Genomic DNA, 113098 nt, shown 5'->3' on the forward strand with positions numbered 1-113098 from the left:
GGTGCCCGCCGCACAGGCGAAGCGATGAAACAATAAGGGTTGCTATACCTACAACAAGCAATTGCTACAAAATCACCTATTTCACCGCGGCCAGCACCCTTTTGATCAACTCGTCCGGATTTCCATTGTGCCAGCGCCACACGATCACGATATCATGCTCCGGATCTACCCAGATTGTGTTCTGCCCGGCACCCAGGGCGGCATAGCTGGTAGTCGGTGCGTTGGGCCAGGCTTTAGCCTCGGTGTTGAGCCACCACAGGTAGCCGTAGTCCGGCCCGACTGTTCCGCGGGAAGTAGTTGCTTCCCTCACCCAATCTTCCGACACAATCTGCTTGTCTTTCCAGCGGCCGTTGCGGAGGAAAAGGTAGCCGAAGCGGGCTTCGTCGCGGGCGCTGATCCAAAGGCCGCCCCCCCAGCGGGTACCGCCGCTCACTGATGGCATGCGCTTGCCGTCGATTTCTACATAGGAGTTGTGGTAAGGCACGTACTGCCAGGTATCGGAGGCATCGATCGGGTCCATCACTTCATCTTTGAAAACTGCAGGTATAGGCTTCTTCCAGAGACGCAAAAGCGACAGGGCAAAGCGGTTAATGCGTACGTCGTTGTACTCGTAGTAGGTGCCCGGAGCTTGCAGCGCACGTGGTTTGCGCTCGCCTCTGCCAAACTCCTCTTTCCCTACAAAGTCGTGCTTTTTGCCCCAAAGCGCGCCCTCCCATTCACTCGTCTGCCGCACGTGGTGCTCCCAGGTCACCTCCCGGTTTTGCTCGGAGTCATAGCCGCCATCCTGCACGTAGTTTGCCACCGGGTCCTGGATGTTTTTGATCATACCCCGGTCGATGGTAATGCCCAGTATCGTAGAGAGCACGCTTTTGGCCACGCTGTAGGTTGGGTCTACGCGATCGGTCTCACCCCACTCCGCCACGATGTAGCCGTTTTTGAGGATAATGCCGTTGGTGCTTGCCCTGTCTTGAGGTATAGGCCCGAGCAGTTTGCCGAAGATTTCCTCCTGCGTGGAGAAGTCCTTGGGCATCTGAGTGGTCTCTTGCTGCCTGGCCCAGTCTACCGCCTCTTGCAGCAGCGCTGCGTCCATGCCAACCTGCTCTGGCTGCTTCTTTTCCCAGTTGTCGCCTTTGCCCGGGTAGTATACCTTGTCTCCGGCTTGCTGTGTGTTGGTGGTAGTGGTCTGCTGCGGCTGTTGCTGGCAGGCGAATGTGCTTAAAGCCAGCGCCAGGTATAGTAGTCTTCTTTTCAGCATTGTGTCAGGTTTAAGGCGATTCAGGTGATAAATCTACACAATTCAGCTATATCCTTTCCAAACTCAGTTAGTCTTTGAACAAAACAACCTGACAGAGGGTAAAATAACACCAATAAAGAAGGAAGCTATGTTACAAATAAAGGTATACTCCGATTATGTTTGCCCCTATTGCTTTTTTGGAGAGCAGGTGCTGGAAAAGGCATTGGAAGGTATGGAAGAGCAGGTACAGGTAGAGTGGATGCCCTTTGAGCTGCGGCCGGAACCCACACCAACCCTTATTCCTAAAGGCGACTACCTGCAAACCACCTGGGAAAACTCGGTGTACCCCATGGGCAAGCAGTTGGGTATACATATCGTATTACCAAACGTATCACCACAGCCCTACACGCACCTGTCTTTTGAAGGCTACCAGTATGCCAAAGAACAGGGGAAGGGAGAAGCGTATACCCATCGCATGTTTACGGCCTTCTTTCAGGAAGAACAGGACATCGGAGATGTGGACGTGTTGACAAAACTGGCAGGTGAGATTGGTTTAGATGAACGGGAGTTCCGGCAGGGGCTGGAGAGTCGCAAGTACAAGGAGGCACATCAGCGGGCGTTGCGCCATGCTACTCAGGAGTTGGGCATAAAGGCCGTTCCTACTTTTATCATCGGCAACAAAATGGTGCGGGGGCTCCTGCGGGAAGAAGATATGCGGCGGCTTATAAAACAGGAGCTGGAAGCATAACGCCTCCAGCTCCTGCCTATTTCGTGACATGCCAATAGCATTTATTCCTGCATATGCTATACCTACCAGCTCGTGCCTCCCCCTCTTTTACCGCCGCCGAGCAGACCACCAAGCAGGCCACCTAGTCCGCCGGAGCCCATACCGCTGTAGCGGCTACGGCCGTTCAGGCCACCCAGCACCGAGGCCATGGAGCCCAGTCCGCTGGTAGAGCGCCGGCCACCGCCCATCAGGCCGCCGCGTCCCGTCATCATGCCGCCGAGCAGTCCGCCTAAAAGGCCACCACCCATACCGCCCAACATGCCGCCGCCACGGCGTTTGCCGCCACTCATCAGGCGGGCCAGCACAATCGGAGCCGCTATGCCCAGTATACCCTGCACCATTTGCGGCGAAATGCCAACGTTCTTGAACATGTCGCCAAAGCCATTCTTGCTCATAAATGCCTGTGAACTTGGGTCTTCTCCATGTTGCTGGGCCTCATCGGCTTTGTCCACAAACTGCTCCAGCAGGCTGTACTGTTTCTGGTCCACCCCCAGGTAGTTGGCCATCTCCTGAATGCGTTTCTGCTCCTGCTGGGTGTACTCGCCATCTGCCTTGGCAAAGCTGATGATGTCGGTGATGAACGGGAAGCGGAGCTGGCTTTTCTTGAGCACGTCCAGCACCCGCTGCATACTGATCTGGGAGGGGTTCTGGGCAATAGACAGCACTTCCTGCTCTACATTCTCGGGCATTTCGGCGGCTTCGCACAATACCCTCAGAAACTCCAGTTCCTCTTCAGAGGCATGCCCATCGGCAGAGGCCATGGAAGCCAGGGCCGCTAAATAGGCGCCCTTCTCTTCCGTGGTATAATCTTTCAACAATGTGGTTTGTTCTTGTTCCATAGCTTCTTAGTATTCTTACTGACATTTAAACGACAGGGCTCCTTAGAAGTTAAGCGCCATGGAACATCTTCTCCCTGTTAGTCTCTTACCCGGTCCAGTGTGTCGCTCAGGTGCTGCGCCTCTTCGGCCGACAGGTTCTTAAATGTGTCCTCTTCCAGTTGTTGCATCAGCGGATCCAGGCTGTCGAGCAGGTCTATACCTTTGTCTGTAATGGCGATCTCTACCTTGCGCCTGTTCTGTTCGCAAAGCTCACGGGTCACCAGCCCCTTCAAACGCAGTTTCTCTACCAATCGGGTGGCATTGCTCATGCGGTTGAGCATGCGCTCCTGTACCGTGAAAAGGTTAATGGGTTTCCCCTGCTGTCCTCTGAGGATGCGCAGCACATTGAACTGTTGCGAAGAAATATCGTAGGGTTTGAGCAGGCTGTCGACACGTGCCATCATCCACTCGCCCGTAAACATCAGGTTCAGGGAGGCCTTCTGGTAGGAGTTCCTGAACTTCGGCATCTTTAATTCATCTTCTAACTTCATGTGAAAAAAATCTAGTGGCGCAATAACGCTTGCAATAATTGTATATACAACATTTTCAAACATTTAGTTGCTTTGCCAGGCAGTGCAATATGTAGAATTTCACTTTGTTATTATTTTTTTATGTTTAAACCTTAGACAAAAAGTATCAAATGGATTTCCTAAGTACTATATTGCGGGCATCACCAACCCGCCGCGCCATCTGTATATGGACATAAAACGTCTCCCTTACCAAGCCGCCACCAACGAAAACCTGTTCGGGTCATCGCCGCAGGTGCTTGCCGCCATGCAACAAGCCCTGAGCAGCGTGCACGGTTACCCCACACCCGACGCTTCCGATCTGCGCCATGCCCTGGCCACCAGGTTAGGCGTACAGGCCGACGAAATTGTGGTGGGAAGCGGCTCGGCAGAGCTGATCTCGCTCCTGGTGCGTCGTTTCTGCGGCCACGACAGGGACGGGGAAGTGCTGACTTTCACGCCTTCCTACCCGCTGTATTGCCAGGAGGCCCGCGCGTTGCGCATTCCCTGCACAGAAATCCCGCTCACCAGTAGCTATCGGATCGATGTTGCGGCATTAAAACGTCAATTGAGGCCTTCTATACGGCTCTGCTTTCTCTGCAACCCCAACAACCCGACCGGCACCTACCTGACGAGCACTGAGCTGGAGCAGGTACTCGACTCGCTACCGACACATGTGACCGTGGTGGTTGACGAAGCCTACATCGAGTACGTAACCGCTCCCGATTGTGCGGATGCGGTGGCTGTGCTGTCGCGCTACCCTAACCTGGTCGTGCTGCGCACCTTCTCCAAAGCCTACGGACTCGCCTCTGTTCGCGTCGGGTACATGATCGCGCAACGCCACCTGATTGAACAGGTGCTGGAAGTGAAACAACCGTATAATGTCAACCAGCTGGCCCAGGTCGCTGCCCTGGCCGCCCTGAAGGACGAGCACTTCCTGCAGATGACAGTGCAGGCCACTCAAACTGGGAAGAAGAAGTTGGAACAGGCCCTGCATAAAATAGGCGTGCAGTTCTGGCCTTCGCAGGGTAATTTTCTGCTGCTGGATGCCGGCGGCTACGGTGCCGATGAAATACACAACTACCTACTCGCAAATCATATCCTGGTGCGCCGCGCCGACCACCATACCCTGCGCCTGACCATAGGCCCGGACGAATACCAGCTATACCTCCTACAAATGCTACAAGAATTGCTACACCCCTCCCGCGTATACGCCACCCAGCCCCTGCTGGCACAAGTGCTTGAACTGGGCTACCACGTACAGAATCAGCCGGAAGAGGCGACAGCCGGCGCAGATGATCTGCTGCACAGCGCAGCCGGGCAAACAGATGCAGCGGGCCGCATTGCGCAGGCTTTTGCACGCGCCCTGGCCTTGCGCTGCCAGCAAGGTATAACCAAGGCCTCCGGCAATCTCTATGCTTCCAATTTCGGGGAGATGGACATGATCGCGGCCTTTAACGTACTGGTAACGGCCACGCCGCTGGTCACTTTCGGGCACCGCTTTGCCAACCACTCCATCCTGCCTGCCATTGCCGGAAAATCATCGGTATACCTGCTCGACCTGGGTATAGGCAGCGGTTTGCAGTGGTTTCATTTGATGGACTTGCTGGCAGACCTGCCCGGTGATCGTCCCAGCCTGCACCTCACGGGCATTGACATACCGGACAGCAGCAACGATGACCCGGCTTACAAGCTTCGGGCTACCGGTGCTCGCCTGGCCGCGCATGCCGGGCGTTTGGGGCTGGCCTTCAGCTATACCTATGTCGCCACCCGCCTCGAAGACTTCGACCTGCAGTCGCTGGAGATCGAACCTTCCCATACCTTGATCGTGAATGCCGCGCTCACCCTGCACCACCTTGCCGACGAACTGGTGGCTATACCTGACCAGCGCGACCGGGTACTGGAGCAGATCCGGGAACTGCAACCGCAGTTGTTCACCCTCACCGAACCTGACTCCGAGCACAACCGACTCGATTTTCTGCCGCGCCTGCGGGAGTCACTGCGCCACTACCACACGGTATTTGATGTGCTGGACACACTGCTGCCAGCCGATATGCCGGAGCGACGCGTGATCGAGCAGGAGTTTTTCGGAAGGGAGATCCTCAATGTGGTGGCCTTTGAGGGAAATGACCGGGTGGAGCGCCACGAGCGGCTGGATGCCTGGCAACACCGCCTCACGCGCAGTGGCTTTAAACCCGCTCCAGTGCAGGTGACAGCCGCCCAGATTCAGGAGGAGCTGGACCTGCACCCGCAGTTCAGTCTGGCCGCGCACACGGCTGGCTATACCCTGCATTGGAAAGGCACCAACATCATCGCGGCCACCGCCTGGCAGGTAGCTGACTAAAGTCCCAGTTTGCGAAGAGCCAGCAGGCAAAGCGCTACCGAGCCCGACACGTGTATCTGACCGCTGAGGACCATTTGCTCGACCTCCTGGAGGGGCACTTTCAGCACTTCGATGTGCTCGCTCTCGTCCAGATTTTGGGCAGCGACTTCGCGCGCATGGCGCATCAGGAAGAAGTAGATCTTGTTGGTATCCTTCGTCGGGTTGTCAATCACTTCCAGGAGCAATTCCACGTCGTCGGAGGTATAGCCGGTTTCTTCCAGCAGTTCGCGGCGGGCTGCTTCCAGCGGGTCGGTTTCATGCGCATCGATCACACCGCCAGGTAGTTCTATGAAGATATCGCTGGCAGCGTGTTTGTATTGCCGCACAAAGAGCACGTGCCCATCTTCGGTGATCGGAAACGTGAGCACCACATCGGGGCGCACGCTCACAAAGTAATCGTCCATCTGGTGGCCGTTGGGCAGCTCCACGTGGTCGCGGCGCAAGGTATACCACTTGTGGTTAAACACCACCTCCGACTTGAGTGTCTTCCAGCGTTCTATTCCTTTCCTAGTCATTGCTTTCAAATTTTCAGCGCGGAGCAGGCTAGCTACCACACAAAAAAGAGCCATACCCGCTTGACAGCAAAGGTATGGCTTCTACTTATTTAAACCGTTTAATATTAGCTGATCGTTACCAGCTGTTCTTCATTGGAAGTGTCCAGGGTCATGAGTTCTCCGACGTAGGTTTCCAGCTCGTGGGCGCGGTGCGCGGCTGTGTGGTGCGCCATTACCTTGCGACGCGCCCGCATGCCAATGGCCTTCCGCTCAGAAGTACAGATCTCGCGGAGATAACGCAGCGTCTCGGAGGCACTCTTGGTGATCAGGATTTCAGACTCCGGCTCGAACAGGGTCTCTATACCTTCCCAATAGTCAGAGATGACGGGCGTGCAGCAGGCGGCCGCTTCGAAGAGTCGCATGCTCGGGGTATAGCCAAACCGGCTGGTACCGGCGCGGGCGATGCTCAGGGCAAAGCGCTGGCTGTTGAAGAAATCGCGGTGCTCGACCGGCGTCAGGTGATGGAGCATGGTGATGTTGCTGGGCCAGCCCATGTCTTCGGGATACTTGGTGCCGGCCACCGCAAAACGTCCGGCCGGCCACTGCGCCGCGGCGTCCACCATCAGTTTCTGTAAAGTCGACTGCCGGTCCTCGGAATAAGCGCCCAGGTAGCCCAGGTCCCATTTTATCTCGCGGTACTCCTGGTGGTAGAGCGTCGGGTCCACTGAAAAATACAGCGGCCGTGCCATGCGGGCGCCATACTGCTGTTCAAACAACTCCAGCGCCGGACCGCCTGTGCAGGACAGGTATAGGTCGAAGGCGGGGATCAGGCTCGCATTGAGGTAAGTCGGTCCCTGGCCTTCCAGTTCGCTGAGGGTAGCGGGTGCATCCAGATCGTAAAAGGCTTTGATGCCCTTTGCCGTCTCGATCACCCATTTCCCGATAGCATTGCCTTCCGCCAGGCTGGAGCCCACGATCACCAGATCGGCCTCTCGCACCTGCTCTGTGTACTGTCGCAGCTGCTCCAGCGAGGCGTACGTGCCGAGCTGGCAGAAATCAGGCTCGCCTAAATCGGGGGCAGTACGCTGCGTTGGCTTTCTTTCCAGGAACAGGGTGTGGTGTGCGTTGGCATGCAGTGCCCGCACCAGGTTTCGGTAAGTAGTGGCATGGCCATTGCCCCAGGAAGTTGTAATCGAAAGGCCAAGTATAACGATGTTCATGTCGTTTTCTGACAGTTTTAGGTAAAGATAAGCTAGTTTTTCATTTAGAGACCGAAATTGGTGCCTCGATCAGCTGTCCATACAGATAACTGTAATCCTGGGCCATCTGGTCGGCGGTGAATCCATGGGAGCGCTTCACGGCACGGCAAGCCATGATGTTGCGGCAAAACTCGTCTTCTATCAGGTTCGCGATCGTATCGCGCAGTTCGTCCGCACTGGCGGGGTCTACGTACCGGGCGGCATTGCCCCATACCTCAGCCATGCTTTCGGTCTTGCCCACTACCAGCGCGCAACCCGACATGGCTGCTTCCAACACCGTCAGCCCGAAAGGCTCGTATTTGGCAGGCAGCGCGTAAATAGATGCTCTTGAGAGCCAGTCGGTCACCTCTTTGTTGGTGAGTTGCCCCAGGAAGTGCACGTTGTCCAGTTCCATGGCCTCCCCAGTTTCCGGATGCTTGCCCTCGCCGGCTATATACACAGGCCACTGCAGGTCCGAAGCGATGTGCGCCAGCATGGAAATATTCTTGGCCTCGTCCCACACCCTGCCCAGGCTGAATACGAATGGCTCTTTGCGTCCAAACTGGAAGTACTGCTGTCCGCGGCCGTTGTACACCACGGCGCTGTGTTTGAACGGACCGTATAATTCTTCGGCCTGGTGCATCATGGCCTGTGTCGGAGCTACCACCACATCGGCTGCCTGCAGCCCTTTGCGCACCATGTCGCTGTACCTGTTCCACTTCTTCGGTGCTTCCTCCTGCTTCACGGCGCGCCACCACGACAGCACACATGAGTGGATTACTGCCAGCACAGGCCTGCCCCAGTCCAGGCTGCCGAAGCTCAGGTGGTTGAGGTGGATCAGGTCGGGCTGCACCTGGTCGCGCAGCTGCAACAGCCACTCCCCGGCTTTTTCCACGTCCTCCCACGGAGCGTCCATCCACTCCAGTTTATACTCACTTTCATACACCGTGAGGTTGGAGATGCTTTCAGCCTGCGCCCGCTGCTCCTCGCTCATGGGCTCGCCCATGGTCGCCAGGGCCACGTTGGTGCCATGCGCTGCTACAGCTCTTGTTAGCTCCAGTGCATACGTCCATACGCTGCCAACCGTATCGGCAGTCATCAGGATAGTCGATGGGTAAAGGGGTGTCTTCATTATCTTTTCTGGTGTAGATATGTGTTACATCATGTTTTGGTTCGGGCCGTTATACCTTGTCCGTCCGGTTGCGGAACGGCTTTGGAAACAGGTATAGGATAGGTAATCGTGCCAGCCAGGTAGAAGGATGTTCAGTGGCTGGCCTGCCAGCGCCTACCGGCAGTGCATTCTATTACGGGTACAAGGTGGATTCCGTTAATGCGATTATCGGTTTTTTACGTTTTTTTATCGGCCGTGCCTCCTATACGCGCCCTGTGTTCCAAAACCATGCATTATTATTAGCCGCCAGGCAGTGTGCAGGCATCGCAGGATTACACCTTGCGTATAACATGCTTGAATCACGCGAGCTTACTTTGAGAGGAGTACCAGAGACCAGTCGTACCAAAGGGCGTATCTTCCTGATCCGCCACGCGCGGCCCGTGGTGCCCAAGAAAGGTTACTTCAGCAAAGCGGCTGCAAGCGACTACATCAGCGCCTACGACGCGGCGGAGGTGGAGCAGTTTGTCATGGAACACGAGGCCATCCCCTACCAGGAGGTCCGTCAGGTATACTGCAGCACCCTGATAAGGTCGCAGCTCACTGCCCGCCAGATTTTCGGGGATGAGGTGGAGCTGGTGGTGCGGCACGAGTTCCGGGAGTTTGAGCGCCGGATCTTCTCACTGCCCCTGCTACGGCTTCCCATCCGGCTCTGGCTGGTGAGCGCCCGGGTGCTTTGGATGATGGGGCTGAACAGCCAGGGAATCGAAACGTTCAGGCAGGCCAAGCGGCGGGCGCGGGAAGCCGCCTCCTTTCTGGCACAGCAGGCCGAGGATAACCCGCCCGTGATACTGGTGGCGCATGGCCTGCTCAACAACTTTATACGCTGGTACCTGCAGGACCTGGGCTGGAAGTCGGTCATTAAAGAGGGCAGTGGCTTTTTGAGTGTGACGATGCTGGAGAAGAAATAACACCCACAGCAGTGGGAATTGAAGCGGTAGGTACCTGAGAATTATCTTTCCTATATACTATGTTTTCCTAAATAACGGAGTCTAATCTGTCAGCAACATTTTAGGGAGATGCTGTTTTTTGTCTTCATCTTAATATAGTTATTTGCATATTTATTTATATTTTTTTTAATATAAGTAAATTATTTCTTCGATTTATTTACACTATTTCCGTAATAACATTCTAAGTGTGAATCAAATTTAACTAATATGAAGAAGAGTATACTATTGAGCTTCTTTTTAGTCCTGACACTTGTGGGAAGTGCCTGGGCTCAGACTCAAACTGTATCCGGTAGGGTCACCGCTGCCACTGACGGCTCTGCGCTACCGGGTGTTACCGTGCTGGAACGGGGCACTTCCAATGGTGTCACCACAGGAGTCGATGGCGAATACACCCTGACCGTACAACCTAACGCTACACTCGTTTTCAGCTTTATCGGTATGCAGCGTCAGGAGATACCTGTCAGTGGTCGCTCCACTATAGATGTGCAGCTGGCAGCCGATGAACGACAGCTGAGCGAAGTTGTAGTGGTGGGGTATGGCACACAGGAGCGCCGTGAGGTAACGGGTGCAACTGCCAAGGTAAGATCTGAAGACATCCAGAACCTGCCAGTAGTTGGTGTTGACCAGGCGCTACAGGGCCGTGCTGCCGGTGTGCAGATTTCGCAAAACTCTGGTACTCCCGGGGGCGGTATAACTGTGCGAGTGCGTGGTGCGACTTCTATCTCTGCCAGCAACCAGCCACTGTACGTAGTGGATGGTGTTCCCCTAACAACAGGTGATTTTTCTCAATTGGGCTTTGGTGGCCAATCAGTTAACGCTGTTACGGATATCAACCCGAACGATATCGAGTCTATCGATATCTTGAAAGATGCCTCAGCTGCTGCCATCTATGGTTCTCGCGCTGCCAATGGTGTTGTATTGATCACAACCAAGCGTGGCTCTGCCCGGCAGACGCAGGTAAATTTCAATATGTACGCGGGTACGCAGAACTACTGGAAAAAGCCGAAACTTTTGAATGCCCAGCAGTATACTGACATCATGATGGAGGCCTTTGAAAATGATGGTTATATACCCGAGGGCCAATACACACCAGAGGAGTTTATTGACTTCTATTATGGCGAAATTGATTTCCCTATTTCCGACACAGATTGGGTAGATGAAATTTCCCGCAGGGCTGGGATCCAGAATTATGAAATCTCTCTGAGCGGTGGCGATCCGAAGACACGCTACTACGTGTCAGGTAACTACTTCGATCAGAAAGGCGTCGTGATCGGCAGCCGTTACCAGCGCTACTCCACCCGCCTGAACCTTGACCACCAGGCGAACGACAAATTCGCACTTGGTACCAGCATCCAGCTCAGCCAATCTGACAGCGATCGTATCATCAGCGACAACTCCATTACCAGCCCGTTTGCCAATGCGCTGGCAGCCTCTCCGCTCTGGCCTGTTTATACCGACATAGAAACCAGAGCGTACTCCTATCCAAATTTCTTCTATACCAACCCGGTGGCAGAAGGCCTTGAGAACGATAATGAGACACGAAACCTGCGCGCCGTAGGCAATGCCTTTGCCAAATACACGATCATACCAGGCCTTGACTTTCAGGTGAAGGGGGGTGTAGATGTGCTGAATGTGGATGAGCGCCGCTACAGTGCAGCCAACTTCCCGGGTGCTACTTTCTTTGAGCAGGAAGGTCAGGCGATCAATGCCACAACAACTGTTTCGAAGCGTCTGCTGGAAGCCACACTTGCTTACAACAAGGCTTTCAACGAGGTACACAGCCTATCTACAGTAATTGGCGCCAGCAACGAAGATAACCTGATTCGCAGCGCCAGTGTGACAGGTGAGGGCTTTGCCAGTGAGCGTTTCCGTTACGTATCGAGCGCAGCCCGTGTAAACGCCGGTACAGGTGCAGAACTCGAGTCTTCCCTGGTTTCATTCTTCGGCCGTGTGAACTACTCCTTCAGAGATAGGTACCTGCTGGGTGTGAACTTCCGTGCGGACGGTTCTTCGCGCTTTGGTGAAAACAACCGCTTTGGTTACTTCCCATCCGTTTCTGCCGGATGGAGATTGATCGAAGAAGACTTTATGTCGGGTCTTGACTACATGAGCGAACTGAAACTGCGTGCCTCTTATGGTGTAACCGGTAACCAGGAGATTGGCGACTTCCGCTACCTGGCCCTTTATACCGGTGGCAGCAACTACCTCGATCTGTCTGGTCTGGCGCAATCGCAGCTGGCTAACCCTGACCTGAAGTGGGAAACCACCAAGCAGTTTAACGTGGGGGCCGACCTAGGCTTTCTGAACGGCCGCGTCAACCTGGCCGTCGACTACTATGTGAAGAAGACGGACGACCTGCTGTTTGCACGCCCTATACCTACCCAGAGTGGTTTCTCAAGTGTGCAGTTTAACGTAGGCTCCACAGAGAACAAAGGTTTTGAGATTGCCCTGAATACGGTAAACATCTCTAATCCGGGCGATGGGTTTAACTGGACGACAGACTTTAACATTGCCCGCAACCGCAACAAAGTAACCTCGCTCTACGAAGGGCAGGACATATTCTACGGTTTCGGCGGCAACTCGATTGTATTGCGCGAGGGCTACCCGATCGGCACGTTCTACGGCCTGATCGCGGACGGCATCTACAGCAGACAAGATGAGGTGCCGGCTTCTAAAACCGAGTTTAATGGCACGCTGGCCGGTGACGTCAACTACCGCGACATCAATGACGACGGCATCATTACAGACGACGACTTTACAGTGATTGGTAACGCCCAGCCAGACTTTATAGGTGGTTTAACAAACACAGTGCGCTTCAAGGGCCTCGACCTGAACGTGTTCTTCCAGTTCTCATACGGCAACGACATTGCTATGCCTTCCCGTGAGTACCAGATGCACCTGGGCCGCTACGACGATAACATGCTGGAGGACGTACTGGGAAGGTGGCAGCAGGAAGGGGATGTAACTGACGTACCTCGTGCCACTTATGAAGATCCGAACTACAATGGCCGTAGCAACTCTTCGCGCTTCATCTACGATGGCTCATACCTGCGCCTCAAGAACCTGGTGCTAGGCTATACCCTGCCATCCACCATCAGTGAGCGACTGAGAATGAGGACGCTGCGCGTATATGCCCAGGCTCAGAACCTCGTTACATTCACCGATTATCCTGGCTTCGACCCGGAGGTGAACTTTGCAGGCACCAGCAACACCACATTGGGTGTGGACTTCTACACCGTGCCGCAGAACCGCACCATCACGTTTGGTATTAATGTTGGATTTTAATCCTTAAACCGATTAGCAAGATGAAAAAATACACCTATATATTGGCTACAGCGCTTGGTTTGAGTGTGCTAACCGGCTGCGAGGATAGACTGGAAGTGGCGCCCACCACACAGGTAGAAGCAGACGTTGCCGTAACTGATTTCAATTCGCTGGACAAGGCAGCACTCGGTGTTTACAGTGCCCTGCAGTCTGAAGATTATTACGGCTTCCGATACAATATTTACCACGAAATCTACTCCGATAACATGCAGTTTGTTGGCACGTTCACCACGGATGCCGAAGCAGCCCGACGCGCTTTAACTGCATCTAACCTGCAGATCGAAAATTTCTGGGGAACCATCTACCTGGTTATCAACCGTGCCAACACCGTTATTGCGCAGGCAGAGCGTTTGGTTACGGCTGGTACCATCACGGCTGAGCAGCGTGATGCCGTCAGTGGTGAGATGCACTTTCTAAGAGCGCTGGCCTACTTTGATCTGGTGAAGGTATTTGGTGGTGTGCCACTTGAGCTGAACGCCACAGCCGGCTTGCCGGATATCCAGAGTTTGGCGCGCTCTTCTGAGCAGGATGTGTATACTCAGATCATTACTGACCTGACTACTGCTGAGAGCATGCTGAGTATGGTAGAGGCTGGCGACCCACGCCGTGCCTCGGGTCTTGCTGCCACTGCTTTGCTTGCCCGTGTGTATTTGCAGAACGGAAACAATGCAGGGGCACAAGCCAAAGCCAGCCAGGTAATTGAGAGTGGTGCTTTCTCGCTGATGCCTACTTTCGCCAGCGTATTTACTAACGAAGGAAGCGGCAACTCGGAGTCTATTTTCGAGATTGATTTCACACCGAACGATCAGAACAGTTTAGGCTCAGCTACCAACCCGAACACACCGGGCCAGAAGTTTTATGTCAGCGAGGATACGTACACCGTACTGCAGGCATCAGCTGCCAACGGCGATTCCCGCTTTGCGGCTACCGTACGCATTGAGGGCTCTGCCAACCGTCGTCGCTTGCTGAAATATGAAGACGCCGTAAACAATGCCGATAACGTGATCGTCATCCGCCTGGCTGAAATGTACCTGATCAGAGCAGAGGCAGCCGTGAGACAAACAGCTAATGGCGGTGACAATATTCTTCCTGTATCGCTACAGGTTCTTTCTGACATCAACGCAGTGAGAACTAGAGCAGGACTTCGGCCACTGCTAGCTCTCACTAACAGAGCAGCCCTGGATGAAATCCTGCTTCAGCGCCGCCTTGAGTTTGTAGGTGAGGGCTTGCGCTTTATGGACCTGCGCCGTTACAACCGTACTTGTCAGGTACTCGGCTTTTGTGATGCACAGGCTTTCCGTAACCTATGGCCTATTCCATTACAGCAGATCGAAATAAATCCTAACCTAGAAAAGAATCCCGGCTACTAAGCCGAAGCCTCTTCACCAGAATAAAAATAGCTCTCCATCTGGGGAGCTATTTTTAATTAAATTTCGTAAAAACTAAACTTTTAGTTTGTAAACTAAGTAATTAGTTATATATTTATCCTACCAAGCAACCAATAGCCTTATGAAAGAACTCACCAAAGCCGAAGAAGAGATCATGCAGATCCTTTGGAAACTGGAAAAAGGATTTGTGAAGGACATCTTAGAGGAGATGCCGGAACCAAAGCCTGCCTACAATACCGTGTCCACGATAGTGCGTATTCTGGAGAAGAAGGGCTTTGTGGGCTATACCGCCTTTGGCAAGTCGCACGAGTACTTTCCGCTGGTGGCCGAGGACAAGTATAAGAGCTTCTTTCTGAAGAATTTTATGAGCGGCTATTTCGGGGGCTCTTTCGAAAAGCTCGTTTCTTTTTTTGCCAAGGACAACAACCTGGATGTGAAAGAGCTGGACCAACTGATGCGCCATGTAAAAGACGACCTTAAAGAGGAGGACCAACAGGATGGAAACAACGGTTAATTACCTGCTGCAATCGGCGCTGGCCCTGCTGGTGCTCTACCTGTTCTACAGGCTTGTGCTGCACAACCAACCCGGCCTGCTCTACAACAGGCTATACCTGCTGTTGGCTCCTGTTCTGGCCCTGACTATCCCGTTGCTGGAGTTGCCGCTGCCGTTTCAAACGGTGCTCCCCGCTACCGACCTTATACCTGCCATCCAACTGCAGGAAGTGCAGGTAGTGGGCTCTGGTTCAGCCGCGTCGGCTACGGAGCCGCTTTTTTCGACAGGCCAATGGCTTCTGATAGCTTATAGTGCGATCGGGCTTGTGCTACTGGCCAGGCTATACCTGCAGGTGGTCCGCATACGTTCGCTGGCTTCTGCCGCCAAACCGGTTTCTTCTCCAGGTGCCGAGGCGACCGTTCTCCAAACCGAAGGGCAGTTTCCCTCGTTCGCCTTTCTGCACTATGTGTTTCTGGGAGATATGCAGCATTTGTCTGCCCAGGAGCAGCAGCAGATTCTTTTGCATGAAATGGCCCACGTGCGCCTGCACCATACCTACGACGTGCTCTACTATGAGATCCTGACGGCTGTGCTGTGGTTTAACCCGCTGGTGTGGCTGATGAAGGAAGAACTGCGCAACGTACACGAGTTTCAGGCCGATGCCGAGGTACTGGCCAACTGCCAGCCCCAGGAGTACAGCTCCCTGCTGGCCAAAGAGGCACTCTTTATGGCCGGAATACCGGTGGGCAGCTACTTTCAGAAGCCCCAGGTTTTCCGCCGCCTGCGCATGCTGCAGCTGCACGGCAAACCTGCCAGCAAAATGCGCCTGCTTCTGGTGCTGCCTGTCGTCCTGACGCTGCTGGTTGCCTTTTCGGCCAGCAAGGTAAGCGCTGACATCACCCCCCTCATGGAAGAGCCGGCTTCGCTATCGGAAATTCTCATCACCGCTCCCGCCCGGAAAGAAGCTATACCTTTTGGGAACCAGAAGCGTGCAGACACAGGTATAAGCCAGGAGCCAACAGCCACGCCAGCAACTACAACTCCTGAAGCAAGTAATGTGGTAAAGGATGAAATGAAGCTGGTGAAACCGTCCGTCACGATCCCGCCCTCCGAAGACGAATTCAGTGCTGATAAACCTTATACCTATGTGGAGCAGATGCCTCAATTTAATGGCGGTGAATCGGAAATGATAAAGTTCCTGGGCCGCAACATACGCTATCCGAAAAATGCGCAGGAGGTAGGCGTGGAAGGCCTGGTTGTTCTGAGCTTTGTGGTAGACAAAAACGGAGGCCTGCAGGATATCACGATCCTTAAAACGCTGCATGAATCGCTCGACAAAGAGGCTTTGCGGGTAGTGGAGAAAATGCAGGGCCAGTGGTCTCCGGGCAGACAAAATGGAGTGGTTGTCCCGGTACGCTATACCTTACCCATTCGCTTCGCGATAAAATAGCACTCTCACCCTTATGTATACCTGATTTGCCCGGCCTGAAAACCGGGGCAGGATGCCTATTGCCTTTTCTTTCCTAAAACGAAACCTTAAAAATACCTCTCATGAAAAACAAAAACACACTCAAAACCCTGCTGGCTGCTCCCCTGCTGGCCCTCTCGCTCACTTGCGGACTGCAGACGGAAACGCTTGCTCAAAGCAAAAAATCTGCAAACGAACCCTACTCCTATGTGGAGCAAATGCCACAGTTCAAGGGCGGTGAATCGGAGATGATGAAGTTCCTGGGCACCAATATCCAGTATCCGGCTATCGCCAAAAGTAACGGCCTCGAAGGCCTGGCCGTGTTGAGCTTCGTGGTAGAAACCGACGGCAAAATCAATGAAGTAAAGACCGTTAAGTCGCTCAGCAAAGAAACCGATGAAGAGGCAATGCGGGTTGTGAAACTGATGAGTGGCCACTGGAACCCTGGCCGGCAGAACGGAGAAGTTGTGCGGGTGCGCTATACCTTGCCGATCCGGTTTGCACTGAACGACAACGACCGCACCGCCGCTGCCAGCGTAGCCAATCGCATGCCTGCTTTTAAGGGCGGCAATGAGGCGATGTTCCAGGCGATGAAGGCCCACCTGGCCTTGCCTGCCGAAGCCAAAAACGAGAACCTGAACGCCCGCGTGATGGTGAAGTTCTATGTGGACCGTGAGGGGCAGGTGTCGAATGTGCGACTGGAGGGCACGAAACTGAAGAAAACCGTGGGACCAGGCTCCGAACTCGACTACATGGACGCCTCTATGTTCCAGCTGCAGAACAAATCCCTACTGGCTAAACTGTCAGAATCGGCTATGGCGGCTGTGAAAGCCACCTCCGGCCAGTGGGAACCAGCCCTCAAAAGCGGTCAGCCAAGTGGTGCCGAAGTGGTGCTGCCGGTGCAGTTTCTGGGCTCAGAATCCGGCCATAGCAGCGAAAAAATGGGCGTACCGAGCATGACCAAGTATACCAAGAGCTACTATAACCTGGACGAAGTGGATGTGAAGCCAACCTTTAAAGACGGCTCCTTTGAGCGATACCTGGCCAAAACAGTACGCTATCCGGCGGCTGCTACTTTTGAAGGGGCTGTAGAGGTGACTTACATGGTAAAGGACAACGGCGATGTGATGACGATGATTCCTACAAGTGTCGGCAGAGAGCTACATGATGTACTATCCGCTGCTTTCCGGAGCACGAACGGGAAATGGAACCCCGGTAAGGTAGACGGGAAATATGTGGGCGTGACACAGAAAATCAAAATTCTGTTTGTGACCGAAAACGGCGGCAAAAATCAGGATCTAGAGAAAGCCGACGTGGTGGTAACACGGCAAAAATAATCCGTTAACATTTTGTGCCCTTGTATTTTGAGCCATCACCTGTATGAAGCCTCACTCCTTACTTTCGATAAGCTGCCTACTGTTTTTCTTGATCTCAGGCTGCAAAAACACGCAACCCATCGAGACGATCACGTTCCAGCATACCTATAAATTCCAATCGGCTATTAAGGAGAAACTGGACCAGGACACGGTAGCCTGGAAGCATCAGCTGGCTGCGAGTGACTTCGCTACAAGTGGTGATTACAGAAAAGCATTGGAGTTGTGGGATGTTGCCTTCCCCGGAAGTTTTACACCTTACACTAAGCATGAACTGGATTCACTCCGGGAAAGGTATAGGGTCATTCCGGCGGCAGATTACATAGTGGAGCAGGCCAGGTTACACCAGGTTGTCATCATCAACGAGGCACACCACAGTTCGCTGCATCGGGTGTTCACCAGGTCGCTGCTCCAAAGGCTTTACGAAAATGGGTACAGGAACCTCGGACTCGAGGCACTCACAAATGGCAAGCTGAAAGACAGTCTGCTCCATGACAGGAAATACCCTGTCATGGAGACGGGCCACTACACCAAAGACCCACAGTTTGGTAATCTGATCCGGACTGCACTGGAAATCGGGTATAACGTGTTTCCTTATGAAACGACCAACCGGAACAATGGCAAGCCCAGGGAAATAGATCAGGCCAGAAATATTCAGAAAGTCATGGAGAGCCGACCTAACGAGAAGTTTTTGATCCACTGCGGATTTGGACATGTGGTGGAAGGCGAGCACGACCAATGGGAAAAAGCGATGGCCGGCAGATTAGCAGAGTACAAAGGTATAGATCCGTTAACGATTGAACAGGTAGCTTACTCTGAAAAGAGCAAGCCGGAAATGTCCCACCCGCTGCTGCAGACTTTCAACATCACTCAACCTTCCGTCTTGCTGGATCAGATGAACCAATCTTTCCGACTCGAACGCGGCAAGACCTGGGCCGATGTGGCTGTGCTTCACCCGTTCACTTCTTACAAAAACGTAAGGCCTGGCTGGCTTTTCGAAAATGGGAATAAGAGTGTACTAGTTGACCTGAGCACAATCCAGCTGGAATTCCCGGTGTTGCTCATGGCGTTTCCGGAAGGAGAAAATGTGCAGGAGGCTGTTCCCGTGGACATACTCGAAGTTCCGAATCAGCAATCTTCTCCCCGCCTTGCTTTGCCGAAAGGCAAATACGAGCTTGTGGTGGTGAACCGAAAGGAAGATGCAAGGAAGCTGAAAATAAAGGTAAAATAGCAGCAAAGCCGCTCCGAAATGTATCCGGGGCGGCTCTGCTTTCACTCTTTACCTAGGCTATACCTTACAAATCCCACTCGTTCAAGGTGGCCATGGCGTGGTAGGCGGTCATATCGAACTGGCAGGGCACGACTGATACGTAGTTGTTTACCAGCGCCCATTCGTCGGTGTCCTCGCCTTTGTCATAATTCACGAAGCTGCCCGTCATCCAGAAATAGTGGCGGTTGCGCGGGTCGAGGCGCTCGTCAAACTCCTCCTGCCACCTGGCATGGGCCTGTCGGCATACCTTCACGCCTTTTATCGGCTCTTCGCTCTTTTTCGGAAAATTCACGTTCAGGGCTGTGTTTTCAGGTATACCGTGCTCCAGCGCCTGCCGGATGATCAGCTCCACAAACTCCTCGGTATGCGAAAAATCCGCCTCGTGCCCGTAGTCGCAGAGCGAAAAACCGATAGCCGGAAGCCCTTCTATTGCCGCCTCAATAGCCGCTGACATGGTGCCTGAATACAACACGCTGATGCTGGAATTGGAGCCGTGGTTGATGCCGCTCACCACCAGGTCGGGCTTGCGGTCCTTCAGTACATGGAACTTGGCCAGTTTCACGCAGTCAGCCGGGGTGCCGGAGCACTCGTATGCCTCTACATCCATATCATCGAAAGCGATGGAGCGGTCGAGCCGCAGGGTGTTCCCGATCGTGATCGCGTGCCCCATACCTGACTGCGGACCATCGGGCGCCACAATCACGACGTCCCCTATCTTCTTGGCCACTTTCACCAGCATACGTATACCTGGCGCTGTGATGCCGTCGTCGTTCGAAACCAGTATTAATGGTAAAGCCATTTTATTATTTTTAGTTGATGTATAACGAAAGAAACGATTTACGTTTTGGTGCTAATATACGACAACCCCGGCTGTCAGAACAGGGTTACAAGGAATATAATGATTCCCTAATCTTACCTTATGCTTAAGAATATAATGTACGCTATCCTGTTGGGGGTGGGCATGGCAGCTTGCCTGGCCGACCATAACAACACCGGTCAAGCGGACGCCACCGCAAACACAACAGCGGATGAGACTATGTCAGATACCGTTGAACCCGACACAAACACCGAAGCCACAGACCCGGCTAATTTGGTGCTTGGCAAAGGCCAGGCGGGCAGGGTCCGGATCGGTATGCCCATAGCAGAAATGCGCAGCCAGGTGCCAACAGGCTGGCAGATCAGGGACACCACCCTGCAGCTGGAGGGCCAACAATACACGGCGTATGTGCTCAGCAATTCGGAAAGCCCGCACGGCATGCTGGTGGAGCAGCTTTGCGAGCCCAATTGCCAGGTATGGCGCATCAGCATCCGCGACACCAACTACAGAACGGCCCAGGGTATAGGAGTCGGGTCGAAGTACGGCGAAGTGGTACGGCAGCACCCTATTGACTACACCAGTTTAGGTGAAGCAGGTTTTGTGGCTGTGAGCGAAAAATCGGGCATGTCCTTCATCTTGGATTCCTCACAATTAGATCAGAATAGCCTTCATAAGCTGAAACCCGACCAGATACCTGCCAATACGCTTGTTCGCAGCATTTTAATATATTAGGTTATTGTAATATTTCTGCGAATTGCGTATTATTGCTCGCATGTCATTACTCCGCGCCCGCTATAGCTATAAAAACACCGGACTGTTGCTTCTTCGCATCGGCATCGGCATCATGTTCATACTGCACGGCTGGCCTAAAATGGTGGGCGGACCGGAGCGCTGGGCGAAGATCGGAGCGAACATGCAGCTGCTGGGGATTGACTTTATGCCGGAGTTCTGGGGTTTTATGGCCGCTTTTGCCGAGACGGTAGGCGGTGGGCTGCTGGTGCTGGGTTTGTTTTTCAGGCCCGTTACGGTGTTGCTTGTGATCACCATGCTGGTGGCAACCCTGCGCCATGTCTCTGCCGGCGATGGATTTGGCGGTTACTCCCACTCCCTTGAAGCAGCCATTCTCTTTTTCGCCCTCTACTTCATCGGCCCTGGCAGGTATAGCCTCGATAAAACATTATTCCCCAATAAGAACCGGAAGACGTTTCAGGTATAGCCTATACCTATGCACGATTCGGACAGTTCGCGACCCAATTCCGTCAATTTAAGGACCTTTCTGTCTTTTCGACCCGGGGGTAGGGGCCCTCGTTTTGGGAAAAATCTGAATAAGTGCGAAAATTTCGAAAGAATCCAGCTCTCTCCTATCGTCGAGTTGACAGTTTGAGTTGATCATTGCTTAAGTTGACGGCATTGGGTCGCGACTTGTCCCTACAGCATACAAAAATCAACGCTCAGACAATTTCTGATTCCATTTCTAAGCATAATTGGTTAACATTGCTCTGCAAGAACAATTGTAAACACCACACATGCTGACCACCCTACTCTTAGCCGCGCTGCTGGCTACCGGAACACCTGACAAAACTGACCTCAAAACGCCCTACGAGAAAGGCAACAAGAACCAGACTGCCACTTACGACGAGGCCATCGACTGGTACCGCAAGCTCGACGCGGCCTACGACGAAGTGAAAATGGTGCCCTACGGCTATACCGACTCCGGCCGTCTGCTGCACCTGGTCATCGTCTCCACCGACAAGGACTTTGACCCGAAGTCGATCAAACAAAAAGACAAGCGCGTGCTGCTCATCCAGAACGGCATTCACCCGGGCGAGCCCGAAGGCATTGACGCCACCATGCTGCTGCTCCGCGACTACCTGCAGGACAAAAGCAAGCGCAAACAACTCGATAATGTGGTGCTGGCCGTTATACCTGTCTATAATATAGGCGGCGCTCTTAACCGCAACAGCCACACCCGCACCAACCAGGAGGGCCCGGAGAGCTACGGTTTCCGGGGCAATGCCCGCAACCTCGACCTGAACCGAGACTACCTCAAAACCGATTCCAAAAACGCGCAGGCCTTCCACCTCATCTACCGCGACTGGGACCCGGACGTGTTCATGGACAACCATACCTCCAACGGCGCCGACTACCAGCACGTAATGACGCTTATCGCCACGCAGCACAACAAGCTGAATCCGACACTGGCCGGCTACCTGCAGGGCAAGATGCTGCCTTCGCTGTATGAAGGCATGAAGAAAGACAAGTTTCCGATGGTGCCTTACATGAACACCATTGGCGAGACACCTGAAAAGGGCATCATCGGCTTCATGGAGTCGCCGCGCTATGCCACCGGGTATACCGCGCTGTACAACACCATCGGCTTCGTGCCGGAGACGCACATGCTCAAGCCCTTCGACCAACGGGTGCAGTCTACTTACAAGCTGATGGAGCACATGATCAGTACTGTGAGCCGCGACGCCAAAGAGATAGGCCAACTCCGCGCCAAGGCCAAGCAGGAAACCCTGACGCAAAAGACTTTCGCCCTCGACTGGCAACTGGACACGACCAAGGTAGAGAAGATTCCTTTCCTGGGATACGCCGCCAAGTATAAGCCAAGCGAAGTGAGCGGACTGGAGCGCCTGTATTACGACCGCAAAGCGCCCTACGCTACCAACATCAACTACTACAACACCTTCACGCCTACCGTGACGGTGGAGAAGCCAGTAGCCTACATCGTTCCGCAGGCCTGGCGCGAGGTGATCGACCGCCTGAAGCTAAACAAAGTGGAGATGCGCCAGCTTAAGCGCGACACCACCATCACGCTCGACACCTACTACATCTCTGATTACAAAACATCACCCCGAGCGTACGAAGGCCATTACTTGCACTCCGGTACCAAGGTGGAGACCCGCACCATGCCACGCCAGTTCCTGAAAGGCGACTACGTGGTATACCTGAACCAGGAGGCTAACCGCTTTTTAGTAGAAGCCCTGGAGCCGCAGGCCGTGGACTCCTATTTCAACTGGAACTTCTTTGACAGCATCCTGATGCAGAAAGAGTACTTCTCGAGCTATGTGTTCGAAGACCTGGCAGCTGAGATCCTGAAGAAGAACCCGGACCTGCGCAAGCAGCTGGAGGAGCGCAAAAAACAGGACGCTGAGTTCGCCAAGAACGCCCGCGCACAACTGGACTTTGTCTACAGAAATTCTCCGCACTACGAGCCTACCCACAACATGTACCCGGTAGGGCGACTGATGCAGGATGTAAAGCTGCCGTTGTAATTATAGAAAAAGCCACCCGCGAAGGTGGCTTTTTTATTGGCTTACTTTTCTTCCTGCGCAAACAGATTCCGGACCAGCCTGTAGTATTCAGCTTCGGTGGCGTTGCCGATTTTTTCATGCAGCGTGATGAGCGGCTCGTAATAGGCAGTGTGCAGCGGCTGCAGGTTGACCAGTTCTTCAAGCGCCTGTATCGCCTCCGTGTGGCGCTCCATCCGGGCGAGGTTGTTCGCCCGCGTTACATAATCACTTTCCTGCCTTTCATATAGGCCATTCATTGCGTTTGGTACGCCTACAGCCGTGACCACGACTGTTACCTGGAAGTAGTCCGGCACCTTGGTGGTATGCATGGTATAGCCGCTGCCGTAGATGTCGAACAAAACAGGAATAACAGCATAGAAAAACTGAGCTGTGTCGTTCGAGGCCGCCCACTTGCCTTTTGTCATGTCTGCAGCCCGCCCGATCGCTTCTTTGAATTCAGCGTGCGATTTGTTCAGTGTCCCTGTCTCTACTATTCTACCGCCTTTCGAAATCTTGAGCACAAACACGGCCATTCCCATCTTGTCGGCTCTCTGGGCGGCTGCCGGGTAGCGGATGTTCTTCCCCAGTATCTTGAGTAAATCCTCCTCGCTTCCGGTATAGCGGGCAGCATTGTGTAGTTGGCGGATGTCTGAAGCGGTAAGCTGCGCCAGACAAGCCGAGCCGGCGCCTGTCATCAGCATCAAAAGGAGGAAAAGTCTAATTAGCATATTTTGGTTAGTTGCAGTTCGGAAACGGGGCTAAACTACTTTTCTTCCCGGAGCTTTCCTATACCTGTTTTAATGAAGTCTATACCTAACTTGTCTCACTTAACAGATTTTATACCTGAAATAAAGCAGGAGAGCTATATTTGTATACACAACCGCATCAATCACGTAAAGCCGCAAGACTTACTCACATACTATGTTAAAAACATCACGCCTGTTTCCTCTTCTGGGATTCGCCCTCATCACACTGCATAGCTGCACCAGTTCCGGCAGCAGTGCCAGTACGACTGACGCCAATGCGCAAACTGTTGCCCAGACTTCCGTTCAGGAAGTAGCCCTGAGCGAGACGCAACTGGAAAAAGCCCGTACCAACTACGCCAGCTACTGTTCCGGCTGCCATGGCGAGCAGATGGAAGCTTTCACCGACCGCAAATGGAAGCATGGCAACACCGCTGAAAACCTTTTTGCCGCTATCAAGCATGGATACCCTGAGGAAGGCATGCCCGCCTTTGAGCAGGCGTTCACAGACCAGGAAATTACGGCGCTGGTGGCCTACATACAGGAAGGTATACAGAATGTGAAGCAGTACGATTTCAGCGCAGAGGCCACGGCCAGCGCTGTCTATACCTCCGAGTCGCTCAGCTACCGCCTCGATACGATGGCGACAGGTATGGAAATTCCATGGGGCATGGCTTTCCTGCCAAACGGCGACATGCTGATCACCGACCGCAACGGCGCTTTCTACCGCCTGCCGAAGGGAAGCCGCCAATTGCAGAAGATTGCTGGTGCCCCCGAGGTACTGGCACAGGGACAGGGCGGTCTGCTGGACGTAGCGCTTCACCCGGACTTTGCGAAAAACAACCTGATCTACCTCTCCTACTCTGCCTTCAAAAAAGAAGGTGACCAGACGCTCTCGACCACAGCGGTGATGCGCGCCAAACTTGACAGTAACAAACTCACGGATCAGAAAGTGATTTTCGAGGCACAGCCCTGGGCACGCACCCGCCACCACTACGGTTCCCGCCTGGAGTTTGGTCGCGACGGTCTGTTGTATGTGTCGGTAGGCGACCGCGGCCAGCACCACGAAAATGCCCAGACCATTGAGCGTGCGCCAGGCAAGGTACACCGCATCAAAGACGACGGCGCTATACCTGCCGACAACCCTTTCGTGAACGAAAAAGGCGCCATCGCCTCTATCTGGACCATCGGCAACCGCAACATCCAGGGCATGACTATCCACCCGAGCACCGGCGCCATCTGGACAAACGAACACGGCCCGCGCGGCGGTGACGAGGTGAACATCGCCGAGAAAAGCAAGAACTACGGCTGGCCCGTTATCTCCTACGGCATCAATTACAACGGCACTGTGCTGACAGAACTAACCAAAAAAGAAGGTATGGAGCAGCCGCTCTGGTACTGGGTTCCTTCCATTGCCCCGTCCGGCATGGCGTTCGTGACGGGAGGCCGCTACAAGGGCTGGGAAGGTGACTTGCTCGTTGGCTCTCTACGCTTCCAGTTCCTAAGCAAGCTCAAAATGGATGGTGAGAAGATCGTAAGCGAAGAAAAACTCCTCAAAAACATTGGCCGCGTGCGTGACGTGAAAATGGGACCAGATGGGTATATCTATGTAGCCGTAGAGAGCCCGGGGACGATTTATAGGGTGGTGCCGGTAGAGTAATAAGGTGAATATGGCGCGAGCGTCCTTGCTCGTGTCTGCTATGGTGGGGCCTCTGGCACAGGTATAGGGAATCTGGATTTGCTGTTTTACAGGTATAGCTTGGTTATTCGGATTGTACCCTTGCTCCCCCTTCCCCGGGGGGCGCTATCATGCAAGATTGTCACACCCCAGCCCCTTCTTTGTAGAAGGCCTCTACTCCAAGAGGGACTTTTTGGCTACTACTTTCCGGTTTGTCAACCTGGAAGGATCTTAGTTGAAAGTGGTCAGACAGTTGCTATGACACACCCCAGCCACTCTCAAGAGGGGAGTTTCTGCTGTCGTTTCAAGGTATAGCGTTGTAGTTGCAGTAGTTCTTTTGCTTTACCGGGTCCAACCACCCCTGCCCCTCCTTATCCAAGGAGGGGAGTCTGTAGCTGCCACTTCACAGGTATAAGTGTTGTGGCACACACCACAGACAGGTATAGCAAGACTAACTTGCCCCGCAGGCTACGAAGCAAATCACACTTGCCAGGTGCACCAAACGGCGCTCCACTGTTCGAGCGGTCAGCGAGTTTGGGGAGTCTTGATTTTTTTGCTTACTTTTTTCATCAAGGAAAAAAGTGAGTGCCCGCCGCACAGGCGAAGCTATGAAACAATACTAGTTGCTAAACCTGCATAAGTAGTAGCTACAAAATAAAACAAACAAAAAAGCTCAGGCACTAACTACAGTGCCTGAGCTTTTCACATTTTACCTATACCTGCTTAAGAACCTACATTTGCCCGCAGCACGCGAAGGAAGTTCCCGCCGATTATCTTCTTAATATCCTCTTCACTATACCCTCTGGCAAGCAGCTCGCGGGTGATCACAGGCATATCGGCTACACTGTCGAGCTGCTGTGGAGTGGACGTGATACCATCGAAGTCGGAGCCGAAGCCGACATGGTCAACGCCTACCAGCTTCACGATGTGGTCGAGATGGTCCATCAGCAGGGAGAGTGGCGGACGCAACTCGGAGGCTTCTTCGGGGTAGTTTGCCATGGCCCAGTCAGCGATCTGGATCGAGTTGGCACCTGCTTTGCGCAGCGAGTCAACTTCCGCTCTGTGATTGGTCCGGAAAGCGTTCATGCGTTTGTCATAGTCTGGATCCAGGAAGCCGGAGAAGAAGTTGAGGTGGATCACGCCGCCATTTTTGGCGATGGCCTGTATCTGGTCATCTTTCAGGTTGCGGGAGTGCGGGTTGAAATGGTGCACGCAACTGTGCGAGACCAGCACCGGTTTGGTGGTAGTGGCCATGGCATCCCAGAAAGTGCGCTCACCCACGTGGCTCAGGTCGACGAGCATGCCGAGCTTGTTCATTTTGCGTACCACCTGTTTGCCAAATTTTGTCAGCCCGGGCTTGCGGTTCTTAGGAAGTTTGCCACTAGTTTCGTCCATGGCAGAGGTAGCCCAGGGCGTGGAGTTGTTCCAAGTGAGGGTCATGTAGATGGTGCCGCGCTTGTGCAGTGCCTCCAGGTACTTCAGGTTGCTTTCCATCATGTGGCCGCCCTCTACCCCGATCATGGTGGCCATTTTATTTTGCGCGACGGCCTGCTCAATGTCGGTAGGTGTGCGGGCAAGCATCATTTTGTCGGGGTTACGGCGCACGATGGCCTCGAGCGAATCGATCTGGAGGTTGGCGAATTTAAAGCCTTTGCCATCACCGTAAGTCTCATCGCTCCAGACAGAGAACACCTGCACATCCACCCCGCCCTCCTTGAAGCGGGCCAGGTCAGAGTGCGTTTTGCCGCGCAGGTCATCTTCCAGCCGCAGCCCTTCCAGTACCGAGATCAGCACATCGTTGTGGGTGTCTACCACAATGGCCTTTTCGTGCAGTTGCCTGTAGTCTTGTGCCGATGCCTGTGGATTGCTGCAGAGCAGGGCTGCCAGTGCCAGGCTTCCGCCCAGTAGTTTCTTATAATTCATAGTCTGATGCTTCATATACCAAAGAGCCATACCTTAAATATAGCAAAAAGGCTTGACTTTCCAACAGCATCCGAATCGCCGCGATCGTATTAGAGAGTCTGAAGAAATTAGCCTGGATGGGCGCAGGGATAGGTATAAGAGGGCGGGCCAGGCTCTCCGAGAATAGACAGGTTAGGGGTTATGACGGCTATACCTTCGTACTCAACACATAGCAACCGATCTTGTCCGGATGGTCCTGCACGAGGTCGGAGCTGTGCTGGTGGCGCAGCATCCAGAGGATGAGCAGATCTCCGGCGGCGGCAATACTGAAGAACAGGCCGAACAGGAAGAGCAGAAAATGGCCCATGGCTATACCTGCCAGCGCTGGCAACAGTCCCATTACCAGGCCCGGCATCATCCCGCCTATCGCGTAGTGCCTGAGTGGCAGCACTTCTTTGCAGTGGCAGTAAGGCGTCAGCACTTTCCAGTGCACGCCGTATTTGATCGACTTGAGTCCATTTTTGCAAAACACCGCCCAGGTTAGCCCGTGCAGCAACTCGTGCACCACTGCCCCAAGCACAAAGACCAGCAGCATGATCATGGGAGAGATCAGCAGCAAATCCCGCTGTACTTCCACAAGTTGTCGCAGATTTTGGGTAGCGAACTGTTCGGGCCAGATGAGCCAGTAAGCCGCCCCATAGATGACCAGAATCGGCACAATGAAAACGAGCGCCCGCACATTGGCCTCGGCAGCGGTCATACTCAGTTCTGTTTTGCTGTATTTTTCTGCTTCCATGCGCTGATCGTCACTTATAGACAGTAAAAATAGACAAATAATCACGTTGATCTTCATCCTTTTAGCCCTTTGAAATTTATCCCCATAATTTCAAAGGGCACGCGAGCGACCAGGCCTCCGTTTGCCGGCAAGACCATCGAAAGTGTAATTGGGCTAACACAATCAGCTTGTACAGAGAGCCAAAAGTACTATCTTTCAGTATAACCTAGCCTGACAGGTAAACCTTCCTGATACCCTTGATCTCAGCCATAACCAGCTGCTTTGGATAGGCTATACCTGGCTTACCGATACATTTCCTATACCTTAGCAGATTGCTTTTCTTGTCAGCATCAGAAAAAGGCTATATTTGTCTAAACGACTCCCCGCTATGGCAACAGTCCTATACCTTGACGAACTCTCAAAAAAATTCGGAAGCCTGCAGGCCGTCGACCGACTGACACTCCAGGTGGAGGCGGGCAGCATCTATGGTTTGCTCGGTCCGAATGGCAGCGGCAAGACCACCACCCTGGGCATGGTGCTCGACGTGATCCGGCCAAGCGGTGGCAGCTATCTGTGGTTTGGGCGTTCTATCAGCAAAGCAACCAAACAGCGGGTGGGCGCGCTGCTCGAGACGCCCAACTTCTACCCCTACCTGACTGCCAAAGCGAACCTGCAGGTGGTGGCCGACACCAAGCAGGCAGACCATCGGCACATCAACAAGATGCTCGACATGGTGGGCCTTGGCACACGGAGCCACACCACTTTCAAAGGCTTCTCGCTGGGCATGAAACAGCGCCTGGCCCTGGCCGCCGCCATGCTCAACGACCCGGAAGTGCTGGTGCTCGACGAGCCCACCAACGGCCTCGACCCGCAAGGTATAGCCGAGGTGCGCGACCTGATCACCCGGATCGCGGCGCAGGGCAAAACCATTCTGCTGGCCAGCCATTTGCTCGACGAGGTAGAGAAGGTATGCACGCACGTAGCGGTGCTGCAGGCAGGCAAGCTCAAAGCAAACGGCCCGGTGGGGGATATTCTCTCTGCGCAGGACCAGCTGCTGATCAGTGCCGAAGAGTTGGCTCCTGTGCTGCAACTGCTGGAACGCTTGCCTTATGTAGTGCGGTTTGCCCAGGACAAGAATACCATTAGCCTAACGCTTTCCGAAGGTTACACCAGCACCGACCTCAACCGCGATATGTTTGCCCAGGGCATCGTGCTCTCGCAACTGCTGGTGCGCCGCAAGAGCCTGGAGGCGCAATTCCTTGAAATCACCCAAAAATAAGCCCCGCATGAACCTGATTAAAACCGAGCTCAGAAAGATACTACAATACCCGACTTTCTGGGTGATCATGGCCACCTACGTGCTGCTGCAAGTGTTGCTGATCTATTTTAGCAGCAGCTTCATGGTGAGCGGGCAGGCACTGGGCAAGTCGCTCTATGACTTCCCTAACCTGTGGATGCGCTTCTCCTATATCGCCTATTTCTTTAACCTCCTGCTAGGTATACTGGTCATTGTGCTGATCACAGACGAGTATAGCTACCGCACACTCCGGCAGCAGGTCATAGACGGACGCTCCCGCACCGAGGCGGTACTGGCAAAATTTTACGTAACGCTGGGCCTGGCCGCCACCGGGACTGTCTTTTTGCTGATCATGGGCCTGCTATTTGGGTTGATCTACAGCAAGGACACCAGTTTAGGTGCCATTTTTGGCAAGATCGACTACCTCTCCTACTTCTTTGTGCAGGCTGTCGGGTATATGTGCCTGGCCATGTTCTTCGCTTTCCTGATACGCAAAAGCGGACTGGCCATCATTGCTTTCCTGGCCTGGTCCAAGATCGTGGAGCCGATCATACACTACCAGATCGATGACAGCATCGACCGCTTTATGCCCATGAAAGTGTTTGGAAGCCTCACCCCCACGCCGGGGCAGGAAATCATAGACGGCCTCACCAGCCCCACATTGGCGCTGAGCCCGGCATGGGCTGTGCTGCCTGCCCTGTTTTACATCGCATTGCTCGTGCTCGCCTCCATGCTGCTGGTGCGCTACCGCGATTTGTAGAGTAGTCGGCTTTAGAGCGTATTGTAGTAGTCTATAATGCTGAGCAGGTCCTTGGAACTGTTATAGTCTAGCCTCATGGACTTAGCATACTGCTTTATTTTTCCTGTATGAACGCCGCACAGTTTGAGCAGGTCTTTTCTGGGCTTGCGTAGCTGCACAATCTCACCATCGGGCAACAGCATATACAGCACCTCTTGAAATTTATTGCCTTCTGTGGCGAAATGCGGGAAGTAAGTCGTTTGCAGAGAAGCTGTCGCATACTGCTGATCCGCTTTTGTGCCTGTCACCCCAACATAGCGTTTCATCAGTACGAGCTCCCCCTGGTTGATCTGCTCGAAGAATACCGGCACCCTGAAATCGCTTTCCAGACTCCCCCTGTTCCAGGGCAGGGACCGAAAGACCTGTGGCTTGCCATTATACACGCCACTGATCATAAAATAACTGACATTGACGGCCGAGAAAGAATTGATGGCACCATCTTCTGATGCTATTTGCACGACATCCTCAGCAGGGTGATAGATCACAGCCCCCTGCAAGCTGTCGCCGTTAACCAGTACAACTTTTCCGTATAGCCAATGCTCTGTATCGAACCCCTGCTGGCCCTGTGCCCAGCCCTGCATGCTGCCACAGGCAAAAGTTACAAATAGCGTGAAAAACAAATATTTGGTCCCCAGTTTTCCCATCTACCTAAATATTAAATAATGCAAACAACAAACCTCAACACATACCACCTAACCTATTGTTATACAAAAGTTTATATACAATTCTAAACGTAATAAACCGGATACGGGATAGGCCGTTCACTAAATTATATTTAGAGGCTACAGAAAGTACAGTGCAAAAAAAAAGCCCGTACCTAATGGCACGGGCTTGCTGTTCTATTTTAACCAAGGCTGCTTAGCGCACAACCGTGTTTTTCAGGATCTCGTGGCCTAGCTTGTCACGCTTTGTAGTCAGGTAGCCTTGGTTGTGTGGGTTTGGCGCGATTTCTATCGGCACATTTTCCACGACCTCCAGCCCGTAGCCGATCAGGCCAACACGCTTTTTCGGGTTGTTTGTGATCAGGCGCATTTTCTTCACGCCAAGGTCGCGCAGTATCTGAGCGCCCACGCCGTAGTCGCGGTCGTCCATACCGAAGCCCAGTTCCAGGTTGGCCTCTACGGTATCGCGGCCCTGCTCCTGCAGTTTGTAGGCTTTCAGTTTGTTAATCAGGCCAATGCCGCGCCCTTCCTGGTTCATGTACACGATCGCGCCTTTGCCCTCGCGCTCTACCATGCGCATGGCCTCATGCAGCTGTGGACCGCAGTCGCAACGGCACGAGCCGAAAATATCACCCGTCACGCACGAAGAGTGCACACGTACCAGTACAGGCTCATCTTCATGCCAGCTGCCTTTTACCAGGGCCAGGTGCTTGGCACCGTTGCTGCGCTGTGTGAAGGCATACAGGTCAAAATTCCCGAAATCAGTTGGTAACTCTACCGCTATCTCGCGTTCAATCAGGCTCTCCTTCTTCAGTCGATACGCAACCAGGTCTTTGATCGAAATCAGTTTCAGGTTGAAACGCTCCGCCACTTTTACCAGGTCTGGCAGGCGGGCCATCGTACCGTCCTCATTCATGATCTCGATCAGCACGCCAGCCGGTGCAAGTCCTGCCAGGCGGGCCAGGTCAACGGCAGCCTCCGTATGGCCTGCACGGCGCAGCACACCCTCTTTCTTTGCTTTCAGCGGGAAAATATGGCCTGGCTTGCCCAGTGAGTGTGGGTCTGTATTCGGGTCTACTAGTGCCTGGATGGTCTTGGCGCGGTCAGAAGCCGAGATACCAGTCGTACAGCCGTGGCCGATCAGGTCAACTGACACCGTGAACGGTGTGGCGTGCAGGGCCGTGTTACGCCCCACCATCAGTTCCAGTCCCAGTTCATCGCATCGCTCTTCGGTAAGCGGCGCACAGATCAGGCCGCGGCCGTGCGTGGCCATAAAGTTGATGATCTCCGGGGTCACCTTCTCTGCCGCGCAGATAAAGTCGCCCTCGTTCTCGCGGTCGTCATCGTCTACCACAATAATGATCTTACCCTGACGGATGTCCTCGATCGCGTCCTCTATTGAATCGAGCTTGATAGGCTCTAGTGAATTAGTTTCCATGTGTTACTTCCTATACCTGCTATACCTATGGTTATGAGCAAGGTGATTGTCTATACTATGAAATGCGCTGCAAAGGTAAAAAGTTTATACCGCATTGCCGTCTTATTTCATAACACAATCTGATAGAGAAGTATTCAAAGGAACACCAACGAATGATCCGCACACTAAAATGCACTAGATCACAGCCAGTATGGTTAAAATTAGCTATCCCCTTGAGGGGATTACAGGGGTGTTATACCCTTTCTTTTCCTACTTATTCACCACAATTCCCAATAAGTCGCCGATCTGCTTTTCGAAGGATTTGAGTTGGAAGATAACCTGCAACACACGGTCCTGCTCGGTGGGGTCTGTCACCAGGCGGAGTTTCTCCATTTCGGCCTTCATAAGCAGTTGCACATTGCGCCATTTCAGGCGCAGCACGGCGCGCTCGGCACCGTATGGCAGCAGATCCGACTCGTGGGGCACGTAGATCTGGTGGGTTTCCCAGTTCTGCGAGAGTTCATAGGGGTCTGACAGCAGGTTGGTTGCCTCAGTTCGTATCTCCTGGTCCGGATAGTTTATAAAATCATCCGCCGCAGGTATAACGCCCTGCAGCAGCTTCTCTTTTACCACCTCGATCAGGCGGGCGTATAGCGGCGTGCGGAACTCCACATCCTCCAACTGCTCGAGCATGTACTGGCAGGTATTCTGGCCATCCACCAGCACCTTATCGGGGTAGTTCAGCAGCATGCGCACAATTTCGCGTTCGTAGCGCTTCAGGCTATCGGCTTCCGTGGCAGGTTTTTCAGCCTCCAGCTGCTCTGCCTCATAGGCTTCCGCTTCTGCCAGATCCTCCGGACTACCCGAGCGCTGCTGCTTTTGCTGGCGCTCCTGCAGGTGCATCTTGTTGTACTCCGAAATCAGCAGCTGTTCATCGATATCAAAGATAAGGCTACAGCTCTGGAAGAAAACCGAACGCTTGATCGGGTCCGGAATTTTGGAGATAGAGGTCACGATCTCGCGAATCGCCTCCGCCTTCTTCACCGGATTGCCCTTCGACTCTTCGGCGTACAGGCTGGTTTTGAAGGAAATAAAGTCCTGCGCGTGCTCTGACACATAGGCCTTGAACTTCTCGTCGCCTACCTTGTGGATGTAGGAATCCGGGTCTTCGCCAGCAGGAAACGTGACCACGTTCACGTTTAGCCCGTTTTCCAGGATCAGGTCTATCCCTCTGAGAGAAGCTTTTATACCTGCCGCATCGCCGTCGTAGAGCACCGTGATGTTCTGAGTATAGCGGGCGATGAGCTTGATCTGTCCTTCGGTAAGCGAGGTCCCCGACGAAGCCACCACGTTCTCTATACCTCCCTGGTGCAATGAAAGCACATCGAGGTAACCCTCCACCATATAGCAATTGTCCTGCATGCGGATCGCTTGCCGGGCCTGGTACATGCCATAGAGCACATTGCTCTTGTGGTAGATCTCCGACTCGGGCGAGTTGAGGTACTTCGGGCTTTTTTTGTCGTTGCTTTTCAGCGTGCGGGCACCAAAGCCGATAACGCGACCGGAAATGTTGTGGATCGGGAACATGACCCGTCCCCGGAAGCGGTCGTACTTTTTGCCGTCTTCCTTCACAATGGTCAGCCCTGTCGCCTCCAGGTACTTCTGCTTATACCCTGCTTTCAGGGCTGCATCGGTCAGGTCGGACCAGGCATCGAGGCTATACCCAAGCTCAAACTTCTTGATGGTATTGTTGCTGAGTCCGCGCTCCTTCAGGTAGGATTGCCCAATTGCCCCCTCCTCATGACTGTGCAGCAGTTGCTGGTAGTGCTTGCTGGCAAAATCTGAGACGATGTAGAGGCTGTCGCGCTCACTCTGCTCCCGGGCATATTCCGGGTTGGGCTCGTCTTCGGGCACCTCAATGCCGTACTTCTTGGCCAGGTATTTCAGGGCTTCCGGAAAGCTCGTACCCTCCACATCCATGATAAACTGCACGGAGTTGCCCGCCTTGCCACAACCAAAGCATTTGTAAATACCCTTGGCCGGCGACACCGAAAAAGACGGTGACTTTTCGTGATGGAAAGGACAGTTCGCCCACAGGTTCTGCCCCTTTTTCTTAAGCGACACAAAATCCCCCACTACTTCCGCTATATCGGCCTGGGCTAAAATCTGGTCAACTACTTCTTTTGGGATCAGGGACATGGGACTGGGTATAGGTATAAGCGAATCACAAAGATAATATTCTGTTTGAAGAGACCGCGGGCATCCGTTAATAAAGCTGCACTTAACCGGCTACCCCTCACCGGACACATTGTTCAAACATTAACAGGCGCATTCACTCGTTATTTTAGGCTCATTGCTCTATATTAGCCCTGATTTAGCTCTACTATTGATTCAACCAACTTATTGAAATTCCATCGCTGAAATATGACAAAAAGCTATACCCGCCTTCTTCTGTTAGTCTCTTTTTCTTTTTTAGGTTCCGCAGCCGCTAAGGCACAGCAGCCGGCACTGCAATGGGAGCCGCGCCAGGATCTGAACGTGCTGTTGCCGCCCTCTGTCCGTGTGTACGAGGCCAGCGGAAAACTGGCAGACGGCGCGCCGGTAAGGGCGGTTTATGCCACCGTGGATCTGCGAGATGAGAACCTGAAACTGCGTTCTGTGGGCAGCAACACCAGGCGCCAGACCACCAAAGAAGCTTACCAGGAGCACGAGGCCATACTTGCCATCAACGCAGGCTATTTTGCGGCAACATCCTCTGTCAGCCTCCTCATTTCCGATGGTGAGGTCATAGCGCCAGGCTCAAAAGCCCCTACCCGGGGGGCTTTCGGGCTTGTAAACGGTAAGCCCGAGATCACCTGGACCTATGGCGAAAAGGAGTCCGGGAAGGTATACAAGTACCCTGTTCCGCAAAAAGCGGCCGGCGCAAAAACGGCTATACCTGGCGGTGGCGAACTTTGGATGCCCAACCAGGCGACCGGCGGCGGACCAGTCCTCCTCAAAAACGGGAAGTTGAACATCACCAGTGGAGAAGAAGGCTTCGGGGGTTCGCACCTGATGCGCCACCCGCGCACCGCCATCGGGTACCCGGATGCGCATACCTTGGTGCTGATGGTGGTGGACGGTCGCCAGAGCAGCAGTGCGGGCGTTACTCTACCCGAACTGGCCCAACTGATGCAACAGCTGGGCTGCCAGGAGGCCCTGAACCTGGACGGAGGCGGCTCCTCAGCCATGGTAGCGGCCGAAGAAGTCGTGAACATCCCGACCGACATACCGAACGGAGACCGGAACAGCCTGCGCAAAAACGCCTCTGCCCTGGTCTTGTCCGAGGCGATCAGGTCTGTTAACCGTGAAGTCATTTACATCGATACCGACAGCCGCCACTATACCGAGGCCGGCCTGTGGGGCAAAACCAACCATGCCAGCTATTATGGCACTACCCCTTCCCGCCAATCCACCATCAGCTCCGAGACCTTTAAAGCGACTTACAGCTTCGACAGCATCCCCAGTGGCAGATACCAGCTGGCCGCCTGGTGGACGGTGAATGAAAACACAAATGCCACCCGCGTACCTTACGTGCTGCACCACAGCGGAAAAACAGACACACTGTACACTGACCAGAAAGCGCTCGCTACCAGTGGCAGATGGAATGTGTTTGGGGACTTTATACTAGGCCCCGGCGATTACCTGGAACTGATCAACAAAGGCAAAGGCGGTAAAGTAGTAGCCGACGCCGTGCGGCTGGTGGCGCTGGAGCAGTTCCCGCAGCAACCGAAGCGGGGCGACCTGCGCATTGCCGTGATCAGCGACCTGAACTCCGGCCTGGGTGCCGATACCTACGAGTGGCAGGTAGACAGCCTGCTGCAGCGCCTGCCGCGCATCTGGCAGCCCGACCTGGTGGTGTGCGGGGGCGACATGGTGGCAGGGCAAGGCGTAACCAGCAATGAGACTTTGCTTAAAATGTGGGCAGGCTTTAACAGAAGCATCGCGCAGCCTCTCCGAAAAGCAAATGTCCCCTTTGCTTTTACGATCGGCAACCACGATGGCGGCCGCTCCTTCCCCAGAGAGCGTAAAGCCACCGCAGACTACTGGGCTAAGCAGGAAAACGCACCCGGCCTGCAGTTTATCGACCGCTCACACTTTCCTTATTACTACTCTTTTGTGCAGCACGGCATCTTCTTCGTCTCCTGGGATACCTCCTCTCCTGACATAACAGAAGAAAACCTGGCCTGGCTGGCAGAGCAATTTAAGAAGCCCGAAGCCAAACGTGCCAAGCTGCGCTTCGTAATCGGCCATATGCCCCTCTACAGCGTGGCCCAGGAGCGTGACTCCAAAGGCAATGTGCTCAACAACCCCGAGCGCCTGCGCCAGCTGTTGCAGCAATACAAGGTACATACCTATATCAGTGGTCACCACCACGCCTACTACCCGGGCAAGCGGGGCGGCTTAGAACTCCTCAATGCCGGAGCCGCCGGTTCAGGAGCCCGCGGCTGGCTGACCCTGGATGAGTCACCAATGAACACCGTCACGATCATGGACATTTTCCTGGAGCAGGATTCGATAGCCTATACCACCTACGACATCAAGCACCGAGACTCCCGCGACATGGCTTTGTTCGATGAGCAGAAACTACCACGGGCCATTTTCGGCGTGAACGGTCACCTCATTCACCGGAACGTCCGCACGGGCGGCAAAGCAGAAGGTATACTGTCTGGCTTACATACAGGCGAAGCCCTCAACACAAAAGGCACAGGCGCTGTAGAGGCACAGATCAAAAACGGCAAACTTTTTATTGCTGGCACCTTCCGCGAACTGGAAGGCAAGCTGCCTAAGGAAGGTATAGCCATTGGGGTATACCAGGGACGGAACACAGAACCCGGCGAATTGCGCTACACGCTCAAAGCAAAACCAAAAAATAGCAGAAAAGGCCGTTTCAATGGGGTTTTTGACCTGACGGAGGATACCGCAGAACTACTGGCGGTAGGGGCCTTGCATGTGCAACTCCATACCGATCAACAACCGAAAGGTGCCTTAAGAGCACAGCTATACCCACTCTCTAACCAGGCACCAGCTGCCCCGGTCTTTACTTCGCATCAATCCCGCAACGTGTATGCGGTGCGTAACATTGAGGCGCTCTTTGAAGTGGCTTGGAGCGCCGCAAGAGACCCGGACAGCGACTTTATTGGCTATACCTACCAACTGGCCACTGATCAGGACTTCCACAACATCATCTGGCACAAAAGCACCGGCAGGGTAAGATACCTGAAACTAAGGGAGCAGGACTGGTATAGCGTACTTGGCCATGCTGCTGTTAACCAGCCGGTCACCTTCTATCACCGGGTCATCGCATCAGACGGCAAGCACCTTACGTACGGAGAAACCACTCCTTTCCAGTTGATGAAGAGCGAGCAGCCACTCGAGGACTTTGTGGAGGTGCCGGCACCAACTTATGTATTCGATGGCAAAATTCATGAAACGGGAGCCGGCATGGGTGCCCAGTGGGATAAGGATGGTAAACTTTGGCTAGCCGACTATTATGGCAAGCTCATAGTAAAGCAAAAGGACGGGCAGGATGCCCCCTTCTCGCCACTGCAACAGGTAACTGTTAACGGCCAAACCTATGACCTGAACACGATCAATGGCATTGGGGTAGATCTGGACGGGAACATCCTGATCGGCCGGAATCGCCACCTCCTCAAAATAGACGCCGCCACCGGACAAGGTTTAGCGGTTTGGGAGGTACCCGAAGGCAACAGGGCCATCACCTCTCCCCGCGCCAACAACAAAGGGGAAATATACCTGACCTCGCTGTTTGCCGAAGATAAAAATTTTGTGCTCAGGCAGAGCACCTCTGACCCATCGGCATTCGAACTTGTGCGTACGCTCGTGTTCCCGGGTCGCATCCTTGCCCGTGAGTTTGACATGACACCGGATGGGCTCACGCTTTACTTCCCCAACCCGGGTAGTCCGTATATACAGGTATACAGCAGCAAAGATGGTATCACCTATACCCGGGCGGAGGACATCACCAGTATAGCGGCCGGCTGCAATGCCATTGGCATAGGGCCAGACAACACCATTTTCACAGCTGTCAGATCGAGTGGTGTAGTGCCGTCCTCGTTCCACTTCCGCGACGATGCCAGAAAGCGCATGTGGACACTGCCCCTGCCAGAGTTGAACGGGGCCGAAGCCAGAGGTATAGGCGTATCGCCGGACGGGGAGACGCTCATATTCTGCAGCTGGGACAAAGGAGGCGGATTTTACCGCTATGTGCTTCGGAAAGAAGCGGATACCAAAGCTGCGACCTTAGAGGAAACAGGTAAACCAGAAGCTACAAAAAACAGAGAAGCTAAGAGAGAAAACAGGCAGTAGCTATACCTGAAAAAGGGCCATCCTATACCTGAAAGTGCACAGCATTTCATCCGGGTTTAGGCCTTCCTGTCTGCCAGAACTGTTCTACATAAATCATGTTTAAAGTTTTTTTGTTTGTATCTTTGTAAGGCTTCACAAAAGCAACTAACACTATGGCAATTACGAAAGAAGATATACTCAAAGCCCTCAGCTATGTGGAGGAGCCGGATCTTGGCAAAGACCTGGTGACCCTGAACATGATTGAGGATGTGCAGGTAGACGGCAAGAACGTGAGCTTCACCGTTATCCTGACCACACCGGCCTGCCCACTCAAAGACCTCATCCGCAATGCCTGTATCCGCGCCATTCATACCATGGTGGACAAGGAGGCGGAAGTGACCGTGAACATGACTTCCCGTGTGACTTCTGGTCGCGCAGGCAGCAGCGAAGTACTTACGGGCGTGAAAAACATCATTGCGGTGGCCTCCGGAAAAGGCGGCGTTGGCAAGTCTACGGTTACCAGCAACCTGGCCATTGCCCTGGCGCAGTCTGGTGCTAAAGTAGGCCTGATCGATGCGGATATTTTCGGGCCGTCTATACCTACTATGTTTGGTGTGGAAGACCAGCGTCCGAGCATGGTACAGGGTGACCATGGCAAGAACTACATCATTCCGGTTGAAAAATATGGCGTGAAACTGATGTCCATCGGTTTCCTGACGCCTCCTGATCATGCGGTGATCTGGCGTGGCCCGATGGCGAGTTCTGCCCTGAAGCAATTCATCACGGACGTGGAGTGGGGTGAGCTGGATTACCTACTCCTTGACCTTCCTCCGGGAACATCCGACATCCACCTGACCATGGTACAGGTACTGCCGGTAACAGGTGCTGTGATCGTAACGACTCCTCAAAAAGTGGCGATTGCCGACGCCCAGAAAGGTCTGCAGATGTTCCGCCAGCCGCAGATCAACGTGCCGGTGTTGGGCGTGGTGGAGAACATGGCTTACTTTACGCCTGCCGAGCTTCCTGAGAATAAGTATTATATCTTTGGGCAGGAAGGCGGACAGAACCTGGCCAGGAAGTTCGATGTGCCGGTATTAGGCCAGGTGCCGCTGGTTCAGAGCATCCGCGAGAGCGGTGATGCGGGAACTCCGGTGGCCTTGCAGAACGATTCTCCGGCTTCCGGTGTTTTCAGAGAGTTGGCCCAGGCTGTTGCGCAGCAGGTGTCTGTTCGCAACGCGACTTTGGCCAAAACACAACCAGTAGAAATTAAAAGCTAAGACAAATGGCTACCATTAACGTTGACAATGATTTTTTACTTCGCATTGAGAGTGCCCTCGACCAGATCAGGCCATACCTGGAAGCTGACGGCGGCAACGTGAAAGTGCTCGAAGTAACCGATGATATGACTCTTAAGTTGGAGTTGCTCGGCGCCTGTGGCACTTGCCCCATGTCGACCATGACACTCAAAGCGGGTGTGGAGCAATCTGTGCTGAAGGCAGTGCCTGAAATCAGAGCGGTAGAGGCCGTTAATGTTATTCCGCTGGGGTAGTTATCTGACAAAAGACAATAGACTTAAGGCAGGTGCTGAGAAATCGGCACCTGCTTTTTTGTTGGATTAGGCAGGTATAGGTATAGGTATAGGTATAGGTATAGGTATAGGTATAGGTATAGGTATAGGTATAGCTTCGTAGCCAATGCCAGTCTTAATCCCAGCAACGGACAGGTCGCGACCTGTCCCTACAGACGACGCCCATTAAGAGGGCTCTGCTACAAGGCTCTTTGGGATTTCTCAATCCCCGACAGTGGGCCTCTAGCGCTCTTTCGGACATCCATGTCCGAAAGTAATTCTGCCGGGGACATCCTTGTCCCCGCATACCTGAAAGCACAACGGACGCACGGGGATGTGGACATCCCAACTGATGGGGCGGGGACCTTCGATAAAGTTTTCGGATATGGATGTCCGAAAGAGCATTTGGATGTTCTGAATAGCATTTGGAAAAGCGGCCAGTTAAAAATCCTGAAAACTTCCGGGAAGTCCGACAGACAGCGCACACGCGCGGGACGCGAGCGAGGGTATGCGTATAAATTGCAAAACCACAGATTACCGATTCACTTAAATGGAAGGGATAACAGGTATATTTATGTATATTCAATTTACCCATAAAACTTTCATCTTTCCCATACCCCTCAAAATCTCTATCTTTGTCTAACAACCCAGATTTTCTTGCACTATGATCAAAGCGAACGACCCTTCCCTGCATTCCTGGATAGAAATAGCGCCTGAGAGCGACTTCCCGATACAAAACCTCCCTTTCGGCATTTTTGAGTCAGCCACCAAAGACCCGCGTGTTGGCGTGGCCATCGGCGACTATGTACTGGATCTTTACGCGATCGCTCAGCATAACCTGTTCGAACTCCTCGACATCGACCCGACTGTTTTTCACCGCCTATACCTGAACGATTTTATTGCTTTAGGCAAACCAACCTGGCGGGCCGTACGCAACCGCGTGTCCGAGCTGTTGCGAAACGACAACGACGAGATTAGCGGCAACAGCAGACTAATGCAGGAATGTCTCATAAAGCGAAGTGACGTCCGTATGCTGATGCCGGTGAAAGTGGGTAACTACACGGACTTCTATTCCAGCATTGAGCACGCTACCAATGTGGGCACCATGTTCCGAGATCCGAAAAACGCCCTGCTGCCAAACTGGAAGCACATCCCGATCGGCTACCATGGCCGGGCCTCTTCTATCATCGTATCAGGCACCGACATACGCCGCCCGAACGGCCAAACCAAAGCGCCTGATGCCGAAGCCCCAACTTTCGGTCCGTCCCGCCTGCTCGACTTTGAGTTGGAAGTAGCCTTTATCACAGGCCGGGAAACCAGACTGGGCGACATGATAAGCCCGGATGAAGCCGATGACTATATCTTTGGCCTCGTGCTCTTCAACGACTGGTCTGCCCGCGACATGCAAACCTGGGAGTACGTGCCTCTAGGGCCTTTCCTGGCTAAAAGCTTCGCCTCTTCCATCTCGCCCTGGGTAGTCACACTCGATGCCCTGGAGCCATTCCGCGTGAAAGGCCCCATGCAGAATCCGAAACCGCTGCCCTACCTGGCGTTCCATGGCGAACATAACTATGACATCAACCTGGAGGTACTCCTGAAACCAGAGGATGGACAAGAGAACAGCATCTGCCGTTCTAACTTCAAGTACATGTACTGGAACATGAATCAGCAACTGGCGCACCAGAGCAGCAACGGCTGTAACATACAGGTCGGCGACATGTACGCCTCCGGCACCATCAGCGGCCCTGACAAGACCTCATATGGCTCCATGCTCGAACTCACCTGGCGCGGCACGCAGCCTATCCAACTATCCGATGGCACCGAGCGCAAGTTCATCAACGATTACGACACCGTGATCATGCGCGGCTTCGCTGAGCGGAATGGGATAAGAGTTGGTTTTGGCGAGGTGAAGGCGAAGGTGTTGCCGGCTTTGTAAGCACCCTGGCCGCTTTTCACCTGCCCCCTCCTAAAAACAGGTGGGGGAGTTTAAAATCCGAGGGTTTCTCAGCCTCTACACCAGTAGCAATAAAGTTAAATGCACTAAAATTATTAAGAGAGGAACAATTCCCCTCCTCGGAGGGGTTAGGGGTGGGTTAATCGTTCACAAATGAAACGAAAAATTATACCCTACAAGCCACATTTAAAAGCTTTGGCAAAGCAACTCCGTGATAATAGTACTCTTTCAGAAGTTTTACTCTGGGATGAACTTAAGGGAAGGAAGTTCCTAGGATTAGACTTCGATCGCCAGAAACCGCTTGATAAATTCATTGTGGACTTCTATTGCAAGGATCTGATGTTGGCAATTGAGATTGATGGTAGTAGCCATGACTACACCTATGAAACCGATAAATCCCGGCAGGGCACTCTTGAAAAGCTAGGAGTTTCATTTTTGAGATTCGAAGACATGCAGGTGAAGCAAAACATATCTAATGTATTACGTGAAATTGAAGCCTGTGTGTTGGAGAACAGATAGTACGTGAAACCCACCCCTACCCCTCCGAGGAGGGGAATTCCCACAGGATGATTTCTCACTGCTTATTAAGTTTCAGAAGAACTTTATAAGCATTAAACAGCAAAGGCCCGGTAAATCCGGGCCTTTGCTGTTTAATGTTGGAGGTCTTACTGCACCATTGAGTCCAGCTCCTCGAACCTGGAGTTCTTACTTTTGAACTCGGGGACGATCTTTTTCATTTGTTTGACTGTATCAAGCTCGTCGCCTTCTTTGTTGAGGTTGAGGAGCTCGTTGATGCTGGCGAGGACCTTGTTGTAGGTATATTCGCGCACTTTCGACACTTTGATCTTTTCGTGGTGGGTCGGGATTGTCAATTCTTCCTGGTTCAGGAGTTCCTCGAAAAGCTTCTCGCCTGGACGCAAGCCTGAAAATACGATCTCGATATCGTTGGAGGTCAGACCGGCCAGTTTGATCATCTTGCGGGCCAGGTCCACGATCTTCACAGGTTGTCCCATGTCGAAGATAAAGATCTCGCCGCCTTTGCCCATTGTGCCGGCCTCGAGTACCAACTGTACCGCTTCCGGTATGGTCATGAAGTAGCGGGTGATATCTGGGTGCGTCACCGTGATCGGACCGCCTTTCTCGATCTGAGAGCGGAAGCGCGGGATAACAGAACCATTGGATCCCAGCACATTGCCAAAGCGGGTGGTGATAAAACGGGTCTGCTGCAAGGCGGTGCCTTTCACATTGTCCTGCAGTTTTGGCTGTGCACTGATGTTGTTGAGCGACTGGATATAGATCTCGGCGATACGCTTTGAGGCGCCCATGATATTGGTCGGGTTCACCGCCTTGTCCGTGGAGATCATCACAAACTTCTCTACATCGAAGGTCATCGAAAGATCTGCCAGGTTTTTAGTGCCCATTACGTTCGTCAGGATTGCTTCCGAAGGATTGCTTTCCATCATCGGCACATGCTTGTAAGCGGCGGCATGGTACACCATTTGGGGATTATACTCCTTGAAAAGGGCGTACATGCGGTTGAAGTTCTGAATATCGGCAATACATAGCCTGATATTGGCATCCGGGAAGTGCTCTTCCATCTCCAACTGCAGTTCGTGCAGAGGAGACTCAGCCTGATCACAGATGATCACCATTTCCGGCTTGTACGACAATACCTGGCGCACAATCTCTGAACCAATAGAGCCGGCACCTCCTGTGATCAGGATGCGCTTGCCGGCCAGGTCAGCTGATATTTTGTCGTTTTCGATCACGATTGGTGGACGCTGCAGCAGGTCTTCAATACGCAGATCCTGAATCTGGTTCATGCGCAGCTGCCCTGACATCCATTGCTCTGTCGGTGGAACAGTCACTACTTTTATACCTAGCTCCACACAGGTTTCGATCGCATTTTTGCGGGCGTCCGATTTCAGGTCTTCACTCAGGATAACCAGCTTATCGATTTTCAGTTTCCGCTGCAGTTTCTCGATATCGTTGATGTGAAACACCCGCTTCTGCTGGATGTGCTTGTCAATCTTGTTGGGGTTGTCGTCGACAAAACCTACTATGTTCAGGCGACCTGCATTACTGAGTTCCAGCGCTTGTTTCACCAGGATGGCAAAACTATCGGCTCCATAGATCAGCACAGACTCCTTGTCGCCGCTGGCACCGCGCTTGATATAATAGAACAAGGCCTTTGCTCCCAGGCGCATCATGATCAGCACCGAAGAACTGATAAAGAAGTTGACCAGCAGCACAACGTAGATGTTCACAGAGTCAATATGCAGCTCTGGTGAAACCCAAAAGCCGATGATGGCCCCATACAGTAAGCTGGCCATCAAAACGGCCGTGAAGATACGGTAAATGTCGTCGGTGCTGGAGTAGCGGATCAGGCCGGTATGGATGCGCATCGCGTAAAACACTACCACAGAAATTGCCAGGTATATACCGCTATACACAAAGAAGTGACCGCGCAGAATTGTTTCAAAATCAAACTGGCGGATGATGAAGAAAGACAAAGCAAAAGACCAGGTAGAGATGACTTGATCGATGATCAGAATGATCCATTTTGGTAAAGCTTTGTTCTGTAAAAATGTTTTCATACGGTAGTCTCGGGTAGAGAAGAGCTTAGGTTACGGCAAAAGGCTGAAGTAGGTTTTAATTTAAATTAATACCTGTATAGTCCAGTCAAAAGTTCCCAGTCCACATTATAAGTTAGTTAACAGTTCATACCTTAACTAAATCTTAACGCAGCTTCACCGGCATAATTATATCCTTCACAATTTAAAAGATATAAATGCCGTCCAAAATTAAAGAAAAAAACTGAAATATCAGTTTTTAACTTGCTGTTTCTCAATTGAAACAGTTACTAGCCTATACGTAAAAATCCGCCTGTGCTTTGCATATCATGCTAAGGTACAGGCGGATTTTATTTATAATTCATCTTTTCTATCGGGCGAAACAGGCTTTGATGCAGCTTACTACCCGTTCTCTCTCCTCGTCCGTCATATTAGAGCCGGATGGCAGGCAAAGTCCCTGGTCAAACAGACGCTCGCTGGTGCCGTTGCCATAATAAGGCGCATTGGCAAACACCGGCTGCAGGTGCATCGGCTTCCAGAGTGGGCGCGACTCGATGTTCTCCTGCTCTAAAGCCAGACGGATGTCCTCACGGCTCACCCCCTGGCTATCGTCCACCAGCACGGTGCTCAGCCAGCGATTGGAGTAATAATCCCCATTAGGCTCCTCTGAAAACTGAATCGCAGGTATAACAGCCAGCGTCTCCTGATAAAAGGAATAGTTGGCACGGCGCTGCTGCACACGCTCCAGCAGTACATCCATTTGTCCGCGGCCGATGGCAGCACATACGTTGCTCATGCGGTAGTTATACCCAATGTGCGAGTGCTGGTAGTGCGGAGCCGCATCACGAGCCTGCGTCGCCAGGAAACGGGCCTGCTTGATGTAGGCTTCGTTGTTCGAAACAAGCGCTCCGCCACCAGAAGTCGTGATGATCTTATTCCCGTTGAACGATAGAATGCTCATGGCTCCGAAGGTCCCCAGCTTCTGCCCTTTGAAAAAAGAGCCCAACGCCTCTGCAGCATCCTCCACCACCGGTATCTCGTGGCGGTCGGCTATGGCCATGATGCGGTCCATCTCAGCCGGCATACCATACAGGTGCACGACGATAATCGCCTTCGGCTTTTTGCCATTGCGCAGTCGGTCCTGAATAGCCAGTTCCAGTAAGTCAGGCGACATGTTCCAGGTGCGGTCTTCGCTGTCCACAAAGACAGGTGTGGCGCCTTGGTAAGCGATTGGGTTGGCGGATGCAGAGAAGGTCATGCTCTGGCAGATCACTTCATCACCCGCCTTCACCCCCAGCATGATGAGCGCCAGGTGCAGCGCCGCCGTGCCGGAACTCAGGGCTGCCACATGCACCCCCTCCCCCAGGAAGTCAGCCAGGTCACGCTCAAAGCCATCTACATGCGGACCAAGCGGCGCGATCCAATTGGTATCAAACGCCTCTTTGACATTTTTAAACTCGTTTGTTCCCATGTGCGGGGAAGAAAGCCAGATTTTTGGATTCATAGTAAGTATTTGGACAAATGAATTTTAGACAGAGGACAATTGACGATTAAAATCTTAGATTGCTTTTTACCCGCATCATGATTCACTCCTGAGTGAGTATTGCTTAAAAATTTATACTGCCTGGTCAGCTGTTATAGTGCTTTTTTATAATTCGGGCCGGATTGCCCACGGCTGTTACACCGTCTGGTATATCGCGTATCACCACGGCACCTGCCCCTATTTTGCACCACTTTCCAATCTTCAGGTTCGGGATCACTATGGCGCCGGCACCAATGTGCGTGCCTTCTCCTACCTGCACGTTCCCGCTCAGCACTGCCCCCGGAGATATGTGTGCATAATCTCCGATCTGACAGTCATGATCTATGCTGGCTCCAGTGTTGATGATCGCATGCCGCCCGATTTGAGCGTCAGCCTGTATAATAGCTCCCTGCATCACGACGGTGCCTTCGGCAATATTAGCAGAGGGCGAGATGATCGCGGAGGGGTGAATGGTTTTGCCGAAAACTATATCCAGTTTTTCGGCCACCCGACGGCGGATGCTGTTGTCGCCGATGCTGATGATCACCGGCTGTTCAAGCTCCTGCTCTATTTCAGCGCCTAGCACAGGTATACCGCTTATCGCTTTTATGGCAGGATTCTTATCAAAGGCCCCCAATACAGGTATACCCATATCACGCAGAATATCGATGATCACTTTCGCATGTCCACTTGCGCCGTACAGGTACATAGTTTTTCGTTAGTAGTGAAGGTGCAAAGTTAAGAATTCTCAGTTTGTCATTTCGAATGTAATGAGAAATCTGGAATAGTGCTTGCCTGAAGCTTTATTTAGGCCCCCTACCTTAAGGATTTACAGGTTTTTAGGATTTTCTGAATTCTCATGCACGATTAACCCACCCCTGCCCCTTCGAAGGGGACTTTACGTTATACCGGTTCCAACCACCCCCAGCCCCTCCTTGTCTAAGGCGGGGAATCTGCTATACTTTAGCCTCTTAAATATATATAGCTACTAGTATTATGTCAGTTAAAGTGTTGTGTCTGAGCAAAAACTACAACAACTACAAGTAAGTAAATTTAAAGTAGTAAGAAAAATTCCCCGCCTTAGACAAGGAGGGGTTAGGGGTGGTTGGATTTCTCTTGCGTGAAGGAAGCAGACGGTGTCCCCCTAAACCGCTCCATCGTAGCAACTCCCTCTGCACTGATCCCCTCCGATTTAAACACTTTTCCAATGGTCATAAAGATGATCTTCACATCCAGTAAAAAAGAAACATTATCTACATACCACACATCATAGCGGAATTTCTCCTCCCAGCTGATGGCATTGCGGCCGTTTACCTGTGCCCAGCCAGTGATACCAGGGCGCACTTCGTGGCGGCGGCCTTGGGTTTCATTGTAGAGTGGCAGGTATTCAACCAGCAGAGGGCGCGGACCTATCAGCGACATATCTCCTGCGATCACATTAAGTAATTGCGGTATTTCATCCAGAGAGGTCTTTCGTACAAAAGCACCAATCGGGGTTAGGCGTTCAGCGTCTGATAGCAGTTTGCCTCGCTCGTCCCGGCGGTCGTTCATGGTCTTGTACTTGATCACCCGAAAGATGCGACCGTCCTTGCCCGGGCGTGGCTGCAGAAAGAAGGGTTTTCCATCATTGGCAGTCGCCAGCAGCAGCGTGACCACCAGGAACACGGGAAGCAGCACGATGAAAGCCACCAGGCTAAGCACAAAATCGATCAGGCGTTTAAAGAAACGGCTATAAACCTTCATCTTGTTTTAAATGGGATCTGTACTCCTGTAATAAAAGCTCCCAGAATTGGGTCTGCTCGTAACTCTTTATTAACAAAAGAAATGTTAAGAGCAAAGAATGGATAACTAAAATTGTATTCTAGTTACCCATTCTGATTGCATTAAATTTATATATAAATAGTTTCACTGATTATTAGTGCTGGGCACTTTTACTTTTTGCTTGAAGTACTCGAGCGTTCGCTGCAGTCCTTCGGCGCGGTCCACCTTCGGCTCCCAGCCCAGCACTTCTCTGGCCTTGCTGATGTCCGGCTGGCGCTTCTGCGGGTCGTCGGTCGGCAGCGGCTGGTACTCGATGTTGAGCTCCGCCCCGGTCAGCTTGCAGATCTCCTCGGCAAACTGCCTGATGGTGATCTCGGACGGGTTGCCGATGTTGACCGGCATGTGGTAGTCGCTCAGCAGCAGGCGGTAGATGCCCTCCACCAGGTCGTCCACGTAGCAGAAGGAGCGCGTCTGGCTGCCGTCGCCGAAAATGCTCAGCGGCTCGCCGCGCAGGGCCTGGCTCAGGAAGGCAGGCAGCACGCGGCCGTCGTCCAGGCGCATGCGCGGGCCGTAGGTGTTGAAGATGCGCACGATGCGCGTCTCCAGCCCGTGGTGCATCTGGTAGGCCATGGTCATGGCCTCCTGGAAGCGCTTGGCCTCATCGTAGCAGCCGCGCGGCCCCACCGGGTTCACATTGCCCCAGTAGTCCTCGCTCTGCGGGTGCACGAGCGGGTCGCCGTACACCTCCGAGGTGGAGGCGATCAGCATGCGGGCCTTCTTGGCCATAGCCAGGCCCAGCAGGTTGTGCGTGCCCAGCGAACCCACCTTCAGCGTCTGGATCGGGATCTTGAGGTAGTCGATCGGGCTGGCCGGCGAGGCAAAGTGCAGAATGTAGTCCAGCTTGCCCGGCACGTGCACGAACTTGGACACGTCGTGGTGGTAGAACTCAAACTGCTCCAGCTTGAAAAGGTGCTCGATGTTCTCGAGGTTGCCGGTGATCAGGTTGTCCATCGCGATCACGTGGTAGCCCTCGGCTATGAATCTGTCGCACAGGTGGGAGCCGAGAAACCCGGCGCCGCCTGTTACCAATACTCTTTTTCTGGCCATACTATACCGTCTCCTTTGTTTGTTGTGGAACCATGGCCTGCTTGACGCCGATGCCGAAGTAGGTGAAGCCCTTCTCCTCCATCTCGCGCGCGTCGTAGATGTTGCGGCCGTCGAACACGACCTTCTCCTTCATCAGCTTGTTGACCACGGCGAAGTTGGGCGAGCGGAACTCGGGCCACTCGGTCACCAGCAGCAGCGCGTCGGCGTCGATCAGGGTCTCGTACTCGTCCTTGCCGTACTCGATGCGGTCTCCCAGAGAATGCTTGGCCTCCTTCATGGCCACCGGGTCGTAGGCCTTCACCTTGGCGCCCTGCTCGAGCAGCTTCTCGATGATCACCAGCGAAGGGGCCTCGCGCATGTCGTCGGTCTTCGGTTTGAAGGAGAGCCCCCAAACAGCGAAGGTCTTGCCCGAAAGGTCCCCGTTGAAGTAGTTCATCACCTTGTTGAAGAGCACCGACTTCTGCTTCTCGTTCACCGTCTCCACCGACTTCAATACCTCCATGGAGTAGCCGTTCTCGGAGGCCGTCTTGATGAGCGCCTTCACGTCCTTGGGGAAGCAGCTTCCGCCGTAGCCGATGCCCGGGTAGATGAACTTGTTGCCGATGCGGGCGTCCGAGCCGATGCCCTTGCGCACCATGTTCACGTCGGCGCCCATAATCTCGCACAGGTTGGCGATGTCGTTCATGAACGAGATCTTGGTGGCCAGCATGGCGTTGGCCGCGTACTTGGTCATCTCGGCGGAGGGGATGTCCATGAAGATCAAGGGGTGGCCGTTCATCAGAAACGGCTTGTAGAGCTTGGCCATCACCTGCTCGGCGCGCTCGGAGTCCACGCCCACCACGATGCGGTCGGGCTTGAGGAAGTCGTCGATGGCGGCGCCCTCCTTCAAAAACTCGGGGTTGGAGGCCACGTCGAAGGCGATGTCGGCGCCGCGGGCCTCGAGCTCGCCTGCGATGGCGCGGCGCACCTTGGCCGCCGTGCCCACCGGCACGGTGCTCTTGGTCACCACCACCAGGTAGTCGGTCATGGAGCGGCCGATCTCGCGGGCCACGGCCAGCACGTACTTCAGGTCGGCCGAGCCGTCCTCGCCCGGGGGCGTGCCCACGGCGATGAAGGCCACCTGGCAGCCCTGCACGCTCTCGGCAAGGTTAGTGGAGAAGGAAAGGCGCTCCTTCTGGGAGTTGCGCAGCACCATCTCCTCCAGGCCGGGCTCGTAGATGGGCAGGATGCCCTGCTTGAGGTTGTCTATCTTCTTGGAGTCGATGTCGATGCAGGTCACGTCGATGCCAACCTCGGCAAAGCAGGTGCCCGTTACCAGGCCCACGTAACCGGTGCCAACTACAGCTATTCTCATAGGTAAATGTTATTAATGAAGTACAAACTTAAAGTTTTTTAAAATAATCAATACGCAGTCTCAACAAACTTGCCTGCATGTTCTTGCCGTCTTTTCTAACAACGTTGCCCACTTAAACAAGGGAATGGTTGTTTAAAAAGCGTCAATTCATTTAGGGCATACACATTTATCGATAAAATTGTAAATAGTAACACAGGAATGTTTCCCATGAAACATGCGCTGTTAAAGAGACAAAATTAAACATTATTTAAGAAGGATTTGAATTTGGCTACACCATGATAGCCTTTCCACTGTCTGGTGATTTGATCGCATGGCAGAGTCTTTCCTTCGAAATACCGCGAACCGGCGCCTTGTCTTACTTTGTTCAGCACAAAAGAGTTGCGGTATGGCCTCAAAAATTAAAATAAATCAATACGACCCTTTTCCCGACCTGACAGCCTGTGTTGCTAAGGCACCTGTTTTTATACGTAACCCAAGTGCCGCTTTTCCTTTAATTTAAATACGCAGGGCACATTTTTACTTTTCCCTACAACCTGAGTTTCTGTCTCAAGTATAGATAAGGGAAGCTAACACCCTGAGTCACCTATGAAACCAGACTGGCTGGACACCAAAGAATATCCCTTCAAATCCAAGTTCCTGGAATTAGAAGCCGGCAAGATGCATTACATCGATGAAGGGGAAGGTCACCCGATCGTGATGATTCACGGCACACCTTCCTGGTCATTCGCGTACCGCAACCTGATCAAGCTCCTGAGCAAAAAGTACCGCTGTGTGGCACTGGACCTGATCGGCTTTGGCCTGTCGGACAAGCCAAAGGACTGGAGCTATAAGCCAAGGGCCCATGCCGCCAACTTCGAGCAGCTGATGGAGCACCTTGGGCTGACCAATATCACCCTGCTGGTGCATGACTTTGGTGCGCCAATTGGCCTGGCGTATGCCATCAAATACCCCGAGAAAGTCCGGAGCATCGTAATGCTCAACACCTGGACCTGGTCTCTTTCTAACCATCATGTCTTTTCAAAGGCCAGTAAATACCTGGTGGGCCCGCTTGGCAAGTTTCTGCACTCCAAGCTTAACCTCACTACCGATGAGCTGGTGCATGAACTGTTCGGGCAGGAAAGTAACATGCCGGAGAAGCTGAAAGCTCAATACACCCATGCACTGGGCGACCCCGATGAAACAGTCAGTTCGCTGGCCTGCGCCCGGGAGCTGGTTGGCGTCAGCAAATGGTATGATGAATTGTGGAAAGAGCGCAAAAAGATCCAGGATATTCCGACCCTCATACTATGGGGTGAGCGCGACAAACTTGTCAGAATTGAGGCCCTGCAGCGCTGGAAAAAGTTTTTCCATGAGTGCTATGTCCTGCACTTTGAGGACAGCGGACATTTTCTGATGGAAGAGCATGCCGATGAGGTGGCGCAGTACGTTAGTAATTTTATAAAAGAGGAAGACAAGAAAAAGGAGAAGACATTACACAACACTTAAACCCAAAAGGAGCGATTATGACGGAACCCGATAAAAACTTAAATGAAGCCTTGTTTCGCAGTCACCAGGCGACAGAGAAGGACAACCAGGCCCAGAGCGAGCTGCATAGCATGAAAACTGCTCCTGAGAACTCTAACACACAGCAGCCTGACGCGTCGCAGCCCAAACTGCACGAAACACCGCGCAACCTGCTGCAGTCCTGGGACACGCTGCGACAGTTGGACGAGGCATTGGCAGACAAGAAGCCAAACCATGACCGCAAAGCCTGACACAGACCGAAAGCCAGGGTATACCTTGGTTTTATACCTATAAAAAGCGGCAGCCATTGTATGACTGCCGCTTTCATTTTCTAGAAAATCTTACCCGGGTTCAGTATACCTTTCGGGTCAAAGAGCTGCTTTATACCTTGCATGAGCCGGAGTTGTACCTCGCTGAGCGCTATACTTATATAAGGCCGCTGCACCAGGCCGATGCCATGCTCCCCTGATATGGTGCCTCCCAGCGAAACACACAGCCTGAAAATCTCCTTTATACCCTCGGGCAACTTGTTTTGCCAGTCATCGTCTGACATGTCGCCCTTGACGATGTTGATGTGCAGGTTTCCGTCGCCAGCGTGCCCGTAGCACACCGACTTGAATTTATACCTCTCGCCAATTTCCTTCACGCCCCGAAGCAGCACAGGCAGCTCGGCACGCGGGACTACCGTGTCTTCTTCTTTGTAGACCGAGTTGCTTTTGACGGCATGGCCCACACTGCGGCGCAGGCGCCAGAGGTCTTCTTTTTGTTTTTCGGTATCCGCAACGAGTATATCGCCTACATCAAAGGTCTCCAGCACTTCGTATACCCGCTCCGCATCTTTGTACAGCAGGTCCATGTCGTTGCCGTCGAGCTCTATGAGCAGGTGGGCGCGCTCGTCGGCTGCCATCGGCACATCCAGGCTCAGGTAGCGGCACGCCCACTCAATGGCTTCCCGTTCCATAAACTCCAGCGCAGAGGGTACGATACCTGCCGTGAATATTTGGGATACGGCAGCGGCAGCCTCTTCTTCTTTCCGGAAAGGCACCAGCAGCACCAGGTTCTGGGTTGGGTAAGGTATTAGCCGGAATACGATCTTGGTGATGATGCCTAGCGTCCCTTCACTTCCGACCATCAGCTGTGTCAGGTTATACCCTGTGGCATTTTTGAGCACGTTGGCCCCGGTCCAGGTGATCTCGCCCGTTGGCAGTACGACCTCCAGATTCAGCACATAGTCTTTGGTCACGCCGTACTTCACCGCCCTGGGCCCGCCGGAAGACTCACTCAAATTGCCCCCTAACTGGCAACTGCCCCGGCTGGAGGGGTCAGGCGGGTAAAAGAGGCCGAGCGAGATCACGGCTTCCTGGAAAACCTGCGTAATGACGCCCGGCTCTACAGTCGCCTGCAGGTTGCGCTCGTCAATGGAAATGATGGCATTGAGCCGCTCCATGGACAGCACCACACCCCCGTGCACTGCCAGCGCCCCGCCACTCAGCCCGGTACCGGCGCCACGCGGCGTAACAGGTATAGCGTTTTCATGGCACAGCTGCATAATACGGCTGATTTCTTCTGCGTTCTTAGGTTTGAGCACTACTTCAGGCAGGTAGCGGAGGTCCTCGGTTTCATCGTGGGTATAGCGCACCATCCCTTCCTGATCAGCAGGCAGTACCAGCTGCTCCTCTCCGACGATGGCGGCGAAAGCTTCTACCAGAATCGGGGTTATCTTATTAAAATTCATTTTATATTAAATAGCTTATGCTTAATTTAGCAAGCCCGACAAAATTTTAGCCACTAATTACCAAGTTACGCTTTGAGAACATCAATTACCAATTACCTATTATTTATCTTTTTCATCGGGCTGATGGCTTCGTGCCAGTCAGCGAAGCCCACCTTCAGTAAGCGTGGCGAGACGTACAAGTCGGCCAGGGAGATAGCCGAGGAAAAGCGACAGGCCCGCAAACAAGCCAGAATGGCAGCCCGGAGCGGAGGAAAAGGCAAGGTTGCCTCCAAAGACCGCACCAGTCGCACCAATGTGCCCAACGCACGTCGCCTTGATGAGAATGTGGCCACGGTCATACAGACGGCCCGCTCCTATACCGGCACTCCTTATAAGTGGGGCGGCACTACGCGCGTAGGTATGGACTGTTCCGGACTGCTATGTACCTCTTTCCAGAGCATCAACGTGAACCTGCCCCGCACATCGGAGGAGCAGAGCCGCTTTGGCAAGGCTGTAAAGCCGAGGGAACTCAAAGAGGGAGACCTCGTATTTTTCGGGGCTAACAAATACAATCGGGAGATCACGCACGTAGGTATGGTAACGGAAGTGAACAACGATAACGAAGTCAAATTCATACACGCCTCCACCAGCCTGGGTGTCATCGAGAACAACCTTTACTCCGATTACTGGCAAAAGATCTTCATCAAGGCGGTGCGGCCTTTTGATGACTAAGGCGCATGATGTCCGCTTAGTATTTCACTGCAAATTTTTCGAATGAACCTGACTCGTCACAGGTATAATTTCATGTCTGCCCGGCGTGGGTTATACCTCCTTTGAGGTATGGCATCCGCTATACCTAATATAAAGTAAAGCAGCAGCTATACCTGCTCCAAAGTGTCCGCCCCTACTTTATTCCAAATAAGCGCTACCCTGCCTGGCCGTAAAATTTAACATCAAATAAGAGATAAAATACTCATACATACGTACTTATAAGGAGTTATATTTTTTCAATTTAACTTATAAGTATTATGAGAACTATTTACACAAAGTTGCTTGTAACCCTCCTTTTGCTGCTAAGCAGCCACATGGTATGGGCACAGGGTACGACAACGGCGGCCATGAACGGCGTGGTGCAGGACCAGAACGGCTCTCCACTGCCTGGCGCAACGGTTATTGCGGTCCATAATCCTACCAACACGCAATATGTAGCCGCCACCAACGCAGAAGGTCGTTACAATATCCAGAACATGCGTGTAGGTGGGCCCTATACCGTACGCACCTCTTATGTGGGCTACCAGGAGCAGCGCGTCGACAACATCAACCTGACGCTGGGCCAGAACTACAGACTGGACCTCACCATTTCGGAAAGCACGACCACCCTAGGCGAGGTACAGGTCACCGCAACGCAGGACAAAGTCATTAACTCAGACAGAACGGGCGCCGCCACCAACGTATCCACCGAGCAGCTGGAATCCCTGCCCACCATCAGCCGCAGCCTGAATGACTTTACCCGCATCACACCGCAGGCCACCACCTCCGGGTCAGGTATATCGTTTGCCGGCCAGAACAACCGCTTCAATAACTTCTCGATAGACGGCACCGTGAACAACGACGTGTTCGGTCTCTCGGCAAGCGGCACCAACGGCGGACAGACCGGCGTGCAGCCCATCTCGCTGGATGCCATTGAGGCGATACAGGTGGTGATTGCTCCCTTTGATGTAAGACAAAGCGGCTTTACGGGAGGCGGCATCAATGCCATCACGCGCAGTGGATCTAATCGATTCACTGGCTCAGCCTATTATTTTGGCAACAACGAGCGCCTGGTAGGCAAAAGTCCGGATGATGCGCGCACCCGGTTACCGGACTTCACCGACTACCAGACCGGTCTGCGCATTGGCGGCCCGATCATCAAAGACAAGCTGTTCTTTTTTGTGAATGGCGAGAAAACCAAACGGGTAGCCCCGCTCCTCTTCGAACCCGGCACCACAGGCTCCAACATCACAGTAGACGAAGCCACGCGTGTGCTCAATGTCGCCAATCGGCTGGGCTACGATCCGGGCAGCTTCAGGGGCATAGACGATGAAACCAAGAGCGACAAGATCTTTGCCCGACTCGACTGGAACATCACCGACAACCACCAGCTTACGCTTCGCCACAGCTATGTGTATGGCGAGAACATTGACAACTCCAGGACACCGAACGCGCTGCGCTTTTCCAACAACGCCGAGTATTTCCCCAGCACGACCAACTCCAGCGTGCTGCAGCTGCGCAGTCAGTTTGGAGGCCAGTATGCCAACGAGGCCCTGATCGGTTTTACGGCAGTGCGTGACGACCGCGACATCATTGGCGCCCCTTTCCCGAGCGTGCTGGTCCGCCTGGCAGGTGGCCGCACCATTGCGCTGGGCGGCGAGCCCTTTTCCGGGCAGAACCAGCTCGACCAGGATGTGCTCACCATCACCGACAACTTCAACCTGTTTTTAGGGAAGCACACGATCACGCTGGGAACGCACAATGAGTTTTACAAGACGTTCAACCTCTTTATCCGGCAGGAGTTCGGGGCCTATGAGTATAATTCCCTCGAAGCGTTCGAGGCCGTTGGCACAGCGAATGAAACGGCGCCCGGCGCTTTCTTCCGGAATTACTCCCGCACAGACAACCGCCAGCAGGGTGCCGAATTTTCTGCCTTCCAACTCGGCTTCTATGCGCAGGACGAATATGCGGTGCTGAACAACCTGAAGCTGACAGCAGGTATACGACTCGACATCCCGACCTTTAATGACGAACCTGCCGCAAACCAGGAGTTTAACGAGGCCTTCAGAAGCAGGGGCCTGGCGACGGACAAGACACCGGGCGCACAGTTTATGCTGTCGCCCCGCGTGGGTGTTAACTGGGATGTAATGGACGATGGCAATACGCAGGTGCGTGGTGGGGCCGGTATCTTCACGGGTAGGGCTCCGTTCGTGTGGATCGCCAACCAATATACCAATACCGGGCAGATGCTGGGTAGCCTGTCACTCACCTCAGGTCCGGTTCTGGAGCAGATCCGCTTCAACCCGGACCCTAACTCCCAGCCAACGGCCACCACCGTGGGCCTGTCAGACCGAACCGCCGAGATCAACATCACAGACCCTGACTTCAAGTTCCCGCAGCTGTTCCGGGTCAACGCAGCCATTGACCAACGCCTTCCCTTTGACCTGGTGGCGACCCTAGAAGGTATATACTCTAAAAACCTCAACAACATCTACTACCAGAACCTGAACCTGGAGCAGACGGGCACCCTGACGGGGGCAGACAACCGCCCTGTTTTTGGCCGCATACAGGGCAACAATTTCCAGGACATCATCTATCTGACCAACACCAGCCGCGGCTATGGCTACAGCCTGACAGCGCAGTTACAGAAGACCTATATGGAGAACGGGCTTTCGGGTTCGCTGGCCTATACCTACTCCAGAGCCAAGGACGTGAACCCCGGCAACTCCAGCCAGGCACGGTCTAACTGGATCAACGTGAACCAGGTAGAGGGCCTTAATAATGTCCGGGAAGCGTTTGCTGACAATGATGTGCGCTCGAGGGTGGTGGCCGGCCTTACCTATAACCTAAATTACCTGGGCTTTGCTGGCACCACCATTTCCGCTTTTTACAACGGACAGTCGGGCGTGCCGCTTTCGTATATTTACAACGGGGACGTGAACAGCGACGCTGGTAGAACGAATGACCTGATCTACATCCCGGGCAATGCCTCGGAGATAAACCTGGTGCCTTACACCGAACGGGACGGAACCGTTGTTTCGGCTGAGCAGCAGTGGCAGGCGCTGGACGCCTTTATCAGTGGCAATGATTACCTAAGTGACCGAAGGGGCCAGTATGCCGAGCGAAACGGAGACAGGCTACCCTGGACGAACCAAATTGACCTGCGCCTGATGCAGGACTTCTATATAGGACAGGAAGAGAACAGCCACCGACTGCAGCTGACCCTTGACGTTTTCAATTTCACCAACCTGCTCAATAAGGACTGGGGCCGTCAGTACACGGCGACTTTCAACGCTTTCCAGGCCATTGACTTTGTTGGCTACGAGCCCGGCACCACAACACCCCGGTTCAACTATACCGGTCGCGGCCTGACAGACGGCGAGCCCTATTTTGTGAACGACTTTTCGTCGCGCTGGAGGGCCCAGTTTGGCATTCGGTACATTTTCAATTAAAAGTAAACCGCGTACTATTTTAATTGATTGCCAAAAAGAAAGGCGGAGCTGTATGGCTCCGCCTTTCTTTTTGGCAATCAGTGTTTAAGACTAACGGCACGTTTGCAAATTACAATAAATTATTGGTGCTAAAAAGCAAATAACATAAGACATTTTATTAATAATAATTTAATCTCTAAGTAGTTGCATTTCGATTTATACCCTCTAATTTTGCGGGCAAAAATCAATCAATCTTTTATGAAAAAGTTATTACTATCAACACTGCTTATGTTGCTGTGCGTGGTTACTATACACGCACAGGTGACTACAAGTAGCGTAAGTGGATCCGTGAAGGATTCGAAGGGTGAAGCTTTGATCGGGGCAACCGTAAGAGCAACACACCAGCCCTCGGGCACCACGTATGGCGCAGTGACCAATACAGATGGTCGCTTTAATATCGCCAACACCCGTATCGGTGGTCCTTATACCATCGAGGTAAGTTACATAGGATACCAGCCTATGTCTTTCACAAACATCACTTTGCAGCTTGGCCGCCCTTACGTGCTGGATGCTGTCCTGTCTGACGGTGGCACCCAGTTATCAGAAGTAATGGTGACAGCTGACCAGTCTTCTGTATTCAACGCCCAGAGAACTGGCGCGGCGACTAACGTAAGCACTGAGCAGATTGCCACATTGCCTACAGTAACACGAAGCCTTACTGACTTCACTCGTCTTACGCCACAGGCTAACGGTAATGGCTTTGCAGGTCGTGATGGTCGTTTTAACAACGTTCAGATTGATGGTGCAAACTTTAACAACGGCTTTGGCCTGAACTCCAACCCACTTCCTGGGGGCAGATCACAGCCTATCTCTATTGACGCGATCGAGCAGGTACAAGTAAACATCGCTCCTTTCGACGTTCGTCAGTCAGGTTTTACCGGTGCTGGCATCAACGCCGTTACTCGTAGCGGTAACAACGAGTTCTCTGGTTCAGTATATGGTTTCTACCGTAACCAGGACATGAATGGCAGAAGAGTAAATGGCGAAAAACTTGATCAGGGCAATGAAACATCAAGCCGTACTTTGGGTTTCCGTTTAGGTGGCCCAATCATCAAGAATAAACTATTTTTCTTCGTAAATGCTGAGAACATCGATGAAAAAGGCACTAACCCATTTGCTGTAAACCTTTGGAAAGCATCTGATGATGGTGTAGCTAACCCTGACCAGAACATTGCCAGAACTAAAAGATCTGACCTTGAAGCAGTGCGTAACCACCTGATCAACACCTGGGGTTATGACCCTGGCGCTTACGAAGGCTACGCGAATGATAATGGCACTAAGAGCACCAACTTACTGGCTCGTATTGACTGGAACATCAACGACAATCACAAACTGGCTGTTCGTTACAACCAGGTGAAAGGCGAGGCTGGTTCATTGGTGAATGGCAGCTCAGGCCCAAGCCCACGTTCTACTGTAAACCGCGTGAGCGATCAGTCTATGGCTTTTGCTAAAACCATGTACGATACAGAGAACATTGTACGTTCAGCTTCTGCTGAATTGAACAGCACCTTCTCTTCCCGTCTTTCTAACCAGTTACTGGCGACGTATAGCCGCATCCAGGACACGCGTAAATCTCCAAGCGAAATCTTCCCAATGGTTGATATCTGGAATGGTGGCACCAACTACATGACGTTTGGTTATGAGCTATTTACGTTCGGCAACGACGTACTGAACAACAACTACAGCATCACAAATAACCTGACCTACCTGGCTGGTAAGCACACAATAACTGGTGGTGCTACATTTGAGTCACAGAAGTTTGGTAACCAGTACATCCGTTTGGGTACTTCCTACTACCGTTATAACTCTGTTGAAGACTTCCTGACAACCGGTACTCCTAATGAAGTAGCTCCGATCATGTTCGGTCTGACTTATCCTTACGAAGGCCAAGACCCTTATGCTCCAATCGTATTGGGAACAGCAGGTGCCTATATCCAGGATAAATTTGCAGCTACTGACAGACTGGACCTGACCTTAGGTTTGCGTGCAGACATGCCAGTTTACATGAACGACCTGACTGCCAACCCATCTATTGATGAGCTTAACCTGAGATCTCCGGAAGGCGGCGACAAGAAATACACAACCAGCGAATGGCCAAAATCCAGAATTATGCTGGCTCCACGTATCGGCTTCAACTTTGACGCCTTTGGTGATGGTTCTTTGCAACTGCGTGGTGGTACTGGTCTGTTCAACGGCCGTGTTCCTTTCGTGTGGTTGACAAACATGCCTTCGAACTCTGGTGTAATCCAGAACAACGTAGAGCCTAACAGCTATGCATCAGTTGCAGGTTGGATTGGTGACATCCGTTTCCAACCAGAACAATACTACTGGTTGAACAACACACCGGCAAGCGCTCAGAACGTGTTCATCAAAAACCCAAGAGCTGGTGTTCCTACAAGCTTTGCTCTAGTTGACAACGAGTTCAGAATGCCTAAGGTATGGAGAACAAGCATCGGTGCTGACTACACGATCCCTGGAACGCCGCTGGTTGCAACTGCTGACATTATCTACACAAAAGACGTGAATGCAGCTTACCAGTTTGGTGCTAACAGAAAAGATGCTCCTACAACGCTGAACTACGGTGGTGAAGGCGAGAATGACAATAGAGCGTACTATCCAGAAGGTGCTAACAGCACAAAATACAATGCCGCTGTTAACGCTAACACTGCTGTAGTTTTAACTAATACTTCTAAGAAAGGTGAATCTTTCAGCAGCACGTTTGGTCTTTCTCTTCCGTCGCGTAATGGTTTGTTTGGTTCACTTTACTATACCTATACCTACGCTACTGAAGTATCTAGCAACCCAGGATCAAACGCTTCTTCTGCATGGTTAGGCAGCCCATCTGTAAACGGCCCGAACGAGCAGATCCTTTACAACTCGCAGTATGCAGTGCCTCATAACGTGGTAGGTAGCCTTTCTTATAAAGTTAACTACTTGAATAACCTGGCTACTACTGTATCGTTGTTCTACAACGGTTCACATCAGGGACGTTTCTCTTACACCTATAATGGTGACATCAACAAAGATGGTATCAATGCCGACCTGCTTTATGTGCCAAACGACGTGAACAACCTGAACTTCGTTGACATTATTGACAGCAAGACGAAAGAGGTGCTGTTCTCTGCCCAGAAGCAGCGTGAAGCGTTCAACAACTTCATTGAGAACGATGACTACCTGAACTCCAGACGCGGACAGTATGCTGAGCGTAATGGCGCCCTGATGCCTTGGTTGAACCGTTTAGACTTCAGATTGCTACAGGATATCTATACCAACATCGGTGGCAAGCGTAATACGCTTCAGATAAGCGCTGACGTAATGAACGTAGGTAACCTGATCAACTCTAACTGGGGTGTGAGCACAGCATTTAACAATGCGCAGAGCATCTTGGTAACCAACACCAAAGAGACTCCTATCAGTGCCGATGGTGTACCTACCTTCCAGATGAGAACAGTTACAGAGAACGGTGACACTGTGCTTCCTACAAAACCTTTCAGAGACGTAACAACGCTTTCTACTACCTGGTATGCACAGATTGGTCTGCGTTACATCTTCAACTAAGAAGTAATCAACCATTGCAACAAAAAGGCGGGACAAATGTCCCGCCTTTTTTATTTTCAAAAACTAGCGCCTCAGCTTTTGCATATTCAAAATTTGTTCTAATTTTGTGACACTCAAACGGGGGATTAGCTCAGCTGGCTAGAGCGCTTGCATGGCATGCAAGAGGTCATCGGTTCGACTCCGATATTCTCCACAAAGGCAACCTATACGGGTTGCCTTTTCTTTTTTATGGCTTACTACATCTACATCCTGTACTCCGAGAAAACTGACCGCTACTATGTGGGCAGCTGTCAGGATATGGAGACAAGGCTGACGCAGCATAACACCGGCCGCAACATCTCCACTAAAGCAGGAGCGCCATGGGTAATCAGGTATAGTGAAGCTTACCCAACCAGCCAACTGGCACGGAAAAGGGAAAGCGAGATCAAAAGAAAGAAAAGCCGCAAGTATATCGAACATCTAATTAGCACAGCTGGTTAGAGCGTCCCGAGAGCATTCGGGAAGGTCATCGGTTCGACTCCGATATTCTCCACACTGATAATAAAGCCCTTACGCCAAAAGCGTAGGGTTTTTCCGTTAGAGGGTTACACAAAAGTACACACAACTTCCCTTTCAGCTTTATTTTCACTTCGGAGCACCACATTGCTTTAATTATAGCTTAGGCACAATTTGCGTCGGGTGGTTATAAGTTTTGGAAAAACTCATATTCAGATATTATCTCAATATCAGCGCCTTTTTCTAGCAATCCCACCGCCTTTTCCTGCTTACTGCTCATGCCGTCATCCCCAACTACTCTGTAGTCTTGTTGCCCCACCACAAGCACGTTTGTTTTCTTAGTAACTCCTGCATCTGGTATCCCCCCAATATCAGCAACTAACTGAATGGCGTCTTTTCTCTGCATGGATGTTAAAGTACCTGTAAAGACTATCCTTTTCCCATAAAAAAAATTAGATGGATCATGCTTATCAGGATCATCAACGATGTTTTTAAAATCAGTCCTTGTGCGAATATTCTTTGTCTCACATGGCCTATAGCCATCACTATGAATCTTCCCTATGACAGTCTTTAGCTTTTCAGGAAAACACTTCAGCGAGTTTACTCCTTTCAGATCAAATGCCTTAAGCGATAGCTCGGCTGTCGCTAAACTATCAGCTGCTGCTCTATGGTGGTCTAACGGAATGCTGTTTGCTTTACAAAGGGCTGCAAGTCCGTATGATGGCAAACCTTCCCATACATGCTTTGAGAAGATGTAACTACAGGCATAATCTAAATTAGGGAATGGCAGGTTGTAAAGGTCAAGGGTTCTCCTAAGCACGCTAAAATCAAAACTTGCATTATGCGCAATTAAGAATTGGTTCTCTAGAAGTGGGTGTATTTCACTCCAAAGCGAGTTAAACTCTGGCGCGTTAGCCACCATTTTTGGAGTTATGCCATGTAAAGAAATATTAAATTCATCAAACTGGTTACCTACTGGCTTTATTAGCCAAGACTTGGTTTCAACTATCCTGTTAGCTTTAATGAAAGTCAAACCAATCTCACAAGGGCTTTCCCTTTGAGAAGTTGCAGTTTCGAAATCTATTGTAATGAAGTCCATTATTCTTTTTAAGTAATCAGGCTTATACTGTCAATTCCACACCCTAAAAATAATACCCCGAAAGCTTGTCAAAATATTCTTTGAATTTCTTTTCGGTGTGCTTGAGGTCCGTGATATCGACAAATAAGGAGGGGGAGAACAGGCTGTTGCCTTCCGTGTGGTTTCCGAGTTCAGCAGCGATCTGTTCGAACGGGTGCTTGATGCCGTTCTGTTTCACTCTATACCCAAACCGACCGACAGGAGCCCTGCCTTTGCCCATTATCTTGGTATGCGACAAAGCCAGCAGGTATTCGAACCTGTCAAACAGGTTTTCATAATCTCTATCGTGCGGCAGGAAGGCGCTGAAGATTGGCTTCAATTCCGAGAACAGCAATTCAGACATAGGCACCAGCTGCCTGTTTCCCATCGCTTCGCGCAAGGTATTATAGTCGAGTACCTTTGCCACATGGACGTGATCCAGAATAGGTGCCTCCCCATACCTGACGTGCGCTGTCATGGAAAACATCTTCGACAATAGCCTGTAGTCTTTCTTCAGGACGCTGGCAAGCCCAATGCTGTAGAGGAAGATCAGGCCAGGCAGCGTTTCCAGGTCATGCCACACGCCGCCATCCCCTTCCCGCTCTTTTTCGGACGCGAAGCAAGCCAGGCTATTGAGCCAGATGGAATGGTGCTGTTCTCTTCCCCAGTAAACGCCGTTCACAAACAGTCCGCTCAGCGTATTGGTTTGCTGGAAGTAGTAATTTACCCGCGCCTTTATTTCTTCTTTGGTAGGTATACCGCTCACGGGCAGCGCATCAAAATTATCATTTAGCCGATCTACCTCGCCCCTGATCAGGTCATGAAGCGATATGATCTGGTCGTCCTGCACAATATACTTCTTCAGGCTGGCTACTGCCATCTGCGATTTTGAAAGGTTTGACGGCCGGGCACTTTCAAGGGTTTCCACTTTTTCGTGCAGTTCCTTAAAGAACGAGTCGGCATTCGCAATATCCACAGCCTTCCCCCGCCTGATGTAGGCCAGCTCCTCCAATTCGTTTCCGAGCTGGTCTAAGTAAGTGAAGTAATTGGAGAACCTGAACTTGTTGGAAGTCTCCAGCGCCTCCTTCAGCACACGGTCACTTTCGGCAGACCATCCGCAGGTGATCAGTCCGAAGTTATCCGACACATAGCGCAGCAGCTCCGAAAGGCGTTCCTCATACTTGTCTGCCTCGCTCTTGATGTTGAGGAAACTGGAATCCATGTAGTCTCCGTTGATCTTGATGACCGTCACGCGGGCATGCACGATTGGCAGGGAGTTAACGATATGGCTGGGGCAGCTGATTACCACAGGCTCTATGCCAATGCACCGCAGGGCGTTTTCCATCAGCCTGTCCAGGGAGGTTGTCAGGATAACCCGTACATAGCCTTTGCTGACCAGGCGGGCAATTACCTGGTGGGCGGGTGTTGGTTTTTTCAATCCCTGCTCCAGTTCGGCCTCACTGGGCTCGAAGTATCTTCGCAACAGATTGTGCCGCTCCGTCTCGGTGTTGGCAAGTGGCTCCAGCAGACTGGCATAGCCCGGCTTTTCTCCAAACCGCTCAAAAAACCACTTCTCCGGATTGGGCTCACACCTCGCATTTTCCAGAACAGCAATCTGCTTGATCAGATCTGCGGCTATTTCCTTATCGCTAGGTATACCGGCACTTCCGGCCACTCCGGAGCCGAGCAATAACGCAAATGCGCCTTTGTTGTTAAAAACCGAATGTGCTACCGAGGAGACTTGCGTATTCATACTATGGATGCAACTTTACCGGTACAATATATAGATTATTTTATACTTAATCCACTAAAAATTTTTTCAATTTAATTATACCTAAAGGGAGTACAAATCTGATGCTCAATAACTTCAATAATACCTCACAGCAGCCAATTATAATACTTTCGGGATTTGTTATGACGTACTGATACTTCCTCACGAGCTATACCCGGCAAGGCTGGTATAACGGAACATGCCCCCCTCCTGCCCGTACCATATAGGACGTAACGCTTAAAGAAGGGAGGATACTATGCCATTTATTTTTGAAGACAGTACCAAGGACGCAGCATTGCTGCTGAAGGATGTAGCAGCAGAGCTACAGACGGAGGATCTCAACAAGGCCGGCCGTATTTTCAGGGCTGTGCTGCAATCTGTACGGGATAGAATGCCTGTGCACGATGCCATCCAATTCTCAGCCCAGCTTCCTGTTTTCTGGAAAGGTGTCTACTTTGATCAGTATGACCTGAATAAGGTACCCGTGAAAATCCGGGATGCGCATGACTGGATCAATTACATCCGAAACAAGAACGCTTTTGCCGCTGACAATGACTTTCAGCAGGACGAAGAGATCACCGCAGCTTTCCGGGCTGTGTTCCAGGCCCTGCAGCGCACCATGACCGACGGTCAGCTGCAGAAAGTAAAAGAATCAATGAACGAGGACATCCAGGAACTGCTAGCAGCCTAAATAGAAAAAAGCGCCGCCTGTTGCCCAATGCAGCAGGCGGCGCTTTTTTGAAGTATACGCTACACAAAAAGCCCTTCTACCGATAAGTACCGCTCGCCTGTATCGTAGCAGAAGGTCAGTACCCGTGCACCATCCGGAATTTCTTCGTCCAGTTTCTGCTGCACGGCCGCCAAGGACGCGCCCGACGACACGCCCACAAATATCCCTTCTTCCATAGCGGCGCGTCTGGCATAGTCATACGCATCGTCGGCTGCCACCTGCACCACGCCATCCAGCAGACTGGTATCCATGATGGAAGGTACGAATCCCGCTCCTACACCTTGTATCGGGTGAGGCCCCGGCTGTCCGCCACTCAGTACCGGCGAGGCGGAAGGCTCCACCGCGAATACCTTTAGGTTCGGGAAATGCCGCTTGAGCACCCTGGCCACACCTGTTATATGCCCGCCGGTACCCACCCCGGTGATCAGGTAGTCGAAGCCTTCCGGAAAGTCAGCCAGAATCTCCTGCGCTGTGGTTTCGATGTGAACCTGCGTGTTGGCCTCGTTGTCAAACTGCATGGGCATCCACGAGGATTCGTGTTCTTCGAGCATCTCGCGGGCCCGCTCAATGGCTCCTTTCATCCCCTTTTCGCGGGGCGTCAGCTCCAGCTTGGCTCCGTAGGCCGTCATCAGCCTGCGCCGCTCTATGGACATGGACTCCGGCATCACCAGGATCAGGTGGTAGCCTTTTACGGCAGCGACCATGGCCAGCCCCACGCCGGTGTTTCCTGAAGTTGGCTCAATGATCACGCTTTCCTTCTTCAGGATGCCCTTTGTTTCAGCATCTTCGATCATCGCCAGGGCAATGCGGTCTTTGATGCTACCGCCCGGGTTCGCGCGCTCCAGTTTCATCCACACTTCCGCTTTGCCTTTGAACATGCGGTTGATCTTTACATGGGGCGTTCTGCCTATGGTTTCCAGTATGCTATGTGCTTTCATATGCGTGTCTTTTTAGATTGAAAAATTCAGAACATCAGCTCTATCTTCATAATAACTCACTTTGATCTGCGGACGGTGGTACACCCTGGCAAAAGAAGGCACACTTTCAGTCAGCCACACATTTCCGCCTATGATGCTGTCGTGCCCCACCACCGTTTTGCCGCCCAGTATGGTAGCCCCGGCATAGATGATCACATTGTCCTCAATGGTCGGGTGCCGCTTCACGTTGGCCATCGACTTCTCGACGCTGAGCGCCCCGAGCGTCACTCCCTGGTATATCTTCACATTGTTTCCGATGTCGGCCGTCTCCCCTATCACGATGCCGGTACCGTGGTCTATGCAAAAGCGGGCGCCTATGTTAGCCCTTGGATGGATGTCTATACCTGTTCTGGTATGTGCGTAGGTAGCCAGCACGCGCGGCAGCAGGGGCACGCCCATGCGGCAAAACTGATGTGCCAGTCTGTACACGGCCACAGCAAAAAAGCCGGGATAGGTCCGGATCACCTCGTCCACGTTCACTGCGGCCGGGTCGCCTGCCTCAATGGCAGCGGCATCGTCGTTGAGCTGCTGCTGCAGGCCTGGCAGTGCCTCAAAGTAGGCGTCCGCTATTTCGTAGGGTTTACCGGGCAGGCGCTCTTCTATTCTGAACAGGATCTTCTCCAGATCGGAGTGCAGCAGCATCGCGTAAGCCTCTACTTCAGAGCGGGTACTGAAAGAGTGTTCTGAGAGGGACGGGAAAAGCAATTGCAGCACACCTTCCAGAAAAGCGCAGCTCATGGAATGAGGCACTACGTGGCGGGACTGCTGGTGCACAGCTGTCAGGTGATCAATAAAAGCTTGGCTGATTGCTGTCATGATGATGGTGAAACAACTGGTCCTGGCAAAAGTTTTATGGCAGTCTACACAACAGATAGCTATACGGCCAAGCAACGTCCTCTGTCTACCTCCGACAGGAAATATTGTCGTCAGTGGTTTGGCGGCACAAAAAAAAAAGAGACCTCCTTTGGTGGGAGGCCTCTACCTTATGTAGTAGGTATAAGCTATACCTGCTAAACGATAACCCATTTACTTTTTCTGGTCTTTCACTACCAAATTGAGGTATAGGAACCCGAGCAGGGCAAAGGCCCCGCCTGTCCAGAACACCAGGCTGAACCTGGAGGGGTCGTTGGCATAGATCCAGCCGGAAGCCAGTGCGCCGAAACCTATACCTGCCTCCATAGCGATGTACATGGTGGCCATCGCTCGGCCGCGGCGCTCCGGGTGACTCAGGTCGATGGTCCAAGCGAAGACTGTGGGGGAGTTCATGCCCACCGCCACACCAAACACAGCCGCAGCCAGCAACAGTTCGGTAGCCGTGTCCGCCCAACCGATCAGCCCCATCGCCACGACCAACAGCCCCGAGCTGACCTTGAGCACCCGGATACGGCCGAACTTATCGGAGGCCCGGCCGGCCAGAAAACGGATCGCCAGCGAGGAAAGCGTGAAACTGGTAAAGAAGAGGCCTTTGTTCTGAATGCCCAGGTGCTCACTGAAATCGGGAATGATCGTGAGGATGATGCCGAAGGAAACCACCGTGAGCATCATGACAATGGAAGGGTTGAGCACACGGGGCTCGAAGATCTCCCTGCGGGAAATTCTGAGCAGTCCCATCCGGAAGCGGTTTGGGTTGTCCAGCGTTTCGCGCATGCGGGCCACCACGGCCACCGACAAGAAGGCAGCGGCGGAAGAGGAATAGAACATGGCTTCCAGCGAGAAGCTGTTGGCAATAGAGGCGCCCATGGCCGGACCCGCCGCCATACCCAGACTGCCGGCCAAACCCAATAGTCCGGTCGCCTCGCCCCTGCGCTCCATCGGGATGATGTCGGCCACGTACGCGGCCGTACCGGTAGGCGTAAACCCGGTCGAGAAGCCGTGCACCAGACGCAGCAGCAGAAAGGCCGCCACACTGCCGGTAATAGGGTATAGGAAGCCGCACAGGATACAGACCGTCCCCCCGATCAGCATAACAGGTATACGTCCCATCTTGTCGGCCAACTGTCCGCTGAAGGGACGCGACAGGCCAGCCGTTAGGGTGAAAAGGGAAATGATCAGCCCTTTGTACTCAGCGCCGCCCAGCTGTGTGATGTAGTTGGGCAGCTCCGGAATGATCATGTTGAAGCTTGCAAAGAAAAGAAAGGAGCTCAGGCACAGCAATCCAAATTGAAGTCCATACACACGCGTTTTCAGCTCGGCCATAGTCAGATTAAAGCCGCAAGTTCCGAAAACAATTGTTTCAAAGCTATAACTCTGGAGACATGCCTTTATGTAATTTAGTTGCTGAAGTGCTTATACCTGGTGGTCGGGCGTGATCTCACCTAAAAAAATAAGCAGCCTCGGGGGCTGCCTTCGATATGCTATGGGAAGTAGACTAGTGAATTAGTCGAAGACAGGGCAGCTGCCTTTTTTGTAGCGCTTCTTTTTTACCAGGCCATCTTTTTGGTAGGCCGAAGACTTAAACGAAAAATACGCAGCTGTTTTGCTGCCGGATGCCACCTGTTTCTTTGCCCCGGTCGTTTTCTCATACCTGTCAGACTTCAGGTCAGCTTTGGCGAAGCTGGCAAATGAGAAAAGCATCAAGGCACTGATTAAAGCTGCATAGAATCTTAATTTCATTAGCTGATTGTTTAAGGTGAGAGAAGATTATTCATTGCAATATTAAAATAAAAATATATATTAAAAAATTAATTAATCATATTTTTTAAATACATATTGCTAAAATATCGTCTCTGGCCCCGCTGCCAACAAAGGAAAGCAGTGTGGTAACGGTCTGAATGGTCGCCAGGCTTACTTGAAACAGGAAAATTTGAAAGGAGAAAAAGCGCTATCGCTGGCTTGGAATAGCCGCTGAGTGCACCAGATAAAAGACAGGGTACTTACAAACCTGTGGCAGGGCCAGGCACATTGAACCGGACGCCATTGACGGTTATATTGTGCTCCAGCGCGGCCATCTGCAGGCCCAACGCCACCTGACTAGCCTTGTTGTGACTCTCGATACCAGTCAGAAGCAGTGATCGCTGGTGACCGCCCCTTAAGTCGAACAGCACACAGTGGTCGCTAAAATGTATGGCTGCGATGCCGCTCCAGTCCAGGCTGTATGCCCTGCCGTAAAAGTTAAGCCTGTAAGAGACCCTGTCAGGTGATATATCCACAAAGGCATCTTTGAGCGGAATCTTGTCTGTGCTGAGTGCCAGCAGGTATAGGCCCACCAGAACGATTACGACGGCTGCCATTCCCCATAGCCAACGCGCATCCTGCCGTAGTACAAGATTGTAAAGTAGCGCTGCTCCTCCCCCGCTGGCCATAAACAACCCCAACCAAAGCAGCCGGTCTTTGATCCTACGCAATTGTCGAGCTGTATAAAGACTGATGTACATGGAAACTGTATTGAATAAAAGGCCTACAGCAAGACGAACCTAACAGGCAGCAACGAAAAATATTAAAAAATTATATAATAATAATCACAAATTGCATCAATCTAAAATACGGCCGCCTTATATAATAGGTTGGTTTTAATAAAAATTAATTAAATACAATTTATTAGAAGTTGAATTGAATGGTGTAAGCAAGAATTTGTTCAGGTTTGGGAGTCAAGTAGTCAGGTATGGCTGGCACAGGTTTAGGGATGAGAACTTTTGAGGGGACTCAGGGAAGAAAGAAAGGCCTGTTCCAGCAGGTATAGTAGTAGTAGGCTTCTATGCGGACGGAGAGGAAATAAAAGCTACGATCTGATGCGCTGTGCGCTTACAGGCACCTGGTTTACTTCTACCTGCTGCTGTATAGCAGCTAGCTGCACACTGACACTCACGTGGTTTGCAATTCCGGGGCTCTGGATATGCCCTAGCCGCATGATTTTCTGTTTGCTGTCTTTGAGGTCAAACACCAGGGTATGTTCAGTCGCCTGTATGCTGTCAATGGAATCCCAATAGATCGTGTGCTCAGGTCCATACAAGGTGAGGCGGTAGGCGATGCGCTCCGGCGTCATGGAAAAGTAAGCGTCCTTCAATTGAATATAGCCAGCTCCCACGGCAAAACCCAATGCACCCACTGCACCTACTAGCAAGGCGCCGCTTGCCCAAACCCACCGGATCTCTTCGCGGGCAATAAACTCAACGATCAGGGCAGAGAGACCACCGCAGAATAGCAGGATGCCTGTCCAGAGCAGTATCTGCTTCGTTCTTTTAAGCTCTTTGTGTGGGTAGAGGTTTACATACATAGGGTTAGTTTTGTGTTATCTCAATCGCTATACCCTTTGCGGCTGCAATCTGCACGAGTTCGTCACGGATGCGCTGCAGTTTTTTGGCATGGTTCACCGTATCCAGTGCAACCGCATGCTGTTCTCCGTTCTTGAGCTCAAAACCAAGTGCGTGATTGCTGATGACCAGGCGCTCGACTTCTTCCCATTCAAAATCGTGCTCCCGCTGCATAAAACCCAGACGGTACCGCACGCCCAGATCCGTTATGCTGAGATGGCGCTGGTAATCCGGGTTGTGGTCGAGCCACACAGAGACCATAAAAAGTGAGAAAGGCAACAGGCTGAACAGGTATAGGAAGGTCATGGCGGAGTGAAAGTCCCGCACAGCGATGAGCTGGTACAAAAGCCAACCATGCAGACCCACAGAAAGCAAGGCAAGTACAAACAGCAGACGCTCCACCTGCGACCGGATGCCATAGGGTTTGGAAAACAAACGTATGCTAATGCTGGTGTGCTGCATCGTAAAAATATATATTCAAGAATTCAATATACTAAAAATTACAAAGCTGCCAAACAAATTGACGGCAAAACATTTTAGCAGGGCTATATTACAGGCATTTAGTATATTGAAGCGCATAAGCCCACACGATGAAAAAAAGCTATACCTTCCTATTTGCCCTTGCCGCCTTTGCCGCCTGCCGCCAGCAGCCCCAGCAGAGTATGACAGCGACTACCGATACGCCATCGCAGCACATCAACAAGTTTTCGGACGCCACTCTGCATGAGCTCTATACCTTGCAGGACGAGCGCAAGACCGCCGAACTCCTCAACTTCCTGAATCACCCGAAACCGCAGTACCGCCGGGAGGCAGCTCTCGCCTTTGCCTCGGTGCAAGACACGCTGGCCATACCCCAACTGCTGACCTCACTATCAGACACCAGCGCGGCGATCCGGACAGCCGCAGCCTACGCCTTGGGTCAGATTGGGCACAAGAAAGCCCAGCAAGCCATGATCCGGCATTTGCAGCAAGAGCGGCACGCAGCAGTACAAGCCGAAGCGTTGGAAGCACTCGGCAAACTGGCTGACAGCAGCGGCCTCGACTTTCTGGTAAACTACCAGGCAGCCAATGCAGCGGCACTGGAAGGCCAAGCCTGGGGCTTGTACCGGGCGGGCTCACGGCAGATGAGCAGCGCACAGGCTGTAAAACAAGCGGTGCAGTGGCTGACCGAAAGCAAATTGTATGAGGTGCGCCTGGCAGCCGCTCACCAGTTGGCCCGCACGCCCAAGATCGACTTGTCGCCTTACCGCCAGCAACTCACCACGGTGGTCACATCAGATCCATCGGCGGACGTGCGTATGGCGGTGGCCCAGGCTTTCGCCAAAGTGAATGCCCGTGATAAAGCCTCGTTGCTCTCCGGTATCGTGCAAAGCGACCCGGATTACCGCGTGCGCCTGAGCGCGATCCGTTCCATGGCAGGGCTCGAGTTTGAGGAAATTGACAAGGCCATTCTGGCAGGCCTGACCGACCAGAACATCAACACGGCGGTGGCCACGGCAGAATTTCTGCAGGCCAACCATGCCGGCGTGGACACCAACACACTCCGCAAAGCCCTTGCGCAGGTAGAGGACGGCCGGGTGCGGGCCGGACTGATCTGGGTGATCTTGCGCAACAGCCCGGACAAGGCCAAACTGAGTCAGGAGTACCAGCAGCTATACCTGCGCACCGACAACCCTTACGACAAAGCGCACCTGCTCAAGGCCCTCTCCGCCGACTACAAAAACTACCAGTTCATCGCCAAAGAAACCTTCGCCGCTTCGCAGCCCGTGATCGGCACCTATGGCATGGAAGCGCTCACCGCCATGCGCCAGCAGGGAGACTTCCCGAAAGCGCTGGAGCAGGACTTCGCCGACATCTTTAAACAAGGTATAGCCTCCGGCGATGTGTCCCTGGCTGGTTTGGCAGCGGGCGTGATCCGCAACCCGAAACTCAACTTCCGGGAAGTATACCGCGACTATGCCTTCCTGACCGAGGCGCAGCAGAAACTGGTGCTACCCCGCGACATGGAAACCAATATTGAACTACAGAAGACGATCGACTATCTGAGTGGGAAAGAGCAGTCTGAAACCCCGAAAAACCCTTTTACCCACCCCATCGACTGGAAACTGGTGCAGACCCTGCACCCGGACCAGCAGGTGGTGATCGAAACCGAAAAAGGCGTGATTACGCTGGAGTTGTTTGTGGAGGACGCCCCGGGCTCGGTGGCTAACTTTGTGGAGCTGGTGAACAAGCAGTTTTTTGACGGGCTGTACTTCCACCGCGTGGTGCCGAATTTTGTGGCGCAAGGCGGCGACAAGCGCGGCGACGGCTGGGGCAGCTCCGACTACTCCATCCGCTCTGAGTTCGCTCCGCTCCATTACCGCGAAGGCTATGTAGGCATGGCCTCAGCCGGAAAAGACACTGAGAGCAACCAGTGGTTCATCACGCACTCTCCCGCCCCGCACCTGGACGGCCGCTATACTATCTTTGCCAAAGTGGTAGAAGGGATGGAGGTGGTGCACCAACTGGAGGTAGGCGACAAGATCAAACAAGTCAACCTGATCCTGCGAGCTAAAACCCGCTAAGACCGAATCAGACAGGTATAAAAAAAGCGGCGGCCTTTATGTAAGGTCGCCGCTTTTTCATGAAACGCACTTTTAGAATCGTTCCATTGGCTGCTCTTCGATTGGCTGCAGGCGGCCCCATTGCGGGATCAGCTGTTTGAACTCCTGCAGCAGTGCTTTGCTGCGGTCTTTGCCATACCAGCCGTGCAGCTTCTCTACAAATTCATTGTAAGGCACGTTCCGGGCTTTCATGTCCATGAACAGCTCCTGGGCGGCTGCCGGCCTTGGTCCCCATGTGCCGATCTCTTCCATCGTTTCAGCGTCAAGCACGATCAGCTTCGGAATGGAGCGGCCCCCGTTGGTCAGGTAGGCGTCTATCACCTCCGGGTGCTCGTCGCGCAGCAAAAGCTTCACGTCGATCAGCGGCGAGGCATCGGCTATCTTCACGATGGCGGGCACCGTTTGGGCGGCATCACCGCACCAGGCCTCCGTCACGATCACCCAGATCATCTTGTTCTGCACGCGCAACATCAGGTCCACTAGCTCGTCGTCCAGCACGGTCGTTTTTTCTACGCGGCGCATGCGCTGGGCGTTCATGCGGGTGTATTCTACCATGGCTTCAGAGTGGTCGGTACCTGTGGTTTTGTTCTCGGCCAGCAGTGTGTCCATTAATTCCCGGTATTGGGTATAGTTCATGGCCTGCGCCAAGTGCGCACCCGTAATTACTGTATCAGACATCGTCTTGTTAATCATTACTCTTTACTTTAGAATTTTATCAGAACTATATATTAACAGTTATATGTCCTGATAAGTTCGTTCCCTCCCAAAGACCTGGGAGGACCCTGCTTTATACTACCCTTTTTGCACCAAATTGTTTACATTTTCTGTCAGGAGCTTCGGAACCGGCCAGGTATAACAAAATATGGATGTTTCCACCTTGTCCTGCCACAAAGTAGTGAACACCAAGGCGCCACACGAATTGAACATTATGCAAAGCCTTTACTGGCTATACCTTGATTAAAGTGCCCAGGCTGTAGCTCGCCTGTCTGTCCCGATAAAACCGGGCGTATACCTATACCTTGGATACTCCAGGAAGAGATCCAATAGCCTGATCTTTAAGGTATAGCTTAGTACTCACCGTACGATTTCTCCCCGGCCTCAATCATGATGGGCAGGAAGTTCTGGCGGGGAGGCAGCGGGCAGGTAGCGTAGGATACAAAGTCGCAGGGCGGGTTGGATGCCTTGTTGAAGTCGAGTAACGTGGTGCCGTCCGGCCCGGGCTTATCGGCGTAGAGGTAGCGGCCTGCGCCGTAGGTTTCGAGTCCATTGGTTTTGTCAGCGAAAATAATGAAAAGCTCCTCCCCTTCCAGCAGCGCGTCCAGTTGGTATTGCTCCCCGTTCAGGGTGAAGATTACCGTACCTGGCGATTCCTGCATGGAAGTTTGCCCCACGATGTTGGTAATGGGGATCTGCTTTGGCGTGGGGTGCGCTACGAAACTGGCCTGCACACGCCAGTCGGCCTTTACAGGAAAGCGCTTTATCCCTTTGAAATGCACGAGGGCATCATTCTGCAGGTCGCGAAGCCGTATGCCATACCTGTTGCCTCGCTTGATCACGAACCAGGTAAGCGAACCGTGCGACAGTTTGGGAACGGAATCCATTCCGGAGGTATAGAGCAGGGCTTCACGCACGGGCGCCCCATTTAGCAGCACATCCACTCCCGGATTGATGCGGGTAGTCACCGTGTCGCCTTTCAGGCTGATCACGCCCGCACGGCCCGGAATCCTTCCCTCCGGAAACGTCAGGCTGTTGTCGGGTCCGCTGCCAAATGTGTTGTCTCCTTCCTGCAGCCAGAACAGGCCCGCCAGGGTGAGCCATCCATCGGGTTCCTTTAGCTTTGCCTCACGCGCCTGGTGCCACTCGTCTACACTGGCCACGTACTCGGGCGTGGTTTCTGCTTGGTTTTTAGCAGACTGGTCGATATCGGTGCATCCACTTGTCAGTATCAGGGCGATAAAGAGGAATTGTGAAAGGGTAAAAGATTTTAATCGGAGCACGGTAAATAAACAGGTAAAATATGTAATTCTGCTAATGTAATAAAAAACCTGACGAAGCCCATACTTTACCAGGCTTAGTTCCGGCAGGACTGGTGATACACGGTCTGAACGAAGCTAAGAAAAGGCCAGAGGCCCAAGGTATAGCCGTAGCGATCCGTTGGTCTCATCCTCAAAAAGACAATATCCTGGATCACTACTGACTCATTTAAATTTATAAAGCATAATTATTTACGAAACGTTTTTAACTTTAAGCTATTATTTAGATATTTGTCTAAATACCTAATTTACATTGTGAACAAAGTTTTCAAGGCCCTGAATGATCAGACGCGGAGGGAGATCCTGAACCTGCTAAAGGAGAAGGATCTGACGGCCGGGGATATTGCGGATGCTTTCCAGATCACCAAACCCAGCATTTCGCACCACCTCGACATCCTGAGCCAGGCGGAGCTGGTTACCTCTCAGAAGCAGGGACAGTATGTGATTTACTCGCTTAACACAACAGTGCTCGACGACTTAATGAAATGGATCATCACACTTAAAGATTAGACCCTATGAAAACCAACAACCTGACTCGCGAAATTATCCTATGGGTGATCGTTTTGATTCCGCTGGTATACCTGGCGGTGGTTTGGAACAGTCTGCCGGAGCAAGTGCCGGTGCACTTCAACCTGGAAGGCGAGGCAGACGGTTGGGCAGGCAAAACCTCCCTGATCTTTATCGTACTAGGCACTACTGCACTGTTCAACCTCATTCTGCTGGCCTTGCCGCACATCGACCCGAAACGGAAACTGACCCAAATGGGCAGCAAGTACCACCAGTTGCGTTTCATCCTTGTCATTTTTATGGCAGCACTCTCTGTATTTATCGTTCACAATGCTTTGAACCCTAATGTTTTCCGTCAGAATATCCATTTCGTGTTGATAGGTGGGCTGTTCATCGCCCTGGGCAACTACTTTCAGGCGGTAAAGCCCAATTACTTCATCGGCATCCGCACCCCCTGGACCCTGGAGAGCGAGCAGGTATGGCGCAAGACGCACCGACTGGGGGGCATCCTGTGGATCATCGGTGGCATTTTGCTCATAGTGCTAGCGTTTCTGCCTGAAATGGGTATGCAGCAAATGCTTTATATCGCCGTGATTGCCCTGACAGTGCTCATCCCTGTGGTCTATTCCTTTATGGTCTACCGGCGCGAGCGACGCGAACTAGGGCAACAGTCATAAAACCAACACATTTATACAGGTATAAACTTTCACACCAAAACGCGCTAAGCTCCCAACATGACACGCCTGCTTCTTTCACTTAGCCTTATCCTTTTCAGCGCAATGGCCGCTTTGGCGCAACAGACGGCTCCGACACAGATCACGGGTCCGTGGCACGGCACCCTGGAGGCCCCCGGCACACGCGTAACAATAATTTTCAGGCTGAGCAACAGCGAAAGCGGCCAATTGACTACTGCCATGGACATCCCGATGCAGGGTGTAAAAGGCATGGCTATACCTGAAACCGAACTCAGAGAAGACAGCCTATACCTACGCATACCGGCAGGTGGCATTGCCTTCGCCGGCAAAATTGCCGGCCCGGAAACCATAAACGGCAGCTGGAAGCAGGCAGGTATGGCTTTTCCGCTTTCCCTTGCCAAAGGCGAGCCTACCGAAGCGAAGCGTCCGCAAATGCCCGTTAAGCCATACCCCTACTAGGAGCAGGAAGTAACGGTGGAGAACAAAGCGGCAGGTTTCACGCTGGCAGGCACACTCTCCCTTCCTGAAGGCAAAGGCAAGCATCCGGCTGTCATTCTCTTTACAGGCTCCGGCAAGCAGGACCGCGACATGAGCCTGATGGGGCACAAGCCTTTTCTGGTGCTGGCCGACTACCTCACGCGCCAGGGCTTTGCCGTGCTGCGCCTCGACGACCGCGGCGCTGGTAAGTCGGGCGGCAACCATACCATGGCCACGACACAGGATTTTGTCTCCGATGCGCAAGCGGCCTATACCTTCCTGAAAGCGCACCAGCAGGTGAACCCTAAAAGGATCGGCTTGCTGGGTATAAGCGAAGGTGCCCTGATAGCGAGCAGTGTGGCCGCCGCCAACCAAGACGTGGCCTTTGTGGTGCTCATGGCGGGCAGTGCCGTACCGGGCGTGGACTTACTGGTGTCCCAGAACGAGGCGATCCTGAAATCACAACTTCAGGAAGCGTCGCTGCAAAAGTACCTGCAACTGCGCCGCGCCCAGTTCGAAGTAGCCGCTTCAAAAACCGAAGTATTTGAGGCCGCCCAAAAAATACGTGAACTGGAAAAGGAAGCCCGGGCCAAGCTGACGGAAGCAGACCAACAGTTAGCCGTCCTGCTTACGCCCCAGTCCGAAAACGCCGTTGTCGCCCAGATCATGACTCCCTGGATGCGCCACTTCCTGGCCTACGACCCGGCCCCGGCCTTGCAGCAACTCAAAATGCCCGTGCTGGCCCTCAACGGCAGCAAAGACCTGCAGGTACCTGCCGCCACCAACCTGGCCGCAACCGAAAAAGCCCTGAAAGCCGCCGGCAACAAGCGCTACACCATCAAGGAACTGCCCGGCCTCAACCACATTTTCCAGACCGCTGACACCGGCCAGGTGCACGAGTACGCGACCATCGAAGAAACCCTGGCACCTGTGGCGCTGGAAACGATTGGTAACTGGATGAAGGGAGTGGTAAAGTAATACGGCGCATGGCAGTTACTTTAAGGCAAATCACGGAACAGGACGCAGTAGCTGTCGCCGGACTATCAGAACTGTTGGGCTATAGCGCCTCTGTGGCGGCTATGGCCCAACGCATTCAGGCAGTTGCAGCAAGCGATGACCATTGCGGCTACGTCGCGATGGCAGAGGAGCAGGTAGTTGGCTGGATACACGGTTGCTATACCTTGCGGCTGGAGTCTGAGGCATTTGTGGAGATTGCGGGGTTGGTGGTGGACGAGCACTACCGAGGCAAAGGCATGGGCGCGATGTTGATTGACGAGGTCAAGCAATGGGCCCGGGGAAAAGGTGTGGGCAAGATCCGGGTGCGCTGCAACACCAAAAGAACTGACACGCATACCTTCTACAGGCACATCGGCTTCAGCGAAACAAAAGAGCAAAAGGTTTTTGACAGCAGTTTGTAAACAGCCGTTACATCCCTCTGCCACAGCAAGCGTAAGTATAAAAATAACCAACTATAATACTACGCAATCATGGCTTCAAAGAAAATCATCACTGTATTTGGTGCAACGGGAGCCCAGGGTGGCGGAGTTGCACGCGCTATTCTAAGCGACAGCAACAGCCCGTTTGCCGTGCGTGCGGTCACCAGGAATCCTGACTCCGAAAAAGCCAGGGAACTGGCCGCTATGGGAGCTGAGGTGGTATCGGCGGACATTGATGACAAAGAGGGCATGAAACGGGCTTTGGACGGAGCTTACGGTGCTTACTTTGTAACCTTCTTCTGGGCGCACTTCTCGCCGGAAAAGGAGTATGCAGAAGCAAAAAGCATGGCGGAGGCCGCCAAAGAGGCTGGCCTGAAACACGTCATCTGGTCCACCCTAGAAGACACCCGCCAATGGGTGCCGCTGGAGGACAACCGCATGCCTACCTTGCAGGGAAAGTACAAAGTACCGCATTTCGACGCCAAAGGCGAAGCCGACCACTTCTTTACTGATCTCGGGGTACCCACCACTTTCATGAGAGCCTCCTTTTACTGGGATAACTTTGTCTATTTCGGTCTGGGACCCAAGAGAGCAGAAGATGGCAAGCTATACCTGACGCTCCCGATGGGTGATAAGAAAATGGCAGGCATCGCCTCCGAAGACATAGGCAAATGCGCCTACGGCATCTTTAAAAAAGGCGACGAAATGATAGGCAAAACAGTAGGTATAGCCGGCGAGCAACTTACCGGGCAGGAGATGGCTGAGGCATTCACGAAGGCGCTCGGCCAGCAGGTTACCTACAACAGCATATCGCCTGAAACATTCCGCAGTTTTGGATTTCCCGGAGCCGATGACCTGGGTAATATGTTCCAGTTCTACCGTGACTTTGACGAGGTCTGTAACCAGGTACGCGACGTTGGTTTTTCAAAAGAACTCAATCCTGAGCTGAAATCCTTCGACGCCTGGCTGGCTGAAAACGCCCAACGCGTACCGCTGGAACCGGCAGCAGTTCAATAGGTATAGAGTCGCATCCGCAATAAAAAGCCATCTTTTCCCTCGCATACGCAGCATGGGCAAAAGATGGCTCTGGGCTATACCTCCGGCCTGACTTGCTCTATACCTGGCCCCTCATGCAGGCGACACCAAACTTTGCAACGAACACACAGCCAATTTTCTAAGTAAGTAGAGTATGAAAGCAATCATACTACTCGGCACACTCAAAAAACAAGGCCTGTCCAACACAGCGGTTCTGTCCGAATTTCTGGCGGGCTATTTCAGGAAACAGAGCATTGACTGCACCATCGTCAAACTGGTCGACCATAACATTCTGGCGGGCACCTACAGCGACATGGGCAAGGGCGATGACTGGCCCGGCATTTTAAAGCAGATACTTGCGGCTGATATCATTGTGTTCGCCACTCCGATCTGGTGGAACAACCAGTCGTCGGAAATACAGCGGGTAATTGAGCGGCTCGACGAAATCCATGACGAGATTCTGGAAGGGAAGAAATCGAAACTGGAGGGCAAAGTGGGCGGCATTGTCATCACGGGCGACTCGGATGGGGCGCAGCACATCATCGCCAATATCAGCAATTTCTACAATGCCATGGGCATGGTGCTGCCACCCTTCGCCTCACTTTCGGTGCTTTGGGAGAAACAGGCCAAAGGTGAAAAACCCACACGCGAAGAGCTTCTGGAGAAATACGAAAAAGACTACGCCAGCACTGCTGAAACGATGGTGGAACAGATGAAGCGGTATCTCCTATAAATCATAGCTGTTCATACCTATCGGTACGGGCCACCCCAGTTCTTTCTATGCATAACACTTGCCCGCCAGGTAAGGTCTTACTGCTCGATTTGCTCAACAGAAAAATCCTCTCCTAACACCTAACCAATCCCCAATTAGTACTCACTATCAGCATCACACCTCCTATACCTTCTGTTATTTAAATTAATTCTAAATAATATTTGGCACTTTAGGACCATCACTTTAGATTTGCAGCGTATTTATAATAAGTCTAAATAAACTTAAGCTGATAATATGCTTTCAAAACTCAACTCCAAAGCACTCTACGTGGCAGGTCTTGCATTGTGTACCTTTTTCTCTTCTTGCTCTGACGATAAAGACGAAGTGTCATATGATGTGCCGACTACTTACAATTTTGAAAATGTAAATTATTCGGGCCAGACAGACCGCATCAGCATGCTGAATGAGCTGGATGCTTATGTTAAAACAGGCAACAACGGAGCGCTGCTGGATGCCCGGAAGATGAAGAACATGTATGCCAACACAAATGCTCCCTTCTCTGAAGCCAGACTGAATACGTCCGGCAAGCAGCTAAAAGACAAGACCATTCTTTCTGCCCAGTCCCTGTTCGAAAGCTATTTCGACGCGGCCGCTAATGCCAGCCTCTCTGCCGGCACTCCGGCTCTGAAGGGCAAAGCCGGCCTGCTGAACACCGCTGAAGGCACCAAATACCTGGTGGACGCCAATGGCGTAGAGCCGGCTCAGATCATTCAGAAAGGTTTGATGGGCGCCGTTTTCTATTTCCAGGCAGTAGAGTCCTACCTGACGGAAGCCAAAACAGGCGCTGCCGTAGACAACACTGCCATTACCGCAGGTGAAGGCACCAAGATGGAGCATCATTTCGATGAAGCGTTCGGTTACTTCGGCGCACCCGTGGACTTTCCTGCCAACCTGAACAACCTGAAGTTCTGGGCCAACTACAGCAACAAGGTGAACCCAAGCACAGGCAGCAACAAGGCCCTGATGGATGCCTTCCTGAAAGGACGCGCCGCCATTTCCGCCAAGGACATGAAAGGCAAGGACGAAGCGATTGCCACCATTCGCACGGAGTGGGAAAAACTGGTTGCTGCCTCTGCTATTCTGGAACTGAACCTGGCCAAAACACACATTGCCGATCAGGCGAAAAAGAGCCACTACCTTTCGGAGGCCATGGGCTTTGTCATGAGCCTGAAGTTCAAGTCTGACCGTAAGATCACCGACGCGCAGCACCAGGCGGCCATGGCGAAACTGGGCGCAAACTTCTACGACACCACCGCCGCAGACATTAACGCTGCCATCGACATCATCAGCGCAGCTTACAACATGGACAGCATCAAGTCTCAGTTGTAAATACATGAACTGCTGCCCAGCATTTAAATAACAGACCCGACAGTAGCCAAGGCATTTGCGATGCCCTGGCTACTGTTTTTAAGCACACCTACCATGACCGCACTGAAAAACTATACCTACACCGCTACACTGGTCTGCCTGGGGGCACTGGCCGGCTGCGGCTCCAACGACGAATCAGGTCCTGCATCGGAGTATGACCGCCAGGCCATGCTGGTCAACTACGCCGACAACCTGATCATTCCGGGTTATCAGAATCTTAAAGCTCAGGTAGACGAAATGACCGCTGCCATTTCGGCATTCACGACCAGCCCCACCACCGCCACGCTAGCCGATGCCCGTAAGGAGTACCAGGAAGCGTACTTGGCCTGGCAAGACGTAAGCGCCTACGAATTCGGGCCCGCCGATGAGCAACTGTTGCGCAGTAACCTGAACATCTACCCCACCACCACCAGCCAGGTGGAAAACAACATCAGCAGCGGCACTTACAACCTGCAGACCACGGCAAACATGTCTGCCAAAGGGTTTCCGGCCATTGATTACCTCCTTTACGGGGAGGCAACAGAGGCAGCGGTTGTAGATAGATATACAAGCGCATCAAACGCTGCCAACCGCAGGAAATACCTGCAGGACATCACCAACCTGATCAAGAATGCCACTGACGCCACCCATACCGGCTGGACAACGGGCAACACCACCAAAACCTTTAAAGAGACGGGTGGAACTGCCGTGGGCAGCTCTATCGGTAACCTGGTCAACCAGTTCAACTTTGAGGTGGATCTGACAAAACGCGCCAAGGTGGGCATTCCATCGGGCAGGTTCTCGGCGGACAATCCCGTACCGGACAGAGTAGAGGCCTATTACAGCAACACCTCGCTCGCCTTGCTGGAGCGTAACCTCAAAGCCCTGAAGGCAACCTTCATGGGGCAGTCAGCAGCGGGAGCCAACGGACCGGGACTGGATGACTACCTGGACCATGTAGGTGCCAGGTATGCCGACAAGAATTTGTCAGCGGCCATCATCCAACAGTTTGATGCTGCTCTGGCCGCTGTAGCCGCTGTTCCTGGACCCTTGTCACAGGCTGTCAGCACCAATCCACAGGCCGTAACCAAGGTATACGACGAACTGCAGAAACTCATCGTGCTGACCAAAACCGATATGCCTGCCGCCCTGGGTGTGACCATTACCTACACGGACAACGACGGCGACTAACAAAGGGAAAGTATGCTCCGAAACCTGACAGCAAGGCTTACAGCTCCTGTTTCTGCCGCTCCGCTGGCAGTTTTCCGCATCATCTTCGGAGGGATGATGCTGGGCAGCATTGTTCGCTTTATAGCCAAAGGCTGGGTGCACGACCTGTATGTGGCGCCCAAGGTATACTTTCCTTTTTATGGATTTGAATGGGTGAAGCCATTAGGCGAAGCTGGCATGTACATCCTGTTTGGTCTAATGGCTTTTTCAGCCTTGGGCATTATGCTGGGGCTCTTTTACCGCTTGTCGGCCGTCCTCTTCTTCCTCAGCTTTACCTACGTCGAGCTGATCGACAAAACCAATTACCTCAATCACTACTACTTTGTCAGCATTGTGGCCCTGCTGATGATCCTGGTGCCAGCGCACTGCCACTTTTCGCTGGATGTGCTGCGCAAACCGCAACTGTGGGTGAGCCAGGTGCCGCGCTGGACCGTGCTGATCTTTCAATTGCAGTTGGGGCTCGTGTACTTTTATGCCGGTGTGGCGAAGCTGAATGCGGACTGGCTGCTGGAGGCAATGCCGCTGCGCTACTGGCTACCGGCCCATACGCACCTGCCGCTCATCGGCCCCTTGCTTGATGAAGTATGGGTGGCCTTCGCTTTCTGCTGGTTCGGCGCGTTCTACGATCTGACTATCCCGTTCTTTTTGAGCTGGCGCAAAAGCCGGCCGCTGGCCTACTGCACAGTAGTGGTGTTTCATGTGCTCACAGCAATGTTGTTCCAGATCGGCATGTTCCCTTACATCATGATGCTGAGCACGCTGGTCTTCTTCTCTCCAGGCTTCCACGAAAAAATACTCTATACCTTACGGGGTATAGCCAGGGTGAAACTACCGGAAAAAGTCGCGCTGGCACCCACCTTCAGACCGGCGCAAGGTATACTGCTGAGCCTGCTGGCGCTGCACTTTACGGTGCAGGTGCTGCTGCCCTGGCGCTTTCTGCTCTACCCCGACAAGCTGTTCTGGACCGAGCAGGGCTACCGCTTTTCGTGGCGCGTGATGCTGATGGAGAAAGCCGGAACCGCCTTCTTTTATGTGCGTGACCCAAGAACCGGGCGCGAGACAGAGATCCATAACCGGGATTACCTGACTGTGAACCAGGAGAAGATGATGGCCACGCAGCCCGACATGCTCCTGCAGTTTGCCCACATCCTGCGCGATGATTTTAAGGCCAGGGGCATACCAAACCCCGAGGTTCGTGCCGAGGCCTATGTCACCATGAACGGCCGGGGGAGCCGGCTACTGATCAACCCGAATTTTAACCTGGCCACTGCTACGGATAGCTTCCGGCACAAGCACTGGATCTTACCTTTTGAAGATAACGCACTGCAGTCAGAAGCTGTGGGGCAGATAAAATAAAATGCGCACTCTACTCTCTATCTTATTTCTACTGGGCAGCCTGCAACATACACTGGCGCAGACCTATACTATTTCCGGTACTATCCTGAATGCCAGCACCAGAGCAGCCGCTCCGGAGGCAGAAGTACTGCTGGTTAACAACGGCAGCATCACAAAAGCCGATGCCAGGGGCAACTTCCAGATTAAGGATCTTCCGGCCGGTACTTATACCTTGACCGCCTACAGCATCGGACTGGGCAGCCAGACGCAGCAGGTTACGATCAGTGACGACGATGTCACTTTGCGATTTGAGTTAAAGCCGCTGGAGGGAAAGCTGCGGGAGGTAAACGTAAAAGGAGAGCGGGAGAAGACCTTTGGCATCACCCGCCTCAACTCTGTGGAAGGTACCGCCATTTATGAGGGAAAGAAGAGCGAGGTCGTAATACTCAATGACATCATTGCCAACAAAGCCACCAACAACAGCCGCCAGGTGTTTGCCAAGGTGGCCGGTCTCAACATCTGGGAAAGCGACGGGGCTGGCCTGCAGCTAGGTATAGGCGGACGTGGCCTGAGTCCGAACCGCACCTCCAACTTCAACACTCGCCAGAACGGCTACGACATTTCGGCTGATGCCCTGGGCTACCCAGAGAGTTACTATACCCCACCCACCGAGGCGTTGGACCGCATTGAGGTAGTGCGCGGCGCGGCCTCCCTGCAGTACGGCACGCAGTTCGGTGGCATGATCAACTTTGTGATGAAAGAGGGGCCGGAAGACAAACCCTTTGAACTGACCAGCCGCCAGACAGCAGGCTCCTGGGGTTTCCTGAACACCTTCAACAGCGTGGGCGGCACCAAAGGAAAGTTTCACTACTACGGCTTCTACCAGTACAAACGCGGTGACGGCTGGCGCGAAAACTCGGGCTTTGACGCCCACACCGCCTTCGGTTCCGTGCACTACAAACCGAACAGCAGGCTGGAGCTGGGCCTCAACTATACCTACATGGACTACCTGGCACAGCAACCGGGCGGTCTGACAGATGCAGCCTTCAACCAGAATGCGCGCCAGTCGGTGCGTGACCGCAACTGGTTTAAAGTGAAATGGAACCTGCTGGCACTGACCATGGACTACCGCTTGAGCGAGCGCACGAAGATCAATGTGCGCAACTTCGGCCTGCTGGCACAGCGCGACGCCCTGGGTTTCATGGGCAAAGTCAATCGTCCGGACGACCCCACACAACCCCGTCTGCTGCTGCAAGACCAGTTTAACAACTTCGGCAATGAGACACGCCTGATTCACCGCTATGACCTGGGCAAAACTTTCTCTACTTTACTGGTAGGAGCCCGCTACTACCGTGGCCTCACCGACCAACAGCAAGGTGACGGCTCTATCGGCTCAGACGCCGACTTCCGGTTTTACTCTGAAACCGGTGCCCCCAATGCCTCCAGCTACGATTACCTAAGCCGCAACGCAGCCCTGTTTGCCGAGAACATCTTTAACATCACCTCGAAGTTCAGTGTAACGCCAGGTATACGCTACGAGTGGATCAACACCAATGCCAAAGGAAGCTACCGCAACGTGATGGCTGACCAGGCGGGCAATATCATCTATGATGCCGAAGTGCCGGAGGAGCGCAAGAACTCGCGCAATGTGCTACTGCTGGGCGTCGGCCTGAGCTATAAACCTACGGAGCAGATGGAGGTATACGGCAACTTTTCGCAGAACTACCGGGCCATCAACTTCAACGACATGCGTGTGATCAACCCGAACCAGTTTGTGGACCAGAACCTGAAAGACGAGTCCGGTTACAGCGCCGACCTGGGCTTCAGAGGCAATGTAAGCGGGGTTTTGAACTACGATGCCAGCATCTTCTACCTGGCTTACCAGGACCGCATCAACTTCCAGAGTATTCCGGGTACCACCAACCGCATCCGGACCAATGTGGGTGACTCACGCAACCTCGGGCTGGAGACCTTTGTAGAGGCGGACCTGCTCAAGCTATACTATGGCAAAGATCATCCGACCAGCCTTTCCGCGTTTTCCAATATCACATTTGTCAACACCAGGTATAGCAGCCAGCTAGCAGACATTGATGGGAAAGAAGTAGAACTGGCTCCGGCTGTTATCGCCAAGGTGGGCCTTTCTTTTAAGCGTAACAATTTTAAATTAGCTTACCAGTATGCCTACACGGCAGAGCAGTATACCGATGCGCCAAACTCTGTGCTGGAGCCGACTGCTGTGGTGGGTGTGATTCCTGCTTATTGGGTAATGGATCTCTCAGGCAGCTATACCTACAAACGCTTCACATTGGAGTCCGGTATAAACAACCTGACTGACAACCGCTACTTCACGCGCCGTGCCACAGGTTATCCCGGGCCGGGCATCATCCCATCAGATGCCCGTAATTATTACGTAACGCTGCAGTTCCAGCTGTAGAAGTTACCCTCTTAAAATGTCAACATACAAAATTCTGAATCAGACTACGGCACCGGGTCATACCCGCTCCCACCCCACGGATGGCAGCGCCCGATCCGCTTGAGCGCCATCCAACCGCCTTTGAAAGGGCCATACTTGTTCACCGCTCCCACAGCGTAGGTCGAGCAGGATGGGGTATAGCGGCAGGTGGCGGGCTTCAGGGGCGAGATCATGTTGCGGTATACCCAGAGAAGCGCGAGCAGTAGTTTTTTGAAAAGCCAGGTCATGGTACGGTTTTGCTGTGTTTTAATTTACCGAACAACTGTTAGCAAATGCATTTTTTAGGTAAATTTGTCACAGTTTAACTAATCTAAACAAAATTTCATGTTAAAGAGAATCCTTTCACTCCTTCTTTTAGTCTCGCTTTGCGTGCCCTTCGCAAAAGCCGACGAAGGCATGTGGCTGCCGATGCTGATCAAGCGCCTCAACCACGCAGACATGCAGAAAAAAGGCCTGCAGCTGACTGCCGAAGAAATCTACAATGTGAACAACTCCAGCCTGAAAGACGCCATCGTGCAGTTCGGCGGCTTCTGTACGGGTGAGTTCATCTCGGCTGAAGGCCTCTTGCTGACGAACCACCACTGCGGTTACGGCCAGATACAGTCGCACTCCACTCCTGAGAAAGACTACCTGACTAACGGCTTCTGGGCCGCGGATCGCAAGCAGGAGCTTCCAAACGAAGGCCTGTTCGTGGACATCCTGGTGCGCATGGACGACGTGACAGCAAAAGTGCTGGAAGGTATCGACAAAAACACACCGGAGAAAGAGCGTCTGCAGCTTGCTTCGCAGCGTGCGCAGGCCATTGCCAAAGAAGCCAGTGAAAATGACCGCTACGTATCTTATGTGCGCGATTTCTTCAACGGCAACGAATACTACCTGTTCGTGTATGAGCGCTTCACAGACGTGCGTCTGGTAGGCACACCTCCATCTGCCGTAGGCAAGTTCGGTGGCGACACCGACAACTGGATGTGGCCACGCCACACCGGCGACTTCGCCATGTTCCGCGTATACATGGCGCCGGACGGCAAGCCAGCCAATTATGCTGCCACCAACGTGCCTTACAAGCCTAAGCACCACCTGCCTATCAACATTGGTGGTGTGGAGCAGGACGACTTCGCGATGGTATTCGGTTTCCCGGGCCGCACCAAGCGTTTCATGACCTCCGAAGGCCTAAAACTGGACGTGAACCAGCTGAACGAGTCCCGCATTAAGCTGCGCGAGCAGAAGCTCGACATCTGGAAAGAAGAGATGGACAAGAGCGATGCCGTGCGCATTCAGTACGCCTCGAAGCATGCCTCTACCGCCAACTACTACAAATACTCGATCGGTCAGAATGAAGGCATCAAGCGCATGAAGACCGTGGAAGGCAAGCAGGCTGACGAGAAGAAATTCCAGGCCTGGGCCGATGCCAATCCAGAGCGCAAAGCCCTTTACGGCTCTTCATTGAAAGAAATGAACGAGGCTTATGCTGAGATTGAGAAGTACAACCTGGCCAGCGTATACCTGAACGAAGCGGTGCTGGGCACGGAAGCGCTTCTGTTCGCATACCGTATGTCAGCCCTTAATAATGCGCTGAAGGCTGGCAACGCCGAAGCTGCTAAGAAAGCTGCGGAAGACCTGAAGCCAAGAGCGGAAGCCTTCTTCAAAGACTACTACATGCCGGCAGACAAAAAAGTATTTGCCGCCATGATGAAAGCCTACCACCAAGACATCGCCAAAGACCAGCAGCCGGACGCTTTCAAGCAACTGGTAGCCAAGTACAAAGGCGACTTCAACAAAATGGCCGACTATGTGTATGGCAACTCGTTTGTGGTGAACAAGCAGAAGACAGAGCAATTCCTGAACAACCCAACTCAGAAGCAACTGGCTAATGATCCGGCATTCGCTTTGGTGAACTCCATTATCGAGCACTACCAGGCAAACATCTCTCCTAAACTTGCTGAGAGCAACGCGAAGCTGGCCCGTGCGAACCGCCTATACACAGCTGGTCTGCGTGAGATGAACCCGGACAAGGTATACTACCCGGATGCAAACTCAACCATCCGCCTGAGCTATGGTTCTGTGAAGAATTACAAGCCTGCTGATGGCGTGACCTACGACGTGATCACGACGCTGGAAGGTGTGATGCAGAAGGAAGACCCAAGCAACGAAGAGTTCATCGTGCCTGCTAAACTGAAGCAACTGTACGAAGCGAAAGACTATGGCCGCTATGCCAACAAGGACGGCGAGCTGATCGTGAACTTCATCACCGACAACGACATCACAGGTGGTAACTCAGGTTCTCCGGTGATCAACGGCAACGGTGAGCTGATCGGCCTGGCCTTCGACGGCAACTGGGAAGCCATGACAGGTGACCTCGTGTACGATCCGGACTACAAGCGTTGCATCAACGTGAGCGCCAACTACGTGCTGTTCATGGTGGACAAATACGCCGGCGCCACTAACCTGATCAACGAGATGACCATAGTCGACACCAACAGCCCAGGCCCTGCCGAAGCTGGCGCTGCGACCGCTGCCACTGCGGACAACGCAACTGAGTTGCTGGATGCTGCCGTGGAGCAGGCAGAAGCTGAACTGGCAGCTGGCAAGAAGTCAGTGAAGATCCAGAAGAAAGACGGCAAGAGAAGAGCAAAAGTAGAGGTAAAAAACTAAGCTGGAGCTTAATGCCAATAGCAAAGGCGCTGGGGAAATTCCTCAGCGCCTTTTTGTTTTGTCTGAATCTTTAGATAGGGACCTGCCCAAAGGTTTGACAGGATTCTTGGATTTTCAGAATCGATATGTGCTTGGAGGGAAAAATCACCACTCACGACCATCGCCTTCAGGTTATTATGTCATTTCGACCCTTGGGAGAAATCCGAAGCCGTGTATAAACCTTGAAGTAACCTTAAAGCTCTTTCGGATCTCCAGATCCGAAAGCAGACTGGTGGGGATGTCCACATCCCTGTGTATACCAGAATCGTTCCCCTCTACTATTTGTCATCCTGTAAGGATCTTAGTTGCAAGTGGCATAAGCTTAACTCCCGAGGGATAGCCCTCTTCCTGATTTCGATATCCTGATCGACACAAATACAACCCTCCTTCTAGCCCCTCGTACATAGCACTTTAGCTATAAAAAACGACCGGATGGGATAACGCTACTTCTACGAAACAAACTTATTTTCTCGCTTCTATACCTTCTGCCTTGCCTCGCAAAGGCGCAGGCCGATGTGCCTGTGGGTGCAAGGGCCGCTGCGCTGGGCAATGCCTCTGTCACGTTGCCCGACCTTTGGGCGCTCAACAACAACGTGGCAGGTATAGCCAGCCTGGAGAAAGCGCAAGTGGGTGCCTATGCTGAAAATCGTTTTGGCGTCCGGGCATTTTCCACTATGGCGTTACTGGCGGTATACCCCACTGCCAGGTATGGCAATTACGGATTGAGCTTGAGTCGCTTCGGCGATGAGTTGTTCAGTCAGCAGCACGTGGGGTTAGGTATAGGTCACAAACTCGGGCAGTTCAGCCTGGGCGGTAAAGTGGATCTGTGGCAGGTGGCGGCAGAAGGGTACGGCAGTCGCAAGGCGGTGGCGCTGTCGGTGGGCGGTCAGGCGGAGATAGTGCCAGGCTTCTTCTTTGGCGCTTATGCCTATAACATCAACCAGGCCAAGCTAGCCACCTTCGACGATGAGCGGCTGCCAACCATTATGAAAGCCGGGCTCGGCTACCGGCCTTACCAGAAACTTCTCCTACTGGCCGAAACCGAAAAGCACATCAGTTACCCGGCCAACTTTAAGGCAGGTATAGAATACCAGCTATTGCAGGAAAAAGTGGCCCTGCGCTCCGGTTTCAGCACACTCACCAACCGCGCTACCTTCGGGCTTGGTTTCCGGGCAAGGCAACTCTTTGCCGACTACGCCTTCGGCTCCACCACCTTGCTGGGCCAAAGCCATCATTTGTCGCTTTCCTATACCTTCCCAAAGTGACGTTATATGAAGCAAGGTATAGCGACAGACTTCAGGTATAATATGCATCGCTTGCACCTGCGGCTTGCTAGCGGAATGAAATGGATAGCTACAGTTCCTGGAGATGGCCTTCAAGATGAACCACGTATTCAAGCTGGTGTAAAACAAGGTATAGCAGCAAACTTTATTAAACGAAGTATAGCGACCTTCTTCCTGCTGCTTTGCTCTTGTCTGCCGCTGCAGGGACAGGACTATCCGCGCCAGACCTTCGACTTCGACCTGTTTGTGCAGGAGCTTTTCGCGCAGCAGGAAGATGAGAACGTGCCTTACGAAGACTTCTACGAAACGCTTTTCCAGTACTTTCAGCGCCCCATCGACCTCAACCGCACCACGCCTGAGGAACTGGCCTCGCTCTACATCCTATCACGTCCGCAGATTGCCTCCTTCTTCCGGCACATCCGGGAAAACGGTCCGTTGCTGAGCATTTACGAGCTGCAGGCTATACCTGATTTCGACCTGATGACCATCTACAAGCTCGTCTATTTTGTGCGGGTTGACGATGCGGGCCTTAATGCCGACCAGCGTCCGCTCTGGCAGCGCATTGTGGGCGAAGACAACAATGCCTTGCTCCTGCGTTACGAGCGCACCCTGCAGGAGCGCCGCGGCTATACCTCCGTCGACACCACCAGCCGTTCAACCACCCGCTACCTCGGCTCGCCAGACAAAGTACTCATGCGCTACCGCGTGAGCCACACCCGCGACTACAGCCTGGGCTTTACCGCCGAGAAGGACGCTGGCGAACAGTTCACCTGGGACCCCGGCACCCGCCGCTACGGCTTCGACTTTTACTCAGCGCACCTGCAGCTCTACAATAAAGGGAAGTTCAAGACGATTGCCCTCGGCGATTACCAACTGCAGTTCGGGCAGGGTTTGCTGCTCTCGTCTGGCTACACCGTTGGCAAGGGAAGCGAAACCATTACCACTGTGAGTCGGCCGAACGTAGGGATCAGGCCTTACAGTTCGGTGCTGGAGCACGCCTTTTACCGTGGTGCGGCGGCCACCTATACCTTGGGCCGTGTGGATGTGACGGGTTTTTACTCAAGTAAACGGGTAGATGCCAACCTGCAAGCGCAACTCGACACGGTGGAAAATTTCGATGATTTCTTCACAGGTATACAGACCACTGGCTTCCACCGCACGCCCACCGAACTGGCCAACCGGAAACGGGTGCAGGAACAGATTGTCGGCGGCAACGCTACCTACCAAAATCGGAACCGCACCTTGCTGGCAGGTATAACGGCCATGGCGACCACCTACAGTTCGCCGATTCAGAAAGCGGGCCTGCCCTATCAGCGCTTCGAGTTTGGCGGCACGAGCAATTACAACCTTGGTACCCACTACGCCTATACCTGGCAGAACGTCTACCTGTTCGGCGAAACAGCCCTCTCCAAAAGCGGCGGTCTTGGCACCGTCAACGGACTGACCGCCAACCTCTCCAACAAAGTGGAACTGGCCATGCTCTACCGCTATTACGCCCGCGATTTCCATACCTTCTATGGCAATGGCTTTGGCGAGGGCACCCGCAACATCAACGAACAGGGATTTTACACCGGAATCAAGATCAAGCCTTTCCCGAAGTGGGAGCTCACGGCTTACTACGACCGTTTTCGCTTTCCGTGGTTGCGCTACCGCGTGGATGCTCCTTCGCAGGGCGACGAGTACATGCTGCGGCTTTACTTCCGCCCCAATCGCCAGAGCTCACTCTACGCTCAGTTCCGCGCCGAGAGCAAGGGCCGCAACGTAGCAGACATCAGCACCAGCATCGACTACGTGGGGCAGGCGAACCGCAAGAACTACCTCTTGTATTATGAATTCACACCGACTCCCGTGGTCAACCTTCGCTCCCGGGTACAGTTCAGCAGTTTTGAGTTGGAGTCGCCGCAAACCACGGGGTACTTTATCTCGCAGGATATTAACTTCAATTTCAACAAAATCCGGCTGAGCACCCGCTACGCCATTTTTGACACCGACGACTACGAAACCCGCCAGTATGCTTTCGAGCGGGACGTGCTCTATGCCTTCTCTATACCTGCCTTCAGTGGCAGAGGCACGCGTACCTACGCCCTGTTGCAGTTCCGGCCGATGCGCCGCCTGGATGTGTGGGTGAAATACGCCCTGACGCACTATCGCGATCAACGCACCATTGGGTCAGGACTGGAGACAATCGAAGGGCCGAGAAGGTCGGATATCCGGGTGCAAACCAGGTATAGGTTTTAACTCTCGCTGCCCTTCAACTGTACCTGCAGCGGCCTGCAACTCTCTTTTGCAGCAGCACTCACCAAAGCACCTTTCCGGTCGAGTTCCAGATGGCAGCATTCCAAAAACAGTGCTTTCAGTTTCTCCCGGCCACGCTGCACCCGCGACTTGGCTCCGGAGTAGGACATCCCCAATCGTTCGGCGATTTCTTTCTGGCTGATGCCTTCTATCTCGCTGAGGCGCAGCGGTTCGGCATACTCCGGGGGCAGCATGTTGATGAGTGGTAGCACGAGGTTTTCAGAATCCTGGTGCTCTGGGTCCTGCTGCAGTTTCTCTTCCAATTTACTTTCATCTTCTACCGGCAGATGACGGTCCTGCTCACGGTAGTAATCATACACCGCGTTGCGGGCAATCTGGTAGAGCCATGCGTTTAGGTTGCGTACTTCCTGCAGCTGCTCGCAGTTTTTGTAGAGCTTCACATAGAGCTGCTGCAGTATATCGTTTGTCTCGTCACGGTCTTTTATCCGGTTTTGCACAAAACCTCTCAACCTGTTTTCGTATTCGAGGTAAATGGGCGCGACGGCGGCGCAGGTATCCACTGTGGTGATGGCAGTGTCAGCCGAACAGGTATGGCAGCTTTTGTTTTCCATGGCCATTGGTCTTTAACTGAAATAAATTAGCAAAACGGCACATTAATTTACGAAGAAAAACCTAAAACCAAGCTCGTATAAGCCTACTCGTTTTCAATCGAATATAAGAGCCTCGGTCGGGCAGGTATAGCGCTATACCTGCCCGACCGAGGCTCTCCATGGTTTTATCTTGTACTAAATGGCAGTTGCTTCGTTGGTCGGGATTGTGCGGGCATTTGCTCCTTCGCCGTAAACGGTCGATTCGCCGAAGGTATAGAAGGCTTCCCAGTCCACTCCCTGCGGGTCCGTAATCCACGACTTCTCTGACTTAGCATAGCAGCAGGTGCATTTCCCCTCTTCCCTGATGGCGCCCTTGGCACGCTTCAGGCGACCGTACACTTCTGCCAGTTCTTCTTCACTTTCGGCCTGTATACCCAGGTGCTCTATACCTGCATTCTCCGGGTGCAGCGAAATGGCGAAGTTGATGCGCGGGTCTTCCAGCATCCATTTGGCGTAGTCTTCTTTTACAACTGTGGGTTTTGCCCCGAACAAAGCGGTGTAAAAGGCAAGGGATTCGTGCAGGCTTTTAACGCGCACATTTACGTGAAATCTTTTCATGACTTTGACTTTTTAAGGTGATTCTGATCTTGTTTCACCCTGATGACGGCGGGAGCCCTGAAAAGACGCAGCCCCACCGAAAAAATTTTCGGTGGGGCTGCGCACAAGTTTGCTCGAGTAATTTATTGTATGCTCTTCACGAACACCACCTGCTGCTGATCTGCTTTGTACACATCGTTCATGAATGCGACCATGGCAGCGTATACCTCGGGTTTGTAGCGGCCTTTTTCCATCTGCAGTGTTCTGACGTAGGTAACCTGGCGCCCGTCAATCGTTACTTTTGACTCGAACTTCCCGAACGGAGTGCTGAAGGAAAGGTCGTTTGGCTTAAACTCCAGCGCAAAACCGGCGGGCATCTCATAGACGATCGTGTCTACGTTGGTGTAAGCATTGGAGCGCACCACTTCATACTTCCGCTTGCCACTGTTTTGGGGCACCGTGTTCCAACGGTTCATCAAATTAGGATTCAGGAACATGCGCTTTCCGCTTACCGTAACGAATTGCCGCAGGCTGAGCTCCAGCTTTTCATTTACTTCCGGCATGCGCCCTTTTTTCAGGTCAAAGGAAAAACTCTTCAGTTCGAAGGCCGGGATACTGATGTTGCGGTACAGCCACTTGCGTTGCTCTTCAGGCGAAAGATTATGGATAGCGTCACGGTGATCTTCGTGTTCTATACCGGTATACCTTGTCTGTACCTGCGCCACAGCATTTCCGCTTTCGTCCAGCTTCACAGTAGCCAGGCGGCTCTGCACGTTATCTTTGGCGGTGTACTTCTGCGTTTTCACCAGTTTGCCGCCTCCGGATGTGATAAGCAAGGCATGACGATCGCCTGTAAAACTGCCTGAGAAACCCGCTGACTCAAACTGACTCGTACACTCCAGCCAGAGCGTGTCCTGCTTCATGGGCACACTCAGTATGACGTGGTTAAACTGACTGCTGGGGAAATCAGCAAGCACATCATGTTCGTCGCTTCCGCCGTTCACGAGGGCATAGATAGAAGGAATGCCGACCGCCTGTAGCATGGCTTTGGTGTAGTTGGTGAGTGCCTTACAGTCGCCGTAGCCTTTGGAGTCTACAAAGCTGGCCTCAAATGGCTGCCACCCACCCAGCCCCAGCTGTATGGACACATAGCGTGTGTTCGATTGCAGGTACTCGTATACCTTGTTGATTTTCTCCACCGGGTCCTCAATTCCGGCCACCATCGCCTGCAGTTTGGCTTTTGTGGCTTCAGGCAAGGCGTCGCGCCCCTCGTTCAGTTGGTTGATCCATTTTCCGTAGGCCTCCCAGGTATCCATGCTGCCCTTATAGCCCTGCACTTCAAAGTCGGATGGAGCAGTGCGTACCATCGGCAGTAACTCAAGCATGCTGGGCGCATAAGGCTCAATTTCCACCGGGGTCAGGTTGGCGATCTCCCAGTTATACACATCATGCGTTGCCGTGGCCGTTTGCTTCACACCCTTAGCCAGGTTGCTTTCGCGGTAGCGCAGCTTCATTCCCTTTGGCATCAAAACCTGAAAAGTGGCCCTGGCAACGGAGGTTTTGCTGCTGTTGAGCGGCACCCATCTGGGGTAGAAGAGCATGTTGCTGGTCGTGGTCTGGTACTCAAACTCCACTTTGTATGGGTACACCCGGTGGGTCAGTTCAGCGATCATGACGCGGTTGTCCAGCACTTCATTGTCAGCGCTCGATGCACTCACATTCCGTATCTCGCTGTTCTTCAGGCTCTTGATCTTCTTCCCGTTCTGATCGTAAATGGTGCCCTTGATGAAGTCGACCTTGTTCAGCTTGTCGTGGTGCACATACAGTTTGGCGTGGTCGTTCCCGTCTTCGTTGTAGATGGTAACGACCCGCTTGACATAAGTCGTGCCTTTGCTGAGCGAGTGCACCGTAAATACTTTTTCTTCCTGATCGATGATGGCATTGGCGCCCTTCAGCAGGTCGGGGTTAGCGCCCAGCACCGGAGTTGCCGCCCAAAGCACCATAATCAGCAGTGTGTACAAGTTTTTTCTCATGATGATCGTAGTCAGAGCTTCCTGTGGTTATTTTCGTTTCAGTACAATCTGCTCGGCATGCTTCGCTACAATGCGCGCATACAGCTCCTTCAGTTGTGGGTACTCGGCCGCGTAGTAAATAGGCTTCGAAATATCAATCTTGCTGAGCACTTCCACCACATTGCCCTGCTTCTCTACCATGTATAGGAAGCTTCCGCTCTGGTTGGGAAGGCTTACCTTTACGTTCTGAGGGGCATCATCCAGCTCGTAGTTGTCCGGTATGGTGAAACGGCAGACAAACGTCTCGCTGATTGGGAAAGCGAAGTCTACCGGGTAAGCGCGCTCCTCTAGCTTAAAGGGGTTTTCGCTCTCTCCCTGTCCCAGCATCGGGTTCAGGTAAATCATATCCAGGGCCTGTCCGTTGCCTGTAGCCGATATCTTGTAGTTGAGCTCAAGGGAACTGTCCAGTTCTTTCAGGTTTTTGAAGATGGGATTGCTGAACTTATAGGACCCAATCTCTTTGTTCAGTTTCTCTGTATAACTGGACTCGCCCTCTTCTTTCACTTCCTTGCGCAGGTATAGGGCTCTGTATCCGCTACTAACTTCCGTCGCGTCGCCTTCCATTTTTCCGTTCTCATGGATGGTGAGGTTACCGGTGTATACTCGCTGGTATTTGTCCGATGGCTTCAGCGCTATCCATTGGTCGGTTCCGGACTTGATCAGGCGTCCTTCGCCGTTAAGGCTGCGCGTGGGCAGCATGCCTGCCGGAAGCAGCGGATCCGTGGCATCCAGGAGAACCGATTTGCCACCCAGGTTAACGTGTGCGATCACGTAGTTAAACTTGTTGAGCATGGGTGTGCCTTTGTATACCTTGCCATGCTCTCGTGTGCTTACCAGCACCGGATCTGCGTCTAATCCAGCTTCCTGGAGCATGGCCGTGAGCAGCAGGTTCACCTCGGCGGCGCTACCCGTTTTGCTGTCGAAGGCTTTGCGCAGGGTGCCGGTCGTGTAGATGCCATACTTCCCGTTCCACTTCATTTGTTGCTGCACCAACTCGTAAATTGCCTTCATCTGCTGCTCGGGCGCAGTAAATTTTACTGTGACGGCGGCAATATCTCCTTTGAAAAAACCTTTCCGGTTAAGCTGGCTGCCAAAGCGCTCCTGTCGCAACAGGTCTTTTATCACCTCGTTCCATTCTCCCGTCATCACTTTAGACTCCTCTCCTGGCACATGCAGCATCTGCAGCTCAAACTCAATGCGGGCCTGGTAGTCGGTCAGGGTGGTGATGTAACGCTCCGGACGCAGCGCCGGCAGGTCTACCATCACCCAGCGGTACCCGTCTCTGTTCACATCGTAGTTGTCTTTGGGTTCGTAGACCTTGTGGTAGCCATGCTGCAGGGTTTTGTAGTCGAAGTACTGCGGTATTTTAACCCTGTATTCGCTCCACACGGTAGGTATGGTACTCTGAAATTCCCAATCGCGCAGGTTGTAAATAAAGTCCGAGTTGACGGTGTAGGTATACTCGATCACAGAGCCTTCTTTTACATTCGGCATCGTGAACTTTTTAGTCTGCCGGTACTCCGACTGCCGCTCTTCAAATACAGCGCCCGGCTCCAGTTTATCTTTTGTAATCTTGCCATCCTCCAGGTTGTAGGTATAGCCTTTAATGCCGGTGATGGTCTCCTTGCTGCTGCCGTTCTGGTACATCGGCACTTCTACGTTTGCCCAGGTATAGCCCGTCTTTTTCAGGATCTTGATGCGCGTGCGACGCTCTGTGATGAGCTTCACGTCTCCGTTCAACCGGAAATGCGACACCGCAAAGTCAGACAGGACGACGGCTGCCGCACTGGTATCCTTGTCATACGTTCGCATTCGGAGCTCCTCCTCCTGCACTTTTCCATACTTGTAAGGGCCGGACTGGGAGAAGGCCCCCAGAGCCGAGAGACAAAGAATCGGAATTAAAATAAGGGTATGTTTCGCTTTCATGAAAGGTAGGGAAATGCACACGCCAGGTTAAGCGCCTTGCTATACGCCTAACCTGGAGTGTGCTGCAAAATGATTAATTGGAGGATATTTTTTTCAACACGACCTGCTCGGCGTGCTTGGCCACAATCTGGTTGTAGAACTCTTTCAGGTAGGGGTACTCAGGGGCAAAGTACACGGGCTTGAGCATGTTAATTTTGCTCATGATCTGCAGCACATTCCCCTCTCGCTGCACAATGTACATGAACTTGCCTCCATCTTCGGGCAGCGAAATGATGGCTCCCTTCGGCGACTCTTCTACCTCGTAGCCCTCCGGTATCACAAACCTGATGACATGGGTGTAGTCAATTGGCACGGCAAGGTCCACCGGGTAAAGCCGCTCCTCCAGCTTAAAGGGATTTTCCGTTTCGCCCTGTCCCAGCATCGGGTTCAGGTAGATCACATCGACGGGCTGGGTGTTACCGCTCGCTGTTAGGCTGTAGTTGATGTTCAGGGCCTGGTTCAAGTCCTCCACGTTTTGAAACTCCGGCTTTTCAACTTTGTAGTTGCCTATCTCCTTGCTTATTTTCTCAGCATATTTTTCTTTGCCGTCCTCCAGTATCGTGCGGCGCAGGCTCAGGGCATTATACCCGGTGCTCGACTCCATCACTTTGCCTGTTAAGCCTCCATTTGGGTTAACGGTCAGTTCGCCGTTAAAGAATTTGGTAAGCTTGCCAGTGGGTGTAAGTGCCACCCAGCGCTGATCGTCCTTTTTGATCAGGCGTCCCTGCCCGTTCAGACAGCGCACAGGCAGCATACCTGCCGGCAGCAGCGGGTCGGTAGCATCCAGCAGGTATTCTTTGTCGCCCAGCTTCACATGGGCAATCACGTAGTTGAACTTATTGAGCATTGGAGAGCCCTGCGGCACACGGCCATGCTCCCGGGTACTGACCAGCACAGGGCCTGCGTCCAGCCCAGCATCCTGCAGCATGGCCGTCAGCATCAGGTTGATGTCGGCAGCGCTTCCGCTTCTGTTCTCAAACGCTTTCCGAATGGGGCCGGAGGTATAGTAGCCGTACTTGTTATTCCATTTCACACTGCTTTTTACCAGGTTATGGATGGCGATCATTTGCTGTTCCGGATTGGTGTGTTTGGCTGTGATGGCTGCTATTTCAGCCTTAAAAAAACCTTTCCGATTGAGCTGACTGCCAAATTTATCAGCCATCAGTAAGTCTTTCGTTACATCATCCCAGTTCCCTGTCATTACCTGCGGAAGCGAGTTCGGATACTTCACCGTTTGCAGCTCGAAATCGATTTTGGACTGGTAGTCGCGCAGCGTGGTGATGTACTTTTCAGGGCGCAGCGCAGGTGCGTTTTTGATCACCCAACGGTATACGTCGCTGCTTGCCTCTACCTGTTCGGAGCCCCCTGGCGTGCGGCCTCCTCCCATACCTGGCATTAAATCCGACGACCAGGTAATGGTGAAGCGGTCTCTGGAATTGGTTCTGGTGGATTGGTCGAATCTCAGGTAACCCTGTTGTTCCTGCTTGTAATGAAAGTATTCCGGGATACGTACATTATACTCGCTGTAGGCTACCGGAATGGTGCTCTGAAATTCCCACTCACGCAGGTTGTAAAGAAAGTCAGAAGTGATGGAGTAAGAGTATTCGATGATAGAGCCTTCTTTCACGTTCGGCATCGTGAACTTTTTGGCAAACCAGTTTTCATTGGTCTGCTCGTCAAACACCGCTTTCGACTCTAACTTGTCTTTTGTCAGCTTGCCACCCTCTTGGTTGTAGGTAAAGCCCTTGATATTGTAAACGCTTTCCTTTTTGGAGTTGCGCTGGTAGTAGGGGACCGAGATATTAGCCACTTCATAGCCTGACTTTTTCAGCACCTTAATGCGTGTATGTCGCTCAAATACAATCTTGAACCCTTTGCTATAAATAAAGTAGGAATAACCGTAGTCTGAGAGCACAACGGCGGCGGCACTCGTATCCTGGTCGTATAGGCGCATTGCAATTTCTTTCTCATCCACCTTACCAAACTTGGCAGGCAAATCCTGCGCAAATCCTCGGGAGAGGCCGGCGCATAATAGCAAAACGAAAGAAAAAAATAGAGTAGAAGTTTGAAGTTTCATAGGCTGTTGAGATATTATTTATGATATGTTATGAAGTTGCAGTTTGTTTAGTAACTTCATAAGGTGTCATTACCAAGTATAAAGTGATTCAACAGACCGATGTATAAAAGAAATAATATTCTTCTATATTATCAACTCAAAATCAAAATTTTATATTGGATCTCAACAAGAACGGTCTTCAAATCACTCTCTTATTGTCATATCTTATTATTTATATCCCAATTTGACTGCTTTACACTTCAATGTTATTATTTAAAGCAGCGCTTTTAATCCAGTGCGAAAATGGTGAAAACAGCGCAATAAGTAGCGTCAGGTATTTATCGAAGAAAAGTCTGTGCACCCTTTGAGCCTGGCTCTGGTTGTGCCTTTGAATATGGGGCACAAAAAAAGCAGGGCCACGAAATAAATCGTGGCCCTGCTACCAGTTCGTATACAAGGGTGAAATTGGCAAAGAAACAGGCCCAGGGAGTGAAGGCGGGCCTGCCTCTTTGCGCGGTATTACAGGAAGGATGAAAAATTGTTGCTGTTTTGCCAGAATTCGCGGCAGGTTTCGCGCTGTTTTTCCAGGAACTCCTGGTCGCGCTTCAGGCTTTTCCAGTCGCCGTAGCCGAGGCGCTCGCACAGCTTGAAGAAGCTGTCACCTTGGTTCTGGCGGCCTTTGATGCGAACAAGCGAGCTCAGCAGGGGGCGTCCCGCTGCATGCTCGGCTTCAGAGATTTCGTCGATTACGTCGTTGAGTTGCGCTTTCTCGTAAGTGTTTTCGAGGTTAAGGCCCAGTTCGGCTTCCAGTATCAGATTTTGAAACGACATCAGGTGAGCGCGACCGCGGGCTACTTGAATGAGTTTTTTCCGTATGCGTGTATTCATTGTTCCTTTTTAGATAATGAAGTACAGAAGGCCATTCCCGCTGCTTTGTGCAATGGGCGCCGGCTGAATAGTTTTCATAAAATATCTATATGTACTTATACTCCGAAAAGGGCATTCGGGTTGTCCTGTGTTGCGAAAAAAATCAGTTAAAGACTCGTAAGTATAGCCTCTGTTATAAAAGAGGCCTGACATACAGGAGGTTATACCTGCGTTTTTTTTACTTTAATCTGGGCTGTTTTTCGGATAGGTACTTCCAGTAGCGCTTCGGTATATGGCGCAGGTGCAATTTGGGGTTCTTGCGCTCCGGTATGTTCACATGATCGAAGTATACCTGCCAGAGCATCTGGTAGCGGGTCTCGTTTTCGTCGTACTGGTCGGCGCTTAGTTTGCCCTGCTGTTTGGGTGTCACGCCTGGGTTTTCCAATTGCACAAAGCTCGTTTGCTTTAAATCATAGTAGGCGCCATACCTCCTCGAAGCATCATAAATGGCCCAGCGCTGATCAGCGTAGCGTCTCTCGAAGTGACGCACGATCAGGGGCAGCACGTTAAAGTCAGGCGAGATGCTGGCGTAGTACAGGCCGTCGGCGGTTTTCTGAAAACGCACAAAGGCCTCCATGCGGTGTTTCTCGCGGTGCACCTGCTTATGGATCTGCTGCACCTGCAATATAAAGGGAGCCGTGTAGTTTCCCTCCACACTTTCGGGCGAGTCAAACACCAGCCGGGCATAATCGAAGATGAGCCGCTCAAAGCCAGTTTGCTCCCACAAGTAGGTATAGTACAGCGACTCCAGCGCCGTAGCTGACAAGCGTCTCTTCAAGCCCTGCCATACCCGGTTGGCTTTGCCTTCGTCTGTCACCACCTGCACGGTTTCTCCGAACATGGAAGGCTGCGCCAACTGCTCGGGCTCGATGGTGGTGGGCCAGGCTTTGCGCTCATAGGCCTCAAACACCACGGTGAGCAGTCCCTCAAAGGAACCGTCGTAGGTATAGGAGTACATCGGCAAAGGTATGCTGACTACTGCTTCGCGCCTGAGTTAACGCGTGCTTTGTCGCGCTTGCTGTCGTTTTGCATTCTGGAAGAAAGGCTCTTCAGGTGCGGCACCAGCATGTTGAGTTTGCAGTGGCAGGAAACACGGGCAACTTTAGTAGAATTTCTCATGGTCTTATGAATGGTTTGAAATGATGTATGATCGTTTTGGTTACACAAATCTGTTTTGTACTCTTCTCTCCCCTCTTCCATGTCACGTTTTGTTGTTACTAGCCAACCTGCCGGAACAAGTCCAGCTGCTGCGTAAGCAAGGCACTTCGCACGGAGCCTTCGCCAAACAGGATGCGGCGGCGCAGCTGCTCTGAGTCAAAGTCCTGCCGCTGCAGGCTTTTGGTCTGGCAGGTGATGAAATACTTGGCCCGCTTCAGCACCACGCCCATCTGGCGCAGGTGGTCAAAGTGCAGCGGCGCAAACCGCCGGGCCGACACAATCTTCTTGGCCGACTTCACCCCGATGCCCGGCACGCGCAGGATCATCTCGTAATCAGCGGTATTGATCTCCACCGGAAAAAAATGCCGGTTGCGCAGCGCCCAGCCCAGTTTCGGGTCTATGTCCAGGTCCAGATTCGGATTCGCCTCGCCCAGTATCTCCTTCACATCGAAGCCATAGAAGCGCATCAGCCAGTCGGCCTGGTAAATGCGGTTCTCCCGGATGATGGGCGGCTCGGTGATGATCGACAGCCTGCTATCTGTGCTCACCGGCACATAACCCGAGTAGTACACCCGCTTCAGGCTATACCCTTTGTAGAGTTGGTCCGACAGCTGCAGGATCTGACGGTCGCTTTCGGCGGTAGCTCCCACAATCAGCTGCGTGCTCTGCCCGGCCGGCGCGAACTTTGGCGTTGCCTTGAACAGTTTGCTTTCTTCTTTGGCCTGCACCAGTTGGTCTTTAATCGACCCCATCGGCAACAGGATCTCACTGTAGTTTTTCTCCGGCGCCAGGCTCTGTAAACTCTGCTCCGAAGGCAACTCTATGTTCACGCTCAGGCGGTCAGCGTATAAACCCGCTTCTTTAATCAGTTCCTCGCTCGCACCCGGTATGGTTTTGAGGTGGATGTAGCCGTTGAACTTCTCCTCCTGCCGCAGCTTCTTGGCCACCCGCACCAGCCGTTCCATGGTATAGTCGGCATTTTTGAAGATGCCCGAGCTCAGGAACAGTCCCTCAATGTAATTGCGGCGGTAGAAATTGATGGTCAGGTCCACCACTTCCTGCACCGTGAAGGCGGTCCGCTGCACGTCGTTGCTTTTGCGCGTCACGCAGTAGGCGCAGTCGTAAATGCAAAAGTTAGTCAGGAGGATCTTGAGCAGCGACACACAGCGACCGTCTTCGGTATAGCTGTGGCAGATGCCCATGCCTTCTGCGTTGCCCAGCCCTTTGTTGTCGTTTTTGCGCTTTCCACCACTCGATGAACAAGAAACATCGTATTTGGCAGCATCTGCTAATATTTTTAGTTTACCAATTACCTTATCGTTCATCTTCGCTCCTTCTATCTGCTTGACGGTTATAAAATTACAAAATCATTAGCACAAACCCCAAAATATTTAGCAATAATAGTTATCAACACACTATCCACATTTAAATATTGCTAACACAATTAGCATAAGCCATTTTCAGGATTTCAGTCTTAAATTTTCCACATAAATCCGAAAAGAGTATATTAGGAGGTTCTATCGTACAAACACGTACAACAGACAGTAAGCGCCCCCTATACCTCCATGGCATTCCCACGTTCGCCCATTTTATGCTGCTTGTTAGCTTGCCTGCTTGGGGCGTGGCTACTTGCTGGCAATGCGCAGGCGCAGGAAATACCTCCCCGTAAGGACAGCCTCGCCGTTCCAGCCGACACCATCAAGCAAAAGTTCGACGAGCGGGTGATGAATAACCTGCGGGAGATCTCGCAGCGCAAAACCATCATGGGCAAGCTGCTCAAAGCGATACTAGTCTTTGACCGGAAAGATGAGGAGGTACTGGGTTTGGACGCCGAGTTGATTCAGCGGGAGTATGAGCGGCATAATTATAAGGTGGTGCGCAACATCCAGATCATGACGCTGGACGCCCTGGGCTATTCTATACACGACACCACCCGCGTGCCGCGCAGCTTTCTGGAAAAGGCCGGCAATTCGCTGCACATGAAAACCCGCCGGCACTTGGTGCGCAACAAACTGCTTTTCGAACGGATGGAGCCTTTGGAACCACTGGCCCTGGTCGAGTCGGAGCGTTTGTTGCGCCAGACGGAATACCTGCTCGATGCGCGCATTATCGTGGACGAGCGAACCACGACGGATGACAGCGTGGACGTGCTGGTGATCACCAAAGACATCTTTAGCCTCGGCGGCTCCGGTTCTTATACCCCTTCGTCGGGTGCGGGCAGGGTGGCCCTGCGGGAGCTCAACTTCCTGGGGCTCGGTCATCAGATCCGTGGCTCCTACCGCTTCAACATGAACGCGCCCCGCTCCTGGGAAACCACCGCCGGCTATACCGTGGAGAACATCGGCAGCACTTACATTACGGCCGACATCAATTACTTCGATCAGAATTATTACAAAGAGCGCAGCGCCTTCCTACGGCGTGACTTCTTCGCCACCAACACCCGCTATGCCGGTGCCGTCGGGGCCAGCAAAATAGACGAGCGGCTCCTGCTGCCGCCCGTGCCGGAGGACACCATCCAGCGCTTTGCTGACCTAGGCTATCAGTTGCAGGATGTATGGCTGGGGCGCTCCTTTAAGTTCAAGAACTACAACCTGGGCTTCGAGCCGCGCGGCCGGTTGATCACGGCCCTGCGGGTGATCAACACGAACTTCTACACCAAGCCTACCGAAAACTTTCAGGACAATGTGCTGGGCATCGCCAGTGTAGGCTACAGCGTGCGCCGCTACTACAAAGACCGCTACCTGTATGGCTTCGGACGAACGGAGGACGTGCCCGCCGGCACGCTGGCGTCCATCTCGTACGGCTATGAGCGCGGCGACCTTTTCGATCGTCGCTACTTTGGGCTCGACCTTTCCTTTGCCCGTTACAACAAGGACTTCGGCTACCTCTATAGCCGCGCCGGCTATGGCTCCTTTATAAGGAACGGCACCTGGGAGCAGGGCATGCTGGAAATGGAGTCCATGTACTTTACGCGGCTGTACGAGAACGGCAACTGGAAACTGCGCCACTTCATTCTGGGTCGCGGCACCATCGGCGTCAACCGCAACCCCGAGGAGTTGCTCTCGATCAACAATGAGGAAGGCCTGCGCGGTTTCCGGTCCGATCTGCTCCGGGGCAACCGCCGTGTGGTCATCAACTACGAAGCCAACCTCTATACCCCGTTCTCGCTCTTTGGCTTCCGACTGGCTACCCTCGCCTTTGCGGATGTGGCCTGGCTCTCGTACGGCAACAAAAGCTCGCCCTTCAAGAGCAAGCCTTATCCAGGCTTTGGGGTAGGTATACGCTTCCGCAACGAGTACCTGTCCTTCAGCACCATCCAGATCCTGGTGGGCTACTACCCGAAAATCCCGGCAAACGAGAACTTCAACAACCTCCGCATTTACGAGTCGTCGCGCTCGTACTACGACTTCGAGGACTTTCGCTTCAAGCAGCCCGGCATAGCCGAGTTCAGGTAAAATTTCTGTATCCTTTTGAGCCGATCGGGGTACACTGTTAGAGAAATTCAACAAACCCTGAACATGGAAAAGCTAAGAGAAAAATCAGAATATGAAGGCAACCCGGTTGGGCTGTCAAAGACTACGGCAACGGCAATGGCCAACGAACTGGACCGCCACCTGTCGTCGTTCATCACCCTGTATAACCAGTACCACAAGCACCACTGGATGGTGGAGGGGCCGCAGTTCCGCGATCTGCACCTGTTCTTTGAGGAGCACTATACCCAGATCCACGAGCAGTACGACGCCATCGCCGAGCGCCTCACCGTGATGGGCTACTGCCCTACCTGCCACCCGGCCAAGCAGCTGGAGCTATCTTATATCGAACACGAAGAGGAAGGCGTGTTCCGCATCCGCGAGATGCTCAAAAAAGACATGGAGGACGAAAAAACGATCGTGCTGGAACTACGCAAATCCATTAAGAAAGCTTTTGAGCTGGAGGATTTCGCCACCAAGGCCCTGCTGGAAGGCATCCTGCTGAAGACGGAGGACCGCTGCCACCACATCGAGCACTTCCTGGGCGAAGATGGCCTGTCCATCGGCCTGATCGCCAGTCCGGACGACATCATGGAGGAGGACGATCAGCCCGCCAGAAGCCAGAACGGCAAAGCCAAAACCACCAAGAAAGCAAAGGCTTAAAACACAGCCCCGCTATACCTGACAAAACAGGCAGTCTGATATAGGCTGCCTGTTTTTTTTATCCTTGGGAGACAAACCACTGCCTCTATACCCTTGGGCAATACAGGATGGCTAAGTCCTTGCTGCAGCGTGCATGGCGCGAGCGTCCGCGCTTGTGCCTTGCTATGGCGGGGCCTCCTCCGGCCTCCTTTTTATAGGTAGCCGCCAGAGCTCACCCCTTTCATAAGCACAAGTGAGGACGCACGCAATATTATTAGTGGTGTTTTACGACCCTGCCAATGTATCCTTTTGCCCCGTCGCACAGGTATAAGGGGAACAGCCGGAACCGGAGGGCTATACCTGAAATGGTTTCGCTATATTTGCAGCATTCTATACCTAACACAATACTCTATTATGGTAGACCTCGGCCATTACAACGAACTGGAGATAGCACGCGAAGTGGACTTTGGCATGTACCTGACCTCTGAAGACGGCGACATCCTGCTGCCACGCAAGTATATACCTGAAGGCGCCAAAGTAGGCGACAAGGTGCGCGTGTTCGTGTACCGCGACTCCGAAGACCGTGTGATTGCCACCAACCTGACGCCTTACGCCACCGTGCGCGAGTTCGCCTGCCTAATGTGCAAAGACAGCACCGACTTCGGCGCCTTCCTGGACTGGGGCCTCGAGAAGGACCTGCTCGTGCCGCTGCACAACCAGAAAGAAAAAATGCGCCCCGGACGCAAGTACTGCGTGTATGTATACCTTGACGACACCTCCGACCGCATTGTGGGCACGACCAAGTTGGGCAAGTACCTGCACAACGACGAAGCCGCCAAAGAGTTGAAAGAAAACGAGGAAGTAGAGCTGCTGGTAGCCGGCTTCACGGAGATCGGCATCAAGGTGATCATCAACAACCGCTACATGGGCATGCTCTACAAGAACGAGGTGTTCAAGGAGCTTTACATGGGCGACAAGGTGCGCGGGTTTATCAAGACCATCCGGCCAGACAATAAAATTGATGTAACGCTCCGCAAACCGGGCACCACCGGCCTGAGCGAATCCAGTGAGGCGGCGGACAAAGTAATGGAAGTACTGGAGGCGGCCAAAGGCTACCTGCCCCTGTCTGACAAGAGCAGTCCGGACGAGGTATACCGCATGCTGGGCATGAGCAAAAAGGTGTTCAAAAAAGCCATCGGCGGACTGTACAAAGAGGGAAAGATCGAGATCGACACAGACCACATCCGACTGAAAGGCGACGAGTAAGCTGCCCCATCATCTATACCCTGGAACGGCAATAACAGCTGATTTCAAAACAAAAACAGCCGCAAGCGGATTATTTACCTGAAAGCACGCCATTTGTTAACCTATGTGGCAGACATTCACGTAATTCAGCGAAACGCAAACCTCCATGCACCGAACCCGAACCGCACTGATTGCCGGCGCCAGCGGCCTGGTTGGCAGTCACCTGCTGCGTATGCTGCTGCAAAGCGACCGCTACAGCCAGGTAATCTCCGCAGGCCGCCGCGAACTGGCCATCATTCATCCCAAGCTCGACCAGCAAATCGTCGACTTCGACAACCTCAAAAAAAGCGCCTCCGAACTGGCCGCCGACGACGTGTTCTGCTGCCTTGGCACCACCATCAAAAAAGCCGGTACCAAAGAAGCCTTCTACAAAGTAGACCATACCTATGTTACGCAACTGGCCGAGATTACGCTGCTCCGCAATGCCAGTCAGTTTCTGGTGGTGTCGTCGATGGGTGCCGATGCCAAGTCGCGTATGTTCTACAACCGTGTGAAAGGCGAAATGGAGCGGGACGTGCGGGCGTTGGGATTTCAGTCGCTGCACATCTTCAGGCCGGCACTTTTGCTGGGCGAGCGCGACGAGCATCGCACCGGCGAGGAGATCGGCGCCAGAATCATGAAGCCGCTTTCCAAGATCATGTTCGGGCCGCTGCGCAAATACCGGCCCATTCAGGCCGAAACCGTGGCCAGCGCCATGCTGCGGGTCGCCGCGCAGGACCACAAAGGCGAAAAGGTATACCAGTCTGACGAAATAGAGCGATTGGGCCATTAACCCTCCCTATACCTGACGCGTAAGTTGCAAGGCACGTATACCTATCCCTATGCCAAACAAAAGCCTGCGCCGCGCCTTCCCGAAAGCCTCCCAATACGACCCGGCCTGGGTGCGCAAGCACTCCATGGGCGAGAACGTGCTCTTCAACCTGGAGAGCCTGACCAAATCCCTTGACCTGAAACCGGGCATGCGCGTGCTCGACCTTGGTTGCGGCAAAGCCATCAGCTCTATTTTTCTGGCCAAAGAGTTCGGGGTTACCGTCTGGGCCGTGGACGAGGCCGTGTCAGCCAGCGATAACTATGAGCGCATTCTAAGCGAGGGCTGCGAAGACAAGGTGTTTCCGCTGGAGATGGAGGCCCGTTCCCTCCCCTTCCCCGAGGAGTACTTCGACGCCGTGATCGTGGTGGACTCCTATACCTATTTCGGCACCGACGAAAAATACCTGCCCTACATTGCCCGCTTCATCAAGCCAGAAGGACACATCGCGATTGTAGACGTATGCTTCACCAAAGAAATCGAAAGCCACCACCAGGTACCCGAGTTCCTACAAGAGGATTATCAGAACTATTGGTACTTTATTCACACCATCGATTGGTGGCGCAGGCTTTGGGAGAAAACCGGGCTTGTGGAAATAGAGGCCGCCGCCGAACTGACAGAGGCCGGCCTGGTGCGTGAGCAATACATGAAGGATTACCAGAATTCAGAGGAGGAAGACGCCTTTGCCAGGGCATTGGAGCTTGATAAAGAGAAGTTTATCACGTTTTTTAAACTGATCGGGCGGCGCACATCCAAAACAGCCTATCTGCAATCGTACAAGCAATCGGGTTAAAATTTGCGAAAAAAGTGAATATTAGTTTTTTCGAACGGAAGAAGTTCTATTTTTGCAGCCTGCCAGCTGGACGTACCTGTCTGGCAAGCTGGATATAACTTTTTTAATAGAACAATGAAAACATTTCTTCGCGTAGGGTTTACCTTAGCTTTGGTAATGACGCTCGCTTTCGGTGCGAATGCACAGGAGTACAAAACAGGTATAGGCTTTAGAGGCGGTGTAGCTTCCGGTCTTACCATAAAGCATTTTATTAAAAGCGATGCCGCCATCGAGGGTATCCTGAGCACAGGTTTCCGCCACAGAGGTGCCGTTGTGACCGTACTTTACGAAAAGCACGCCCCCGCTTTTAACGCCAAGGGCCTCCAGTGGTACTATGGCCTGGGTGGTCACGTTGGTTTCTATGAGGGCCGCTACTACTATTATTATGACAAGCACAGACGCGACAGATACTACGATGACAATATCGTAGGCTTCGGTATTGACGGTGTGCTGGGTCTTGAGTACTACATCCGCGACATTCCGTTCACGATCGGTGCTGACATCAAGCCTTACATCAACATACCGCATGGCCGTGGCTTCTGGGATTCCGCCCTGCACGTGCGCTACGTATTCTAAGGTATAGCGAATACTATAACAAAAGGCCCTGCTAAGGTATAGCAGGGCCTTTTTGTTTATTTCTGAAAGTCCTTTGTCCTTTGTCAAAGAACTCTTTTGTCAAACCACTAAGCGGTTATACCTCAGAAAGCAATGTGCATCAGGGCGTCTCCCTGGTTCACGACAGGCATGTTGTTTAGGCCCACGACATAACCGGCAGCCGGGGCGTTCAGGCGCACTTCCATTTCGCCGTAAGGGTCAGTGATCGTACCTACAACCTGTCCTTTCTTCACGTAGCCTCCTTCCGGCACGTGGCTACGGAACAGGCCTGCATTTTTGGCGCGCACCCAGATGTCCTTCATACAAATGGTGGTAGGCTCAGATGCGGCGGGCGCACTGGCCGCCATACCCAGATGGTGCATCAGGCGACAGGTGCCCTCTATACCTAGTTTGATGCCGCGCTCATCGAAGCGCAGCGACTCTCCCGTCTCATATACCAGGATGTGCTTGCCCAGCTTAGCAGCCTCCTTCCGGAGCGAGCCCTGCCGGTAAGAGGCATTCAGCGTAAAAGGTGCGGCGAAGGCATCCGCCAGTACTTGGTTCTTCGGCTCTGCCAGCACGCAGCGTATCTGCGGGTAGTTGCCCCTGCTCGAGCCTCCTGTATGAAAGTCCACACCATAGTCGATATAAGGCATCACCTCTTTCATAAATCGGTGCGCCACGCGGCTGGCCAGCGAACCCTCCCTGTTGCCCGGGAAGCTTCGATTCACGTCTTTGCCATCGGGCACGTCGCGCGAAAAGTTCAGGAAGCCGTAGATGTTCAGGATGGGCACCGCAATGATGGTCCCTTTGAGCGGATACAGCATCTTTTTGGTGATCATGCGCCGGATGATCTCCGTGCCGTTCACCTCGTCGCCGTGCATACCGGCCATGAGCAAAAGCACCGGGCCGTCGTGCACGGAGCGGAACACATAAACAGGAATGTCAATGACAGTGCCGCTAGGCAGTTTGGAGATAACGAGCCGGGTGAGCACTTTCTCTCCGCGGTCAATACTGACACCGTTGATCTTAATGGTTTCGGGCATGCTATTCTTTCACTCTCTTGGCGGCCTTCTTCTGCACCAGCCCCTCCACGTACTCAATTATTTTAGCGGCGATATCCTTGTTGGTCGCCTTCTCTATACCTTGCAAACCCGGCGATGAGTTCACTTCCAGGATCAGCGGTCCGCGTTTGGACTGCAGCATGTCCACGCCGGCTATACCCAGGCCCAGCGACTTGGCAGCCAGCAAGGCAGCGGCCTTCTCCTGCCGACTGAGTTTGATCAGGCTCGCATTGCCGCCACGGTGCAGGTTAGAGCGGAACTCGCCTTCCTTGCCCTGTCGCTTCATGGCGCCCACTACTTCGCCGTTCACCACAAAGGCACGGATGTCGGCGCCTGCCGCCTCGGCAATGAATTCCTGCACAATGATGCGGGCCTTCAGGTTATGAAACGCCTCAATCACCGATTCAGCGGCCTTCTTGGTTTCAGCCAGCACCACGCCCAGTCCTTGCGTGCCTTCCAGCAGCTTGATCACCAGCGGCGCACCGCCTACTTCCTTCACCAGCATGGAAGTTTCCTTGGAATAGTTGGTAAAGGCGGTCTTGGGCATGCCTAGTCCAGCACGTGAAAGAATCTGGCTGCTGCGTAGTTTGTCGCGGGAGCGCACGATGCTCTGGGAGTCCACGGCGCTTTTCACTTTCATCATCTCGAACTGGCGCACCACGGCCGTGCCGTAAAAGGTAACCGAGGCTCCGATGCGCGGAATGATGGCGTCAATGTCGGTCAGGCGCTCTCCCTTGTAGAGGATGTGCGGGTCGCCCTGTTCGATCACAAGGTCGCAGCGCAGGTGGTCAAGCACTACGGCTTCGTGACCGCGCTGCTGTGCAGCTTCCACCAGGCGGCGGGTAGAGTATAACTTAGGGTTGCGAGAGAGGATCGCTATTTTCATAAAGGCTATTTATTCTTCTTTTGTTTGTTGTTGAATTTGAGTGAGACGTTTTTACGTGAAACGTCCACAATAAACCGGCCCTTGAGAAGTTTGCGGCCAATCAGCACCGGGTATTTCATATCGCTGCGGTCCGAGAGCGAGAACTCCGCCTCGATCAGCTCGTCGAACACCTTGATACGTGTTTTGATGACGTATCGCTCCTGCACATCGCCAAACGAGTTACGGATATCGCGAAGGCTGTAGTCCGCAAAGGTCAGTTTTTTGTGATTGTACTGCGGGTGCGATGGGTCTAATAAGTCCAGACTGATCACTTTAGTTCCGTCGGCGAGGGTTTCCTCATGAATATCCGAACAGTGTATGGCGGAGGTATAGGCACCGGTGTCAATCTTGGCCTCTATCTCGTCAATATCCAGCTCCGGAAAGGCCACCATCTCGCGCCTGCCGATGATCTTTTTCTCTGGTTTGGGCTTTTTTAGGTTCTCCTCTTTCATCAGGGGCCAATTTAAGCATTCTGGTTTACGTATGGTGAATTGGGGTCAGGATTTTCGGGATTAGTTTGTCTGAATCAGGATTTACAGCATTTAAGGATTTACAGGATTCCTGTGCACGATTGACATCCCCCTGCCCCCTTCTTTGCTGAAGGTCCCAGCCCCAAGGAAAACTTTTCCTGCATCTGCTTTCCCCACCTGTCATCCTGAAAGTATCTTGGTGGAAGAGAGGACAGGCTCTCGCTATAACACACCCTTGCCCCTCCCTTTGTCGAGGGCACCTACCCCCAGAGGGGATTTTCTGCTACAGCCACTTCACAGGTATAGTCCTCGTAGTTATAGCAGTTCCTTTGCAATACCGGGGTCCAACCACCCCTGCCCCTCCTTGTCTAAGGAGGGGAGTCTGTAACTACCATTTGTCAGATATAAGCGCTGTATTTTCCTCTACTACACACCACACAGACTACGGCAGGTATAAGAAGACTAACTTGCCCCAGAAGCTATGAAACAGTTCGCCTTGCACGGTGCACTTTTCGACGCTCCACTGTTCGAGCGTTCAGCGAGTTTGGAGCGTCTTGATTTTTTTGCT

General features: G+C 52.7%; 93 protein-coding genes and 2 tRNA genes. 50 read left to right on the forward strand and 45 right to left on the reverse strand.

Features of this window, described 5'->3' with window-relative positions:
* Positions 1-76: 76 nt before the first annotated feature.
* Positions 77-1255 carry a serine hydrolase domain-containing protein gene (locus IEV97_RS13675; RefSeq protein ID WP_188502048.1) on the reverse strand — a complete coding sequence of 393 codons (1179 nt, stop codon included), beginning with the start codon at positions 1253-1255 and terminating at the stop codon, positions 77-79.
* 127 nt (positions 1256-1382) lie between these two features.
* Between IEV97_RS13675 and IEV97_RS13680 the strand changes: the two genes are divergently transcribed.
* The gene (locus tag IEV97_RS13680; protein ID WP_188502049.1) at positions 1383-1982 is read left to right on the forward strand and encodes a DsbA family oxidoreductase; all 600 of its coding nucleotides are present in this window, start codon (positions 1383-1385) and stop codon (positions 1980-1982) included.
* A gap of 62 nt (positions 1983-2044) precedes the next feature.
* On the opposite strand, the gene IEV97_RS20155 is transcribed toward IEV97_RS13680, so the two are convergent.
* Both IEV97_RS20155 and IEV97_RS13690 read right to left on the reverse strand, forming a co-directional pair.
* The gene (locus IEV97_RS20155; RefSeq protein WP_188502050.1) at positions 2045-2860 is read right to left on the reverse strand and encodes a tellurite resistance TerB family protein; all 816 of its coding nucleotides are present in this window, start codon (positions 2858-2860) and stop codon (positions 2045-2047) included.
* A 77-nt stretch (positions 2861-2937) separates the two neighbouring features.
* Complete coding sequence (locus IEV97_RS13690; protein ID WP_229733944.1) at positions 2938-3390, reverse strand: MarR family winged helix-turn-helix transcriptional regulator; 453 nt, start codon at positions 3388-3390, stop codon at positions 2938-2940.
* A gap of 205 nt (positions 3391-3595) precedes the next feature.
* Between IEV97_RS13690 and hisC the strand changes: the two genes are divergently transcribed.
* Complete coding sequence (gene hisC, locus IEV97_RS13695) at positions 3596-5749, forward strand: histidinol-phosphate transaminase (RefSeq protein ID WP_188502051.1); 2154 nt, start codon at positions 3596-3598, stop codon at positions 5747-5749.
* Here the strand turns inward: hisC and IEV97_RS13700 are convergent.
* From IEV97_RS13700 to IEV97_RS13710, 3 genes are all read right to left on the reverse strand, one after another.
* Positions 5746-6303: an NUDIX hydrolase gene (locus IEV97_RS13700; protein WP_188502052.1), complete on the reverse strand. Its 558-nt coding sequence runs from the start codon at positions 6301-6303 to the stop codon at positions 5746-5748. The two genes, hisC and IEV97_RS13700, sit on opposite strands and share 4 nt — an antisense overlap.
* 104 nt (positions 6304-6407) lie before the next feature.
* Positions 6408-7502 carry a CgeB family protein gene (locus IEV97_RS13705; RefSeq protein ID WP_188502053.1) on the reverse strand — a complete coding sequence of 365 codons (1095 nt, stop codon included), beginning with the start codon at positions 7500-7502 and terminating at the stop codon, positions 6408-6410.
* Positions 7503-7542: 40 nt separating this feature from the next.
* On the reverse strand, positions 7543-8652 hold the full coding sequence (locus IEV97_RS13710; RefSeq protein WP_229733945.1) for a glycosyltransferase: 1110 nt from the start codon (positions 8650-8652) through the stop codon (positions 7543-7545).
* A gap of 329 nt (positions 8653-8981) precedes the next feature.
* Here IEV97_RS13710 and IEV97_RS13715 point away from each other — a divergent pair, with 329 nt between their 5' ends.
* From IEV97_RS13715 to IEV97_RS13745, 7 genes are all read left to right on the forward strand, one after another.
* The gene (locus IEV97_RS13715; RefSeq protein ID WP_188502054.1) at positions 8982-9599 is read left to right on the forward strand and encodes a histidine phosphatase family protein; all 618 of its coding nucleotides are present in this window, start codon (positions 8982-8984) and stop codon (positions 9597-9599) included.
* 246 nt (positions 9600-9845) lie between these two features.
* Positions 9846-12923, forward strand: coding sequence for a SusC/RagA family TonB-linked outer membrane protein (locus IEV97_RS13720; protein WP_188502055.1), 3078 nt, complete (start codon positions 9846-9848; stop codon positions 12921-12923).
* Positions 12924-12943: 20 nt separating this feature from the next.
* Complete coding sequence (locus IEV97_RS13725; RefSeq protein WP_188502056.1) at positions 12944-14332, forward strand: RagB/SusD family nutrient uptake outer membrane protein; 1389 nt, start codon at positions 12944-12946, stop codon at positions 14330-14332.
* A gap of 139 nt (positions 14333-14471) precedes the next feature.
* Positions 14472-14864: a BlaI/MecI/CopY family transcriptional regulator gene (locus IEV97_RS13730; RefSeq protein WP_188502057.1), complete on the forward strand. Its 393-nt coding sequence runs from the start codon at positions 14472-14474 to the stop codon at positions 14862-14864.
* Positions 14848-16293, forward strand: a complete 1446-nt coding sequence (locus IEV97_RS13735; protein WP_188502058.1) for a M56 family metallopeptidase — start codon at positions 14848-14850, stop codon at positions 16291-16293. The genes IEV97_RS13730 and IEV97_RS13735 overlap by 17 nt, the downstream gene beginning before the upstream one ends.
* Positions 16294-16394: 101 nt before the next feature.
* On the forward strand, positions 16395-17648 hold the full coding sequence (locus IEV97_RS13740; protein WP_188502059.1) for a TonB family protein: 1254 nt from the start codon (positions 16395-16397) through the stop codon (positions 17646-17648).
* Between the two features lie 88 nt (positions 17649-17736).
* Positions 17737-18915, forward strand: a complete 1179-nt coding sequence (locus IEV97_RS13745) for a hypothetical protein (protein WP_188502060.1) — start codon at positions 17737-17739, stop codon at positions 18913-18915.
* Positions 18916-18979: 64 nt separating this feature from the next.
* Here the strand turns inward: IEV97_RS13745 and surE are convergent, their stop codons facing one another.
* A complete protein-coding gene (surE, locus tag IEV97_RS13750; RefSeq protein ID WP_188502061.1) occupies positions 18980-19753 on the reverse strand; it encodes a 5'/3'-nucleotidase SurE in 774 nt (257 codons plus the stop codon).
* A gap of 120 nt (positions 19754-19873) precedes the next feature.
* Between surE and IEV97_RS13755 the strand changes: the two genes are divergently transcribed.
* The 3 genes from IEV97_RS13755 to IEV97_RS13765 all read left to right on the forward strand — a co-directional run bounded on the left by IEV97_RS13755 (position 19874) and on the right by IEV97_RS13765 (position 23049).
* Positions 19874-20503, forward strand: coding sequence for a mechanosensitive ion channel protein MscS (locus IEV97_RS13755; RefSeq protein ID WP_188502062.1), 630 nt, complete (start codon positions 19874-19876; stop codon positions 20501-20503).
* Positions 20504-20543: 40 nt separating this feature from the next.
* Positions 20544-20987 carry a DoxX family protein gene (locus IEV97_RS13760; RefSeq protein ID WP_188502063.1) on the forward strand — a complete coding sequence of 148 codons (444 nt, stop codon included), beginning with the start codon at positions 20544-20546 and terminating at the stop codon, positions 20985-20987.
* Positions 20988-21297: 310 nt separating this feature from the next.
* On the forward strand, positions 21298-23049 hold the full coding sequence (locus IEV97_RS13765) for a M14 family metallopeptidase (RefSeq protein WP_188502064.1): 1752 nt from the start codon (positions 21298-21300) through the stop codon (positions 23047-23049).
* A gap of 41 nt (positions 23050-23090) precedes the next feature.
* Here IEV97_RS13765 and IEV97_RS13770 read toward each other — a convergent pair whose 3' ends face one another.
* Entirely contained in the window at positions 23091-23795 is a 705-nt protein-coding gene (locus IEV97_RS13770) for a bacterial transcriptional activator domain-containing protein (RefSeq protein WP_188502065.1), read from the reverse strand.
* 193 nt (positions 23796-23988) lie between these two features.
* Here IEV97_RS13770 and IEV97_RS13775 point away from each other — a divergent pair, with 193 nt between their 5' ends.
* The gene (locus tag IEV97_RS13775; protein ID WP_188502066.1) at positions 23989-25470 is read left to right on the forward strand and encodes a PQQ-dependent sugar dehydrogenase; all 1482 of its coding nucleotides are present in this window, start codon (positions 23989-23991) and stop codon (positions 25468-25470) included.
* Positions 25471-26211: 741 nt separating this feature from the next.
* On the opposite strand, the gene IEV97_RS13780 is transcribed toward IEV97_RS13775, so the two are convergent.
* Both IEV97_RS13780 and IEV97_RS13785 read right to left on the reverse strand, forming a co-directional pair.
* Complete coding sequence (locus tag IEV97_RS13780) at positions 26212-27411, reverse strand: dipeptidase (protein ID WP_188502067.1); 1200 nt, start codon at positions 27409-27411, stop codon at positions 26212-26214.
* A 187-nt stretch (positions 27412-27598) separates the two neighbouring features.
* Entirely contained in the window at positions 27599-28186 is a 588-nt protein-coding gene (locus IEV97_RS13785) for a DUF3267 domain-containing protein (protein WP_188502068.1), read from the reverse strand.
* A gap of 367 nt (positions 28187-28553) precedes the next feature.
* Between IEV97_RS13785 and IEV97_RS13790 the strand changes: the two genes are divergently transcribed.
* Positions 28554-29444, forward strand: a complete 891-nt coding sequence (locus IEV97_RS13790; RefSeq protein WP_188502069.1) for an ABC transporter ATP-binding protein — start codon at positions 28554-28556, stop codon at positions 29442-29444.
* 7 nt (positions 29445-29451) lie between these two features.
* Positions 29452-30222 carry an ABC transporter permease gene (locus IEV97_RS13795; RefSeq protein WP_188502070.1) on the forward strand — a complete coding sequence of 257 codons (771 nt, stop codon included), beginning with the start codon at positions 29452-29454 and terminating at the stop codon, positions 30220-30222.
* An 11-nt stretch (positions 30223-30233) separates the two neighbouring features.
* On the opposite strand, the gene IEV97_RS13800 is transcribed toward IEV97_RS13795, so the two are convergent.
* The 3 genes from IEV97_RS13800 to dnaG all read right to left on the reverse strand — a co-directional run bounded on the left by IEV97_RS13800 (position 30234) and on the right by dnaG (position 34539).
* Positions 30234-30905: a hypothetical protein gene (locus IEV97_RS13800; protein ID WP_188502071.1), complete on the reverse strand. Its 672-nt coding sequence runs from the start codon at positions 30903-30905 to the stop codon at positions 30234-30236.
* Between the two features lie 214 nt (positions 30906-31119).
* A complete protein-coding gene (locus tag IEV97_RS13805) occupies positions 31120-32361 on the reverse strand; it encodes a bifunctional 3,4-dihydroxy-2-butanone-4-phosphate synthase/GTP cyclohydrolase II (RefSeq protein WP_188502072.1) in 1242 nt (413 codons plus the stop codon).
* Positions 32362-32610: 249 nt separating this feature from the next.
* Positions 32611-34539 (reverse strand): DNA primase, encoded by a 1929-nt coding sequence (gene dnaG / locus IEV97_RS13810; protein WP_188502073.1) that lies wholly within the window; start codon positions 34537-34539, stop codon positions 32611-32613.
* A 225-nt stretch (positions 34540-34764) separates the two neighbouring features.
* Here dnaG and IEV97_RS13815 point away from each other — a divergent pair, with 225 nt between their 5' ends.
* From IEV97_RS13815 to IEV97_RS13825, 3 genes are all read left to right on the forward strand, one after another.
* Positions 34765-38709: a phosphodiester glycosidase family protein gene (locus tag IEV97_RS13815; RefSeq protein WP_188502074.1), complete on the forward strand. Its 3945-nt coding sequence runs from the start codon at positions 34765-34767 to the stop codon at positions 38707-38709.
* Between the two features lie 152 nt (positions 38710-38861).
* Positions 38862-39965: an Mrp/NBP35 family ATP-binding protein gene (locus IEV97_RS13820; protein WP_188502075.1), complete on the forward strand. Its 1104-nt coding sequence runs from the start codon at positions 38862-38864 to the stop codon at positions 39963-39965.
* 5 nt (positions 39966-39970) lie between these two features.
* Positions 39971-40237, forward strand: coding sequence for a NifU family protein (locus IEV97_RS13825; RefSeq protein WP_188502076.1), 267 nt, complete (start codon positions 39971-39973; stop codon positions 40235-40237).
* Between the two features lie 23 nt (positions 40238-40260).
* On the opposite strand, the gene IEV97_RS13830 is transcribed toward IEV97_RS13825, so the two are convergent.
* Positions 40261-40404: a hypothetical protein gene (locus tag IEV97_RS13830; protein ID WP_188502077.1), complete on the reverse strand. Its 144-nt coding sequence runs from the start codon at positions 40402-40404 to the stop codon at positions 40261-40263.
* Positions 40405-40919: 515 nt separating this feature from the next.
* On the opposite strand from IEV97_RS13830, the gene fahA reads away from it, so the two are divergent.
* Entirely contained in the window at positions 40920-42191 is a 1272-nt protein-coding gene (fahA, locus tag IEV97_RS13835) for a fumarylacetoacetase (RefSeq protein WP_188502078.1), read from the forward strand.
* Between the two features lie 171 nt (positions 42192-42362).
* Positions 42363-42728 carry an endonuclease domain-containing protein gene (locus IEV97_RS13840; RefSeq protein WP_188502079.1) on the forward strand — a complete coding sequence of 122 codons (366 nt, stop codon included), beginning with the start codon at positions 42363-42365 and terminating at the stop codon, positions 42726-42728.
* Positions 42729-42874: 146 nt separating this feature from the next.
* Here the strand turns inward: IEV97_RS13840 and IEV97_RS13845 are convergent, their stop codons facing one another.
* From IEV97_RS13845 to IEV97_RS13870, 6 genes are all read right to left on the reverse strand, one after another.
* A complete protein-coding gene (locus tag IEV97_RS13845) occupies positions 42875-44806 on the reverse strand; it encodes a polysaccharide biosynthesis protein (protein WP_188502080.1) in 1932 nt (643 codons plus the stop codon).
* 346 nt (positions 44807-45152) lie between these two features.
* Positions 45153-46286, reverse strand: a complete 1134-nt coding sequence (locus IEV97_RS13850) for a DegT/DnrJ/EryC1/StrS family aminotransferase (protein WP_188502081.1) — start codon at positions 46284-46286, stop codon at positions 45153-45155.
* A gap of 124 nt (positions 46287-46410) precedes the next feature.
* A complete protein-coding gene (locus IEV97_RS13855) occupies positions 46411-47013 on the reverse strand; it encodes an acetyltransferase (RefSeq protein WP_188502082.1) in 603 nt (200 codons plus the stop codon).
* A 386-nt stretch (positions 47014-47399) separates the two neighbouring features.
* Positions 47400-48047, reverse strand: a complete 648-nt coding sequence (locus IEV97_RS13860; RefSeq protein ID WP_188502083.1) for a sugar transferase — start codon at positions 48045-48047, stop codon at positions 47400-47402.
* A 162-nt stretch (positions 48048-48209) separates the two neighbouring features.
* Positions 48210-49172: a UDP-glucuronic acid decarboxylase family protein gene (locus IEV97_RS13865; protein ID WP_188502084.1), complete on the reverse strand. Its 963-nt coding sequence runs from the start codon at positions 49170-49172 to the stop codon at positions 48210-48212.
* Position 49173: 1 nt separating this feature from the next.
* A complete protein-coding gene (locus tag IEV97_RS13870) occupies positions 49174-50526 on the reverse strand; it encodes a UDP-glucose dehydrogenase family protein (protein WP_188502085.1) in 1353 nt (450 codons plus the stop codon).
* A 585-nt stretch (positions 50527-51111) separates the two neighbouring features.
* Between IEV97_RS13870 and IEV97_RS13875 the strand changes: the two genes are divergently transcribed.
* Both IEV97_RS13875 and IEV97_RS13880 read left to right on the forward strand, forming a co-directional pair.
* Positions 51112-52011: an alpha/beta fold hydrolase gene (locus IEV97_RS13875; RefSeq protein WP_188502086.1), complete on the forward strand. Its 900-nt coding sequence runs from the start codon at positions 51112-51114 to the stop codon at positions 52009-52011.
* A 17-nt stretch (positions 52012-52028) separates the two neighbouring features.
* A complete protein-coding gene (locus IEV97_RS13880) occupies positions 52029-52280 on the forward strand; it encodes a hypothetical protein (RefSeq protein ID WP_188502087.1) in 252 nt (83 codons plus the stop codon).
* A gap of 80 nt (positions 52281-52360) precedes the next feature.
* On the opposite strand, the gene IEV97_RS13885 is transcribed toward IEV97_RS13880, so the two are convergent.
* A complete protein-coding gene (locus IEV97_RS13885) occupies positions 52361-53764 on the reverse strand; it encodes an FAD-binding oxidoreductase (RefSeq protein WP_188502088.1) in 1404 nt (467 codons plus the stop codon).
* Between the two features lie 72 nt (positions 53765-53836).
* On the opposite strand from IEV97_RS13885, the gene IEV97_RS13890 reads away from it, so the two are divergent.
* From IEV97_RS13890 to IEV97_RS13915, 6 genes are all read left to right on the forward strand, one after another.
* On the forward strand, positions 53837-54475 hold the full coding sequence (locus tag IEV97_RS13890) for a C40 family peptidase (protein WP_229733946.1): 639 nt from the start codon (positions 53837-53839) through the stop codon (positions 54473-54475).
* 296 nt (positions 54476-54771) lie between these two features.
* On the forward strand, positions 54772-57945 hold the full coding sequence (locus IEV97_RS13895; protein WP_188502089.1) for a TonB-dependent receptor: 3174 nt from the start codon (positions 54772-54774) through the stop codon (positions 57943-57945).
* Positions 57946-58182: 237 nt separating this feature from the next.
* Positions 58183-61542: a TonB-dependent receptor gene (locus IEV97_RS13900; protein ID WP_229733947.1), complete on the forward strand. Its 3360-nt coding sequence runs from the start codon at positions 58183-58185 to the stop codon at positions 61540-61542.
* Positions 61543-61661: 119 nt separating this feature from the next.
* Positions 61662-61735 (forward strand) — tRNA-Ala (locus IEV97_RS13905).
* Positions 61736-61770: 35 nt separating this feature from the next.
* Positions 61771-62022 carry a GIY-YIG nuclease family protein gene (locus IEV97_RS13910; RefSeq protein ID WP_188502090.1) on the forward strand — a complete coding sequence of 84 codons (252 nt, stop codon included), beginning with the start codon at positions 61771-61773 and terminating at the stop codon, positions 62020-62022.
* Positions 62004-62074: transfer RNA gene (locus IEV97_RS13915), tRNA-Leu, on the forward strand. The genes IEV97_RS13910 and IEV97_RS13915 overlap by 19 nt, the downstream gene beginning before the upstream one ends.
* A 150-nt stretch (positions 62075-62224) precedes the next feature.
* Here the strand turns inward: IEV97_RS13915 and IEV97_RS13920 are convergent.
* Together IEV97_RS13920 and IEV97_RS13925 are read right to left on the reverse strand one after the other, a co-directional pair.
* Positions 62225-63136, reverse strand: a complete 912-nt coding sequence (locus IEV97_RS13920; protein WP_188502091.1) for an exonuclease domain-containing protein — start codon at positions 63134-63136, stop codon at positions 62225-62227.
* A 43-nt stretch (positions 63137-63179) separates the two neighbouring features.
* Positions 63180-64907 (reverse strand): SIR2 family protein, encoded by a 1728-nt coding sequence (locus IEV97_RS13925; protein WP_188502092.1) that lies wholly within the window; start codon positions 64905-64907, stop codon positions 63180-63182.
* A 274-nt stretch (positions 64908-65181) separates the two neighbouring features.
* Between IEV97_RS13925 and IEV97_RS13930 the strand changes: the two genes are divergently transcribed.
* Positions 65182-65616: a DUF2267 domain-containing protein gene (locus IEV97_RS13930; protein ID WP_188502093.1), complete on the forward strand. Its 435-nt coding sequence runs from the start codon at positions 65182-65184 to the stop codon at positions 65614-65616.
* Positions 65617-65675: 59 nt separating this feature from the next.
* Here the strand turns inward: IEV97_RS13930 and cysK are convergent, their stop codons facing one another.
* The 7 genes from cysK to IEV97_RS13965 form a co-directional block, all read right to left on the reverse strand.
* A complete protein-coding gene (gene cysK / locus IEV97_RS13935; protein WP_188502094.1) occupies positions 65676-66593 on the reverse strand; it encodes a cysteine synthase A in 918 nt (305 codons plus the stop codon).
* 12 nt (positions 66594-66605) lie between these two features.
* A complete protein-coding gene (locus tag IEV97_RS13940; RefSeq protein WP_188502095.1) occupies positions 66606-67448 on the reverse strand; it encodes a serine O-acetyltransferase in 843 nt (280 codons plus the stop codon).
* Between the two features lie 210 nt (positions 67449-67658).
* Entirely contained in the window at positions 67659-68828 is a 1170-nt protein-coding gene (locus tag IEV97_RS13945; protein WP_188502096.1) for an MFS transporter, read from the reverse strand.
* A 180-nt stretch (positions 68829-69008) separates the two neighbouring features.
* Positions 69009-69245 carry a hypothetical protein gene (locus IEV97_RS13950; protein WP_188502097.1) on the reverse strand — a complete coding sequence of 79 codons (237 nt, stop codon included), beginning with the start codon at positions 69243-69245 and terminating at the stop codon, positions 69009-69011.
* Positions 69246-69505: 260 nt separating this feature from the next.
* Entirely contained in the window at positions 69506-69976 is a 471-nt protein-coding gene (locus IEV97_RS13955; protein ID WP_188502098.1) for a hypothetical protein, read from the reverse strand.
* Positions 69977-70350: 374 nt separating this feature from the next.
* Positions 70351-70845, reverse strand: coding sequence for a hypothetical protein (locus IEV97_RS13960; protein ID WP_188502099.1), 495 nt, complete (start codon positions 70843-70845; stop codon positions 70351-70353).
* 4 nt (positions 70846-70849) lie between these two features.
* Complete coding sequence (locus IEV97_RS13965) at positions 70850-71317, reverse strand: hypothetical protein (protein WP_229733948.1); 468 nt, start codon at positions 71315-71317, stop codon at positions 70850-70852.
* A gap of 155 nt (positions 71318-71472) precedes the next feature.
* On the opposite strand from IEV97_RS13965, the gene IEV97_RS13970 reads away from it, so the two are divergent.
* On the forward strand, positions 71473-73446 hold the full coding sequence (locus tag IEV97_RS13970; RefSeq protein WP_188502101.1) for a peptidylprolyl isomerase: 1974 nt from the start codon (positions 71473-71475) through the stop codon (positions 73444-73446).
* A gap of 72 nt (positions 73447-73518) precedes the next feature.
* Here the strand turns inward: IEV97_RS13970 and IEV97_RS13975 are convergent, their stop codons facing one another.
* The gene (locus IEV97_RS13975; protein ID WP_188502102.1) at positions 73519-74163 is read right to left on the reverse strand and encodes a thioredoxin family protein; all 645 of its coding nucleotides are present in this window, start codon (positions 74161-74163) and stop codon (positions 73519-73521) included.
* Between the two features lie 389 nt (positions 74164-74552).
* A complete protein-coding gene (locus IEV97_RS13980) occupies positions 74553-75482 on the reverse strand; it encodes a DUF1684 domain-containing protein (protein ID WP_188502103.1) in 930 nt (309 codons plus the stop codon).
* Between the two features lie 291 nt (positions 75483-75773).
* Between IEV97_RS13980 and IEV97_RS13985 the strand changes: the two genes are divergently transcribed.
* The 11 genes from IEV97_RS13985 to IEV97_RS14035 all read left to right on the forward strand — a co-directional run bounded on the left by IEV97_RS13985 (position 75774) and on the right by IEV97_RS14035 (position 86786).
* Positions 75774-76028 carry an autorepressor SdpR family transcription factor gene (locus IEV97_RS13985; protein WP_188502104.1) on the forward strand — a complete coding sequence of 85 codons (255 nt, stop codon included), beginning with the start codon at positions 75774-75776 and terminating at the stop codon, positions 76026-76028.
* Between the two features lie 5 nt (positions 76029-76033).
* The gene (locus IEV97_RS13990) at positions 76034-76702 is read left to right on the forward strand and encodes an SdpI family protein (RefSeq protein WP_188502105.1); all 669 of its coding nucleotides are present in this window, start codon (positions 76034-76036) and stop codon (positions 76700-76702) included.
* Between the two features lie 57 nt (positions 76703-76759).
* Positions 76760-77179, forward strand: a complete 420-nt coding sequence (locus IEV97_RS13995; protein ID WP_188502106.1) for a hypothetical protein — start codon at positions 76760-76762, stop codon at positions 77177-77179.
* A gap of 15 nt (positions 77180-77194) precedes the next feature.
* Positions 77195-78175: an alpha/beta hydrolase family protein gene (locus tag IEV97_RS14000; protein WP_188502107.1), complete on the forward strand. Its 981-nt coding sequence runs from the start codon at positions 77195-77197 to the stop codon at positions 78173-78175.
* A gap of 8 nt (positions 78176-78183) precedes the next feature.
* A complete protein-coding gene (locus IEV97_RS14005) occupies positions 78184-78615 on the forward strand; it encodes a GNAT family N-acetyltransferase (RefSeq protein ID WP_188502108.1) in 432 nt (143 codons plus the stop codon).
* A gap of 69 nt (positions 78616-78684) precedes the next feature.
* A complete protein-coding gene (locus IEV97_RS14010) occupies positions 78685-79650 on the forward strand; it encodes an NmrA/HSCARG family protein (RefSeq protein WP_188502109.1) in 966 nt (321 codons plus the stop codon).
* Positions 79651-79822: 172 nt separating this feature from the next.
* Complete coding sequence (locus IEV97_RS14015) at positions 79823-80401, forward strand: flavodoxin family protein (RefSeq protein WP_188502110.1); 579 nt, start codon at positions 79823-79825, stop codon at positions 80399-80401.
* A gap of 273 nt (positions 80402-80674) precedes the next feature.
* Positions 80675-81769 (forward strand): DUF4856 domain-containing protein, encoded by a 1095-nt coding sequence (locus IEV97_RS14020; RefSeq protein ID WP_188502111.1) that lies wholly within the window; start codon positions 80675-80677, stop codon positions 81767-81769.
* A 93-nt stretch (positions 81770-81862) separates the two neighbouring features.
* Positions 81863-82978, forward strand: coding sequence for an imelysin family protein (locus tag IEV97_RS14025; RefSeq protein ID WP_188502112.1), 1116 nt, complete (start codon positions 81863-81865; stop codon positions 82976-82978).
* A 12-nt stretch (positions 82979-82990) separates the two neighbouring features.
* Positions 82991-84373 (forward strand): HTTM domain-containing protein, encoded by a 1383-nt coding sequence (locus IEV97_RS14030; RefSeq protein WP_188502113.1) that lies wholly within the window; start codon positions 82991-82993, stop codon positions 84371-84373.
* Between the two features lies 1 nt (position 84374).
* On the forward strand, positions 84375-86786 hold the full coding sequence (locus tag IEV97_RS14035; RefSeq protein WP_188502114.1) for a TonB-dependent receptor: 2412 nt from the start codon (positions 84375-84377) through the stop codon (positions 86784-86786).
* A 44-nt stretch (positions 86787-86830) separates the two neighbouring features.
* On the opposite strand, the gene yidD is transcribed toward IEV97_RS14035, so the two are convergent.
* Entirely contained in the window at positions 86831-87052 is a 222-nt protein-coding gene (gene yidD, locus IEV97_RS14040; RefSeq protein WP_188502115.1) for a membrane protein insertion efficiency factor YidD, read from the reverse strand.
* A 97-nt stretch (positions 87053-87149) separates the two neighbouring features.
* Between yidD and IEV97_RS14045 the strand changes: the two genes are divergently transcribed.
* The 3 genes from IEV97_RS14045 (at position 87150) to IEV97_RS14055 (ending at position 93037) form a co-directional block, all read left to right on the forward strand.
* A complete protein-coding gene (locus IEV97_RS14045; protein WP_188502116.1) occupies positions 87150-89477 on the forward strand; it encodes a S46 family peptidase in 2328 nt (775 codons plus the stop codon).
* Between the two features lie 560 nt (positions 89478-90037).
* Entirely contained in the window at positions 90038-90781 is a 744-nt protein-coding gene (locus IEV97_RS14050; protein WP_188502117.1) for a PorV/PorQ family protein, read from the forward strand.
* 75 nt (positions 90782-90856) lie between these two features.
* Positions 90857-93037, forward strand: a complete 2181-nt coding sequence (locus IEV97_RS14055; RefSeq protein ID WP_229733949.1) for a ComEA family DNA-binding protein — start codon at positions 90857-90859, stop codon at positions 93035-93037.
* Here the strand turns inward: IEV97_RS14055 and sigZ are convergent.
* The 9 genes from sigZ to IEV97_RS14100 form a co-directional block, all read right to left on the reverse strand.
* Positions 93034-93666 (reverse strand): RNA polymerase sigma factor SigZ, encoded by a 633-nt coding sequence (sigZ, locus tag IEV97_RS14060; RefSeq protein WP_188502118.1) that lies wholly within the window; start codon positions 93664-93666, stop codon positions 93034-93036. The genes IEV97_RS14055 and sigZ overlap by 4 nt on opposite strands.
* Before the next feature lie 174 nt (positions 93667-93840).
* Positions 93841-94263 (reverse strand): ArsI/CadI family heavy metal resistance metalloenzyme, encoded by a 423-nt coding sequence (locus IEV97_RS14065; RefSeq protein ID WP_188502119.1) that lies wholly within the window; start codon positions 94261-94263, stop codon positions 93841-93843.
* A 122-nt stretch (positions 94264-94385) separates the two neighbouring features.
* On the reverse strand, positions 94386-96275 hold the full coding sequence (locus tag IEV97_RS14070) for a DUF3858 domain-containing protein (RefSeq protein WP_188502120.1): 1890 nt from the start codon (positions 96273-96275) through the stop codon (positions 94386-94388).
* Positions 96276-96302: 27 nt separating this feature from the next.
* Positions 96303-98240 (reverse strand): DUF3857 domain-containing protein, encoded by a 1938-nt coding sequence (locus IEV97_RS14075; RefSeq protein WP_188502121.1) that lies wholly within the window; start codon positions 98238-98240, stop codon positions 96303-96305.
* A 73-nt stretch (positions 98241-98313) separates the two neighbouring features.
* Entirely contained in the window at positions 98314-100356 is a 2043-nt protein-coding gene (locus IEV97_RS14080; protein WP_188502122.1) for a DUF3858 domain-containing protein, read from the reverse strand.
* Positions 100357-100854: 498 nt separating this feature from the next.
* The gene (locus IEV97_RS14085; protein WP_229733950.1) at positions 100855-101223 is read right to left on the reverse strand and encodes a hypothetical protein; all 369 of its coding nucleotides are present in this window, start codon (positions 101221-101223) and stop codon (positions 100855-100857) included.
* A 217-nt stretch (positions 101224-101440) separates the two neighbouring features.
* Positions 101441-102220: a TIGR03915 family putative DNA repair protein gene (locus tag IEV97_RS14090; protein ID WP_188502327.1), complete on the reverse strand. Its 780-nt coding sequence runs from the start codon at positions 102218-102220 to the stop codon at positions 101441-101443.
* A 17-nt stretch (positions 102221-102237) separates the two neighbouring features.
* The gene (locus tag IEV97_RS14095) at positions 102238-102381 is read right to left on the reverse strand and encodes a hypothetical protein (protein ID WP_188502123.1); all 144 of its coding nucleotides are present in this window, start codon (positions 102379-102381) and stop codon (positions 102238-102240) included.
* Positions 102382-102479: 98 nt separating this feature from the next.
* Positions 102480-103745 (reverse strand): putative DNA modification/repair radical SAM protein, encoded by a 1266-nt coding sequence (locus IEV97_RS14100; RefSeq protein WP_188502124.1) that lies wholly within the window; start codon positions 103743-103745, stop codon positions 102480-102482.
* A 240-nt stretch (positions 103746-103985) separates the two neighbouring features.
* Here IEV97_RS14100 and IEV97_RS14105 point away from each other — a divergent pair, with 240 nt between their 5' ends.
* From IEV97_RS14105 to IEV97_RS14130, 6 genes are all read left to right on the forward strand, one after another.
* Positions 103986-105875, forward strand: coding sequence for a BamA/TamA family outer membrane protein (locus IEV97_RS14105; protein ID WP_229733951.1), 1890 nt, complete (start codon positions 103986-103988; stop codon positions 105873-105875).
* Positions 105876-105938: 63 nt separating this feature from the next.
* The gene (locus IEV97_RS14110; protein ID WP_188502125.1) at positions 105939-106553 is read left to right on the forward strand and encodes a Dps family protein; all 615 of its coding nucleotides are present in this window, start codon (positions 105939-105941) and stop codon (positions 106551-106553) included.
* A 393-nt stretch (positions 106554-106946) separates the two neighbouring features.
* Positions 106947-107798 carry a CvfB family protein gene (locus tag IEV97_RS14115; RefSeq protein WP_188502126.1) on the forward strand — a complete coding sequence of 284 codons (852 nt, stop codon included), beginning with the start codon at positions 106947-106949 and terminating at the stop codon, positions 107796-107798.
* 145 nt (positions 107799-107943) lie between these two features.
* Positions 107944-108609 (forward strand): oxidoreductase, encoded by a 666-nt coding sequence (locus IEV97_RS14120; RefSeq protein WP_188502127.1) that lies wholly within the window; start codon positions 107944-107946, stop codon positions 108607-108609.
* A gap of 49 nt (positions 108610-108658) precedes the next feature.
* Complete coding sequence (locus IEV97_RS14125) at positions 108659-109438, forward strand: SAM-dependent methyltransferase (RefSeq protein ID WP_188502128.1); 780 nt, start codon at positions 108659-108661, stop codon at positions 109436-109438.
* A gap of 114 nt (positions 109439-109552) precedes the next feature.
* A complete protein-coding gene (locus IEV97_RS14130; RefSeq protein ID WP_188502129.1) occupies positions 109553-110053 on the forward strand; it encodes a hypothetical protein in 501 nt (166 codons plus the stop codon).
* 122 nt (positions 110054-110175) lie between these two features.
* Here IEV97_RS14130 and IEV97_RS14135 read toward each other — a convergent pair whose 3' ends face one another.
* From IEV97_RS14135 to IEV97_RS14145, 3 genes are read right to left on the reverse strand one after another with little or no spacing between them, the layout of a single operon-like run.
* Entirely contained in the window at positions 110176-111117 is a 942-nt protein-coding gene (locus IEV97_RS14135) for a succinylglutamate desuccinylase/aspartoacylase family protein (protein ID WP_188502130.1), read from the reverse strand.
* 1 nt (position 111118) lies between these two features.
* Entirely contained in the window at positions 111119-112021 is a 903-nt protein-coding gene (rimK, locus tag IEV97_RS14140) for a 30S ribosomal protein S6--L-glutamate ligase (protein WP_188502131.1), read from the reverse strand.
* A gap of 5 nt (positions 112022-112026) precedes the next feature.
* Entirely contained in the window at positions 112027-112512 is a 486-nt protein-coding gene (locus IEV97_RS14145; RefSeq protein WP_188502132.1) for an ATP-dependent zinc protease family protein, read from the reverse strand.
* Positions 112513-113098: the final 586 nt, after the last annotated feature.

The sequence above is a fragment of the Pontibacter amylolyticus genome (assembly GCF_014638845.1).
Classification (GTDB): domain Bacteria; phylum Bacteroidota; class Bacteroidia; order Cytophagales; family Hymenobacteraceae; genus Pontibacter; species Pontibacter amylolyticus.

Excerpts from the sequence above, each read along its gene's own strand:
- rimK (WP_188502131.1), bottom strand. The coding sequence starts at position 112,021 with ATGAAAATAGCGATCCTCTCTCGCAACCCTAAGTTATACTCTACCCGC.
- IEV97_RS13800 (WP_188502071.1), bottom strand. The coding sequence starts at position 30,905 with ATGGGAAAACTGGGGACCAAATATTTGTTTTTCACGCTATTTGTAACT.
- IEV97_RS13975 (WP_188502102.1), bottom strand. The coding sequence starts at position 74,163 with ATGTCTGATACAGTAATTACGGGTGCGCACTTGGCGCAGGCCATGAAC.
- IEV97_RS13740 (WP_188502059.1), top strand. The coding sequence starts at position 16,395 with ATGAAAAACAAAAACACACTCAAAACCCTGCTGGCTGCTCCCCTGCTG.
- IEV97_RS13690 (WP_229733944.1), bottom strand. The coding sequence starts at position 3,390 with ATGAAGTTAGAAGATGAATTAAAGATGCCGAAGTTCAGGAACTCCTAC.
- IEV97_RS13730 (WP_188502057.1), top strand. The coding sequence starts at position 14,472 with ATGAAAGAACTCACCAAAGCCGAAGAAGAGATCATGCAGATCCTTTGG.
- IEV97_RS14135 (WP_188502130.1), bottom strand. The coding sequence starts at position 111,117 with ATGCCCGAAACCATTAAGATCAACGGTGTCAGTATTGACCGCGGAGAG.
- IEV97_RS13895 (WP_188502089.1), top strand. The coding sequence starts at position 54,772 with ATGAGAACTATTTACACAAAGTTGCTTGTAACCCTCCTTTTGCTGCTA.
- IEV97_RS14145 (WP_188502132.1), bottom strand. The coding sequence starts at position 112,512 with ATGAAAGAGGAGAACCTAAAAAAGCCCAAACCAGAGAAAAAGATCATC.
- IEV97_RS13855 (WP_188502082.1), bottom strand. The coding sequence starts at position 47,013 with ATGTACCTGTACGGCGCAAGTGGACATGCGAAAGTGATCATCGATATT.
- IEV97_RS13705 (WP_188502053.1), bottom strand. The coding sequence starts at position 7,502 with ATGAACATCGTTATACTTGGCCTTTCGATTACAACTTCCTGGGGCAAT.
- IEV97_RS14130 (WP_188502129.1), top strand. The coding sequence starts at position 109,553 with ATGAAAACATTTCTTCGCGTAGGGTTTACCTTAGCTTTGGTAATGACG.
- IEV97_RS13700 (WP_188502052.1), bottom strand. The coding sequence starts at position 6,303 with ATGACTAGGAAAGGAATAGAACGCTGGAAGACACTCAAGTCGGAGGTG.
- IEV97_RS13920 (WP_188502091.1), bottom strand. The coding sequence starts at position 63,136 with ATGGACTTCATTACAATAGATTTCGAAACTGCAACTTCTCAAAGGGAA.
- cysK (WP_188502094.1), bottom strand. The coding sequence starts at position 66,593 with ATGAAAGCACATAGCATACTGGAAACCATAGGCAGAACGCCCCATGTA.
- hisC (WP_188502051.1), top strand. The coding sequence starts at position 3,596 with ATGGACATAAAACGTCTCCCTTACCAAGCCGCCACCAACGAAAACCTG.
- IEV97_RS13780 (WP_188502067.1), bottom strand. The coding sequence starts at position 27,411 with ATGAATTATAAGAAACTACTGGGCGGAAGCCTGGCACTGGCAGCCCTG.
- IEV97_RS13995 (WP_188502106.1), top strand. The coding sequence starts at position 76,760 with ATGACACGCCTGCTTCTTTCACTTAGCCTTATCCTTTTCAGCGCAATG.
- IEV97_RS13720 (WP_188502055.1), top strand. The coding sequence starts at position 9,846 with ATGAAGAAGAGTATACTATTGAGCTTCTTTTTAGTCCTGACACTTGTG.
- IEV97_RS14020 (WP_188502111.1), top strand. The coding sequence starts at position 80,675 with ATGCTTTCAAAACTCAACTCCAAAGCACTCTACGTGGCAGGTCTTGCA.
- IEV97_RS13710 (WP_229733945.1), bottom strand. The coding sequence starts at position 8,652 with ATGAAGACACCCCTTTACCCATCGACTATCCTGATGACTGCCGATACG.
- IEV97_RS14005 (WP_188502108.1), top strand. The coding sequence starts at position 78,184 with ATGGCAGTTACTTTAAGGCAAATCACGGAACAGGACGCAGTAGCTGTC.
- IEV97_RS14055 (WP_229733949.1), top strand. The coding sequence starts at position 90,857 with ATGAAATGGATAGCTACAGTTCCTGGAGATGGCCTTCAAGATGAACCA.
- IEV97_RS13790 (WP_188502069.1), top strand. The coding sequence starts at position 28,554 with ATGGCAACAGTCCTATACCTTGACGAACTCTCAAAAAAATTCGGAAGC.
- IEV97_RS20155 (WP_188502050.1), bottom strand. The coding sequence starts at position 2,860 with ATGGAACAAGAACAAACCACATTGTTGAAAGATTATACCACGGAAGAG.
- IEV97_RS14030 (WP_188502113.1), top strand. The coding sequence starts at position 82,991 with ATGCTCCGAAACCTGACAGCAAGGCTTACAGCTCCTGTTTCTGCCGCT.
- IEV97_RS14100 (WP_188502124.1), bottom strand. The coding sequence starts at position 103,745 with ATGAACGATAAGGTAATTGGTAAACTAAAAATATTAGCAGATGCTGCC.
- IEV97_RS13805 (WP_188502072.1), bottom strand. The coding sequence starts at position 32,361 with ATGGAAACTAATTCACTAGAGCCTATCAAGCTCGATTCAATAGAGGAC.
- IEV97_RS14105 (WP_229733951.1), top strand. The coding sequence starts at position 103,986 with ATGGCATTCCCACGTTCGCCCATTTTATGCTGCTTGTTAGCTTGCCTG.
- IEV97_RS13795 (WP_188502070.1), top strand. The coding sequence starts at position 29,452 with ATGAACCTGATTAAAACCGAGCTCAGAAAGATACTACAATACCCGACT.
- IEV97_RS13865 (WP_188502084.1), bottom strand. The coding sequence starts at position 49,172 with ATGGCCAGAAAAAGAGTATTGGTAACAGGCGGCGCCGGGTTTCTCGGC.
- IEV97_RS14025 (WP_188502112.1), top strand. The coding sequence starts at position 81,863 with ATGACCGCACTGAAAAACTATACCTACACCGCTACACTGGTCTGCCTG.
- IEV97_RS13840 (WP_188502079.1), top strand. The coding sequence starts at position 42,363 with ATGAAACGAAAAATTATACCCTACAAGCCACATTTAAAAGCTTTGGCA.
- IEV97_RS13875 (WP_188502086.1), top strand. The coding sequence starts at position 51,112 with ATGAAACCAGACTGGCTGGACACCAAAGAATATCCCTTCAAATCCAAG.
- IEV97_RS13970 (WP_188502101.1), top strand. The coding sequence starts at position 71,473 with ATGAAAAAAAGCTATACCTTCCTATTTGCCCTTGCCGCCTTTGCCGCC.
- IEV97_RS13960 (WP_188502099.1), bottom strand. The coding sequence starts at position 70,845 with ATGTATGTAAACCTCTACCCACACAAAGAGCTTAAAAGAACGAAGCAG.
- IEV97_RS13715 (WP_188502054.1), top strand. The coding sequence starts at position 8,982 with ATGCTTGAATCACGCGAGCTTACTTTGAGAGGAGTACCAGAGACCAGT.
- IEV97_RS14080 (WP_188502122.1), bottom strand. The coding sequence starts at position 100,356 with ATGAAACTTCAAACTTCTACTCTATTTTTTTCTTTCGTTTTGCTATTA.
- IEV97_RS13910 (WP_188502090.1), top strand. The coding sequence starts at position 61,771 with ATGGCTTACTACATCTACATCCTGTACTCCGAGAAAACTGACCGCTAC.
- IEV97_RS14010 (WP_188502109.1), top strand. The coding sequence starts at position 78,685 with ATGGCTTCAAAGAAAATCATCACTGTATTTGGTGCAACGGGAGCCCAG.
- IEV97_RS13900 (WP_229733947.1), top strand. The coding sequence starts at position 58,183 with ATGAAAAAGTTATTACTATCAACACTGCTTATGTTGCTGTGCGTGGTT.
- IEV97_RS13940 (WP_188502095.1), bottom strand. The coding sequence starts at position 67,448 with ATGACAGCAATCAGCCAAGCTTTTATTGATCACCTGACAGCTGTGCAC.
- IEV97_RS14065 (WP_188502119.1), bottom strand. The coding sequence starts at position 94,263 with ATGAAAAGATTTCACGTAAATGTGCGCGTTAAAAGCCTGCACGAATCC.
- IEV97_RS13860 (WP_188502083.1), bottom strand. The coding sequence starts at position 48,047 with ATGAAGGTTTATAGCCGTTTCTTTAAACGCCTGATCGATTTTGTGCTT.
- IEV97_RS13870 (WP_188502085.1), bottom strand. The coding sequence starts at position 50,526 with ATGAGAATAGCTGTAGTTGGCACCGGTTACGTGGGCCTGGTAACGGGC.
- IEV97_RS14090 (WP_188502327.1), bottom strand. The coding sequence starts at position 102,220 with ATGTACTCCTATACCTACGACGGTTCCTTTGAGGGACTGCTCACCGTG.
- IEV97_RS13825 (WP_188502076.1), top strand. The coding sequence starts at position 39,971 with ATGGCTACCATTAACGTTGACAATGATTTTTTACTTCGCATTGAGAGT.
- IEV97_RS13850 (WP_188502081.1), bottom strand. The coding sequence starts at position 46,286 with ATGAATCCAAAAATCTGGCTTTCTTCCCCGCACATGGGAACAAACGAG.
- IEV97_RS13815 (WP_188502074.1), top strand. The coding sequence starts at position 34,765 with ATGACAAAAAGCTATACCCGCCTTCTTCTGTTAGTCTCTTTTTCTTTT.
- IEV97_RS13760 (WP_188502063.1), top strand. The coding sequence starts at position 20,544 with ATGTCATTACTCCGCGCCCGCTATAGCTATAAAAACACCGGACTGTTG.
- IEV97_RS13845 (WP_188502080.1), bottom strand. The coding sequence starts at position 44,806 with ATGAAAACATTTTTACAGAACAAAGCTTTACCAAAATGGATCATTCTG.
- IEV97_RS13770 (WP_188502065.1), bottom strand. The coding sequence starts at position 23,795 with ATGCTAATTAGACTTTTCCTCCTTTTGATGCTGATGACAGGCGCCGGC.
- IEV97_RS13675 (WP_188502048.1), bottom strand. The coding sequence starts at position 1,255 with ATGCTGAAAAGAAGACTACTATACCTGGCGCTGGCTTTAAGCACATTC.
- IEV97_RS14085 (WP_229733950.1), bottom strand. The coding sequence starts at position 101,223 with ATGAATACACGCATACGGAAAAAACTCATTCAAGTAGCCCGCGGTCGC.
- sigZ (WP_188502118.1), bottom strand. The coding sequence starts at position 93,666 with ATGGAAAACAAAAGCTGCCATACCTGTTCGGCTGACACTGCCATCACC.
- IEV97_RS14095 (WP_188502123.1), bottom strand. The coding sequence starts at position 102,381 with ATGAGAAATTCTACTAAAGTTGCCCGTGTTTCCTGCCACTGCAAACTC.
- IEV97_RS13820 (WP_188502075.1), top strand. The coding sequence starts at position 38,862 with ATGGCAATTACGAAAGAAGATATACTCAAAGCCCTCAGCTATGTGGAG.
- IEV97_RS14015 (WP_188502110.1), top strand. The coding sequence starts at position 79,823 with ATGAAAGCAATCATACTACTCGGCACACTCAAAAAACAAGGCCTGTCC.
- IEV97_RS13885 (WP_188502088.1), bottom strand. The coding sequence starts at position 53,764 with ATGAATTTTAATAAGATAACCCCGATTCTGGTAGAAGCTTTCGCCGCC.
- IEV97_RS14110 (WP_188502125.1), top strand. The coding sequence starts at position 105,939 with ATGGAAAAGCTAAGAGAAAAATCAGAATATGAAGGCAACCCGGTTGGG.
- IEV97_RS13725 (WP_188502056.1), top strand. The coding sequence starts at position 12,944 with ATGAAAAAATACACCTATATATTGGCTACAGCGCTTGGTTTGAGTGTG.
- IEV97_RS13930 (WP_188502093.1), top strand. The coding sequence starts at position 65,182 with ATGCCATTTATTTTTGAAGACAGTACCAAGGACGCAGCATTGCTGCTG.
- surE (WP_188502061.1), bottom strand. The coding sequence starts at position 19,753 with ATGGCTTTACCATTAATACTGGTTTCGAACGACGACGGCATCACAGCG.
- IEV97_RS14115 (WP_188502126.1), top strand. The coding sequence starts at position 106,947 with ATGGTAGACCTCGGCCATTACAACGAACTGGAGATAGCACGCGAAGTG.
- IEV97_RS14120 (WP_188502127.1), top strand. The coding sequence starts at position 107,944 with ATGCACCGAACCCGAACCGCACTGATTGCCGGCGCCAGCGGCCTGGTT.
- IEV97_RS13925 (WP_188502092.1), bottom strand. The coding sequence starts at position 64,907 with ATGAATACGCAAGTCTCCTCGGTAGCACATTCGGTTTTTAACAACAAA.
- yidD (WP_188502115.1), bottom strand. The coding sequence starts at position 87,052 with ATGACCTGGCTTTTCAAAAAACTACTGCTCGCGCTTCTCTGGGTATAC.
- IEV97_RS13945 (WP_188502096.1), bottom strand. The coding sequence starts at position 68,828 with ATGGCCGAGCTGAAAACGCGTGTGTATGGACTTCAATTTGGATTGCTG.
- IEV97_RS13680 (WP_188502049.1), top strand. The coding sequence starts at position 1,383 with ATGTTACAAATAAAGGTATACTCCGATTATGTTTGCCCCTATTGCTTT.
- IEV97_RS14070 (WP_188502120.1), bottom strand. The coding sequence starts at position 96,275 with ATGAGAAAAAACTTGTACACACTGCTGATTATGGTGCTTTGGGCGGCA.
- IEV97_RS13950 (WP_188502097.1), bottom strand. The coding sequence starts at position 69,245 with ATGAAATTAAGATTCTATGCAGCTTTAATCAGTGCCTTGATGCTTTTC.
- IEV97_RS14075 (WP_188502121.1), bottom strand. The coding sequence starts at position 98,240 with ATGAAAGCGAAACATACCCTTATTTTAATTCCGATTCTTTGTCTCTCG.
- fahA (WP_188502078.1), top strand. The coding sequence starts at position 40,920 with ATGATCAAAGCGAACGACCCTTCCCTGCATTCCTGGATAGAAATAGCG.
- IEV97_RS13735 (WP_188502058.1), top strand. The coding sequence starts at position 14,848 with ATGGAAACAACGGTTAATTACCTGCTGCAATCGGCGCTGGCCCTGCTG.
- IEV97_RS13775 (WP_188502066.1), top strand. The coding sequence starts at position 23,989 with ATGTTAAAAACATCACGCCTGTTTCCTCTTCTGGGATTCGCCCTCATC.
- IEV97_RS13990 (WP_188502105.1), top strand. The coding sequence starts at position 76,034 with ATGAAAACCAACAACCTGACTCGCGAAATTATCCTATGGGTGATCGTT.
- IEV97_RS14035 (WP_188502114.1), top strand. The coding sequence starts at position 84,375 with ATGCGCACTCTACTCTCTATCTTATTTCTACTGGGCAGCCTGCAACAT.
- dnaG (WP_188502073.1), bottom strand. The coding sequence starts at position 34,539 with ATGTCCCTGATCCCAAAAGAAGTAGTTGACCAGATTTTAGCCCAGGCC.
- IEV97_RS14045 (WP_188502116.1), top strand. The coding sequence starts at position 87,150 with ATGTTAAAGAGAATCCTTTCACTCCTTCTTTTAGTCTCGCTTTGCGTG.
- IEV97_RS13880 (WP_188502087.1), top strand. The coding sequence starts at position 52,029 with ATGACGGAACCCGATAAAAACTTAAATGAAGCCTTGTTTCGCAGTCAC.
- IEV97_RS14125 (WP_188502128.1), top strand. The coding sequence starts at position 108,659 with ATGCCAAACAAAAGCCTGCGCCGCGCCTTCCCGAAAGCCTCCCAATAC.
- IEV97_RS13765 (WP_188502064.1), top strand. The coding sequence starts at position 21,298 with ATGCTGACCACCCTACTCTTAGCCGCGCTGCTGGCTACCGGAACACCT.
- IEV97_RS13755 (WP_188502062.1), top strand. The coding sequence starts at position 19,874 with ATGCTTAAGAATATAATGTACGCTATCCTGTTGGGGGTGGGCATGGCA.
- IEV97_RS13785 (WP_188502068.1), bottom strand. The coding sequence starts at position 28,186 with ATGGAAGCAGAAAAATACAGCAAAACAGAACTGAGTATGACCGCTGCC.